Origin of the sequence: Martinezella lusitana, assembly GCF_010668395.1 — a bacterium.
Classification (GTDB): Bacteria; Pseudomonadota; Alphaproteobacteria; order Rhizobiales; family Rhizobiaceae; genus Rhizobium; species Rhizobium lusitanum_A.
Map to the genome: position 1 here is coordinate 56,389 of NZ_WUEY01000003.1, position 113,542 is coordinate 169,930.

Here is a 113,542-nt window from a genome sequence, read left to right on the forward strand (position 1 = left end):
TCCTACACCACGCACAAGAACTTCGAAGGCATCGTTCCGAACCTCGAACGGCGCTGGAAGGAAACGGATTCCGCCTGGGCACGCGAAGAGATCGAGCGCTTCATGTCGGCAGCCCCCTGCCCGGCCTGCAACGGCTATCGCCTGAAGCCGGAGGCCCTGGCGGTCAAGATCAACAAGCTGCACATCAGCCAGGTCGCGGAAATGTCCATTCGCGTTGCCCGCGACTGGTTCGACGTGTTGCCCGATACCTTCACCGACAAGCAGAATGAAATCGCCGTACGCATCCTCAAGGAAATCCGCGATCGCCTGCGCTTCCTGAACGATGTCGGCCTCGAATATCTCAGCCTGTCGCGTAACTCGGGGACCCTTTCCGGCGGTGAAAGCCAGCGTATCCGGCTGGCGTCGCAGATCGGTTCGGGATTGACCGGCGTGCTCTACGTCCTCGACGAGCCGTCCATCGGCCTGCATCAGCGCGACAATGCCCGCCTTCTGGAGACGCTGAAGCACCTGCGCGACATCGGCAACACCGTGATCGTCGTCGAGCATGACGAGGATGCGATCCTGACGGCGGACGACGTCGTCGACATCGGCCCGGCAGCCGGTGTGCATGGCGGCCAGGTGGTGGCACATGGGACGCCGCAGGATATCATGGCGAACCCGAAGTCGCTGACCGGAAGATATCTTTCCGGCGAGCTCGGCGTGCCGGTTCCCGAAGAGCGCCGCAAGCCCAAGAAGGGCAAGGAAATCAAGGTCGTCGGCGCGAGAGGCAATAATCTCAAGAACGTTACGGCGTCCATCCCGCTCGGTGTGTTTACCGCCGTCACGGGCGTTTCAGGCGGTGGCAAATCCACCTTCCTGATCGAGACGCTTTATAAGTCGGCGGCGCGGCGCGTCATGGGTGCGCGCGAGATTCCCGCCGATCACGACCGTATCGACGGTTTCGAGCATATCGACAAGGTGATCGACATCGATCAATCGCCGATCGGCAGGACGCCGCGTTCGAACCCGGCGACCTATACGGGCGCCTTCACGCCGATCCGTGACTGGTTCGCCGGATTGCCGGAAGCCAAGGCTCGCGGCTATCAGCCGGGCCGTTTCTCCTTCAACGTCAAGGGCGGCCGCTGCGAGGCGTGCCAGGGCGACGGCGTCATCAAGATCGAGATGCACTTCCTGCCTGACGTCTACGTCACCTGCGACGTTTGTCACGGCAAGCGGTATAACCGCGAAACCCTCGACGTCACCTTCAAGACCAAGTCGATTGCGGACGTGCTCGACATGACGGTCGAGGAAGGCGTCGATTTCTTTGCCGCCGTTCCCGCGGTGCGCGACAAGCTGCAGAGCCTGAAGGATGTCGGTCTCGGCTATATCAAGGTGGGGCAACAGGCCAATACGCTTTCGGGTGGCGAGGCGCAGCGCGTCAAGCTAGCCAAGGAGCTGTCGAAGCGATCGACCGGCCGCACGCTCTACATCCTCGACGAACCCACAACCGGGCTGCACTTCCACGATGTCGCCAAGCTTCTGGAAATGCTGCACGAACTGGTCAATCAGGGCAATTCCGTCGTGGTCATCGAGCACAATCTCGAAGTCATCAAGACCGCCGACTGGATCCTCGATTTCGGTCCGGAAGGTGGCGATGGCGGCGGCGAGATCGTTGCCGTGGGAACACCGGAGGCCATCGTCAAGGAGAAGCGCTCCTATACGGGGCAATTCCTAAAGGAACTGCTGGAGCGGCGTCCGCTGAAGAAGGTTGCCGCAGCGGAGTGAGTTTCACCCGACTGAACGTCCAAGGAGGAGAGCATGACCAAAGCGGGCGAAATCCGCACAGGCATAGGCGGCTGGACTTTCGAGCCCTGGCGCGGGACCTTCTATCCCGACACCCTGAAGCAGAAGGACGAGCTGAACTACGCCAGCCGCCAGCTGAAGGTGATCGAGGTCAACGGCACCTATTACAGCACGCAGAAGCCCGAGGTCTTCGCCAAATGGGCAGCCGACGTTCCAGACGGCTTCATTTTCTCCCTGAAGGCGACGCGCTTCGTCACCAATCGCCGGGTTCTGGCCGAGGCGGGCGAGTCGATGCAACGCTTCCTGGAATCCGGCATCAGCGAGCTCGGCGATCATCTCGGCCCGTTGCTCTGGCAGTTCGCGCCGACGAAGAAATTCGATCCGGACGATTTCGAGGCGTTTCTGAAGCTGCTGCCGGCCAAGCAGGATGGTCTTGCGCTGAAACATGTCGTCGAAGTCCGGCATGATTCCTTCAAAGTGCCGGAGTTCATTGCGCTGCTCGAAAAATACAATGTCGCGCCGGTATGCGCAGAGCATTTCGAGTATCCGATGATCGCGGATGTCACGGCTGATTTCGTCTATGCCCGCCTGCAGAAGGGATCGGACGATATCGAGACCTGCTATCCGCCGCAGGACCTCAAGGCCTGGGCCAATCGCCTGAAAACCTGGGCTGAAGGCAAGGTGCCGGATGATCTGCCGCTGATCGATACGAGCCGCAAGGTCAAGGTCGAGCCGCGCGATGTCTTCGCCTTCATGATCCACGAGGGCAAGGTAAACGCGCCTCCCGGCGCCATTGCGTTGCAGGCAGAGGTCGCGAAGTAGCGGCCTCCCGGAGCCTTTCCGCTTTTGTTCGAATGGCGACAGCGCTCCATCTTTTGTTCTTACGCAATTCCGGTTGGAAAACCGCTGCACAGTTTTCCCTGAACGGCCCTAAAGCGGCTTGACGTTGGCGACGAGATCTTCGGCCGTCAGCCCCTTGCCGGCATGCTGGCCGGCAAGGCCGTGCAGCCAGACACCGGCAGCCGCTGCCTCGAAGGCGGGCGCTCCTTGCGCCATGAGGCCGCCGACGATGCCGGCCAGCACATCGCCGGAGCCAGCCGTGGCAAGCCAGGGCGGCGCGTTGGTGTTGATCAGGGCCCGGCCATCCGGCGCGGCGATCACGCTGTCGGCACCCTTGTAGATGATGGCAGCATGAGCACGCGCCGCAGCAGCCCTCGCCTTGTCGACCTTGCTCAGGGCTTCGTCGGCGGCGATGTCCGGAAAGAGGCGGCCAAACTCCCCTTCATGCGGCGTCAGCACCAATCGTGTCGGACCTTCGGCAAAGGCGTCGAAAAGCTTCTGCGGTTGATCGCGAAACGAGGTGATGCCGTCCGCATCCAGCACCAGATGGCGATCCGCGAGCGCAAGGCAGAATTGTCTTGCCTTGTCGCCGGCACCGAAACCAGGCCCGAGAACGAAGGTCGATAGGCGTTGGTCTGCAAGCCATTCCCGCAACGAGGCTTCATCCGCGATGGGGTGCAGCATGATCGCCGTGAGCAGGCCCGCATTGACGCTCAACGCTTCCGGCGACGATGCGATGGTGACAAGGCCCGCGCCTGCCTTCAGCCCGGCCATGGCCGACATGCGTGCGGCGCCCGTCGCGTTCGGTCCGCCGGAAAAGACGACGAGATGGCCGCGTTTGTATTTATGCGTGTCGGCGTCCGCTGACGGTATTTTCGCCTGCCACTGTGCCGGCGTGTTTTCAGCGATCAAGCCATCGGCATGCGCCTGGACGATGCGGCCGGGAATGCCGATGTCGAAGACCTCAAGATCTCCGCAAAGCTCACGGCCCGGCAAGAGAAGATGCCCCGGCTTGCGCGTCATGAAGGTCACCGTGCGCGCGGCACGGAAGGCTGCGCCAAGGACCTGGCCGCTGCGCCCATCGAGGCCGGAAGGCAGATCGACGGCAATCACGGGAACACCCGCTGCCTCGACCCGCGCGATCGTGGCGGCCACGTCATCCGGCACAGGGCGGGAGAGACCGGCACCGAAGACGGCATCGATCACGACATCGCCGAGCCGAGGTATATAGCTGTCGATCGGCTCTCCACTGACCGGACAATCGACAAAAGCATGGGCCGCGTCACCCTTGAGCTTCTGCGGGTCGCCCAGATGGAAGAGTTGCACGTCGGCGCCGGCCCGTCGCAGGGCGCGGGCGGCCACATAGCCATCGCCGCCGTTGTTGCCAGGCCCGCAAAGGACCACATATCGACGCGCCTCGGGGAAGTGTCGGAGCGCGACGCCGGCAACGGCCTGCCCCGCCTTTTCCATAAGTCCATAGGAATCAATGCCGGACGCTGCGGCTGCGCTGTCGACGGCGGCCATGGCGTCTGGGGTGAGGAGCAGGTCGGCGAGCGGCAACATCATGGCGAACATTATAGATGCGAAATCTGCCTCAAAAACAACCGCCATTTCGCCACACGATTTGATCGATTATTATGCATCTGCATAAGATTTAAACAATAACATTCAAGACCTTACTAAGGAACAAACATCACGCGCGCGGCACTTTTTCGGGAAATTTTGCTTATCCCACGCATTTACACGCGAAATCGCTTCCATTTTTCCGAAAAATCCTCATCAATTCATCGTCTCGGTGCAAATTCGCCGGGATTTTTTACGGCGGCTCATTCTCAATTGGCATGATACGTGCATTACGTTGGCCGAGCGGGGAGTAGTCCTGCTGTAACAGGAGAAGCGGAGAGACATTTTCTCATGAAAAAGATCGAAGCGATCATTAAGCCCTTCAAGCTCGACGAAGTGAAGGAAGCCCTTCAGGAAGTTGGCCTGCAGGGCATCACCGTCACGGAAGCGAAGGGCTTCGGTCGTCAGAAGGGCCACACGGAGCTTTACCGTGGAGCCGAATACGTCGTCGACTTCCTGCCGAAGGTGAAGGTCGAAGTTGTATTGGCGGACGAAAATGCGGAGGCCGTGATCGAGGCCATCCGCAAGGCTGCGCAAACAGGCCGTATCGGCGACGGAAAGATTTTCGTTTCCAACGTGGAAGAAGTCATTCGAATCCGCACCGGCGAAACGGGCATCGACGCCATCTAATCCGCCCGGCCCTTGCGGCCGAGGCTCGTTTAATCGTCATCTAAGTCAAGGGAAGTAATTTAATGACGACCGCAAGCGACATTCTGAAACAAATCAAGGATAACGACGTCAAGTTCGTTGACCTGCGCTTTACCGACCCCAAGGGCAAGCTGCATCATCTCACCATGGATATCATCTGTGTCGATGAAGACATGTTCGCCGACGGCGTCATGTTCGACGGTTCCTCGATCGGCGGCTGGAAGGCCATCAATGAATCCGACATGGTGCTGATGCCCGATACGGATACGGCCCACATGGATCCGTTCTTCGCGCAGTCCACCATGGTTATCCTCTGCGACATCCTCGATCCGGTCTCCGGCGAAGCCTATAATCGCGACCCGCGCGGCACCGCCAAGAAAGCAGAAGCTTACCTTAAGGCCTCCGGCATCGGCGACACGGCCTTCTTCGGCCCGGAAGCCGAGTTCTTCGTTTTCGACGACGTGAAGTACAAGGCCGATCCGTACAATACCGGCTTCAAGCTCGATTCCAGCGAACTTCCGTCCAACGACGACACCGACTACGAGACCGGCAACCTCGGCCATCGTCCGCGCGTCAAGGGCGGCTACTTCCCGGTCCCGCCGATCGACAGCGCTCAGGACATGCGCTCGGAGATGCTGACGGTTCTCACCGAGATGGGCGTCACCGTCGAAAAGCATCACCACGAAGTGGCGGCCGCCCAGCACGAACTCGGCATCAAGTTCGACACGCTGGTTCGCAGTGCCGACGGCATGCAGATCTACAAGTACGTGGTGCATCAGGTCGCCAATGCCTATGGCAAGACGGCAACCTTCATGCCAAAGCCGATCTTCGGCGACAACGGCTCGGGCATGCACGTTCACCAGTCGATCTGGAAAGGCGGTAAGCCGACCTTCGCCGGCGACGAATATGCAGGCCTCTCGGAAAGCTGCCTCTACTACATCGGCGGCATCATCAAGCATGCCAAGGCGATCAACGCCTTCACCAACCCGTCGACGAACTCCTACAAGCGTCTCGTCCCGGGTTACGAAGCTCCGGTTCTGCTCGCCTATTCGGCTCGTAACCGGTCCGCCTCCTGCCGCATCCCGTTCGGCTCGAACCCGAAGGCAAAGCGCGTCGAAGTCCGCTTCCCCGACCCGACCGCCAACCCCTATCTCGGCTTCGCTGCCATGCTGATGGCAGGCCTCGACGGCATCAAGAACAAGATCCATCCCGGCAAGGCCATGGACAAGGACCTCTACGACCTGCCGCCGAAGGAACTGAAGAAGATCCCGACGGTTTGCGGATCGCTGCGCGAAGCGCTGGAAAGCCTCGACAAGGACCGCAAGTTCCTCACCGCCGGCGGCGTCTTCGACGACGACCAGATCGATGCCTTCATCGAACTGAAGATGCAGGAAGTCATGCGCTTCGAAATGACCCCGCATCCGGTCGAATATGACATGTACTATTCGGTCTGATATCGAGTGATAAAGCCCCGGCTAGCCCGGGGCTTTTTACTGGCCGCGCGTTTCGGGCGGCCATTCCACCGCACGAGAGCCTTTGCGTGTTGCAAGCTCGATTCGCGCGGCGGGGAACCGGGCCGAGTGTGACGGTTCGATGAAGGAATGGGGGCAAAATCCTTGATATCAGTGGTGAAAGTCACCACATGATTACTTGAAAGGAAGTCGTGCCATGAAACAACGCAACGCAAAGTTCAATATAGGCGATGTGGTTCGACACCGGATGTTCCCCTTCCGTGGTGTCGTCTTCGATGTCGATCCGGAATTCGCAAACACGGAGGAATGGTGGAATTCCATTCCCGCAGAAGTGCGGCCGGACAAGGACCAGCCCTTCTACCACCTTCTCGCCGAAAACGACGAGACGGAGTATGTCGCATACGTCTCGGAACAGAATCTCGTGAACGACGAGAGCGGCCTTCCGCTTCGCAATCCGCAGATTGCCCAGATTTTCGACCAGGCGCCCACGGGACAGCTCAAGCCCAAGATGAGCTTCGCCCACTAAGCACTTGTCAAACCAGTTCCATTTCAAGCGGAAGGCGCTCCCAACGCCTTCCGTTTTTGTTTCAGGGCGGCTCGGCGTTTCATGGAATCGCCGAGCCGCTCAATCTCTTTGTTTCCACGCAAATCCGGACGGAAAACCGCTGCCCAATTTTCCTGGAATTGCTCCGGCGGCATGGCCACAGGATTGGTCACAAAGAAAAAGCCCGGATTCCTCCGGGCTTTTCAATGAAACGATGTTTCGCAAGCTTACTGCTGCTTGGCAGCCTTCTGCGCGTCTTCGAGCTTCTTGCGTGCTTCCTCAGCCTTCTTCTGCATGCTGTCCTGCAGGCTCTTCTGGCTTTCAGCGAGCTTGGAGTCGGAGATTGCTGGGCCGTCATAGGCAGCGCCGAAGCCGCCGAGCGAAATCTTGATCGGGTTCGGCGCGCGACGGAAGTTTATCGAGGTGAAGGTCACATCGGTGCCCTTCTTCAGCGAAGCGATCATGGCGTCCGTCAGCGGCACTTCGGCGGTGCACTTGTCCGGAAGGCAGACGGCGTAGTCGAGCTTCTGGCCCTTGCCGCCATCGACCTGCATGGTGATGCCGGGCGGGATCAGGCGAGCCGTCGGAACGGAAATCTGCAGGATCTTGCGGTTGACCTTGCCATCGACGGAGATGAGGCCGACAGCCGTTACCAGCTGGCCGTTGTTTGCCATAATCAGGTTCTGCACGATGCAGATATCGGCATCGTCCTGCTTGGCGCAGGTCTTGTACCAGCCCAGACGCGGCTGATTGGGATCGCCACCGCCGTCGGCAGGAGCTGCGTTGGACGCATCCTGAGCAAAGGCGGCCGCCGGCATGGCCGCGCCGATCATGAGAGCCAGAGCAGAGAGACCTGCCCGCATTTTGTTGTCAGTCTTGAACATCATAGCGAAACCGCCTCCTGAAATCCGCTGCGGGACGACAGCGCGCCGTCCCATGCAATTCGGGTCAAACCGTCGTTCACCTGTCGAATGAATAAGGCAAATACATGACCCGGGAAACCCGGCACTCCTGTTACATCGCACTGGCGCGGATATCCAGCTTTTCTTTGGTCTTTTCTGCCGACACCTAAGAATTCCGCGGTCGCGTGTTGAATTCGGCACGCTCATGATAAGGTTCCGCCGAATCGTACCCTTACCGGAAAGGATGCCATGCAAGCGCTCCGGATCGCTGTCTTCCTGTTCTTCGCAGCCTTGTGCAACGCCGTAGTGGCGCAGCCGCTTCATGGTATCGCCATGCACGGAGATCCGGCGCTGCCGGCGGACTTCAAACATTTCCCTTACGTCAATCCGGATGTCAAAAAGGGCGGCCGCATCAACTATGGCGTCGTCGGCACCTTCGACAACCTCAATCCCTTCATTCTAAAGAGCATGCGCACGACGGCGCGCGGCATGTGGGATCCGGAATTCGGCAACCTCATCTATGAGCCGCTGATGCAGCGCTCGCGCGACGAACCTTTCACGCTTTACGGCCTGCTGGCGCAGACGGTCGAATGGGACGACAGCAGGAGCTATATCCAGTTCAACCTCAATCCCGGCGCCAAATGGTCCGACGGACAGCCCGTGACGCCGGACGACGTGATCTTCACCTTCCAGATCCTGCGCGACAAGGGGCGCATCCCCTTCTCTTCCTGGCTCGACACGATCGGCAGCATGGAAAAGGTCGGCGATCATGGCGTGCTGATCCGCTTCAACGAGAAGGCCAACCGCGAGACGCCGCTGATCATTGCCTCGTCTCTGCCGATCCTGCCCAAGCACGCGACCGATCCTGACAGTTTCGACCGCACGACGCTCAGCATCCCGATCGGCTCCGGCCCGTATCGGGTAAAAAGCGTCGATCCCGGCCAGCGAATCGTCTTCGAACGCAATCCCGATTATTGGGGCAAGGACATTCCGACGAAAGTCGGCGTCGACAATTACGATCAGGTGGTGGTGAACTACTTCCTGCAAGACACGACCGTGTTCGAATCCTTCAAGAAGGGCGATCTCGACATCTATCAGGATGGCAGCCCCGCTCACTGGCAGCAGGCCTATAATTTCCCGGCGGTCAGCTCCGGAGCCGTCGTGAAGGAGACATTCACGCCGAAGCTGCCGAGCGGCATGCTGGGCTTCGTGTTCAATACGCGCCGGCCGATCTTCGCCGACAAGAATGTGCGCAAGGGCCTGGCGCTCGCCTTCGATTTCGAATGGTTCAACCGTAGCCTTGCCTCCAGCGCCTATACGCGCACCGAAAGCTACTGGCAGAACTCCGATCTTTCGTCCTTCGGCACTCCCGCCGATGCCAACGAGCTCGCCATGCTCGGCCCGATCAAGGACCATATCGACGCCGATGTGCTAGACGGCACCTACAAGCTCCCGATCAGCGACGGCTCTGGCCGCGATCGCAAGATCCTGCGCAAGGCCGTCAACTTCCTCAAGCAGGGCGGCTATACGATCAAGGGCGAACGCATGGTCGACAGCGCCGGACGGCAGCTCAGCTTCGAAATCATGACGCAGAATGCGGATCAGGAGCGAATCGCCCTCGCCTACCGCCGCTCGCTGGCGCTGCTCGGCATCGCCGTCACGATCCGCACCGTCGACGATTCGCAATATCAGCTGCGCACGACAAGCTACGACTACGACATGATCGTCAAATCCTATCCCTCGTCGTTGTCACCGGGCATCGAGCAAGTCGGGCGATGGGGTTCCGTCGCCGCCAAGACGCCGGGCAGCCTGAATTTTGCCGGTGTCGCGGATCCTGACGTCGATACGCTGATCGACCACTTTCTGACGGCGCATTCCGCCGATGATTTTCGCGACGCCGTGCGCTCGTTCGATCGCATCCTGATTTCGGGCTATTACGTCGTGCCGCTCTATCATATCGCCCAGCAGTGGGTAGCGCGGCGAAGCCACATCGCCCATCCCGACATATTGCCGCTCTATGGCTACCAGTTGCCCGTCTGGTGGGACGCCTCGGTGCAATGATGCCGGTTGGTTCCCTTTCGGTAACTGGTTGAAGCCATCGCCACTTAGGCATAGATGGGGAGGATCAGCCCGGAGACCGAAAGGACGAAACCATGGAACGCATCACGATCGATATTGTCTCAGACGTCGTCTGCCCATGGTGCTATCTCGGCAAAGCCCGCCTGGAGCTGGCGATTGCGGAGGTGCAGGACGAAGTGGGTGTCGACCTCAACTGGCGCCCCTATCGTCTGAACCCGGACTATCCGCCCGAAGGCGTCGACCAGAAGAAGGCGCTGGAGCAGAAGCTCGGCGGCGCCGAGCGTGTGGCGCAGGGACACAAGATGCTGACCGATCTCGGCCGCGAAGTGGGCATCAAGTTCGATTTCGACGCCATCAAGATCGGCCCGAACACACTCGACGCCCATCGCCTGATCCACTGGGCCGTCACGGAAAGCCGCGAAAAGCAGGACAAGGTCGTCAACGCCCTCTTCAAGGCCAACTTCGAAGAGGGCCGCAATGTCGGCGACCACGCGGTTCTGCTCGATATCGCTGAAAATGCCGGGCTCGACCGCTCCGTCGTCGCCACACTGCTTGCCTCGGATGCCGACCGTGACCTCATCGTAGCCGAAATCGACGCCGCGCAGAAGATCGGCGTCACCGGCGTGCCCTTCTTCATCTTCGACCAGCAATATGCCGTCAGCGGCGCCCAGACCCCGGATGTGATCGCCGGCGCGCTGCGCGATATCGCCAAGATGAAGGCCGAGGCCCGAGCCGGGATGAATTGAGCGGCGTCAGCCGCTTCTGCGACAGCCGGCAGATGCTTTCCATTGCTTTCGGGCACGAGATATCCGTGAGCGCCGGAAGCGGCTGTGCATGGAATTCAGGCCCGGCCGCAAACCGAACGTTTCAAGGCACCGATCATCGGGAAGGGTCGCTGATCGGTGCTGCTCCCCTCAGGCCAGCCCTGCCAATGCGACTGCATCTTCCCCCGCCGGATAATGCAGTCGGTCTGAGCCATCGTTGACGGCGAGCCATATCGCCGCGGCCACGTCGCTTTCCTTTGTTGTGAGGGGTGGATTGGCAAACCCCGCAAAAATCGGCCGAGCGAAATCGAGATAGGCTTCGGGAATCAAGTCCATGACCGGAACATCGGTGTTTGCCGCAAACCGCGTCGTTGGCGCATAGCCGGGCTCCACGAGTTTCGCACGCACTCCGAAGGCGGCCAACTCATGGGCAAGCGACCCGGTAAAACCCTCAATGGCCTGCTTGCTGGCAGTATAGGCCGCCGCCAGCGGCATCGATGCCAGCGTCACGCTGGACGTGACATTCACGATCACTCCGGACCGGCGCTCGCGCATCTGCGGAATAACTGCCTGGGTCATCGCCATCACGCCAAAGGTGTTGGTCTCGAATACCTTGCGCACACGCGACATCGACGTCGCCTCGAAGGCGCCGACGACGCCGATCCCCGCATTGTTCACCAGAACGTCGATCGGCCCCGCCGCCTCGATAGCAGCCGCGATGCTCTGCGCACTGGTCACGTCCAATGGCAGGATGCGTATCGACTCGGGCAGCAGGTCTGTGCGGGGGGTGCGCATGGTGGCGATGACGGTCCAGCCTTGCGCGTGAAAATGCCGGGCGGTCTCCAGCCCGTAGCCGGACGAACAGCCGGTGATAAGGACAGTATTCATGTCGATCTCCTGTGATCTTTGTTGACGAGACCGATGTAACGGACATAATCAGGACTAACATCAATCATTCGTCCGAATTTCATTCGCAAAAGTCCAGAATGCCTGACCCGCTTACTGACGTGATCCAGCTCCTTCGACCCCGCGCCGTCTTCTCGAAGGAGATCAGCGGCGCCGGACGCTGGGCCGTGCGCTATGCCGAATTCGGCCAACCGGGTTTCTGCGCGGTGATTGAAGGACGATGCCGCCTGGCGGTCGAAGGCGAAGCAGCGGTCGTTCTCGAAGAAGGTGACTTCGTCCTGCTGCCGGCCACGCCGGCCTTCACCATGTCCGGCTTCGAGCCCGCAACGGTTCTGAACATCGATCCGAAAACAGCACCGCCGCCCGCCGGGGAAATTCGCTATGGCCGCCAACATGGGCCTGCCGACGTTCGACAGTTCGGCGGCTGGTTCTCGTTCGGTTCGCCCGATGCAGCCTTGTTTGTCTCGCTCCTGCCGCGGATGATCCACATTCGCGGGGTTCCGCGGCTGGCGCAGCTGGTGCATCTGGTCGGCGAGGAAGCAACTGGCGAAAACATTGGCCGCGACCTTATCCTTGAACGCTTCGCGGAAATCCTGCTCATCGAAGCGCTGCGTGCCGCCCCTGCGCGGGAAGCGCAACCGGGTCTCCTGCGTGGGCTTGCCGACCCCCGGATTGCAGCCGCTCTGCGCGGCATGCACGGTGATATCGAGCGGGCCTGGACAATTCCGGAACTCGCAAGCGAGGCCGCCATGTCCCGTTCAGCTTTCTTCGATCGCTTCTTGCGCCTGGTCGGGCTCAGGCCCATGGAATATCTGCTGGCTTGGCGAATGGCCGTTGCCAAAAACCTGTTGCGCGACGGAAAGATGGCGCTCGATGAGGTGGCGATGCGGGTTGGCTATGGATCTGCCAGCACGTTCAGCACCGCCTTCAGTCGCCATGTCGGCTTGCCCCCGGGACGCTTCATGCGGCGCTCGAATATGCAAAGTGAAGCCGCATCTACGCCATAGGCAACTAGCCGCATTCCGCAAGGCGATTGCCGGGGGTATTCGAAGCTGGCGGCGGCGTGCTTTAAACCGAAAAAGAAACGGGGCTTTTGTCAGCCGTAAAGAGCGCTGAAAGCCCGCCTCCCTATTTCGCGAGTTCCGCCAGCTGAGTCATGACCACGGCCGCGCCCTGCAGCCGCTTTTCCGGCGTCGGCAGATCGCGGGTCAGGAAGACACTGTGATCGGGGCGGATCTTGGCCATGGTGCCTTGCTTGGCGATGTAGCCGACGAGGTTGGCCGGGTTCGGGAATTCCTTGTTGCGGAACTGCACGACGACGCCCTTCGGGCCGGCATCCAGCTTCTCGACATTGGCAATGCGGCAGAGCGACTTGATGTAGACGATCTTGAGGAGATGCTGCACCTCGATCGGCAATGGGCCGAAGCGATCGATCATTTCGGCGCCGAAACCGTCAATCTCCTTGATTTCGGTGATCTCGCCGAGGCGGCGATAAAGCGCCATGCGCAGATGCAGATCCGGCACGTAATTGTCGGGGATCATGACCGGCGTGCCGACGGAGATCTGCGGCGACCAGCCGGTATCCTGGATCTCGTCGATGCCCTTGACCTCGGCGACGGCCTCCTCGAGCATCTGCTGGTAAAGCTCGAAACCGACTTCCTTGATATGGCCGGACTGTTCCTCGCCGAGCAGATTACCGGCGCCGCGGATATCGAGGTCGTGGCTGGCGAGCTGGAAGCCCGCGCCGAGCGTATCCAGCGACTGCAGCACCTTGAGCCGACGCTCGGCCGTCGTCGTCAGCACCTTGTTGACCGGCAGCGTGAAGAGCGCGAAGGCGCGGACCTTGGAGCGGCCGACGCGACCGCGGAGCTGATAGAGCTGCGCAAGGCCGAACATGTCTGCTCGATGGACGATCAGCGTATTGGCTGTCGGCACGTCGAGGCCGGATTCGACGATGGTGGTGGACAGCAGCACGTCATAGCGGCCTTCGTAGAAGGCATTCATGATGTCTTCCAGCTCGCCGGCCGGCATCTGGCCATGCGCGACGGCCACCTTCAGCTCCGGTACATCCGATTGCAGGAAGGCGTGGATATCGGTGAGATCGGCAAGACGTGGACAGACATAGAAGCTCTGGCCGCCGCGATAATGCTCGCGCATCAGCGTTTCGCGGATCACGAGGGAATCGAACGGCGATATGAAGGTGCGCACCGCCATGCGGTCGACCGGCGGCGTGGTGATGAGCGACAGCTCCCGCACGCCCGTCATCGCCAGCTGCAGCGTGCGCGGGATCGGCGTCGCCGACAGCGTCAGCACATGCACGTCGCTCTTCAGCTCCTTCAGGCGCTCCTTGTGCTTGACACCGAAATGCTGCTCCTCATCGATGACGAGCAGGCCGAGATTGGCGAACTGGATGCCGGCGCCGAGCAGCGCATGCGTACCGACGACGATATCGGTCTTGCCGTCGGCCACTTCCTTCTTGGTGAGGGCAAGCTCCTTGGAGCCGACGAGGCGCGATGCCTGCTGCACCCGGATCGGCAGGCCGCGGAAGCGCTCGGAGAAGGTCTTGAAATGTTGGCGGGCGAGCAAGGTCGTCGGAACGACGACTGCGACCTGCACGCCGTTCATGGCGGCCACGAAAGCGGCGCGGAGCGCCACTTCCGTCTTGCCGAAGCCGACGTCGCCGCAGACGAGGCGGTCCATCGGCCGGCCGGCACCAAGATCCTCGCGCACCGCTTCGATGGCGTTCATCTGATCGTCGGTCTCGTCATAGGGGAAGCGAGCGGCAAACTCGTCATAGAGGCCATCCGGCGTGCTGAGTACCGGCGCATGCCGGGTCAGGCGCTCGGCTGCGACACGGATCAAGGCGCCGGCCATATCGAGCAGGCGCTTCTTGAGCTTGGCCTTGCGCATCTGCCAGGCGCCGCCGCCGAGCTTGTCGAGCTGCGCCTCGGTGCCTTCGCCGCCATAGCGCGACAGGAGATCGATGTTTTCGACCGGCAGGAACAGCTTGGCGTCGTCGGCATAGCGCAGCTCAAGGCACGCATGCGGTGCGCCGGCGGCCTCGATGGTCCTCAGCCCGACGAAGCGGCCGATACCATGCTCGGCATGAACGACGATCGAGCCCTCGTCCAGCCCCGCCACTTCCGAGATGAAGTCGGCGGCGCGCTTGCGGCGCTTGGAGCGGCGCACCATGCGGTCGCCGAGAATATCCTGTTCGCCGACGACGATAAGGTCGCCCGCTTCGAAACCCGCTTCCAGGCTGAGCACCGCCGCGGCCGCCTCGCCTTTCGCCAATCCGCCGAGATCCTTGAAAGCCTCGATCGTCTTGACGCGTGCCAGCCCATGCTCGGACAGCACCTGCAGGAGGCGGTCGAGCGAACCTTCCGTCCAGGCCGAGATCAGCACCTTGCCACCCGCGGCCCGCTTGTCGGCAATATGCTTGACGACGGCATCGAAGACGTTGACGCGCTCGCTGTCGGCGTTATCGGTCGCGGACCGCGCCCAGCGCGGCCCCTGCCGAGCATCAAGCTCGATCACGCGACGCGCCTCGCCTTCGTGCTCGTTGAAGGGCGAGATGCGAATGGCGCCGAAGGCGTCGAGCGCATTGCCGAAAGTCTTGCCGTCGAGATAGAGCTGGCCGGGCGTCACCGGCTTGTAGGGAGTGCCCTGCGCCATCTGACCCTTGGCGGGTTGGCCGGAATGCAGACGGGCGTCGTAATAGTCGAAGACGAGCTTGGAGCGCTCCTCGGCCGCCTCGCGCACGGTATGATCCGTGACCAGCCGGAAACCCTTGAGATAGTCGAATACCGTCTCCAGCTTCTCGTAGAAGAGCGGCAGCCAGTGCTCCATGCCGGCGTAGCGGCGCCCTTCGGAAACGGCGACATAGAGCGCGTCGTCGCGCGTGGCTGCCCCGAATGCCGAGAGATAGTTCTTGCGGAAGCGGCTGATCGTATCCGGCGTCAGCGTTACCTCGCTCATCGGATTGAGATCGAGCGAGCGTACCTGTCCCGTCGTGCGCTGGCTGGCCGGATCGAAGCTGCGGATACTTTCCAGCGTGTCACCGAAGAAATCCAGACGCACCGGCTCTTCCGTGCCCGGAACGAAGACGTCGAGAATGCCGCCGCGCACGGCAAATTCGCCGACTTCGCGCACCGTGGCTACACGATCGAAACCATTGCGCTCGAGGCGGCTGGCGATATCGTCCATGCGGACCTGGTTGCCGGGCCGGGCCGAGAACGCCAGGCTCTCGATAATGTCCTGCGGCGCGACTTTCTGCAGCATGGCATTGACGGTGACGAGCACAATGGCCGCATGTGGCTTGCGATGGTGCGCAATGAGACCCGACAATGCCGCCAGACGCCGGGCCGATGTGTCGGAACTCGGCGAAACGCGGTCATAGGGAAGGCAATCCCAGGCAGGCAAGGTAAGCACCGGTATTTCGGGCGCGATGAAGCCGAGCATCTGTTCGACATCGGCCATGTGCTGGCCGTCGGACATGACATAGGCGATCGGCTGGCCGGCCTTTGCCATCTCGGCAATCAGGAAGGGCTCCAGGCCGGCCGGGACATGACCGATCGTCATCGGCTCGCTTGCGGCGAGCAGCTTCTTCGCGTCGAAACCGGGGATCATTTCGTTAGTCCGAACCTTTCGGCGATCTCTTCGAAATCGGGCCTGTAGGACGCCAGGCGCTCAAAGAGAGGCGTCTGCAGATGCTGCGGCGTCGGCTGGCTACCGAGGATCCACCTGAGAAGATCATTGTCTTCCTCGGCCATGATGCGCTCCAGCTCATCGAGATCGGCCTCGGGGAGGCCCGGCAGCTCGTTGTCGGCAAACTGGCCGAAAACCAGATCCATCTCGCGAACGCCGCGATGCCAGCAGCGAAAAAGGATGCGCCGACGGCGGGGATCGAGATCGGCACTGCTGAGGGTGAGCCCAGTCATTGAAAACACCTTTATGTTGATGCGTCTCTATAAAACCAGCATCGAAAGGTGGGAACCGGTTTTTCAGAAAAAAGCGTCGGAAGCGCAATTTTCGGGGGAGTGTTGGCCTCAAGGACATCGTGCCTGCCGCTCCCCCTTGCCAAACGCGCCCTGCCCGTCGCATTTTGCCGGCCATGCGTCCCGCCATCCTCGATCCGTTGTTCGCCTCCATATCCTCGCTGCCCGGCGTCGGGCCGAAGGTGTCCGAGCTGCTGGTAAAGCTGCTCGACCGCGAGACGATCGACGACTGCCGCGTCATCGACCTCATTTTCCACGCGCCGCACTCGATCATCGACCGGCGCGAACAGCCCGGTATCGCCAGAGCGCCGCAGGGGGCCATCGTCACCATTACCGGTCGCGTCGACCGGCATCAGCCGCCCCCCGCGCGCAGCAACATTCCCTACCGCGTCTATCTGCATGACGAAACCGGCGAGCTTGCGCTGGTCTTTTTCCGCGGCAAGGCGCAATGGCTCGAAAAGCAGCTGCCGGTCGATGAGACCGTTACGGTCAGCGGCAAGGTCGACTGGTTCAACGGCCGCCCCTCCATGGTGCACCCGGACTATATCATGCGCGAAAGCGAGGCGGAAAACCTGCCGCTGGTCGAACCGGTCTACCCGTTGACCGCCGGGCTCTCGCCGAAATTCCTGCGCAAGACCATCGAGGCGGCATTGCCGCGCATCCCGCAACTGCCCGAGTGGGACGATCCGGCGCTTGCCCAGAAGCAGGGCTTTCCCACGATCTCCGATGCCTTCCATATGCTGCACGCGCCAAGGGATGCGGCCGATATCGACCCGCAAGCGCCGGCACGCCGGCGGCTTGCCTATGACGAGTTCCTGGCGGGGCAGCTCTCCCTATCTCTCGTGCGCCAAAGACTGCGCAAGGTGGCTGGAAAGCCCGTACATGCGACTGGAGAAATCAGCCGCAAGATACTGGAATCCCTTCCCTTCTCCATGACGAACAGCCAGCGTGACGCGGTTGCCGATATCCTCAAGGATATGGCGGGCACGGAGCGCATGCTCCGGCTGCTGCAGGGTGATGTCGGCGCCGGCAAGACGCTGGTTGCGCTGATGGCGATCGCCGCCGTGATCGAAAGCGGCGGCCAGGCGGTGCTGATGGCGCCGACTGAAATTCTTGCCCGCCAGCATTATGCTACAATCTCGAAATTCGCAGCAAATGCAAACCTTTCCGTCGAAGTTCTCACGGGGCGCACCAAGGGACGCGAGCGGGATGCGATCCTAGAGCGCATAGCCTCCGGCGAGGCGCAGATCATCATCGGCACGCACGCCTTGTTTCAAGACAGCGTCGCCTATGCCAATCTCATGTTGGCTGTCGTCGACGAGCAGCATCGCTTCGGCGTTCACCAGCGCCTGCGCCTGACCGCCAAGGGCATCTCGCCGCATATGCTCGTCATGACCGCAACGCCTATCCCGCGCACGCTGGTATTGGCCGCTTTCGGTGACATGGACGTTTCCAAGCTCACCGAGAAGCCGGCCGGGCGCAAGCCGATCCAGACAATCACCATTCCAAACGAGCGAACGGGCGATATCGTCGGCCGGCTGAGAAGTGCGCTTTCCGAAGGCAAGAAAGCCTATTGGATATGTCCGCTTGTGGAAGAATCCGAAGAATCTGATTTAATGTCGGTCGAGGAGCGTCATGAGACGCTGACGAAGGCGCTGGGTCCGGGCATCGGTCTCATTCATGGCCGAATGAGCGGGCCGGAAAAAGATGCCGTGATGATGGCTTTCAAGAACGGCGAGATCCGCCTGCTGGTCGCCACGACCGTCGTCGAGGTGGGCGTCGACGTACCTGACGCGACCATCATGGTCATAGAACACGCGGAGCGTTTTGGCCTGGCTCAGTTGCATCAGCTGCGCGGACGTGTCGGTCGCGGCGACGAAGCCTCCACCTGTATCCTGCTCTACAAAGGGCCGCTCGGCGAAACCGGTCACGCACGGCTATCGATCATGCGTGATACCGAGGACGGGTTCCGTATCGCCGAGGAAGACCTGAAGCTGCGCGGCGAAGGCGAGCTCCTCGGAACGCGCCAGTCCGGCACGCCCGGCTTCCGCATCGCCAGCCTCGAGGCCCATGCCGACCTTTTGGAAATCGCCCGCAAGGATGCCGCCTATCTCATCGAGCGCGATCCGGAGCTGACCGGCGAGCGCGGCATGGCGGTGCGCACCCTGCTCTATCTCTTCCGCCGCGACGAAGCGATCCGGTTCCTTCGGGCGGGATGAACGGATGGGCGCGGTGCCGCGCCCATCCCTGTTTCGCGGTCTTACTTCGCGGCGAGGCCGGGAATGGTAACCTGGAATACCTGGAACATGGTATCGACGTCGGCCCCGCCATCGCCCTTATAGGCAGCGCCGACCTGATAGCCGTCCTGGGTCAGGAAGTCGTTGTCGTTGGCGATGAACAGGAAGTAATCGTCCGGCAGCTTCGGATCCTGCACGCTGGCGAGCGACATCGCCTCCCACTTTTCAGAGAGATTGTTGCGGTCGTTCGGAGCGCCATTGTGGAGGCCGAAGCGGGCCAGATCGGCACTGTCGTTGATGTCGATGAACTGGCTGACCGCGGCCGGCTTCACTGTCGGATCGAGAACGCCCTTGGGCGCGACCGCTTTGTCGGCATCGAACTGTCCGCCGGCAATGTCGGTGGCGGCGGAGACGTCGACCGCGACGATGCTGCGGTAGAGTGACTTGTCACCCTTCATGCCGTAACCATTGTTGCTGTCGCGCGCGAGCATCAGGAAAGTCTGCGGCGAGAGCGCATAGATTTCGCTCTGGGCGGCGACCGCTGTCTTGCCCTTGGCGTCGGTGAAGACCGGCAGCGGCACGACATATTCGTGGACCAGCTTCAGGTTCGCCGGATCGGCCGCGTCATAGACCAGCGCCCGGGTGTTCTGGCGCGTCGAGCCGGAATCGCCGCCGTCCTGACGGGTTGCGGACTGCAGCACGGCGATCAGGAACTTGCCGTCCGGGGTGAGCGACATGCCTTCCAGACCCTGATTGTTCTGCCGGCCGCTGGTCGGATCTTTCGGATCTGGGGCGGATTCGCCGGGACCGGGATTGTTGGAAGCGAAGTTGACGACACCGTTGCGCATCGGCAGCAGCGCGGCCGGCGGCGGCGTTGCGGACATCATGCGGCCATCGGCAGCGAAACGATAGATATAGGGGCCGTATTCATCGCTGATGAACATCGTGCCGTCGGGCAGACGAGCGACGGCTTCGGTATCGAGCGAGATCTTGCCGTTCGGCGCCTGGGGCAGCAGCGGCATGGCGCCTTCCGGATGGCGGGTGCCATCGGCGGGATCGAGACCGGTGGTGTCGGCACCCTTGTCGTCCTTCAGCAGCAGGGTATCGGCGAGCTTGGCGTCGACGCCCGACTGTTCCTTGCCGGCTTCCGGCGCCGCACCGGGCGCGACCGGGCTCAAGGTAACGTCGATCGTGTTCAGGCGCGGGCGATAGTCCGTGGTGCCGACCGCATTGTAGCCACGGTCCGGCAGCAGCCATAGCGAACCCTTATAGGTGCCGTCGGCGTTGCGAACCCAGTTTTTCGTATCGATCGACATGCCGGAACCGGAGCCGAAGGTTTCGCCGAACTTGTCGCGCAGGTTGGAGGGGATACGCCCCACGGCGACGCGGCCCTTGTTGACGAGCGTCACGCCCTGGACCGTTACGGAACTATCCGCGAACGCCATCATCGGCGCGGTAAAAACACATGTGGCGAGCGCGACCGAAAGCAGCGGCAAGCTCCTGAAACGCATATTTTTCAAGGCAATATCCTCCTGATGAAAACCCGTGCGAAGACAGTGGCATTCATCTCCAGCGGATAAAGCACCGCAAAACACACTGCCCGGCGCTGACGCTCCGCACATGCCGCTGATGAGATAATCCCGATGCATGTCCCAGGGACGGTCTAAGACGTCAACATGATACGCACATGACAGCTCGCGCATGACGCGAGGATCGCAGCCGACGGCCGGACTTATTCTAGGAGAGCGATTTCATGGGAACCGGCGGACGCAGGCTTTTTGTCGCGACCAGCTCCTCCCTGTATTCAGGCGCGACAAGGCCGCCGGAAATCAGGAGTTTGGCGCCATCCTCCGGGCTCATGTCGAGGACGGTGATTTTCTCGCGCGGGACGAAAACCAGAAAGCCCGCCGTCGGTACAGGAGTGGGCGGCAGGAAGACCGCCACCATGTCCTGCCCCAGCGCGTTGAACTTCGAGGCGATCTCGCCCTTGGCATCCGTGGAGACGAACACGATCGACCACAGGCCGGGGCTCGGATATTCGATGAGCCCGACCTTCTTGAACGAGGTGCCCTGCTCCTTCAACACGGTTTCGAAGATCTGCTTGACGCTCTTGTAGATGGTCCGCACCAGAGGAACGCGATTGACGATCGACTCGCCGAAACGAACGATGCTCTGGCCAATGAGGTTCTTGGCCAGGAAACCGACGATCGTGATGAAGATCATCGCGATCAGCAGGCCCGTGCCGGGAACGGCAAAATTCAGATAGCTCTCGGGATCGTAGCGCGCCGGAATATAGGGCCGTACCCAGCTGTCGGCCCAATGGACGACGGACCAGGTCAGCCAGAGCGTGATGGCTATCGGAGCGCAGATAATCAGGCCGGCCAGGAAATTATTTCTGATCCGCGTGGTTACGGATATCTTGATGAGTTTCTCAGTCATTCGCCGCTCGAAAACTCCGTTCCGTCGCTACCGCTACCCGGCAAATCCTCCCCACCATCTCCACTCAAGAAACGTGCCAGAAATCGGCCCTGCATACAACCCGCCAGCCGCGTCGCCGTGCCGAACTGAGGCCCGGCTCACGACGACGTGACGACAAAGGCTCGACAGCGGGATGTTTTATTCCACCGTCACCGATTTGGCGAGGTTGCGCGGCTGATCGACGTCCGTGCCCATGAAGACAGCGGTATGATAGGCAAGCAGCTGAATCGGCAACGAAAAGATGATCGGCGCAATGATCTCGTCGACAACGGGCAAGGTAATCGTCGCCATGGTCGGCAATGTCGAGGCGGCTGCGCCCAATTCGTCGGTGATGAAGATGATTCGGCCGCCGCGCGCCGCCACTTCCTGCATGTTGGAAACGGTCTTGTCGAAGAAGCGGTCGTGCGGGGCGATGACGATGACCGGCATGTTTTCATCGATCAGCGCGATCGGCCCATGCTTCAATTCGCCGGCCGCATAGCCCTCGGCGTGGATATAGGAGATTTCCTTCAGCTTCAGCGCGCCTTCCATGGCAAGCGGGAAGCTGGTGCCGCGGCCGAGATAGAGCACATCCTTGAACTTTGAAATCTCGCGCGACAGGCTTTCCATCTGCGGCTGGATGATATTCAGGACATTCGCCATGATGCGCGGCATCTCGACGAGATGGCGCACCAGGTCTTCCTCGTCCTTGGCGCTGACGGTGCCGCGGGCAACACCCGCTCCAATCGCCAGAGATGCGAGAACGGCGAGCTGGCAAGTGAAAGCCTTCGTCGAGGCAACGCCGATTTCGGGACCGGCCAGGATCGGAAACACCGCGTCGGATTCGCGCGCGATGGTCGATTCCTTGACGTTGACCACGGCGCCGATCTTCAGGCCGTTGTCCTTGCAGTAGCGCAGCGATGCCAGCGTGTCAGCGGTCTCGCCGGACTGCGAGATGAACAGCGCCGCCTGCGACGGCGACAAGGGCATCTCGCGATAGCGGAATTCGGAGGCAACGTCGATTTCCACCGGCAGGCGCGCATAGCGCTCAAACCAGTATTTCCCCACCAAACCGGCAAGATAGGCCGTGCCACAGGCCGAGATCGCGAGTCCGGAAACGCTGCCGAAGTCGATGGACGAAATGTCCGGGCGTACCCGATGGCTGGCGAAATCGACGTAGTGGCTGAGCGCATGGGAGATGACCTCCGGCTGCTCGTAGATTTCCTTTTCCATGAAGTGGCGATGGTTGCCCTTGTCGACCACATAGGCGGTTGCCTGGGAGATCTGGCGCGGACGGCTCACTTCCTTGCCGTTGAAGTCGAGAATGGTCACGCCGTCATGCGTGACGATGGCGCAATCGCCATCGACGAGATAGGTGATTTCGTTGGTGAACGGCGCAAGCGCGATGGCATCGGAGCCGAGGAACATCTCGCCCTTTCCGTACCCGACGGCAAGCGGTGGGCCGGAGCGTGCGGCCATCAGCGTGCCGGGATCGTTCTGGAACATCACGGCCAAGGCATAGGCGCCAGTGACGCGGTTGAGCATCTTCAGCATCGCCGCGCGCGGATCCAGCCCTTCGCGGACGTAGTTTGCAAGCAGATGCGCCACCACTTCCGTGTCCGTCTGCGAAACGAATACCTTGCCTTCGGCCTTCAGTTCCTCGCGCAGTTCGGAGAAGTTCTCGATGATGCCGTTATGGACGACGGCAACGCCTTCGACGAAATGCGGATGGGCATTCGTTTCATTCGGAACACCGTGGGTTGCCCAGCGCGTGTGGGCAATGCCTGTCGTGCCGGGCAGCGGATCCGACTCCAGCCGCTTTTCCAGATTGAACAGCTTTCCTTCGGCGCGACGGCGATCCATCACGCCGTCATGGATCGTCGCGACCCCCGCCGAATCATAGCCGCGGTATTCGAGACGCCGCAGCGCATCCACCAGACGATCCGCCACCGGCTTCGTTCCGACGATCCCAACAATGCCGCACATACAATTCTCCGTCTGGCCTCAGATATGAGGGCAAGTCCTAATCATTCCTGCAGTTTTCTCAATTGCCGTGACGGTCACTTTCGATTTCCGACCGTTACGTCAGTCGCGCAAGGGTTTAGTGGCCGCCCTTCTTCGCAGCCTTGATGGCGAGAGCCCTTTCACGGATCACCTTGGCGCGCTCCGGCTTGATCTCCTGGCGTGCGCGGCCCAAAGCCAGCGCATCGGCGGGAACGTCATCGGTGATGACGCTGCCGGAGGCGATATAGGCGCCATCGCCAATGCGGATGGGGGCCACCAGCGAGGAATTGGAGCCGATGAAGGCATGGGCGCCGATATGCGTCTCGTGCTTGTTGACGCCATCATAGTTGCAGGTGATCGTGCCCGCACCGATATTGCTGCCTGGGCCGATCGTCGCGTCGCCGATATAGGTCAGGTGATTGACCTTGGCGCCCTCGCCGATCTTGCCATTCTTGACCTCGCAGAAATTGCCGACCTTCGCATCGCTGGCGAGATCGGCGCCCGGACGCAGCCGCGCAAATGGCCCGACCGTCGCCCCGGCGCCGACATGCGCGCCCTCGATATGCGAGAAGGCATGGATGACCGCGCCTCCCTCGATCACCGCGCCGGGGCCGAAGACGACGTTCGGTTCGATCAGCGCATCCTGGCCGATCACGGTGTCATAGGCCAGGAACACGGTCTCCGGCGCGATCATGGTCACGCCCGACAGCATCAGCTCATGCCGGCGGCGCTCCTGCCAGAGGCGCTCGATGAAGGCGAGTTCGGCGCGGTTGTTGCAGCCGGTCATTTCGACTTCCGGCGCATCGACGGCTACCGCACGGCCGCCCAGCGAACGGGCGATCTCGACGAGATCGGTGAGATAGTATTCGCCCTTGGCGTTGCTGTTGCCGATGCGATCGAGAAGATCCAGCGCCTTGCGGCCGTTGATCGCCATCAGGCCGCTGTTGCACCAGGTTATCGCCAGCTCGGCATCGGTCGCGTCCTTCGCCTCGCGGATGGCGATCAGCTCTCCGTCCTTGACCAGCAGCCGGCCATAGGCATTCGGATTGTCGGTATGAAAGCCGATGACGACGACGTCATTGCCGTCGGCCAGCCCCTGGCGGGCAGCCCGAAGCGGCGCATCGGTCAGCAGAGGCACGTCTCCATAGGCAACGATGATATCGTCATAGCCTCGCGCAATCGCCTCGCGCGCTGCCAAGACAGCGTGGCCGGTCCCCAGGCGCTCCTTCTGCAGGTAGGACTCGACGGCAATGCCGCCGATTGCCGCTGCCGCACTGACATCATCCGCGTTGCGCCCGACGACCAGAGCCGCGGCCGAGATATCGGTCTTGGCGATCGCCTCCATGACATGCGCGATCATCGGCCGGCCGGCGATCGGATGCAGGACCTTCGACACAGACGACTTCATGCGGGTACTGTCGCCGGCGGCGAGGATGATGGCGAGGCAGGTACGTTCCATTTCAAGCTCCGAGAAATACGGTCAGGCGCCGCCCGTGACCGGCGCAATCCCCTCATAGCAACAAGTCGAACTATGAACCACGGCGAAATTAGAGATAAGCGTCAGGCATCTGCAAGGGCCGCAAAAGCTTCCAGCACATGTTGACGGCCATCGATGATGACAAATTCCATGGCCTTGTGCGCCGCCAAGCCGTCATGCGCGGCAATCGCATCGACGATCGCCATATGCGTGTCCGCGATATTGCTGAAGCCGTTGCTTGCCGGCGGGGCGCTCATGCGAAACATGCCGACGAGCGCGGCCTCGATAAGCCCGCCGAGCGACCGCATGAATGGGTTTTGCGATGCCTCGGTGATGGCAAGATGGAAATGCAGATCCGCGATGGCAAGACTATCCGACGTATGATGCGACGCGGACATGGAAGCCGCCAGTCGCTTCAGCAGATCAATGTCCTCGCGACTGGCGCGCTCTGCGACAAGGCTGGCTGCAAAGGGCTCGAACGCCATGCGTATGTCATAAAGGTGGAGGAGAAACTCCCTGTTGACCCCGCTTTCGAAGTGCCAGTTGAGCACTTCGTTATCGAACATGTTCCAGTGGATCTTTTCGGTGACGCGCGTCCCGACCCGCGCCCGCGGCACGACCAGCCCTTTGGCGGCCAAAGTCTTCATGCTTTCACGCAGAACGGTGCGGGATACCTTGAAGCGTTGCAACAGTTCGCTGTCGCCCGGAAGAATGCTGCCAATCGGAAATATGCCCGATACGATCGCCTTGCCTAGCTCATCGACGACCTGAGCATGGCTCGTGCGTGGCTTTCCCTCGGATTTTCTGGTCTCAAGCAATCGGCCACGCAAGCACTCCGTCCTTCCCTCAGACATATCGTCCGTTCAAACGGGAAATCGGCAGAGGGCTCTTCTGCATCAGAATAAACGCAAACAGCGATAAGCCGATCAATATCTTCGCTCACCAGCTGGAAAGCTCCACCGACGGTGATGTAGGTCTGAATCAAGCCCTGTATGAAAATTCCGATGAGCGCTCCTCCGACGAACCCCGCTCCTCCCATCAGCAGTGTTCCGCCCAAAACCAAAGCAGCAGTCGCATCGAGTTCGATAGCGGCCGTGGCAAGCGATTATCCGGTAAATATATAGATCGAAAAAACGATTCCGGATAGACCGGCGACATCCCACAAAAGCTGTCTCACCTGCCCTCAGTCAGAAAAGTCATATAGTAATATTTTTAATTCATCATTTAGCCTTTCAGGATGCACGCATCCTGAAGGAAATATTGAAGATGCTTGTGCGCTTGGACGTTTCCGTGTTCCGCGGCTTTCCGATACCAAAACAACGCCTGACACATGTCCTTTTCGACCCCAACGCCATCGGCATACGCATTCGCAAGATTCACTTCAGCGTGCGGATCACCCTGCTCTGCTGCCTTCCGGTACCAATCCACCGCGCAAGAAGCATCCTTTGGTCTTCCCAGGCCCTGAGCGCATATTATGCCAAGACCATTTTGCCCTCCTGGGTCACCTTGGTCTGCAGATTTTTGAAACAGAATTGCTGCTTTCGAATAATCTTTGCCTCCATCCTCTGAAATATAGATGCCGCCCAAATTGGATTGAGCAGCGGGGCTACCAGCGTCGGATGCCTTTTGAAGCCAAGCAATAGCAAGGTTTATGTCACGAGGAACACCAAGCCCGAATCGGTACATATTGCTCAAATTAACTTCCGCGCGGACGTTGCCTTGTTCCGCCGCTTTGCGATACCACTCAATGGCTTGCACATCATCTTTGGCAATACCCCGACCAACATCGTACATAGCCCCCAATGCGTTTTGCGCGTCAGACAAGCCTTGCTCTGCCGCCTTCCGATACCAATTCTGGGCCGTATCGAAGTTTTGCGCCACACCATGCCCGGTTTCATAGAGAAGCCCCAAACCAAACTCAGCTTGAGTATCTCCATTTTCAGCCAGGGGTTGCCAATATTTCAGTGCGCGCTCGTAGTCTCCGGCGTTGTATCTATCCTGACCTTCGTCGGCGTGCGCAGTTGCCGCAAATAAAGTCAGAACCATTGATATTACGACTACATATCTGACGCACATGGCGATACCCAGCTTTATATGTGAGTTAGAGATTACCGTAGCAGCGTACTCATTCTTTCACGCGTTTTCACCTTTTAATTGATCTGCCCCACTGGGCAGACCAACTTGGTGACGCATAAGTCATGACCTCCACCAAAGGTGGAGGTTTGAAACGCTGCGCTTGAACCACTAGAAGTGGTTTTGTTAGTGCTTAGTAGCTACGATTAAAGAGGTCGGCAAAGTCGGAAGCTTTGTCGGCCTTTTCTTGGTTCCGGATATATTGTCTGACGACCTGCTCATTATAGCCCGTCGTCGACACGAAATACCCACGTGCCCAAAAGTGATACCCTTTGTAGCGGCGCTTACGCGCGTACTTGTTGGCAATGTAAAGAGCCGTCTTGCCCTTCAAAAATCCAACTATATGCGCGACCGAGTATTTCGGCGGGATCGATATCAACATGTGGACATGATCGGGCATCAAATGACCCTCTTCGATCTGGCAGCCCTTTTGCTGAGCCAGACGACGTAAGAGTTCACCCAACTCTCGACGCACATCCCCGTAGAGTCTTTTCGTTCGGTATTTGCTGCCAAAAACAACGTGATATTTGCAGTCCCACGTCGCATGCGAGAGCGATTGCTCATCCATATAACCTCCTTGTTTGAAGTCTGGGCCACGCCAGCGGTTCAAGCAGGAGGTCTCTCAACTACCGTGTAAAACTCGTCCAGTCCTCCACCGTAGGTGGAGGTTTATTCTTGATATAGAAAAAGGGGCGCCGTGGGCGCCCCTTGTCTACCTCAGTCTATTCGGATGCCTTACTTCGAGGCCGGCAGCTTGTCGTCGACGCCTTCGATGTAGAAGTTCATGCCGAGCAGCGTGCCGTCGTCGGCCTTTTCGCCAGCCTTCAGCCAGGGCGTGCCGTCCTGCTTGTTGATCGGGCCGGTGAAGGGTGCGAGTTCACCGGACTTGATCTTGGCTTCGGTCTCTTCAGCCATTTTCTTCACGTCGTCAGGCATGTTGGTGTAATCGGCCATCTTCAGGATGCCATCCTTCAGGCCGTCCCAGCTCTGCTCGGACTTCCAGGTGCCGTCGAGCAGCGCATGCACGCGCTTGGAGTAGTAGTTGCCCCAGGTGTCGACGATTGCCGTCAGCTGCGCCTTCGGTCCAGCCTTGATCATGTCGGAAGCCTGGCCGAACGCATGGATGCCGCGCTCCTCAGCCACCTGCATCGGTGCGGTCGTGTCGGTGTGCTGCGTCAGCACATCGACGCCCTGATCGACCATGGCCTTGGCGGCGTCGGCTTCCTTGCCTGGGTCGAACCAGGTGTTCACCCAGACGACCTTGAGCTTGAAGCTCGGGTCGATCGAACGGGCGCCCTGTTCGAAGGCGTTGATGCCCATGACAACTTCCGGAATCGGGAAGGATGCAATGTAGGCGGCACCGTGGTTCTTCGACGTCTTGGCGGCGATCTGGCCCAGGATGTAACGGCCTTCATAGAAGCGCGAATTGTAGGTCGCGAGATTCGGGCCGCTCTTGAAGCCGGTCGCATGCTCGAACTTCACCTTCGGGAATTTCTCGGCAACCTTGACGGTCGCGTCCATGAAGCCGAACGAGGTGGAGAAGATCAGCGAGCAGCCGGAGCGGGCGAGACGCTCGATGGCGCGCTCGGCATCCGGGCCTTCCGGCACGTTTTCGAGATAAGGCGTCTCGATCTTGTTGCCGAATTCCTTCTGGATCTGCTGGCGGCCGAGATCGTGTGCCTGCGAATAGCCGCCGTCCGTGTGCGAGCCGACATAAACGAAGCAGACCTTGGTCGGTGCCGCTTCGGCTGCAGCGGCGAAACCAACGATGGCAGCGGCTGTCGTGGCGAGTGCAAGTGCTAGTTTCTTCATGGTTACCCCTGTTGGTTTGACACTATGAAATCCGTCCGGTTCTTGTTCTTAACGCTCCGGAACGAAGGCCTTGCCGAGCGACGCTGGCGTGTTGATCAAGGTCGCGCGGCGATTTTGAGAGATGATGACGAGAACCACAATAGTCGATGCATAGGGCAGCATCGACAGGAACTGCGAGGGAATGCCGATACCTAATCCCTGCGCGTGAAACTGCAGGATCGTCACGGCGCCGAAGAGATAGCCGCCGGCCATGACGCGCATCGGCCGCCAGGATGCGAAGACCACCAACGCCAGCGTCACCCAGCCGCGGCCGGCAGACATGTTCTCCACCCATTGCGGCGTGTAGACGAGCGACAATTGCGCGCCGGCGAGCCCAGCGCAGGCGCCGCCGAACATGACGGCGAGATAGCGCGTGCGGATGACGTCGATGCCCAATGCGTGGGCCGAGCCATGGCTGTCACCCACGGCGCGCAGCTTAAGGCCCGCGCGGCTGCGGAAGAGGAACCAGTTGACCCCGATGAGCAGCGCGATCGAGAGATAGAACGTCAAGTCCTGCTTGAAAAGAACCGACCCGATCAGCGGAATATCCGACAGAAACGGGAAGACGATCTCGTGCAGCTGCACGCCCGGCACGCTGACATAGCCCTCGCCGATCATGCCGGACAAGCCGAGGCCGAGGATGGTCAGCGCCAGGCCCGTGGCGACCTGGTTCGTGACCAGCGTCAGGGTGAGGAACCCGAACAGCAGCGAAAACAACGCGCCCGCAATGATGCCCGTCACCAGGCCGACATAGGGCGACCCGCTTATCTGCGCCCCGACGAAAGCGGCGACAGCGCCAATGATCATCATGCCTTCGACGCCGAGATTGAGCACGCCGGAGCGCTCCACCACCAGCTCGCCGAGGCCGGCGATGACGAGCGGGGTCGATGCCGTGATGATGGTGAGGAGGACTGCTTCAAAGACGCTCATGCGGCACCTCCCCGAACCCGCGACCAGACCAGCCGGATCTTGTAGTAGATCAGCGTGTCGCAGGAGAGCACGAAAAACAGCAGCAATCCCTGGAAGACGCTCGCCGCCTTGGCGGAAATGCCTGGCGACAATTGCGCAGCCTCGCCGCCGAGATAGGTCAGCGCCAGCACGAGGCCGGAAAGGATGGCCCCAAGCGGATTGAGGCGCGCAAGGAAGGCGACGATGATGGCGGTGAAGCCGTAGCCCGGCGAAATCGCCGGCTGCAGATGGCCGATGGAGCCGGAGACTTCCGATATGCCGGCAAGCCCCGCCAGCGCGCCGGAGAAGAGGAAGGCGAACCAGACCATTTTCCGCGACGAGAACCCGGCAAAGCGCCCTGCTCGCCCGGACTGGCCGAGCACGGTTATCTCAAAGCCTTTCAGCGTGTATTTCATCAGGAACCAGGCGAGGATCGCCGCGATCACGGCAAAGACGATGCCCCAATGCGCGCGGCCCGAATCTTCCCATATGGCCGGCAGGACGGCCTCCGGCGGGAAGTCGATGCTCTGCGGGAAGTTATGACCCTGCGGATCGCGCCACGGCCCGCGCGATAGCCAATCCAGAAAGAGCTGCGCGATATAGACCAGCATCAGGCTCGTCAGGATCTCGTTGGTATTGAAGTGCGCCTTCAGCAAGGCCGGAATGGCGGCATAGAGCGCGCCGCCGATGGCGCCGGCAACGAGCATCAAAGGCAGCACCATCGGCGAGTGCCAATCGGTGAAGATGATCGGGATGTAGGATCCGGCGACCGCGCCCATGGTGAACTGGCCTTCCGCGCCGATATTCCAGTTGTTGGAGCGGTAACAGAGGCAAAGGCCGACGGCGATCAGGATCAGCGGGCCGGCCTTGATCGCCAGTTCGTGCAGCGACCAGACCTCCAGCAAAGGCTCGACGAAGAAGGCATCGAGCGCCTCGACGGGATCCTTGCCCATGATGGCGAACATGATGGTGCCGGCAATCAACGCCAGGACGAGGGCAAGCAGCGGCGACAACAAGCCGAACAGCTTTGAGACCTGCGGGCGCTTTTCGAGTTCAATGCGCATGTGCAGGCTCCGAATGCGTCTGGGATTCATTCAGGCCGCCCATCAGCAGGCCGATCTTTTCGCGGGTCAGCTCGCCGGCGGGATAGGACGCCGACAGGCGCCCCTCCGAAATGACGGCAATGTCTGTCGCGACTTCGAAAATCTCATCGAGATCCTGGCTGATGACGAGCACGGCCGAGCCGTCGCGGGCGAGATCGACCAGAGCCTGGCGAATGCGGCTGGCAGCGCCCGCATCCACGCCCCAGGTCGGCTGATTGACGACGAGAACGCGTGGCTGCCGATCCAGTTCGCGGCCAACGATGAATTTTTGCAGATTGCCGCCGGAAAGCGCACTGGCGGCCGGGTCCTCGCCGCTCTTGCGCACATCCATGGCCGCGCAGATCCGCTTCGTCGCCTGCTTGACCGCGCCGTGCCTGATGACATTGAGGAAGCCGCCACCCAGGAACGCCTTGCGATCCGACTGGTTGCGGGCAAGCACGAGATTGTCCGACAACTTCAATGCCGATACTGCAGCGTGGCCGTGACGTTCTTCCGGCACGAAACCGGCCCCCAGCAACCGGCGCGCATTGATGCCCTTGGTGCCGACTGCCTTGCCGCGCACCTGGATCAGATCGTCCGACACCACAGTATATTCGCCTGAAATGACATCGAACAACTCGCCCTGGCCATTTCCGGCGACACCAGCGATCGCCAGGACTTCCCCGGCGCGCACGCGCAAGGAAACATCCTTCAGCGACATGGCGAAGGGAGTACGGGCCGGCGCCGAAAGGCCGGCTACTTCCAGGAGAATGTCTCCCTTCTTGCCAAGGCCTTCATGCTGCACGCTCGCAACATCGCTGCCGACCATCATGCGGGCGAGCGATCCGGTCGTTTCCTGCCGCGGATCGCAGGCACCCGTCACCTTGCCATGGCGCAGCACGGTGGCGCGCGAACAGATGCGCTGCACTTCCTCCAGCCGGTGGCTGATGTAGAGTACGGAACGCCCCTCATCCCTCAGCTGGAACAGCGTTTCGAAGAGACGATCGGCCTCCTGAGGCGTTAGAACGGAGGTCGGCTCATCGAGAATAATGAGCTTCGGGTTCTGCAGAAGCGCGCGAACGATTTCGATGCGCTGCCGTTCGCCTACGGAAAGATCGGCGACATGCGCGTTCGGGTCGAGCGGCAGGCCATAGGCATGCGAAAGCTTTGCAGCTTCCTCGGAAATTTTCGCAAGCGGGATATTGCTGTCGAGCGAGAGCGCTATATTTTCGGCGACAGTCAGCGCTTCGAACAAGGAAAAATGCTGGAATACCATGCCGATGCCGAGCTTGCGCGCGGTGCCCGGCGAGTCGATCGACACGGGCTGCCCCTTCCAGACGATCTGCCCATGCGACGGCTCGAGCACGCCGAACAGCATCTTCACGAGCGTGGATTTGCCAGCACCATTCTCGCCCAAAAGAGCGTGAATTTCACCTGACTGGATTTCAAGATCGATTTCGTTGCAGGCTGCAAAACTGCCAAACAGTTTCGTCAGTTTGCGAACCGACAATAGTGCACCGGCTGCCGGCGCATCGGATGACGACACGTTCCCCTCATTTCCTTCCCACCGTCCTGCCCTTTACGGATCTATGGGATCAGTAGTGTAGTTCCACTCGTTTTCCTGGCTTCCAGATCCGCGTGCGCGCGCCCTGCATCGCTCAACGGATAAGTCTGATGAATATTGATACGCACTTTGTTGCTTTGCACAACAGCAAATAATGCGCCGGCGCTGGCTCTCAACTCTTCTGGTGTGCCGACATAGGCGAAAAGGCTCGGACGCGTCGTGAAAAGCGAACCCTTCTGGTTGAGGATGGCCAGGCTGAAATTCTCGATCGGGCCGGACGATTGACCGAAGGTCACCCACATGCCGCGCGGCTTCAGGCAATCGAGCGAGTGCGGAAAGGTATCCTTGCCGACCGAGTCGTAGACGACATCCACGCCCTTGCCGCCGGTAATCTCGCGGACGCGATCGGCAAAGCTGCCCTTGCTATAATCGATGACGTGGTCGTAGCCATGCGCCAATGCCAGCTCCACCTTTTCAGGCGAGCCTGCCGTTCCGATCACCGTGGCAGCACCGAGCGCCCTGGCCCATTGGCCGGCAATCAGGCCGACGCCGCCGGCAGCCGCATGAAACAGCAAGGTCGTTCCGGGGCCGACCTTGAAGGTGCGGTTCAGCAGATATTCGGCCGTCATTCCCTTCAGCATCATCGATGCCGCAGTCTCGAGCGGGATATCGTCCGGCACCTTGACCAGATGGCGGATATCGATGTTGCGCTCGACGCTATAGGCGCCGTCGCTGCCGACATAGGCGACGCGGTCGCCCACGGCAAAATCGGTCACGCCGGGGCCGACGTCGGTGATCGTACCCGCCGCCTCCTTGCCGAGCGGCAATGGAAACTGCGGCGCCTTGTAAAGCCCGGAACGGAAATAGACGTCTATGAAATTGAGGCCGATCGCGGCATGACGGATCTGCACCTCGCCGGCGCCCGGAGGCGGCAGATCCACCTCCTCCAGCTTCATGACATCGGGACCGCCATTTTCATGTATGCGGATGACCTTGGTCTTCTTCATCACGCTCGATCCTCATTGACGCCCGAGAGACGGGAAGAACTGCAGCACGGCGCCGATACAATAGAGATAAATACCACTGACGATGAAGAGAACAACGGCCCATTGCGGCATGACGAAATGCATCAGCAGCGAATAGATGCCAAGCGCCGACCAGAAGAGAAATATGCCGAGGTTCAGCGGCCGCAAGCGCTTGACCCGCACGGGATGCAGGAAATTGATCGGCAGGAAGGTCAAGACGACGGAAACGCCGACGAGGACCATGGCCGTCGTTGCGCTGGCGTCGATGACGAAGAGCGTGAAAATCACCATGTTCCAGACGACCGGGAAACCGGAGAAGAAATATTCATCGGTCTTCATGCCGGTATCCGCGTAATAGATGGCGCTGGAAACCACGATCATGCCGGCCGCGACGAAGGACCACGGCTCGCCGATCATGCCGCTTTCATAGAGCGCAAAAGCCGGCAGGAGCACATAGGTCACGTAGTCGATGATGTTGTCGAGCGTATCGCCGGACCAGTTGGGCAGGACTTCCTTGACACGAACCTTGCGGGCGATCGGCCCGTCGATGCCATCGACCAGCAGCGCCAGGCCAAGCCACCAGAACATATCGACAAACCGATGCTCGGATGCCGCGACCACCCCAAGAAAGGCGAGAAACGATCCGGATGCCGTCAATATATGAACGGAGAAAGCACGCATCTCCGCATAAGGCACCCGCTTGTAATTGAAGATTTTCATCCGCCCCGTGACTCGCCTGCTTATGCGCCTGCCCCGGCAGGCGGTTTTTCGCTAATATGCATCCTTTGGTTTGCACCGCCAGCACAAAAGCTTCGATCCGGGCACGCTAGCGCGACTTGCTGTCATTTTCACCCGTTGCGATGTTTCATCCCATGGATTTCAACAGGCTAAGCGCCTATTTTCAGAACCAGAGGCAATTGAGGCATCGATATGAAGCAGATTGAAGTGGCCGTTATCGGCGGTGGCCTGGCCGGCATGACTACGGCTTTCGCGCTCGCGCGCGGCGGAAGATCCGTCGCCCTTGTCGCCGCGCCGCATAACAAAGCCGACAAGCGGACGACGGCGTTGATGGACCAATCGATCCGCTTTCTGGAACGCCTGACATTGTGGGACAGGATCGCGCCTTCGGCGGCTGCGCTGACCACGATGCGCATTATCGACGGCACTTCGCGGCTGCTGCGGGCGCCCACCGTCTCTTTCAGATCGTCGGAAATCGGCCTGGAGGCCTTCGGCTACAACATTCCGAACGCCGTATTGCTCGATAGCCTCAGCCAGGCCATCGAATCGGAAGGCAATATCACCCGCATCGAGGCCACAGCGTCCGAAATAGTCTTCCGCGACGACGGCGTATCGATCAGCCTCGACAACAGCGATTCGATCGATGCCGAATTCGTCGTCGGCGCCGACGGGCGCAATTCGATGGTGCGCGAGACGCTGGGGATCAAGGTGAAGGGCTGGTCCTATCCGCAATCGGCCATGGTGCTGAATTTTGCGCACAGCTTGCCGCATCAGAACATTTCCACGGAATTTCATACGGAAAGCGGCCCGTTTACCCAGGTTCCCCTGCCCGGCAGGCGTTCCAGCCTCGTCTGGGTCCAGAAGCCGGCGGAAGCTGCCGCCAATGCAGAGAAGTCGCTCGAAGAGCTTGGCAGATTGGTCGAAGAGCGCATGCAATCGATGCTCGGTCAGGTAAGCGTGGAGGATAGCGTGCAGGTCTGGCCGCTTTCCGGCATGACGGCTCATCGCTTTGGCAAGGGCCGTGCTGCGCTGATCGGCGAAGCAGCGCATGTGTTTCCGCCGATCGGCGCGCAGGGACTCAATCTGAGCCTGCGCGATATACTGGCGCTGTCGGAGATCCTCTGCTCACGTCCGGATCAACCGATTCCGGCGACATCAGGCGACAGCTTCGACCGCAAGAGGCGCGCCGATATCGTCAGCCGCACGGCAAGCGTCGATCTCCTCAATCGCTCCCTGCTGTCGGACTTCTTGCCAGTACAGATGCTGCGGGCTGCGGGCCTGCATGTGCTTTCCGCCATCGCTCCGCTCCGCAATCTCGTCATGCGCGAGGGCATCGAGCCCGGCGGCAGCCTGCGCAATTTTCCGTCGATATTACGGGAAAAGCTGCGCCGGTAAGACGCCCGATTTTATGACATAAAGAACAAGCGAAACCGTCACCACGGAACAGGCCGTGGTGATCAGGATGGTGGCGGAGGCTCGTTCCTGCCAGACGCCATATTGCTGGCCGATGACGAAGACATTCGTCGCTGTCGGCAGCGCTGCCAGCAATACGGCCGCCTCGATCCATATGGGATCGAAACCGCCGACAAACTGCAGAACAGCATAGACGACGAGCGGATGCAGGATGAGCTTTGCCGGCACGATATAGCCGATCTCGACTGGAATTCGTTTCAGCGGGCGCAAGGCAAGCGTCACGCCCATGGCAAATAATGCACATGGCGCAGCCGCTTGCGCGAGATAATTAATAAACCGCTCGAAGGCGACCGGTTGATTGAGCGAAAACGCCGCCACGAGGAAACCGAGAGCGGTCGACAGGATGAAGGGGTGCAACAGCACTTTGCGGGCGATATCCGCGGCAAGCCGCAACGGCGAACGCCTGTCTCCGCCTTCCAGCGCCATCAAGGCCGGCGCGACGATGAAATGCAGCGCATTTTCGAAGCAAACGATCAGCGCTACGGGAACGGCAGCCCTCTCGCCCAGTGCCAATAGCGCCAGGCCCGGCCCCATATAGCCTATATTGCCATAGGCGCCGGCAAAGGCCTGGATCGTGCTATCCGCCAAAGAGTTGCGACGCAGGAAACGGCCGGCCAGAAACAGCAGCAGGAAGATCGAATAGGTCGCGGCGATATCCGTGGCGATAAAATCGATCCGCGTCAGCTGTTCGATCGGTGTCTGGGAGACGAGCTTGAAGAACAGTGCCGGCAATGCGGCATAGATGATGAATGTATTGAGCCAGCCCAGCGCCTCCGCCGGCTGCCTGGTGATGCGGGCCGCGATGTAGCCAATGAGGATCAGGCCGAAGAATGGCAGCAGCAGACCGACGATATCAGCCATGGGGGTCAGCCATCGGGCATGTTCCATTTTACCGAAAAAATGAGGGCGAAAGATATGGCCCGACTTAGCCGATTTTCATCAGGATCGGAAAGGTCTGCTGAAACCAGATCGCCATGTCGCTGATGTAGCCGAAGATGAAGGCAAGACCGGTGAGCACCAGCAGTCCGCCCATGATCTTTTCGACCGTGCCGAGATGGCGGCGGAAGCGGGAGAGGAAGCTCATGAAGGCGCCGGAGAAGCCGGCGGCGATCCAGAAGGGAATGGCAAGCCCGAGCGAGTAGACGGCGAGCAGGCCGGCGCCGGCGCCAACCGTTTCACGCGAAGCGGCGATACCGAGGATGGCGCCAAGCACCGGGCCGATGCAGGGCGTCCACCCGAAGGCAAAGGCAAGACCCATGATGTAGGCGCCCGTCAGCGTCGCCGGCGTGCCGCCGCTTTGGAAACGCGCTTCCCGCGCCAGAAGGCCGATGCGGAAAACTCCGAGAAAATTCAGGCCCATGATGACGATGATGAGGCCGCCGATCTTGGCGAGAATATCGAGGTGCTGGCGCAGCAGCAGGCCTATGGAAGAAGCGCCGGCGCCAAGTGCGACGAATACGGTGGCAAAACCCAAGGTGAAGAACAGTGCCGACATCAGCACATTGCCGCGAACGCTCGGCGCTGCGACTACGGCTGCGCCGCCCCGGAACTGCTCGACCGATATTCCCGCCATATAACAGAGATAGGGCGGCACAAGCGGCAGCACGCAGGGCGAAAGAAACGAAAGTGCCCCGGCAAGCAAGGCGCTCAGAAGCGAAATATCGGCAAGCGACACGATGGACTCCGGCTATGTCATTCCGGCTCCTTCCTAACGTCGCCAGGGTATGAAAGCCAATCACCTTTTCGAGCGGGCTTGATCGTGTTGCCTTAAAGTTGACGGAATTGAGACGGGCCTACGGATGCATAAAACCTAGGTTTTTCAAGCGTGACCAACAGCCGCAGAGCGACCTTACGAACAAATTGCTTTTGCAAAAATATTGGTTCAAGCTGCCATTGTTCGTCGAACAACGTACATTCCACCCAAATTATTTAGCGGAGGAAAAGCCCCATGCGAATTGCGACTATGTTCACGACTGCAGCCTTTGCCGCGCTCTTCAGCGTAAGTGCCATGGCACAAACGGCGACCCCCAGCACCACGACAACCACAACCCCCAGCGCAACGACCGCAGCTCCCGCGGCGACCACCACGGCCAAGCCGAAAGCGATGAAGCCGGCTCAGACCGCCGTCTCCAAGGCATGTTCGACCCAGGCTGACGCCAAGGGCCTGCATGGCAAGGCGCGCGCCAAGTTCCGAAGCGACTGCAAGAAAAACGGCGGCAAGGCCTAAAAGCCGAGGCTCGTCTCAATCACCGGTCAACTTTACCGTTGAAATAACGGTAAAGTTGATCGCTGCGGCAAATTCGTCGCTCCCAACATAACCGGATGGATACACCCACGGGCAGCTTCGGAAGGCTGTTCGTTCGGCGCAGGGTGTCTATCTTTCGGCTTCTTCGCATCGATGAGCGATGCCGCTCTCCATGGCATTGCCGCGTATGTCGTTGTTTCTTTAAAGCGGATCTCACGCATGCATGCGGTTCGCTCGTGCAACCACATGTCCCTCCGCTGTAAAATAGCGGTCGCGGCAGCGGCAATAGTTTGCAACAAACGAGACAAACGCGGGAAACCCGCTGGAATTACACCTTGTTCCTGTTCGGTCGAATCAACGGACGGAGCAGGAAATTGAAACCAGCCATAAATCCTCCCCCTTCAGACGCGGCAACGCATGCGCGTTATCTTGCGGCTTGTCTTTTCGCCCTCGAGCCTTCGGTCGAGAGCCTGATCGCTGCCGCAACGAAATCGGGCTGGAAACGGGATTATGTTCTTCTCGCAATCATGGCCATTGCCATGGGCGACAACGGCTCCACGGCAGCGCCGGCGCAGCCAATGCACTCTTGAAACGGTGGCAGACCTGAGTCGCTGCACAGCATAGAGCCACGCGTTGGGTTACGCGGCTCCCGCCTCCCACAACCTTCAGAGCGCCGCTGCCGCCTGACCGAAGACGAAATCAGCTTCGGTGCCATCGGTCAGCCGGACGCGGCCAGAGCCATCGAGACCGTTGGCCTGGCGTGTGGCGATGACGATGCCTTTTCGGCCATCGGAGCAGTGAACAGCCATGGAAATCGTCACGGAGGTATCGAGCGCATCATAGGTGCCGGAACACTTGACGGTCTTGCCCTTCAGCCTCCCGGCAACCTGGAAGCTGCCGCCGGACATCGTCGCCGTGGACGTTCCTCGCATGACGTCGCCCTTGCCGGAAATCACTGCCACGGGCACCGTTATGGCGCACGACGCAAGCGACGCCGTCGAGATGGCGACAATAGCGAACCCACTGATTTTCATGAAACTATCCCCCTCAGATAGGGGAAGTTATGCACGCTGGAGGCGAACGGTCAATCCTTGCTCGCCCAAGCGGGCCGGTATCTTTTTATCTTGCGTCAACGGCGCATGAAACCGGCAGCCCCAAATCCGGATTGCTCACGTATCCTTGGGTTTCAACTCCTTCGTCGCCGGATCGACCTTGCCATCCGCCAGCCTGTTGCGCGGATCGGCAACGAGGGGGGCTTTGTCATCCTCTTTGTCCATCGCATCGACATCGCGCGCCTTGCTGTGCTGTATCTTCGCCAGCGCTTGCTTGTCCTGTGTTCCGCCATGCGGATCATCTGACCGATCATGTGCCAAGATTGCGTCTCCTTCTGTTTGGAAGGAAACTCTGTCGATTCGATTCTGTTCCAGAGGAAATGAAGGGTATCGCCAGCGGCCACGCGCTCCGATTGCGGCGCTTAGACATGCGTTAAGAACGTCGCAACAATAAAGCGCCATACTTTTAGCGAGATGTTATATTACGAATCGATGATCGATACGAAACGAATCATGAATTCCAGCGTTTGAGTTTCACTTACATGTGAGGAACCTGATCATGACGTTGGTCGAAAAGAAGAAGCTGGCCCGGCTTGTTATGCTCATATTGCTGCCGATCTTCGGCGGCCTGACTGCGGTGGCGATCGTAGCGCTCTCGACAATCGCATGATTGCCCGGCGGAGAATCAGTGCTGACAAGCAGGCTTGAGAGCCGCGGCCATGAGATCAAAGCGCTCGTGACGGTGTTGCCGATGCCAGTCTTATGAGCAGTCCGTGCTATCGACGGAAAACGAGTAGTCCCTTCCCTTGAGCTGGTAGATATAGTTCGCCAGCGAGGCCTCGCCGGAACTGAACTTCGGCACAAGAAAGTTGCACAGATCAGAAAGCTGGGCGGACTTCACGACGGGAGGATCGAAGTCGTCGTCGTCGTCATCCAGATCATAGAAATAGCTGTAGATATGGTCGGTCAGGTCAATTTTCGTCAGCGTGGTCTTCTGATCGATCTTTTTGGGTAGATCCTTGTTGGCGAAGATCACCGGATAGCGCTGCGCGAGATAGGGAATCACAACTCGTTCGGTTACCGGCGTCGTGATCGCCACACCGACCAGGGGCAGCACTTTCAACGCGATCCCAAACCTCTTTCCGGCCAGCAGCCCGAACAAAATCCCCAGCGAGCCTAAAAACCCGCAAACGATTGCGTAGATTTCCCACGCAGATAGGTCCGCCACGAACTCCATCAGTCGCCCATCGTCTTTATCGACCGTCATATTAATCAGTATACCTTACTATCAAATCAACGTTTTTCGCCAGCCATTTTGCCACAAATGCGATCAACAGCCTGTGCATCACGACGCAAGTTTATGGGCAATGAAATTCGCTGACGCACCCGGAATCAGACCAACACGACTGGAATACAGTCTCGAGGGCGTGGGGTCGTGGGACTTTTTGTCGGTTCCAAAAGTCCCAGGAAAGATGCCTAAGTGGTTGATTTTGGTGAGAGCGTCGGGGTTCGAACCCGAGACCTACTGATTAAAAGTCAGTTGCTCTACCGACTGAGCTACGCTCTCCCTCTCCGCAGGCAGATCCTGCCCCGGCTGGAAGTGCGCGGAACATATGCAGACGCCCTATTGCGGTCAACCCATAAAATCACGGTTATGACGGCGCGAACATGCTTTTCCTCACCTCCAGGCGATGAAATGGCGGCGGCGCGTCGTTGAGATCCTCCAAAGAGATGAACGGTTAAAGCGTTTCGCCGTGAAAATGCATGAATCACGTATCGATCCATTCCGGCACCCTGAACAACCGTAACAATTTCCCTTAATAATCAGGGTTGCAATGATAGTATCCAGCGGCTCGCCATCGGCAACTGTTGGGGTGCGAATCGTTTTTGGTGTATATCAGTTCTTGTTAACAACCTGTCGGGCCCTCAGGAGGTTCTTTTATGGAAGATGCACACGTCGGTTGGATTGCGGCAATTATCATCGGCGGCCTAGCTGGCTGGTTTGCCGAGATGATCATGAAAAGCAACACAGGCATAGTCATGAACATCATCCTCGGCATTGTTGGCGCGCTCGTCGCCAGCTGGCTGTTCGGTGTTCTCGGCATCGCCCTGCCGTTCCATGTATGGCTGAACTACCTGATCACGGGTTTCATCGGCGCCTGCATCCTGATTTTCATCGGTCGACTGATCCGGCGTTAACAACGCATCGGGCGAGACGGCCCGAATCGGGAAGAGGAAAAAGGGAAGGCGGAACAAACCGCCTTCCCTTTTTTGTTGCCTGGACTTCGCGAGACGAAGGCCAAATGCACGTCGCATCAGGGGCGCTGCGGTTTGCGAAGACGACAGGCGGGTTTCCAAGAACCTGGAGGCAGATACAAACCTGAAACGTCACGATGCATTTCAAGGCCTTTCCAACATCATCCTCGGCGCTATCTATAAAAACTGGAACCGAAAGGAAGTTGGAAACATGACGGAAAACGCCAATCGGACAACCGCCCGCAAAGCCATCCGCGGCCGCCCCTACAGCATTGCCGAATTTGCGCGCAAATATCGCCTTGAGGATGCCGAGGCAAAGCGCCTCTTCTATAAGTTCGGCCCGTCATCGACGGAGCTGGACCTGCTCATGGCGGCCAAGCGGAAGCCTCCGAGCCTTTCCACTGCAATCGGGCAATGATGCACGGCCCCTTGAGCCGAGCTTGAGGATTGCCACCGAGATCGTCGCCCTTCCAAGCGGCGATCCGGCGTCTCGATATACACGAGCCGGATAAAGCGGCGTTGGTTAAATCACATACTGATATATCACAATCGGTTGCCTTCGACGGCGTCAGATGACACTCTGCGCCATCCAAGTGCACGCCGGACATCGCCTCGAATGCAGAATTCGCTTAGCCACCTCGCCTATCTCGCGCTGGAATACGCGATCGTGACACTCAGGCTGAAGCCTGGCGCCCTCGTTACCGAGAAACAGCTGATCGAGATGGCGAGGCATGGACGAACACCCGTGCGCGAGGCCATCCAGAAACTTGCCTGGCAGAGTTTGATCCATGTTCGCCCTCGCGTCGGCCTGCAAATCGCGGAGATTCGCCCCGAGGATCATCGGTACGTCATGCAGGTCAGACGCGAATTGGAGCCGATCGCGGCGGCACTTGCGGCGGCTCATGCCGATGCGGAGCAGCGCGACGAGTTGCGAGAATGTGCGCGGCTCATGGCGGATTGTGCCCTTGCCAACGACCTGCCCGGCTTTTTCGCCGCCGATAAGACGTTCGACGAGATTCTCGAAGCCGCCTGCCCTAACAATTTCATCACGGCAGCACTTGGACCGGTGCAGACGCATGCACGCCGCCTATGGTTTTCCACAGGGATGCATGACCGGATGGATCAGGCGATCGCCATGCATGTTCAGGCGATCGAAGCCATTCTCGACGGCGATCCGGACCATGCGCGCGCAGCCATGGCTTCGCTTATCGACTACCTAAGCCACACATGAAAAAGGCGGCTTCGCTGCCGAAACCGCCTTGCATTCCGCCTATGGGATTCGTCTAGCCGACGAAAGCGCGTTCGATGACGAACTCGGCAGGCTTGTTGTTTGCACCTTCATTCAGGCCGGCCTTTTCAAGCAGCCCCTTGGTGTCCTTGAGCATGGCGGAAGAGCCGCAGATCATGCCGCGATCGATGGCGGGATCGAGGGCAGGCACGCCGAGATCGCTGAAAAGCTTGCCGTTTTCGATGAGATCGGTGATGCGGCCCGTGAAGGGAAACTCCTCGCGTGTCACCGTCGCATAGTGGCGCAGCTTGTCTCCGACGACTTCGCTGAGGATTTCGTCGTTGTGGATTTCCTCAACGAGATCGAAACCGTACTTGAGCTCGGCGACATCGCGCGTCGTGTGCGTGAGGATGACTTCCTCATACTTCTCGTAGGTCTCGGGATCGCGGATCAGGCTCGCAAACGGCGCGATACCGGTGCCGGTCGAGAACATGTACAGCCGACGGCCGGGTGTCAGCGCGTCGAGAACCAGCGTGCCGGTCGGCTTCTTGCGCATCAGCACTTCGTCGCCGGGCTTGATGTTCTGCAGGTGCGAGGTCAGCGGACCGTCCGGCACCTTGATGGAGAAGAACTCGAGTTCGTCGGCCCAGGCAGGGCTCGCAATCGAATAGGCGCGATAAAGCGGCTTGCCATCGACCATCAGGCCGATCATGGCGAACTCGCCTGAACGGAAGCGGAAGCCTTGCGGCCTGGTCATGGTAAAGCGAAAGAGCCGGTCGGTATAATGCGTGACGCTCAGCACCTTCTCGGCGAAGACGCCGGCGGGGACTGCTGAAGCAAATTCATCTGATTTGGCGGGGGCGTTCATTCTGTCTCGGATCCCGTATTAATCTTACACGTCATTCCTGGCAGGCTCATTGCGCGATGCTGATATAATAATACAGCCGGTATTGAAAGGCATTCCATTTCATCCGGCGGCACAAGACTGAAATATGCATGTTTCAGTCAAGATTCCAGATCGGCGGCATCACATTTATCGAGAGACTTGCATACGGCAACCCGACCAAGTCGGATTGCCGCAACAACAGGCCTGCCGACATCAGGCCGATTTCGCCGGCAACCGTCGCCAGCTGTAGGCCTGTCCGCCTTCGGCGCGGCGAGCGGTCGGCTGATAATAGTGCGGAATGCCGGGCAACCGATTTTCCGACAGTCGCTTCAGTGCCGTTTCGTTGGTCACGGCGAAACTATCGATGCCGACGCGCAGCATCAATGGAATTTGATCGATCAGCACATCGCCGACGGCGCGGAGTTCGTTCGCGTAGCCGAGGCGCTGGCGCAAAAGCGAAGCATGGCTGAAGGAGCGACCATCGCTGAATGCCGGAAAGGCAACGGCAACAATATCGAGGCGATCGAGATAGGGTTGCAGCCGGGTCACGTCGTCCGCCGGCTTGATGACGACGCCGAGGCCTACCTCGTTGCTCTCTTCCGCCTTCGCGATCAACGCATCGAGGCCGAGCAGAGGCTTCTGCGTCTCGGTCGCCTTGACGTCATCCGTCTCGATGACCCACGGATCGTTTTCCACGAAGCCGGTTTCCCGCCAGATCTTGGTCATGTTCAATCTCCTTACGCCGCTTCGGCTGCCGTCGAGGACGAGCCGTAAAGCGCGGTCTTGAACGGCTGCGGCCCGACCCGCCGATAGGCGGCGAGGAAAGTTTCGGAAGGATCCAGACGAAGACCGAGATAGGTATCGACAATGGTCTCGATGGCGTCGGTCACCTTGTCCGGCTCGAAGCCGCGGCCGATGATCTCGCCGATCGATGTGTTCTCGTCGCCGGAACCGCCGAGCGTGATCTGATAGAGTTCCGCACCCTTCTTTTCGACGCCGAGCAGGCCGATATGACCGACATGGTGATGGCCGCAGGCATTGATGCAGCCGGAGATCTTGATCTTCAGCTCGCCGATTTCAGCCTGGCGCTCGGCCGAGCCGAAGCGCTTGGAAATCTCCTGCGCGACCGGGATGGAACGCGCATTGGCAAGCGCGCAATAATCGAGGCCGGGACAGGCAATGATATCCGTGATCAGACCGGCATTCGCCGTTTCCAAACCGGCGGCGACGAGGCCGCGATAGACGGCTTCGAGATCCGCAAGCGCCACATGCGGCAGGATGAGGTTCTGCTCGTGGCTGACGCGGATTTCGTCGAAGGCATATTCCTCGGCAATATCGGCCACCACTTCCATCTGCGCATCCGAAGCGTCGCCGGGAATGCCGCCGATCGGCTTCAGCGAAATCGTCACCATGCCGTAGTCGGGGTTCTTGTGCGGCTGCACGTTCTGCTGCACCCAGCGGGCAAAGTCCGGATCGGTCTTCTTCCAGCGGGCGAGGCTTTCCCAGCCTTCGGCACGTTCCGGCAGCGCGGGCGGTGCGAAATAGGCGGAAATCGCCTGAACGTCCGCTTCCGGCAGCTTCAACTCCGTGTCTCTAAGCTTGTCGAACTCGACCTCGACCTGCCGCGCCAGTTCCTCGGCGCCGGTTTCATGCACAAGGATCTTGATGCGCGCCTTGTACTTGTTGTCGCGGCGGCCATGCAGATTGTAAACGCGCATGATGGCGGTGATGTAGGACAGAAGATACTGCTCCGGCAGGAAGTCGCGGATCAGCTTGGCAACGAGCGGCGTGCGGCCCTGGCCGCCACCGACGTAAACGGCAAAGCCGATCTCGCCCTTGTCGTTCTTCTTCAGATGCAGGCCGACATCATGGACCTGGATCGCGGCGCGGTCGCGCTCGGCGCCGGTAACGGCAATCTTGAACTTGCGCGGCAGGAAGGAAAACTCCGGATGCACGGAAGACCATTGCCGCAGTATTTCGGCATAAGGCCTGGGATCTGCGACTTCATCGGCCGCCGCACCGGCGAAATGATCTGCCGTCACGTTGCGAATGCAGTTGCCCGAAGTCTGGATGGCATGCATCTCGACCGAGGCCAGATCTGCCAGCGCATCGGGCATCTCGGAGAGCTTCGGCCAGTTGAACTGCAGGTTCTGGCGCGTGGTAAAATGGCCATAGCCGCGGTCGTAAGTGCGCGCGACATGTGCGAGCATGCGCATCTGGCGCGAGCTCAGCGTCCCATAGGGAATGGCAATGCGCAGCATGTAGGCGTGCAGCTGCAGATAGACGCCGTTCATCAGACGCAGCGGCTTGAAGGCATCTTCCGAAAGCTCACCCGAGAGGCGTCGCTCCACCTGATCGCGGAACTGGGCAACCCGTTCCGCGACAAAGGCGTGGTCGAATTCATCGTAACGATACATGATTTCCTCGGGGCTTCTCAGACTGCAATAAAATCGGGATCGGCCGCGGCATAGCCCGGCGCGTATTCCATCGTGGGGCCTTCGGCGCGGATGCGCTCGCGCAAACGCAGCGGCCAAAGCTTGCCGTCGGTTTCCTGAACGTCGATCAGGTTTACGTCGACAACCTTGTTGTCAGCATAGGCCTGCTTGCCGATCGCTTCCAGAGCGGCTTCCGCTTCGGCATGGCGAGCGACCAGCGCGTCCTGCAGCGACGTCGTCCACTCACCATTCGCGTTCAGCCAAACGGCGACGCCATCGGTGAGCCGGTTTGCGGTCAGAACCTTGTCGACCATCCATCAGCTCCTTGCATAGTCTTGAGCAGCGGTCTCGCGACGGACCAGCGGCTCGGATTGTTCGAAATTCGCACCGGCGACGGCATCGCCGATGATGACCATGACCGGCCCGCTCAACTCATCGCGGCGCTCGAGATCCGGCAAATCCCTCAGGATGCCGTGCATCAGGCGGCGATCGCGGCGGCTCGCATTCTCGATGACGGCAACCGTCGTCTCGGACGGCACGCCGGCTTGCATCAGGCGTTCCGCGACGGAAGCGGCAACCGTGCGCCCCATGTAGACGGCGATCGTTGCCCCCGAGACGGCCAGGCTTGCCCAATCGGGCAGCACATCTCCGGTCAGATCATGACCGGTCGTGAAGACCAGCGACGAGGCGACACCACGCAGCGTCAGCGGCAGCTCGAAATCGGCGGCGGCGGCAAAGGCCGAGGTGATGCCGGGGACGATCTCATAACCGATACTGGCTGCACGCAGCGCCGCCATTTCCTCGCCGGCGCGACCGTAGACCAGCGGATCGCCTGACTTCAGGCGCACCACGCGCTTGCCTTCGCGGCCGAGCTGCACCAGCAGATCGTTGATCTCTTCCTGCGACTTGCTGTGGCACCCCTTGCGCTTGCCAACCGACAGGCGCTCGGCGTCGCGGCGACCCATATCGACGATCGCCTGCGGCACGAGCGCGTCATAGACGATGACGTCGGCCTCCATCATCACGCGCTGCGCGCGCAAGGTCAGCAGGTCTTCGGCGCCCGGACCGGCGCCCACCAGCCAGACGCGACCCTCGACCCCGCGTGAGGACTGCAACAATTCATCGGCTGCCTGCTCCGCCTGCGGGAGATGGCCGGCATTGACGGCATCGGCAACAGGGCCAGAGAAGAATCGCCGCCAGAAAATCCGGCGCGCAACGCCACGGGGAACGAGACGCTCGACCGGCTTGCGATAGCGCGTCGCCAATTCCGCCAGCTTGCCCAGCGACGGCGACAGCATCTGGTCGATCTGCGCGCGGATCATCTGCGCCAGCACCGGACCGGCACCTTCCGTGCCGATGGCAACCGCGACGGGGGCGCGGTTCACCAGCGCCGGCGTATAGAAATCGCAGTAGTCGGGCTGATCGACGGCGTTTGCCGGAATTCTCTCGGCGCGAGCGGCAGCGACGATCGCACGATCCGCGCCGGCGTCGCCGGTGGCGGCAAAGACAAGGGTGGCACCCTTGACCTGATCGGATGAAAAATTGCCCCGCACGGTTTCGATGCGATTGGCGATGAGGAAGGCGTGATAATCAGCCTCGGGCGCCTGGACATAGGCAACGATCCTTGCCTGCGTCTGCATGAGCAGCCGCACCTTGGCAAAGGCCTCGTCGCCATTGCCGAAGACAGCCGCCACCCGTCCTTCTACGCGAAAGAAGGCGGGAAACACCGAAAGCTGCTCAGTCCTGGGAGGCATCATCATTCCACTTCGAGATTTGGCGAATATCGCCCCTTCCGCCAAGAGATTGAAGAAACAGAATTCTAATGCTCGGGCGAACACGTATTCTTTTGCTCGACATCCAGGGGATTTGAGCAAAACTCACCAGGCAAGCAGATTGCAATAAATATATAAAATCTATAGGTTTTTAGGATTCATTGGCGCCTACGGGCCGCTTTATTGCCTGTGGCGAACATAGTCTTTAACTTATTTGCGCATACCGCCGCATTCGTAATCCCACTAGGCTGCAGCGAAAACCGTTGGAGGAAACCCTTGTCTGACAATAGCATCGCTGCACGCCTTCTGAACGTCGTCGAACACGACATCCTGCCCTTGACCAGCCAGGGCGTCGCCGCCGGCAACAAAGTCTTCGGCGCCGCCATCCTGCGCAAATCCGACCTTTCGCTCGTTATTGCCGAAACCAACAACGAACTGGAGAACCCGCTCTGGCACGGCGAGGTTCATACGCTCAAGCGTTTCTACGAGCTCGGCGAGAAGCCTGCGGCTAAGGATCTGATCTTCCTGTCCACCCACGAGCCCTGCACCATGTGCATGTCGGCGATCACCTGGGCCGGCTTCGACAATTTCTATTATTTCTTCAGCCACGAGGATTCCCGGGATGCTTTCGCGATCCCGCACGATCTCAAGATCCTGAAAGAAGTCTTCGGCCTGGAGCCGGGTGGCTACCGCCGCCAAAACGCTTTCTGGAAGAGCTTTGCCATCTCGGATCTCGTGGAAACCGAAGAGGGTCCGCGCAAAGGCGAGTTGAAGGAACAGACCGCACGCATTAAACAAGCCTATGCCGGTCTCTCCGACAACTATCAGGCGTCGAAGGGGAGCAACGACATTCCGTTGAATTGAAAGAGCAAGACCCGAGGCACAGATGGAAGCATCGCGAGACATTTCCGGCCTGATCGACATCATGGCCGCGCTGCGAAATCCCGAAACCGGCTGCCCTTGGGATATCGTCCAGACCTTCGAGACCATCAAGCCCTATACGATCGAGGAGGCCTATGAGGTCGCCGACGCGATCGAGCGCAAGGACAACGACGACATTTGCGACGAACTTGGCGACCTGCTGTTGCAGGTCGTCTTCCATGCGCGGATTGCCGAAGAGGCCGGCGCCTTTTCCTTCGGCGATGTCGTGCATGCCATCAGCCGCAAGATGATCCGCCGCCATCCGCATGTCTTTGCCGTTTCCGATGCCAAGACCGAGGATGCGGTGACGCTGCAATGGGATCGAATCAAGGCCGAAGAGAAACGCGAGCGGGCCGAGCGCCGTGCGAAGAGCGGTATCACCGAGGATTTCAAGGACGGCTTCCTTGGTTCGGTGCAACGGACCTTCCCTGCCCTGACGGAGGCATTGAAGCTGCAGGAACGAGCCGCCAAGGTCGGCTTCGACTGGTCGGCACCGGAACCGATCCTCGACAAGATCGAGGAGGAGATCGGCGAATTGCGGGCGGCGCTCGCGAGCGGCGACAAGGCCAAGGTCAGCGATGAACTCGGCGACCTGATCTTTGCGGTCGTCAATATCGGCCGGCATGTGAAAACCGATCCCGAACAGGCGCTACGTGGCACGAACACGAAGTTCCGCCGCCGCTTCCATCACATAGAAACGACCCTTGAGGCCGATGGCGAGACGCTGGAGGATGCCTCGCTGGAGCGCATGGAAGAGATCTGGCAGGCGGCGAAAGCCATCGAGCGGCAGCTTGCCGGAGTGAAAACGGCCTGAAGCGCTGAAAACGAATCTTTCAGATTCATCTCCAGCGCTTCAGATCCTTGATCTCCGGCTCGTGCTTATCGTGGAACAGCCGCCCGCCTCTGCGCGACATGCGCTGAGGCCGCCTATTCCCAGTCTTCGCGCTGAGGCTTCGGGCCATTGCCCATGCGCCGCTCCAGCTCAACCGCTTCCGTCTCGGTCAGGCGGACGTCGAGCGTCACCGTGCCGTCCTCGTTATCCTCGCGATTGTCTACAATGGCGTGGTTATAGAGCCACGGCAGCAATGCCAGTTTTTCCACCGGCAGCGTGATCGTCGTTTCCGTCAGCACGCCCGAAAGCCGCCGGCTGATTTCGTCCATCAGGCGATCGACGCCCTCGCCGCTTTTCGCCGAGACGGCTATGACGTTTTCCGTGTTCGAAGCCTTCTGCACGATAGCATCGTGCGCTTCCGGCTCCAGACGGTCGATCTTGTTCCAGACTTCGAGAATGCGCTCCGCTCCCTCAGCCTCGCCGATGCCGAGGTCGCCGAGAATGCGCATGACATCGGCGCTCTGGACCTGATTGTCATCGTCGGACAGATCGCGCACGTGCAGGATCAGGTCCGCTTCCAGAACCTCTTCGAGAGTCGCACGGAAAGCGGCCACAAGATGAGTCGGCAGGTCGGAAATGAAGCCGACCGTATCGGAGAGGATGACGGTGCGGCCATGCGGCAGCTTCATGCGGCGCAGCGTCGGATCGAGCGTCGCAAAGAGCATGTCCTCGGCCAGCACGCCGGCGCCGGTAATGCGGTTGAACAGCGTCGACTTGCCGGCATTGGTGTAGCCGACGAGCGCCACGATCGGGTGCGGCACCTTCCGGCGCTTGGCGCGATGAAGCTGGCGGGTGCGGACCACCTGTTCGAGCTCGCGCTCCAGCCGGATAATCCGTTCCTGCAGCATACGCCTGTCGGCTTCGATCTGGGTTTCACCCGGACCGCCCATGAAGCCGGCACCGCCGCGCTGGCGTTCAAGGTGGGTCCAGCTTCGGACCAGCCGGCCCTTCTGATAATTCAGATGCGCAAGTTCGACCTGCAGCGTTCCTTCCTTGGTGGAGGCGCGGCGACCGAAAATTTCGAGGATGAGGCCGGTGCGGTCGATGACCTTGGCATTCCATGCCTTTTCGAGATTGCGCTGCTGTACCGGCGTCAGCGGATGATCGACGATGACGAGTCCGGCGTTGAACTCGTCGAGCAGCGCAAGGATTTCCTCGATCTTGCCCGTGCCGAGCAGGGTTGCCGGCCGCGGATCGTTGATCGGCACGATGGAGCCGTTGACCACGTGGAGGTCGATGGCGAGTGCCAGGCCCTTTGCTTCTTCCAGCCGGCTTTCAGGCGGGCGCGAAACGGAGGCGGCATCGGCCTGAGCGGCACGCGCCGCGCGGGCCTGCTTCAGCACAGGCACGACCACGACAGCGCGCATGTCATCCCGGTGTTTGACTGACTCCGGAATGAGGGAATCGTTTTTGGTATCGCGTGTCGTGATAATAGAAAATCCCAGTTAGGATGCGGCTTCTTCGCTCTCGAACATCTGCATCGGCTGACCCGGCATGATCGTCGAGATCGCATGCTTGTAAACGAGCTGCGAATGGCCGTCGCGGCGGAGCAGGACACAGAAATTGTCGAACGAGGTCACGACCCCTGTGAGCTTCACGCCGTTAATCAAGAAAATCGTCAGTGAAATCTTTTGCTTGCGAACAGTATTGAGAAACAAGTCCTGCAAGTTCTGAGAACGTTCCGCCATCGCGCCGCTTCTTTCTTTTTTGCCGACCCAGGTCGGTTCAATGTCATGATATATAGAGGTCCCGGACAGGAGATATCCTCATTCTCTCCTCCCAGCGAATGTTGGTATCAAATCGCAGTCTTTTCCGCAACGTCGAAAAAGGCTTCGCGAATTTTCTGTGACATGCTGCCCGGATGACCATTGGCAACAGTCTCTCCATCGATGGAAACGACCGGAAAACATATACTTGTCGCCGCGGTAATGAAGACCTCGCGAGCTTTCATCATCTCCTCGACCGAGAAGAATCGCTCGACGATCGTCACGCCGAGCTTGGCAGCTACGTCCTTCAGGGTCGTGCGGGTGATGCCGCGCAGGATGCCGTGCTCGGCCGGACGCGTAACGAGATTTCCGTCGTGATCGACGATCCAGACGTTGGTGGCGGCCCCTTCCTTCACCATGCCGTTCTGATCGATATAGATCGCCTCCTGGGCGCCGGCTTCCTTCGCCTGCTGGCGGGCCATTGCATTCGGCAGCAAACCGACCGACTTGATATCCACCCGGTCCCAGCGGTTGTCGCGAACGGTAATCGCCTTGATGCCATTGGCATTCTTCTTGGCAATAGCGGATTGATCGGTGCTCTTGGCGGTGACGACAATCGAGGACGGCGTCCCGGCAGGCGGGAAGACATGATCGCGCCGGGCAACGCCGCGCGTCACCTGCAGATAGAACAAGCCGTTGCGGACATGATTGCGGCGCAGCGTCTCGCGAATCACAAGGATCAATGCCGGGCGCGTCATCGGCCAGGCGATACGAAGTTCCCCCAATGAACGGTTGAGGCGATCAAGGTGGCGCGTCAGATCGACGATCACGCCGTGACGAACCTCGCAGACCTCGTAGACGCCATCGGCGAACTGATAGCCGCGATCCTCGATATGCACCGTGGCGTCGCTGTGCCTGACATAACGGCCGTTGACATAAGCTATTCTCGGCATGAAAGACCCTGATCCGAATTCTTTGACGATGACGTGCCGAGCGGCCGCTCAGACGCCCAGCGATTTCAGCTTGCGATGCAGCGCGGAACGCTCCATGCCGACAAACTCCGCCGTGCGCGATATATTGCCGCCGAAACGGTTGATCTGGGCAATGAGATAATCGCGCTCGAACATTTCGCGCGCTTCGCGCAGCGGCAGCGTCATGATGTGGTAGTCGTTCTTGGCGGAGACCTTCGGCAGCATGTCGCCAAGGTCGGTCGGCAGCATTTCCGCCGTGATCGGTGTGTCCGCTCCATCCGAACGCGCCAGAATCATCAGACGCTCGATGTTGTTGCGCAGCTGGCGGATGTTGCCCGGCCAGTCATGCGCCTGCAGCACGGCCATGGCGTCGTCGCCGATCCTGCGCGGACGGATGCCGGCCTGCTCGGAAATCTGGCGCATCAACTGGTCGACGAGGAACGGAATGTCCTCCCGTCGTTCGGCAAGAGCCGGCACGCGAACGGGCACGACGGCCAGGCGATGATAGAGATCCTCGCGGAACAGGCTCTCGGCAATCCGGCTCTCGAGATTATAGGCCGTGGAAGAGATGATGCGCACGTCCACCTTGACGCGCTTCGAGCCGCCGACCCGCTCGAACTGCTGATCGACGAGCACGCGCAGGATCTTGTTCTGTGTCTCGCGCGGCATTTCACCGACTTCGTCGAGATAGAGGATGCCGCGATGGGCCTCTTCGAGAGCGCCGATCTTGCGTGCCTGCCCCGGCGAGCCCTCGGTGCCGAACAGCGCGATTTCCATCCGCTCAGGCGTGATCGTCGCCGCATTCAGCGCCACGAAAGGACCGTTTGCACGGGTCGATTTCTTGTGCATCATCCGGGCCACGAGTTCCTTGCCGGAACCGGACGGACCGAAGATCATGACACGGCTGTTGGTCGGGGAGACCTTGTCGATCGTCTGGCGCAACTGCGAAACGGCGACAGACGTTCCGATCAACTCGACGGCATCGCCGGTGCGGCGCTTCAGCTCGGAAACCTCGCGCTTCAGCTTCGAATTTTCCAGGGCGCGCTCGGCGATCAGGATCAATCGGTCGGCCTTGAACGGCTTTTCGATGAAGTCGAAGGCGCCGCGCTTGATGGCGGAAACGGCCGTTTCGATGTTGCCGTGACCCGAAATCATGACGACGGGCAAATCAGGATGGCGCGCCTTGATCTCGTCCAGCAGGGCAAGCCCGTCGAGCTTGCTGCCCTGCATCCAGATATCGAGGAAAATCAGCCGCGGCGCTCGATCGGAAATCGCGGCGAGCGCGCTGTCACTGTCGTGCGCCGTTCGGGTTTCGTGACCCTCATCCGAAAGAATTCCCGAAACGATTTCGCGAATGTCTTCCTCGTCGTCGACTACGAGAATATCAGATGCCATAGACGCTTTCCTTGTCAGTTGCAGTCTGGGCGACGGCGGCCTGCTCACGGCGCGGCAGATGCACGCGGATCATGGCTCCCCTGCCCTGGTCGAAATCGGCGGGCGCATCGTGGAGTTCGATCTGCCCGCCATGGTCTTCAATGATCTTCTTGACGATGGCGAGACCCAAGCCCGTGCCCTTCTCGCGCATCGTCATATAGGGTTCGAGAATGCTGTGACGGTTCTCCACCGGCAGGCCGCGGCCGTTGTCGATGACATCGACGGTGAAACGATCGCGGTCCGGATCCAGCGACGACCGCACCAGAACCTTCGGCTGCTCGCGCGCCTGATCGCTCGGCACGCCTTCGATCGCCTCGACGGCATTCTTGATGAGATTGCCGAAGGCCTGACCCAGCATGCGGGCATCGAACATGCCCTCCAGTCGTTCGTCACCCAGCTCACGCTCGAATTTGACGTGATTGTTGCCCATCTCGCGCAGGAACACGGCGTCGCGCAGAATATCGCGCAGATCGCTCGGCTCCATGGTCGGCTTGGGCATGCGGGCGAACGAGGAGAATTCGTCGACCATGCGGCCGATATCGCCCACCTGCCGGATGATGGTATCCGTGCACTGGTCGAAGACCGGACGGTCGACATCGGCGATGTTCTTGCCAAAGCGGCGGCGGATACGCTCGGCGGAGAGCTGGATCGGCGTCAGCGGATTCTTGATCTCATGGGCAATGCGGCGAGCGACGTCGGCCCAGGCGGTCGAGCGCTGGGCTATGACCAGATCGGTGATGTCGTCGAGCGTAATCACATAGGATTCGTTGGCATCGCGCGCTTCCTCGCGCGTCACCTGTACGCTGAGCGTCCGCACCGTTCCGCCGCGAACGAGGCTGATCTGCTTGCGGAAGTCGTTGCGAAGACGCGTCGTCGCCTCGGTTACGACCTGATCGACCTCGGGGGAAATCTCCGCCAGATTCTTGCCGATGAGCTCGTCGCTTTTCAGCGTCAGCAGATCCTCGGCCGACGTGTTGACGATGGTGATGCGCCGATCATGCTCGACGCCGATCACGGCTGCCGTCACGCCCGACAGCACGGCCTCGATGAAGCGGCGGCGGTCGTCGACCTCATCCTTCGCTTCAAGGATTTCATCGCGCTGGGTGCGGATTTCCGAGATCATCTTGTTGAACGTGCGCGACAGGCTGCCGACGTCGCCGTCCGCCGAGCGCACGGGAACCAGCACGTTCATATTGCCCGAGGCGACATTGTCCGCGGCACTGATGAGGAGACGGATCGGTCGGACAATACGGTCGGCAATCGCGATGGCGGTCCAGATCGCCGCAAGCAACACGATGAGGGCGAAACCGATGTAGAGAACGGCGAAGGCGACCTGAAGCGACATGCGCCCCTCTTCCATCGCCTTGTATTCGACGGTGTTGTCCTCAACCATCCGCATGGCGTTCATGACACGGGGGTCGACCGCGCGCACGGTGTAGAGGAACGAACCGGGGATTTCGTCGAGCTTGATGACCGCGCCGACGAGGTTGGTCACACCGGGCGGGATGAGCGTCGGCTGTCCGTTGGCCGAGGAATCGAGCGCATCCTTCGGAATGGCCGGCAGCGGCCGCTCGGTCTTGATATCGGCCTGGACGATGGCACTGCCGTCGCGACGCACGAGGAAGGCGCCCAGCAAGCCGCGCCCCCGTGCCTGACGCGTCATCAGGTCGGCAAAGCCGGTGCGATCAAGGTTGAAGAGCGAGCGATTGCGCTCCAAGTCGTTCGCCATCGAGACGGTCTGCCCCTGAAGATAGCTCGCATTCTCCATGAGATAGGCTTGCGCGACGTTCTGCGAGGAGCTGATGATCTGCTGCGTGCGTACGCCGAACCACCGGTCCAGGCCGACATTGAGCGTCAGGCTGGCAACGATGGCGACGAGGATAGCCGGCGTGATCGCCACGATCGAAAAGAGCGCGACGATACGGATATGCAGGCGCGCTGCGGCACGGCCACGGCTGCGCGCCTTCACCAGGCGCCCGACTTCGCGGGCGATCAAGGCGATCAGCCCCAGCACGAACAAACCGTTGATCACGACCGAGGTAAAGACGACCGAGGAAGTCGGGGCGACGGGCGTCAGCCCGAGAAGCATCAGCAGGGTCGCGATAGCGCACAGGAGCGCGCCGCCGGCCAAGATCAGGCCAGGCAGGGCAAAGGAAGCACGACGGTCCGTCACCTTGACAACCGCCTCGTCGCTCGCCGCCGGCGACATCGCGTCCTGCATCATTCCCATCATCTCCACGCCCGAGCGACGGTTGGCGCCCTGGTCAAACCGCATAGCCATATCAGGCTTTCATGCGAGCAACAGGCAAAGGCGGGAACTGTCGTCCGGTTTCGCACAGGAGCGAAACCTTTACTTCAAGTCATCTTTGCAAAATGCTGAAAGATCAGACGAACCCTCACTTTTCCGAGGGAAAGTCAGACGAATCGCCACTGCAAAAAAAGACGAATCAACTGCGTGACCTTTAAGCAACGCATTGTGGCGAAAATGCAACGCATCGGATTGCGTTGTCAAGCCGTGCGGGAGCTTCTGTAAACCGAAACTCCCAGTTCTCTGATCTTTTTGCGCAGCGTATTGCGGTTGAGGCCCAAAAGATCTGCAGCCTTGATCTGATTGCCGCGCGTCGCCGTCAAGGCGGCGAGAATCAGCGGATATTCCATTTCCGTCAACACGCGGTCGTAGAGGCCCGGCGGCGGGAGATTATCGCCGAAGCCGGCGAAATAGGTCCGCATATTTTCCTCGACCGCCTGGGCAATGGTCATCGTTCCGGTGCGAACGGGACCCTTTTCGATCGGACTATCGGGGACGTCGGCACGCAGCTCCGCGTCGATGATCTCCTTGGTGATGACGTCCTGCGGATAGAGCGCCATCAGCCGGCGGATCAGGTTTTCCAGCTCGCGCACGTTGCCCGGCCACGGATAGGCCTTCATGAGTTCCAGCGCTTCCTGGTCGAAGCGCTTGGAGCCCAGGCCCTCCTTTTCGGCCTGCTGCACGAAATGGCGCACAAGATCGGGAATATCCTCGGCGCGATCGCGCAACGGCGGCAGACGCAGCGGCACGACATTGAGGCGATAATACAGGTCTTCGCGGAACAGGCCCTGATTGATCGCCTGCTTCAGATCCTTGTTGGTGGCAGCGACGATGCGGACGTCGGTGCGGATCGGCGTGCGGCCGCCGACGGTCGTGTACTCGCCCTGCTGCAGCACGCGCAGGAGGCGCGTCTGGGCATCCATCGGCATGTCGCCGATTTCATCGAGAAACAGCGTGCCGCCTTCCGCCTGTTCGAAGCGGCCCGTCGAGCGGGTCTGCGCACCGGTGAAGGCGCCCTTCTCGTGACCGAACAGTTCCGATTCGATCAAGTCGCGCGGGATGGCGGCCATGTTGATGGCGACGAAGGGGCCATTGCGGCGCTTTCCGTAGTCGTGCAGCGCCCGCGCCACCAGCTCCTTGCCAGTGCCGGATTCGCCGGTAATCATCAGGGTGAGATCGGTCTGCATCAGGCGCGCGAGGACGCGATAGATTTCCTGCATCGCGGCCGAACGGCCAACGAGCGGCATGCCGTCCTGCATGTCGTCATCGAGCTTTGCCGGCTTGCGCTTCGGTTCCGACAGCGCCCGGCCGACGATCGCAATCAGTTCCGTCAGGTCGAACGGCTTCGGCAGATAGTCGTAAGCACCCTTCTCCGAGGCCTTGATCGCCGTCATGAAGGTGTTTTGTGCACTCATGACGAGAACGGGCAGATCCGGTCTCGCCTTCTTGATGCGCGGCAGCAGGTCGAATGCGTTTTCGTCGGGCATGACGACGTCGGTTACAACGAGGTCGCCTTCGCCGGCTGAGACCCAACGCCAGAGGGTGGCGGCGTTGGACGTGATGCGTACATCGTAGCCTGCGCGGCTCAGAGCCTGATTGAGCACGGTACGGATGGCCGCGTCGTCATCGGCGACAAGGATCGTGGCTGTCATCGAGTAGTCCCTGTAGAGTTCGGAAGGGGGGCATCTTCTAAAGTGATGCCCTTGGAGGCGGGCATCAAAACGCGGAATGTGGTGCGATGGTTCTGGCTGTCGCATTCGACGATGCCGCCGTGATCGCCGATGATCTTGGCGACCAGCGCAAGGCCGAGGCCGGTTCCATTCGTCTTCGTGGTGATGAACGGATCGAATAGGTGCGGCACGAGATCGGGCGGGACGCCGGGGCCGTTGTCGATGACGCAGAATTCCAGCGGCAAGGAGATCTTCTCGCGCGTGCCGGCAACCGAAAGCCTGATACCGGGCCGATAGGCCGTCGTCAGCATGATCTCGCCGTCCTGCCGGTCGCCGGCCGCCTCGGCGGCGTTCTTCACCAGATTGAGGAAGACCTGAATGAGCTGGTCGCGGTTGGCAAAAACCGCCGGCAGAGACGGGTCGTAGTTCTCGGAAATCTTGATGTTGCGGGCGAAACCGGCCTTGGCGATGGCCTTCACGTGGTCCAGCACGGAATGGATGTTGACGGGCACGCGATCGACCGGCCGCTCGTCGGAGAAAACCTCCATGCGATCGACCAGCGAGACGATACGGTCGGTCTCGTCGCAGATGAGGCGCGTCAGCGCACGATCGTCGTCCTCGACCGATTGTTCGAGCAGCTGGGCGGCGCCGCGAATGCCGGACAGCGGATTCTTGATCTCGTGCGCCAGCATGGAGGCAAGGCCGGTGACCGAGCGAGCGGCGGCGCGATGGGTCAATTGCCGGTCGATCTTGTCCGCCATGGAGCGTTCCTGGAACACGACCACCACCGAGCCTATGTCGCTCGGAACCGGCGCGACGTAGAGGTCCACCAGCTTGTCCTGCCCCAGGCGCGGAGAGCTGAGATCCACGCGGTATTCGTTGACGGGCGCCCGGCGCTCGCGCACCTGGTCGATCAATGCCAGCAAAGGGCTACCGAAGGGGATGAATGTCGAGATCTTGTAGCGCGACAGATGCGAGGCGCTTGCGCCAAAAAAGGCTTCCGCCTCCCAATTGGCAAAGGCGATCAGTCCCGCCTCGTCGACCATGACGACGGGGTTCTGGATCGCGTTGAGGACAGCCATGGCCACGGAATTAGCCGTGTTATCCCCGGCTCCGGAGCTGGATTTCGAAGTCATGCAGCCTCCTGAACGCATTGGGCGAGATCGGCGCCGGCCTGCAATGCCGCATGGAACGATGCGGCCACCTCGCCACTCTCTTTCGACGTCATGATTTTCGCCTTGTCGGCACCTGTCGTCGCCGGCGCATACCGGTCGAGATACCAGGCGAGATGCTTGCGGGCGTGGCGAATGCCGACCGCCTCGCCGTAGAACTCCAGCATCATCCGGTAATGTTCGAGTGCAATATCGACGATCTCCTGGCGGCCTGGCTGGCGATGACCGGCCAGAACGCCCGCATGCCACGGACGGCCCTGACAACCGCGGCCGATCATGACGGCGTCGGCGCCGGAGCGCCTCAGGATTTCCTGAGCGTCATCCGCCGTTTCGACATCGCCGTTGGCGACAAGCGGAATGGAGATGACATCGCGCACGGCGCGGATCGCATCCCAATCCGCCCTGCCCTCATAAAACTGCATGCGCGTGCGACCATGAATGGTCACGAGCTGGATACCGGCTTCCTCGGCACGGCGCGCGATATGAGGCGCGTTGATGGTGTTCTCATCCCAGCCGAGCCGCATCTTCAGCGTCACGGGGATGCTCACCGCGCCGACTGTCGCCTCTATCAATGTCAGCGCATGATCCGGGTCACGCATCAGCGCCGAGCCGGAATAGCCGCCGATGACCTTCTTGGCCGGGCATCCCATGTTGATATCGATGATATCGGCGCCATTGTCGGCAGCGATTTTCGCCGCCTCCGCCATCCAATGCGCCTCACGGCCGGCAAGCTGCACCATATGCGGCTTCAATCCGGCGCTCTTCAGACGTGCCCAGGATTCAGCCGTGTCCTGCACGAGCTCGCGGCTTGCAACCATTTCCGTGACAACAAGGCCGGCGCCATAACGCAGGGCGAGCTGACGGAAAGGAAGATCGGTCACGCCCGACATCGGTGCAAGGATCACGCGATTTCGGATAGGCACGGAACCGATGGAAAAGGAGGCTGCAAGCTTGGAAGAAAGCAAATGATTATCTTTCGGGCACACCATACATCTGCACTATTTTTAGACACGCTTTAAAAGTTTGCCAAGGGGTTTCGGAGGATGCCGATATTTTTTGGGCAAATGCTGGAAAATACTCAGTTGAGGCGATAGACCCTGCTGAAGCAGGATCCCGTTTGGCGATCTATTTAGCATGTGCTTGTGCAAAGGAAAGCTCTACGCTTTTCAACGCCATGCCGGAGACCGAGCCTTTCATCCTTCGGGGGTTTATGACGCAAATGCATTCAACGCAACCGCTGTCGGTGGGAATCGTGATCGTTGCCGCCGGGCGCGGCGAACGGGCGGGCTCTCCGGAAGAAGGCCCCAAGCAGTATCGCCCGATCGGCGGCAGAGCGGTTATTGCGCATACGCTTGAAAGATTCGTGACATGGCCGCAGGCATCGAAGATCGTCGTGGTCATCCATCGCGACGATGAAAAGCTGCTGCGTTCGGCGCTGGAACAGGTTGCCGGCTTGCCCGAGATCGAGATCGCCTTCGGCGGCGCGACGCGACAGCAATCCGTGCTTGCCGGGCTCCGGCAACTTGAGGAAAGCGGCGTGACGCATGTCATGATCCATGATGCCGTACGCCCTTTCTTCGACCATGATCTGCTGGATCGCGTCGCAGCGGCGCTTGCCGCGGGCGCGCCGGCCGTGCTGCCCGCCATGCCGGTCACCGACACGCTGAAGCGCGGCGACACAAACGGGCTGGTCGTCGATACCGTGCCGCGTACGGGGCTTCACGCCGCGCAGACGCCGCAATCCTTCCGCTTCGCCGATATTCTTGCCGCGCACGAGAAGGCGGAGGCTGACGGCAAAACCGACTTTACCGACGATGCAGCAATTGCGGAATGGTGTAACCTGCCGGTGACACTGGTCATCGGCAGCGCCGACAATGTGAAACTGACGATCAAGAGGGATATTGCCATGGCCGATGAAAAGCTCAATGCCGGTCTGCTGCCGGACGTGCGTACCGGCAACGGCTATGACGTGCACCAGCTGGAGCCCGGCGACGGCGTGGTTCTCTGCGGCGTGTTCATTCCGCATGACCAAAGGCTGAAGGGACATTCCGATGCCGATGTGGCCTTGCATGCCCTGACGGATGCCCTGCTCGCCACATGCGGCGCCGGCGACATCGGCGACCATTTCCCTCCTTCCGATCCGCAATGGAAAGGCGCGCCGTCCCGCATCTTCATCGAGCATGCGGCCAAAATCGTGCGCGAGCGCGGCGGCACCATCATGAATGCGGACGTCTCGCTGATTGCCGAAGCGCCCAAGGTCGGGCCGCATCGCGACACCATGCGCGCTAGGCTTTCGGAGTTTCTGAACATCAGCATCGATCGCTGCTCGGTGAAGGCAACGACAAACGAGAAAATCGGCTTCATCGGACGGCGCGAGGGCATTGCCGCCATCGCGACGGCGACAGTCGTCTATCGCGGAGGCAAGGCATAATGCATTTCCCGGATGAAATTCTCGCGCTTGCGCAAACGATCGTCACGGATTTCACGGCAAAGGGCTGGATGGTCGCCACGGCAGAATCCTGCACCGGCGGCCTGATCGCCGGCGCGTTGACGGAAATTCCCGGCTCGTCCGCCGTGGTCGATCGCGGCTTCGTGACCTACACCAATACCGCCAAGATGGAGATGCTCGGCGTCCAGGAACAGACGCTCGCGCAATTCGGCGCGGTATCAAAGGAAACGGCGCTGCAGATGGTGCATGGTGCCCTCTTCCGCTCCCGGGCCGATTTTGCCGTGGCCGTCACCGGCGTTGCCGGTCCCGGCGGCGGCTCCGCAGAAAAACCTGTCGGCCTCGTCCACCTGGCGGCCAAGGCGCGCAACGGCACACTTATCCATCGTGAAATGCGCTACGGCGACATCGGCCGCGACAATGTCCGGCTCGCCACCTTAAAGACGGCATTGGAGATGCTCGTCGCACTCGGTCGGTGACCGCACGCAGCTTCACGCGTATATCTTGTTCGCACGCGTCTCGAAGGCGTCGGTGAACATGCGGAAGGCCCTATCGAACATCGATCCCATCAAGGCCCCGAGAATGCGGCTCTTGAACTCATAATCGATGAAGAAATCGATCACGCAGCCGCCATTCTCCGAGGGCGTGAAGCGCCAGCGATTGTCGAGATACTTGAAGGGGCCGTCGATGTATTTCACGTCGATCGCGCGTTCCGCCTTGTTCAGCAGTACCTGCGTCGTGAAGGTCTCGCGGATCGCCTTGTAGCCGACGGTCATATCGGCAATCAGCAGGATCTTGCCGTCTCGCTCCTTGCGGCTGCGGACCACAAGCGCGTCGCAAAGCGGCAGGAACTCCGGATAACGCTCCACGTCGGCGACGAGGTCGAACATCTGATCGGGTGAATGCGGAACGGGGCGATGGGTTTCGAATTGAGGCATGAGCCGCAATTAAGCAGGACGGCCAAGAAGATCAAGAAGCTGACGCATTTCGCCGCGGGATTTCAGCTGCAAAACAGGCACTTCCGGGCCATGTTCGGCAAGACCCGCAAGAACGCGCGGCGTAAACTTCTCCTCGAATGTCCAGATGAAGCGCAGGAATTCCCAATCGACCTTCTCGATGCAGCCCGGCGCCATTTCCGGGCGTGTGCGACCCATCCACTTTATCCAGCGCGAGACGACGCCCCAGATGCAAAGCAGGCGCGGCATCCGCACCCAGATGACGAGATCGGTGCGTGGCAGGCGCGCATCGAATGTCGAGGGATTGGTGCCGTCCATGATCCATCGCTCGCCCTGCACCTTGGCAACGACGATGGCGCGCTGCTCCTCCCTGCCGCGCTCGACCCAGCCCGGCAACCACAGAACGTCGCGATCGATGGAGATATAGGGAAAGCCGAAGCGGGCAGCGATCTCCAGCGACAGGGTCGACTTGCCGCCGCCGGAGCACCCCATGACCAGGATGCGATTCGCCTTTCTGATAAGGCCGGCCGCTTGATCGATATTAACGACATAGGCAAGCGCCTGCGGCGCGACGATCTGCTCCACGGTCCAGCTCCACAATCGCCTCTAAGACACCGACACCGGCAACAAACGGCGGCGTGTTCCCTATTCCGCCGATATGACGAACAAATAACAGCCCACACAAAAACCGCGGCGATTGTGCCGCGGTTCGTTCAAAAGACAAGCCTCGATCCTGTTCGGCTTATTCGGCCGCCAGCAGCAGCTTCTTGGCGCGAGCAGCGCGCAGCCGCTCGAAATCGTCGCCGGCATGATGCGACGAGCGGGTCAGCGGGCTCGAGGACACCATGAGGAAGCCCTTGGTATAAGCCACGGTCTCATAGGACTTGAACTCATCCGGCGTCACGAAGCTCATGACCTGATGATGCTTGCGCGTCGGCTGCAGATACTGGCCGATGGTCAGGAAGTCGACATCGGCGGTGCGCAGGTCGTCCATCAGCTGAAGGACTTCATTACGCTCCTCACCAAGGCCGACCATGATGCCGGACTTGGTGAACATGGTCGGATCCAGCTCCTTGACGCGCTGCAGCAGGCGGACGGAATGGAAATAGCGCGCGCCGGGACGAACCGTCAGATAATTGCCCGGTACGGTTTCCATGTTGTGATTGAAGACATCGGGCTTGGCCGCGACGACACGCTCGAGCGCACCCGGCTTCTTCAGGAAGTCAGGCGTCAGGATCTCGATCGTGGTCGTCGGCGAAGCGGCGCGGATCGCCCAGATCACCTTCTCGAAGTGCTCGGCGCCACCGTCTGCCAGGTCGTCGCGGTCGACCGAGGTGATGACGACGTGGCTGAGGCCCATCTCCTTGACGGCCTTGGCGACGTTTTCCGGCTCTGCCATGTCGAGCGCGTTCGGCTTGCCGGTCGCGACGTTGCAGAAGGCGCAGGCACGCGTGCAGATCTCACCCATGATCATGAAGGTGGCGTGCTTCTTGTCCCAACATTCGCCGATATTCGGGCAGCCGGCTTCCTCGCAGACCGTGACGAGCTTGTGCTCCTTCACGATCGAGCGTGTTTCGGCATAGCCCTTCGACGTCGGCGCCTTCACACGGATCCAGTCCGGCTTGCGCAGGACTTCCGTGTCCGGCTTGTGCGCCTTCTCCGGATGCCTGACGCGCTTTGCATCGGGGGTGATCCTGTCGAGTATCGTGACCATGAAACGTCTACTTTCCGCCGCCTAGATGCGGCCCGTCATCGCCGCGCGAATTTGGCGAGGAATATCAGAATGCATGCACCGATGAAACCGGTGATGAAAAAGCCAAGCCGGCCGCCGGGCACGCCGACATGCAGGGCCACCATCAGCGCCGCAGCCACGACCGAGCCGGCAACACCGAGGATGATGTTGAGGATGACCCCATAGCGTGCATCCATCAACTTGCCTGCGAGCCAACCCGCAAGACCGCCGATGATGATCAGACCCAGCCAACCTACGCTTTCCATCAATCCCTCATTCCAGGCGCACTACCAAGGTGCTCCAGAGCTTTTCCGCTTTTCCTCGAATCGCAAAAACGCTCTATCCTTTTGTTTTTACGCAATTCCGGACGGAAAACCGCTATGCAATTTTCCTGGAATTGCTCTAGGCGATCAATCTCGCCAACAGCACCACAACGATCGCGCCGACGGTGGCATGGATGATTTCCACCACCAGCGCATTTTCTATACCGAGCGATATCCCGAACCAATGGAAGAGGAAACCGCCCACGAAAGCTCCGATCACGCCGCTCACCAGGCAACTGATGAGCCCGCCGCCGCCAACAACCAGGCTCGCGAGAAAACCCGCGACCAGCCCGATAAGAAGAAAGACGACCCAACCTTCCGTAGTGATAGACATGTTGATTTCCTTTCCTGTTTTCCACCCCTCGGATAAAGGGCGGGGCAGGAAATTATCAAGCGTTCAGCACCCGGCCGTAGGCATCCAGCACGGCTTCCTTCATCGTTTCCGAAACGGTCGGATGCGGGAAGATCGTGTGCATCAACTCTTCTTCCGTCGTCTCCAGGTTCATGGCGACGACGAAGCCCTGGATGAGTTCGGTCACTTCGGCACCGACCATGTGCGCACCGAGCAGCTCGCCGGTCTTCTTGTCGAAGATGACCTTGCAGAGGCCCTGGTCTTCGCCAAGCGCGATCGCCTTGCCGTTGAAGGCGAAGGAGAAGCGGCCGACGCGGATGTCGCGGCCGAGTTCCTTGGCCTTGGCTTCGGTCAGGCCGACGGAGGCAACCTGCGGCTGGCAATAGGTGCAGCCCGGAACCTTGCTCTTGTCGGTCGGATGGACATTCGGCAGGCCGGCGATCTTCTCGATGCAGACGACGCCTTCGTGCTCGGCCTTGTGCGCCAGCATCGGCGGGCCGGCGACGTCGCCGATCGCGTAGATGCCCGGCACGTTGGTCTTGCCGTAGCCGTCGATGACGACGCAGCCGCGGTCAGTCTTTACGCCAAGCGCCTCGAGACCGAGATTCTCGATGTTGCCCTGTACGCCGACGGCGGAGATCATGCGATCGGCAACGATCTGCTGCACCTTGCCGTCTTCGGTTTCGACATGAGCGGTGATGCTGTTGGCGGCCTTGTCGACTTTCGTGACCTTGGCCTTGGTGAAGATCTTCAGGCCGCGCTTTTCGAGCTGCTTGCGGGCGATGCCGGAAATTTCGGCATCCTCGACCGGCATGATCGTCGGCATGACCTCGACGACGGTGACGTCGACACCCATCGAGCGATAGAAGCTCGCGAACTCGATGCCGATGGCGCCGGAGCCCATGACGAGCAGAGACTTCGGCAGGAAGTCCGGCTTCAGCGCTTCGAAATAGGTCCAGATCAGCTTGCCGTCCGGCTCGATGCCGGGCAGAGCGCGCGGACGAGCGCCCGTGGCGATGATGATGTGCTTGGCAGTGTAAGTGCCCTCGCCCTTGACGTTCTTCGGCACCGGATGCTGCGGCTCGACGACCGGCTTGGTCGACTTGCTGACGACGATCTCGCCTGGCTGAGCGCCAGTCGCAGCCTTGGTGATCTTGGCTTCACCCCAGATGACATCGACCTTGTTCTTCTTCATGAGGAAGCCGACGCCGGTGTTGAGGCGGGCAGATACGCCGCGCGAACGGGCGACGACTGCCTTCACATCGGGGCTTACCTTGCCTTCGAGAACAAGGCCGTAATCCTTCAGATGGTTGGAATGATCGAGAATTTCGGCCGAACGGAGCAGCGCCTTTGTCGGTATGCAGCCCCAGTTGAGGCAGATGCCGCCCAGATGCTCGCGCTCGACGATCGCGGTCTTCAGGCCCAGCTGGCCGGCGCGCACGGCAGCGACGTAACCGCCGGGACCGGATCCGATGATAATGACGTCGTAATTCTCAGCCATGTGTTTCCTGCCTTATTGGTGGCGGCGGATCAGAGCCGGCGCCTTGAATTTATCAGAGACCGAGCATCATCCGCACGATCGGCTCTAGGCCGCGACCGAGCGCCCGGGTGTTTTCCGCATCGAGATGCACGCCATCGAGCGGTGTGGTGACGGCAACGGAATTCGCATCGAAGAAGCCGCAGCCCAACTCATCGGCCAGATCGCTGTAGAGCGTCGGCAGCTTGGCCGATTCCTTGACGGCGCCGAGGAAGCTCGCGGCGAACGCGGGATTGGCGGTCTCGGAGATCGCCGGCGGGGCGACGATGAGGATGTCGGGCACCTCGTAGTCGAATCCCCAGGCGTGATTGCGCACGAGCTGGATCAGCCGGCTGAGACCTTGCAGAGCGGCAAAGGCCGAGCCGGCGACGACCGGCTTCATGTCGTTGGTGCCCAGCATGATGACGACGAGATCGAGCGGATTGTGGGTCTGCAGGATCGTCGGCAAAATCCGCGCGCCGTTGCGATCGCAATCGGCGAGATGATCGTCGAACGCGGTGGTGCGGCCGTTCAATCCTTCCGGAATGACGCGGACCTGATTGCCGAGCGCATTTTGCAGCACGCTCGGCCACCGGTCTTCATAGGCATGACGGCCGATCGTCTCGGCGCTATAACCCCATGTCAGCGAGTCGCCATAACACAGAACGGTCTTGGTCATTCATGCCTCCGTGTCGTGACCAGAGCGTGATGCCGAAAAGTGTAAGCGGTTTTCGGGCGACATCACGCTCTCCCTAGTTAATTCCGGAGCGGATTCAGATTTTAGGTCTATTCGACCTAAAATCATCCGGCTCCAGGCTCAGACGAGCATCCCCATCGGGTTTTCGATGTAGCCCTTGAAGGCGGCCAGGAGTTCGGCACCGAGCGCCCCATCGACGGCACGATGATCGGTCGACAGCGTGACGGTCATCACGGTGGCAATCGCCATTTCGCCCTTCTTGACGATGACGCGCTGTTCGCCCGCGCCGACGGCCAGAATGGTCGCATGCGGCGGGTTGACGACGGCGGCGAAGTTCTTGACGCCCATCATGCCCATGTTCGACACGGCAGTCGTACCGCCCTGATACTCCTCAGGCTTCAGCTTGCGCTCCTTGGCGCGCTTGCCGTAGTCCTTCATCTCGTTGGAGATGGTCGAGAGCGTCTTCTGCTCGGCGCTGCGGATGATCGGCGTGATCAGGCCGCCAGGAATGGAGACGGCAACACCGACATCGGCATGCTTGTGCTTGACCATGTTGCTGTCGGTCCAGGAGACGTTGGCATCCGGCACGTCACGCAGTGCCAGCGCCAGGGCCTTGATGACCATGTCGTTGACCGAGAGCTTGTAGGCCGGAACGCCGTCCTTCGACTTCGGAGCGGAATCGTTGAGCTGCGTGCGCAGTGCCAGCAGCGCGTCGAGTTCGCAATCGACCGAGACGTAGAAGTGCGGGATCGTCTGCTTGGATTCCTGCAGGCGCTTGGCGATGGTCTTGCGCATGCCGTCATGCGGAACGAGCTCGTAAGAACCCTGCTCGAACAGCTTGAGGACGGCGTCGTCGGACATGCCCTTCGGCGCGGCGGCGGGAGCAGCAGCGGCGGCCGGCTGTGCAGCCGGTGCTGCTGCGGGAGCAGCCTTGGCCGTGCCGCCGGAAACCGCAGCCTCGATGTCCTTCTTGACCACGCGGCCGTGCGGACCGGTGCCGGAGACGGCAGTCACGTCGATGCCGGCTTCCTTGGCAAGGCGGCGTGCGAGCGGCGAAGCGAAGGTGCGATGACCGTCATTTGCTGCCGGAGCCGATGCAGCCGGCGCCAGGGCTGGTGCGGCAGGAGCCGAAACGCTTGCCGGAGCCGGCGCAGCAGCGGGAGCAGCGGCCGGAGCCGCTTCCGCCTTTGGCGCTTCCTTCGCAGCCGGAGCAGCGCCGCCGCCAGCGCTGGAAGCAGCAGCGGCAACATCTTCGCCATCGGCAGCGAGCACCGCGATCAAGGCATTGACCTTGACGCCTTCGGTGCCGGCCGGAATGACGATCTTGGCAACGGTGCCTTCATCGACGGCCTCGACTTCCATCGTTGCCTTGTCAGTCTCGATCTCGGCGATCACATCGCCGGACTTGATCTTGTCGCCTTCCTTGACCAGCCACTTGGCGAGGTTGCCCTCTTCCATGGTCGGCGAGAGGGCAGGCATGGTGATGTTGATAGGCATCGATGAGCCCTCCCCTTATTTGTAGCAAACGGCCTTCACCGCATCGACCACTTCGGCGACGCTTGGAAGCGCCAGCTTTTCGAGGTTGGCGGCGTATGGCATCGGTACGTCCTTGCCGGCAATCGTCAGGATCGGCGCGTCGAGATAGTCGAAGGCCTGCTGCATGACGCGCGTGGCGATTTCCGTGCCGACGGAGGACTGCGGATAGCCTTCCTCGACGGTCACCAGACGGCCGGTCTTCTTGACGGATTCGATCACCGCCGGAAGATCCATCGGGCGGATGGTGCGCAGGTCGATAAGTTCGACATCGATGCCCTGGGCTTCGAGCTCGGCGACCGCCTTGGTGGCATAAGTCATGCCGATGCCGAAGGAGACGACCGTGACGTCCTTGCCCGGACGATGGATGCGGGCCTTGCCGATCGGCACCGTGAAATTATCGAGCTTCGGCACGTCGAAGTGCTGGCCGTAGAGAATTTCGTTCTCGAGGAAGATGACCGGGTTCGGATCGCGGATAGCCGACTTCAGCAGGCCCTTGGCGTCGGCTGCCGTGTAGGGCATGACGACCTTGAGGCCGGGGATCTGGCTGTACCAGGCGGCGTAGTCCTGGCTGTGCTGAGCGCCGACGCGGGCAGCAGCACCGTTCGGACCGCGGAAGACGATCGGAGCACCCATCTGGCCGCCGGACATATAGAGCGTCTTGGCGGCGGAGTTGATGATCTGGTCGATCGCCTGCATGGCGAAGTTGAAGGTCATGAATTCGACGATCGGGCGAAGACCGGCCATGGCGGCGCCGACGCCGATACCGGCAAAACCATGCTCGGTGATCGGGGTATCGACAACGCGGCGGGCCCCGAATTCCTGCAGCAGGCCCTGGGTCACCTTGTAGGCGCCCTGATATTCGGCCACTTCCTCACCCATGACGAAGACGTCCGGGTTGGAGCGCATTTCCTCGGCCATGGCGTCGCGCAGCGCTTCGCGCACCGTCATCGACACCATTTCCGTACCGGCCGGAATTTCCGGATCGGCGGGAGCCGCAACCTTCGGCTGGGCCGGAACCGGCGCGGCCGCGGGCGCCGGAGCGGCGGCAGGGGCCTCGGCCTTTGCCGGCTCGGCAGCGGGCGCTGCCTTGGCGGACGAAATGGCGTCGGCCGATTCGCCATCCTGCAGCAGGATGGCGATCTTGGCGTTGACCTTTACGCCTTCAGTACCGGCCTCGACCAGCAGCTTGCCGATGACGCCTTCGTCGACGGCTTCCACTTCCATGGTGGCCTTGTCGGTTTCGATTTCGGCAATGACATCACCGGAAACGACCTTGTCGCCTTCCTTCTTGAGCCATTTCGAAAGTGTACCCTCTTCCATGGTCGGAGAAAGGGCGGGCATGAGAATGTCGATGGGCATGGATCGTCCCTCCCCGATTTAGAGCAGAATGTCGGTGTAGAGCTCGGATGCATCCGGCTCCGGATCGTTCTGGGCGAAATCGGCGCTGTCGGCGACGATGTCGCGGACATCCTTGTCGATATCCTTCAGATCGTCCTCGGTCGCCCAGCCCTTTTCGAGAAGGCGAACACGAACCTGCTCGATCGGGTCATGCTCGGAGCGCATCTTCTGCACTTCGTCCTTGGAACGGTACTTGGCCGGGTCGGACATGGAGTGACCGCGATACCGGTAGGTCAGCATTTCCAGGATGATCGGGCCCTTGCCGGAACGGCAGTGCGCAACGGCTTCATCGGCCGCGGCCTTGACGGCGCGAACGTCCATGCCATCCACCTGGATGCCGGGAATGCCGAAGGAAGCGCCGCGCTTGGAGAAATCGGCCTGCGCGGTGGCGCGCGCGGTCGAGGTGCCCATGGCATAGCGGTTGTTCTCGATCACGAAGATGACCGGCAGCTTCCACAGCTGCGCCATGTTAAAGCTTTCGTAGACCTGGCCCTGGTTGGCAGCGCCGTCGCCGAAATAGGCGACACTGACATTGTCATTGCCGCGATACCAGTTGGCAAAGCCGAGACCGGTGCCGAGAGAGACCTGCGCGCCGACGATGCCATGGCCGCCGTAGAAATTCTTTTCCTTGGAGAACATGTGCATGGAGCCGCCCTTCCCTCGGGAATAGCCGCCCTGGCGTCCGGTCAGCTCGGCCATGACGCCGCGCGCGCTCATGCCGGTTGCCAGCATGTGTCCGTGGTCGCGATAGCCGGTGATGATCTGATCGCCGTCCTTCAGCGCCAGCTGCATGCCGACGACGACAGCTTCCTGGCCGATGTAGAGATGACAGAAGCCGCCGATGAAGCCCATGCCGTAAAGCTGGCCGGCCTTTTCTTCGAAGCGGCGGATGAGAAGCATCTCACGATAAGCCTTCAGCTCCGCATCACGATCGAAATCCGCGATCGGACCGCCATTGGTTTCCTTGGCAGGCCTTGATGCTGTCTTACGGCTGGAAACGGTCGCGTTTTTTCGCGGCGCCATTCAACCCTCCCTATGTGAGTAGCCTCGTTTTACAATGAGGCTTAACATAGGCAAGATTGTTCGCCACAGCAATGCTATAATTGCATGGCTCATATTCTTTGCAAGCTACTGAAATAACTTAAGAAAAATCGATTAACCAGAATTCGGTTAATTGTGACTATTTGTTGAATATGACGATTTCGTTCGCCTTGGAATAGGTCAGCTGATAGCGCGCATATTGGTCGAGCATATCCTTGTCCAAAGAACCATCGCTCAGCAAAGCGACCTCTTTTTCAAGGTGCTCGCGCTTTGCCACAAGATCGGCCAGCTCCTTGCTACGGTCGATGCGGCGCTGTTCGAAAACCTCGGTCGCCTTCAGGCCGTAGTCGCCATGAATGCAATGATAGCCGAAGTAACTCACAAAAGCGATGGTAATGGCGGGAAGAACGAGACGGCCGAACCTTCTCTTCTTATGATACTTTGTCCACATACTCGCTCGAAACGCCCTGGCTTAGGCAACCTCGCCCCAAAGCCAATGTCGCTTCGAAGAAGATCGCGTCAAATCAAACACCTAGGACCAACTTAACCGGCAGAGATTAACCGTCCGTTGACTCTAACTGCACGGCCCAACAAAAAACCGCGCCCTGAGGCGCGGTTCGATTTCAGCGACGAATATGTCCGCAGATCCAATGGGATCCCACGGATCAGGCATCAGGCGCGCAGGATGGAGCGGCCGGCATATTTTGCCTGCGGGCCAAGCGCTTCCTCGATGCGGATGAGCTGGTTGTACTTGGCGAGACGGTCGGAGCGCGACAGCGAGCCGGTTTTGATCTGGCCGCAGTTGGTGGCAACGGCGAGATCGGCGATCGTGGAATCTTCCGTTTCGCCCGAGCGGTGCGACATGACGGCCGTGTAGTTCGCCTTGTGCGCGGTTTCCACCGCATCCAGCGTTTCCGTCAGCGAGCCGATCTGGTTGACCTTGACGAGGATCGAATTGGCAACGCCCATACGGATACCGTCGCGCAGACGAGCGGAGTTGGTGACGAACAAGTCGTCGCCGACAAGCTGGGTCTTCTTGCCGATCAGATCGGTCAGTATCTTCCAGCCTTCCCAATCGTCTTCGGCCATGCCGTCCTCGATCGAAACGATCGGGTACTTGGCGGCGAGTTCGGCGAGGTATTCAGCCATCGCGCCGGATTCGAGCGTGCGGCCTTCGCCTTCCAGCACGTACTTACCGTCCTTGAAGAATTCGGTGGAGGCGCAATCAAGGCCGAGGGCGATTTCTTCACCCGGCTTGTAGCCAGCCTTTTCGATCGACTTCATGATGAAGTCGAGAGCGGCCGGGGCGCTGGAAAGGCCCGGTGCAAAGCCACCCTCGTCGCCGACGTTGGTGTTGTGGCCCTGCGAAGCCAGTTCCTTCTTGAGGACGTGGAAGACTTCCGAACCCATGCGGACGGCTTCGCGGATCGAATCTGCACCGATCGGCAGGATCATGAATTCCTGGAAATCGATCGGATTGTCGGCATGGGCGCCGCCGTTGATGATGTTCATCATCGGGACCGGCAGGAGACGGGCATGAGCGCCGCCGACATAGCGGTAGAGCGGCAGGTTGGCGCTCTGGGCAGCGGCCTTGGCGACGGCAAGCGAGACGCCGAGGATGGCGTTGGCACCGAGGCGCGACTTGTTCGGCGTGCCATCCAGCTCGATCATGATGTTGTCGAGCTGGATCTGGTTTTCGGCGTCCATGCCGCCGATCGCATCGAAGATTTCCGAATTGACGGCTTCGACAGCCTTCTCGACGCCCTTGCCATGGTAGCGCTTGCCGCCATCGCGAAGCTCGACGGCTTCATGCGCGCCGGTCGACGCGCCCGACGGAACCGCCGCGCGGCCCATGCTGCCGTCTTCGAGGTAGACATCGACTTCGACAGTCGGATTGCCACGGCTGTCGAGAATCTCGCGGGCGATAATGTCGGTGATTGCGGTCATGATAGCTTCCTGCTCGCTGGTTTATAAATCGATTTAAATCGTCTTAATCGAAGGCGTGGAAATTACAATGGCGATCCACGCCCCCGAGGTAGGGCACTCCAGCAGGCCGCGTAGCGCAAATTCATGTCAGCCTGTTGAATGCCTGATATTTATCAGCCCTTGGCGATAGCGTCGAAGGCCAGAAGCTTCTCCAGAAGGCGCGGCATGTCCTTCAGATAGACCATGTTCGGGCCATCCGACGGCGCATTGTCGGGGTCTTCGTGGGTCTCGACAAAAACACCGGCAACGCCGACGGCGACGGCGGCGCGCGCCAGCGTCTCGACGAATCGGCGATCGCCACCGGAGGAGCCGCCCTGTCCGCCGGGCTGCTGCACGGAATGCGTCGCATCGAAAATGACCGGCGCGCCCATGGCCGCCATGATCGGCAGCGAGCGCATGTCGGAGACCAGGGTGTTGTAGCCGAAGGAGGCACCGCGCTCGCACAGGAGAATGTTCGGATTGCCGCTGTCATTGAGCTTGGCAAGGACGTTCTTCATGTCCCAGGGCGCAAGGAACTGCCCCTTCTTGACGTTGACGACGCGGCCGGTCTTGGCGGCGGCGACCAGCAGGTCGGTCTGGCGCGACAGGAAGGCCGGGATCTGCAGGATATCGACCGTCTTGGAAACGATGGCGCACTGCTCTTCGGTATGAATGTCGGTCAAAACCGGAAAGCCGTATTCCTTCTTGAGGTCGGCAAAGACCTCCAGCGCCGTTTCCAGGCCGATGCCACGCTTGCCGGACAGCGATGTGCGGTTGGCCTTGTCGAAGGAGGATTTGTACACAAGGCCGATGCCGAGCTTGCCGCAAAGCTCCTTCAGGACGCCGGCGATCATGAAAGCGTGGTCGCGGCTTTCCATCTGGCAGGGGCCGGCGATCAGCGACAGCTTGGCGGTGTTGGAAAAGAGGACCTTGGAGGCACCCTCGCCGACGGTCACTTCGGAATTCGTGCTCATGCTATCTCCTCGAAGGCGAACAGTGCGCCCTGCCCGGGCGCCAGCCTCGCCAATAGACGATTGTTCTTACGCGTGTAGGTGACGCCGTTAGCAGCGAAATGCGACGATGTCACGGAAAGATCGCGCGTTTTGAAAAGGATTGCGCGCGCCCTGAGCCCAGGATCGTCAGTGCGAACAGGCAAATCGTAGAACGCTTCCATTCCTTCCGGCGTCAGGATCTCGAGCTCGGCATTGGCGGTTTCGATCGTCAAGCCGAAGGAATGCTCCGAAATTCGCGGGCCGCCGACGACCTCCTCGAAAAAGGCGCGATATGCCTCCGGTTTCGATGCGGAAAGCACGACCCGCGCAATGCCGCTCACACCGTTTTCATGACGCTCGAGCACGCTGCGGTCCGCCGGCAACGGATTGATGCGCTGGCAGCAGAAAGCCAGAAAATCCGGCGCGCGCAGATCAGCCGCGAAGGCGAGGCGAAAGCCGGCCGTCGTTTCGGTTCCGTCCGGCATCTTCATGGGCCGGGAGAAATCCAGCATCCGCCCGGCGGAGATCGCGCCCGCCTTGAAGCGCGCGTCATCCGCAACGGCGTCGTCCGTGCCGAAGACCATGGCGGAAAAGCCATCTTCGCCGACACGGAAACGATAGGCCTGATCGCGCGCAACGAAGACATTCCCGTCGGCAACGCTCGTCTCGCACTGCTCCTGCGACGCCACGCCCAAAGGTTCGAGATAGGTCTTGTCGGCCAGGAAGACGCAGGCATTCTCCGTGCCGAAAGGATGGCGGGCGTCCGGGGCTACCGTAAAACCGAGCTTGCCGAGACGTTCGCGCGCCAGAGCGATGTTGACGGTCGGCAGCACGAGATGATCCAGCGGATGCGGCAACGGCGCCATGCTTTCTCCTTTTCCCTACGGCAGCAGATTTGCGCCCATCCATCATCGAATTCAAGACGGAAGCAAGAGACCGGGAGATAGGGCGACACCGATGGAACGCAATCTCGCAAACGTGATTGCTGATTCTATTCTGTAGCTGGCTTACCCGGCGTAATATCCCGTTCGTCGACGCGGGAGACACCTTGGTCAAGCGAAAGTGTCCTAAACGGCGCAACTTCAAAATTATCAATATTTATCAATATGTTAAAACAGAAACAACCCATTGGCGCTTTCAGTCGGTTCATTCGACAGTGGTAATTATTTAATCGTCCGAACAAGGCTTTACCGAAATTTAAGTACTTGCGGAACACATATGGAACATATAGTGTCCGTTCTGGATTTGTTTCACGACTTTTTCTTGATTCTGGGGTTCCAAGACGATGTTGACGCGCAAGCAGCAGGAACTGCTTCTCTTCATTCACGAACGCATGAAGGAATCCGGCGTTCCGCCATCTTTCGACGAGATGAAGGATGCGCTGGATCTGGCATCCAAGTCCGGCATTCACCGTCTGATTACGGCACTGGAGGAGCGGGGCTTCATCCGCCGGCTGCCGAATCGGGCGAGAGCGCTGGAGGTGATAAAGCTGCCGGAGGCCTATAATCCGAGCCTGCAGCCGCGACGCGGCTTCTCGCCCAGTATCATCGAAGGCAGCCTCGGCAAGCCTCAGCCGGTCGCACCGCCCGCCCCGGCAAAGATCGCCAATGACGATCACAACGGTTCGGCATCGGTTCCGGTCATGGGGCGCATCGCCGCCGGTGTTCCGATTTCCGCCATCCAGAACAATACCCACGATATTACCGTTCCCGCCGATATGCTCGGCTCAGGCGAGCACTACGCGCTTGAAGTCAGGGGGGATTCGATGATCGACGCGGGTATTTTCGACGGCGACACCGTCATCATCCGCAATTCGACGACAGCCAGCCCCGGCGACATCGTTGTTGCTCTCGTCGACGACGAGGAAGCGACGCTGAAGCGCTTCCGCCGCAAGGGTGCCTCCATCGCGCTGGAAGCCGCCAACCCGGCCTATGAAACCCGCATTTTCGGGCCGGACCGCGTCAAGGTGCAAGGTAAGCTCGTCGGCCTCATTCGGCGCTATCACTGAGCGGTGACGCCGGCTGGATTGGCGCGCCGAATTTGTCGGTGCGCCAATCGTAGGTTCGATGCCGCGTCCATGGTCGTCGCGGATTCTCGAACGCAGCGGAAACGACGGGCTTGTCGCCTGTGAATGCCATTTCGATGGATCCGGTTTGCCGCAATGTCGCGCCGGTTATCAGCATCGCCCCGGAGCGGCAATGATCCAGCCGCAAGCGGATCGGTGTCACGACGATGTTTGCCGTATCGCGAGCCGGCGGCAAATAGGCTGCGTTTTCTATGGTGACGAGCATGGCGCCGTCTTCGAGCATCGCCACGCACCATGCGCCTTTCTGGCAGGCGAAGCTTCCCTGCATCGTCCGGTCAAGCGCGTCTTCCATTGCCTTGCGGACCGCGTTCTGCTCCTCAGTGCTTAATCGCCGATGACGATCGGTCTTGCTGATTTGTGGAAGCCGGCTGTCGCGAGGAAGGATGGTGGGCGGCTGATGTTCGGTTGCAACCAGCGCCTTTTGCCATTGTTCGAAGATGAAGGCCTGCGGCCGTTCGCGATTGGTCGCCAGTATGTCATCCTGTCGCAAGGCGACCAGAACCCCATCCTCCGAGATCATCAGATCCGGCTTCGGCACGCCGGGACCGAATGCCGCCGCGCCAACGGATAAGAGCGACAATAGCAGGCCCAGGTGGCGAAGCCGGGTTCGCAACATGCTCATGATCAGGAAGCCGGCAATGAATGTCGGCATCAGCCATGCGGGCTGGCGGCCGAAGGTGATGTCACCTCCCCAGCCAGCCACGGTTTTGGCGATCGCTATGACGAGCTCCAGTCCCTCGCCGGTGACCTTCCAGAAAGGACCATCAAGACCGAGAGGCATGAGCAGCATCGCCGCCATACCAAACGGCATGACGACGAAGGAGACGACCGGCATGGCCGCGAGGTTGGCGGCAAGACCATATGTCGCCAACCGGTGAAAATGCTCGATCGAGAATATGGCTGTCGATGCACCGCCGATGAATGAAGTCGACAACACGCCGCCGAAGAAGCGGGAGACGAACAATAGCGGGCTTAACAGGCGGACGCGGGAGAAGATGGTTTCGCGATGTCGTCGCCGCTTCCATAGCGAATAGCCCGATACCAGCGCCAGCGTTGCGGCGTAGGACATCTGAAAGCTCGGGCCGAGCACCTGAGACGGCGAGAGTATGAGAATGACGATCGCGGATAGCGCCACGTTGCGAAGGCTGATCGACGGTCGATCGAGCAGTACGGCAACCAGCATGATCGCCATCATGATGAATGCGCGCTCGGCGGATACGCCGAAACCGGAAACGAGGTAATAGGCCGTCACTGTCACAAGCGCACCGAGGGCCGCAAACTTCTTTGTCGGCCAGGCCTGTACGACGCCGGGAAACAGGCTGAACAAATAGCGCAGGCCGACATAGAAGATCCCGGCCGACAGCGCCATGTTCAGACCGGAAATGGCGACGATATGGGTGAGGCCGGCAATTCTCAACGCCTCGGTCGTATCCTTCGAGATCGCACGTCTCTCATCGGTGACAAGTGCGGCGGCAAAAGCACCCGTATCGCCTGGCAAGGTCGCCCTGATCCTGTCGCCTATGCTATTGCGCAGCCCCGCAAGCCAGATATCAGCGGCGTCGAGCATCGACTCCCGCACTTTGTCATCAAGTGGTGACAGCAATTTCGGTGCGCCATAGGCAAAGCCGTTTGCGCCGATACCGTTGAAATAGGAGCTGAAGGCGAAATCGTTGAGGCCGGGCAAGGCGGGCCCGGCCGGAGGCGTCAGGCGCGCCCTGCCCTGGATTCGGTCTCCGAGTTCGAACGGCTGCGCCTGTTTGCGCACGAAGATCGTGACCCTTTCCGGTGAGCGGCGAATGGCGGGCTTTTCCGTCGCCTCGACGCGGACGACATAGCGCCAGCGGCCATCGTCATAGGATTCACGTCGCTCGACCTGGCCGGTAACGGTCGTCGTCACGGACGAGTCGAGCATTGTCGTGGAAACCCGCCAGCTTTCCCATTGCGCCAAAGCCATGCCCAGGCAAATGAGCATTGCCGCAAAGAGCAGATGGCGAAGCAGCCTGCCGCTTTCCCGTCCGAATACAAAGCCGCCGGCAAAGACAAGAAAGCCCGCGGCGACTGCTTGCGGTGGCGGGTCGCTGCCAGCCTTGAACCAGAAGATCGCCCCGAGGCCCATATAGATCGGAGCGAACAGTATGGCACGCCCATACGCGGCCTCTTCTTCGACCAGGCTGAGGACGCCGAGTCGACTGCGGTTCAGGATCAAAAGCAGGCGGGATGTCAGCGGTGCCCGATCCTGCGTCCGCTCCCGATGTCGCGCTTTGGTACGGGAGACGATCGTGGCAATAGCGCGGCGAGGCTGCGGAGGCGCAGCAACATCCCGGCCCTCCTGCTGCTCCGATGCCTCTAAATTAGGCACTCACTGCCGCCCCCGCGCAAAACTACAGCTTTCGCGCGATTTTTGCCGTCACCGCACAGTGATTTCAACCGAAATCGGCATGAGCACGGCTAAATTGGGCCGGTTTCCTGGCGCACCATGTTTATCGACACTGATGCAGTGCCCAAAAGTTGATACTGCAATGCACAATTCGGCATTAGGATAACTTGGCATTAGGCTCTGGATCATATAGCTAGTCGGTAGTCGCTTAACCTTTTGGCGCTTTTTATGGCGTCAATCCCGCCAAATCTTGGAGGATCAGCATGACGGAACAAAGCGCGAAACTAACTTGGGGTGAAAAGACGGTGGACCTGCCGGTGAAGACCGGAACCATCGGCCCAAGTGTCATTGATATTGGTGCCCTTTATAAGAACACCTCCACTTTCACTTACGATCCTGGCTTCACCTCGACCGCGTCCTGTGAGTCCAGCATCACTTATATTGATGGCGACGAAGGCGTTCTGCTGCATCGCGGCTATCCGATCGATCAGCTGGCCGAACACGGCGATTTCCTCGAAGTATGCTACCTCCTTCTCTACGGCGAACTGCCGACGGCAGCGCAGAAGAAGGACTTCGATCACCGCGTGACCCACCACACGATGGTGCATGAGCAGATGTCGCGCTTCTTCACGGGCTTCCGTCGCGACGCGCATCCGATGGCCGTCATGTGCGGCTGCGTCGGCGCACTCTCGGCTTTCTATCACGACTCGACCGACATCACTGATCCGCACCAGCGCATGGTCGCAAGCCTGCGCATGATCGCCAAGATGCCGACGCTCGCCGCCATGGCCTACAAGTACCATATCGGCCAGCCCTTCGTTTATCCGAAGAACGATCTGGACTACGCGTCGAACTTCCTGCGCATGTGCTTTGCCGTTCCGTGCGAGGACTATGTGGTGAACCCGGTGCTTGCCCGCGCCATGGACCGCATCTTCATCCTGCATGCCGATCACGAGCAGAATGCGTCGACCTCGACTGTTCGTCTGGCGGGCTCTTCGGGCGCCAATCCGTTCGCCTGTATCGCTGCAGGCATCGCCTGCCTCTGGGGCCCGGCTCACGGCGGCGCGAACGAAGCGGCGCTCAACATGCTGAACGAAATCGGCACCGTCGACCGCATCCCGGAATTCATCGCCCGCGCCAAGGACAAGAACGACCCGTTCCGCCTGATGGGCTTCGGTCATCGCGTCTACAAGAACTACGATCCGCGCGCCAAGATCATGCAGAAGACGGCGCACGAGGTTCTCGGCGAACTCGGCATCAAGGACGATCCGTTGCTCGACATCGCAATCGAGCTGGAGCGCATCGCTCTGACCGATGAATATTTCATCGAGAAGAAGCTCTACCCGAACGTCGACTTCTACTCCGGCATCACGCTGAAGGCGCTGGGCTTCCCCACGACCATGTTCACCGTTCTGTTCGCTCTCGCCCGCACCGTCGGCTGGATCGCTCAGTGGAACGAGATGATCGAAGATCCGCATCAGCGCATCGGCCGTCCGCGCCAGCTCTACACGGGCGCACCGCTGCGCGAATACGTGCCGGTTTCCAAGCGCTAAGCTTTGGTATCGAAACAAAAAAACCGGTCAGAGATGACCGGTTTTTTTATGGGCGAGAACATCCAGAACAATTTGCGCCGCCTTGTCGCCGGGCGGCTCCTCGGTCTGCATTCGCTGCCAGACCAGATCATAGCCCGTCAGCATTGCCCTGCGCTCGGGAGTGTCGCTCGACAGGCGCTCCATGTAGCGGGCGAGCAGGCCGGGTCGCAACACATCGTTGATGAGTTCCGGCACAACGGCATAATCGGCAATCAGGTTCGGCAAGGCCGCCGACCATACCTTGATGCGCGACATCACGAATCTGGCCAACCACTCCGTCTTGTAGGTCGAAACCACGGGAACACTGGCAAGCCCCAGTTCCAGGATCACCGTGCCCGACGCAGCCATGGCAGCATCCGCCTGCGCGAAGGCATTCCACTTTGCATTCTGGCCGACCAGGATTTCAGGCTTGACGCCCCAGTTTTCGAGAAGCGAGCGTACCAGAGCTTCCTGCTTCGGCACGGTCGGCAGCAGGTAGCGAACATTATCATTTCGCCGACTAAGCTCTTTGGTAGCCTGCTCAAAAACCGGCAGAAGCTGGCGGATCTCCGAAGCGCGCGAGCCTGGGAGAAGAAGAACCGTCATCTGGGCATCGACCGCCTTTTCACCGCGCAAGGCGCGCTGTCGGCGCGTCTCCAGCAGATCGGTATCCACCGTCAGGCGATGGCCGACATAGGTCGTTGCCGGACCACCCAAACGCTGCATGGCTTCCGGCTCAAAAGGGAGTACGGCCAGCACATGATCGACATAGGCGAGCATCTTCTGCGCGCGATATTCCTTCCATGCCCAGACGCTAGGGCAGACATAGTTGACGATCGGGAGACCAGGCAGCGCCTTGCGCACCCGCTTCGCTACGCGATGGGTAAAATCGGGGCTATCGATGATCAGAAGTACGTCGGGCTTGGCGGAGATAATGGCATCAGCCGTCTGCCGGATGCGGGCAAGCAGCTTCGGCAGCCGCTTGATAACCTGGATGAAACCCATGATCGAAAGCTCAGAGTAGTCGAAAAGCGAGCGCAAGCCTTGCGCTTCCAACGCCTCGCCGCCGACGCCCACCAGCTCGACAGGCCCATTATAGCGCCGCTTCAGGGAAGCGACGAGATCGCCGCCCAGCAGATCGCCGGAAACCTCTCCCGCGACGACGGCAAGCTTCAAGGCGGCGCTGCTCACATGAAGCCCTCCGCGCTGAGGCCACGATCGATACCGCAGACGAAAATTTCAGCGTCATCGGCCGCTTTAATCACAGCCTCACGGTCGAGGACCAGCGCCCGGCCCGCCTCCACCGCGACACCGGCAAGACCGGCCTTCTTGGCGTTCAGCACGGTCGAGACGCCGATAGAAGGCAGATCGGCGCGCACATCCTGCTGCGGTTTGCAGAGCTTCACCAGCACGCCGCGCCGACGGGTCGATATACGGCCCTCTTCGCGCAGGCCGGCAACACGCTCGATCATCTTGTCCGTGCCTTCCGCGCCTTCCAGTGCGACGACACGGCCGCCGACGCTGACGGCACCCTGCCCGACATCAAGCAATCCCAGCGCATCGGCGGCCTTCGCCCCTTGCGCGATATCACGCAAATCCTCGGAGGACGGCGACAGCCTGCCGAGCGGTCCGGTGGTCGCCAGCAGATCGGGCGCAATCTCATGCGCTCCAACGACGCGGACGCCGCCGGCTTCGATCAGACGGATGACCATCTGCAGCACGGCGTTGTCACCGCCGGAAAGAAGCGTGCGAATGGTCAGGGGCAATTCCTTGATCACGCGCCACGTCGGATGAATCTCGCGCCAAGGCGGGCGGCGGGCGACACCGCCAGACATGACGACGCGGTCAACGCCATGGCGCCGGAACGTCGCTTCAAGGCCGGCAAAATTGCCGACACCGAGATTGGCGTGATCGAAAGCGGACCAATCTCGGTCCGCTTCGTTCGTCAGTGCGATAATAACCGGATTCTCGCCGGCCTGACGGGCGGCCTCGGCGACATAGACAGGCAAGAAGCCACTGCCTGCGATGATCGCCAGCCTGCCTTTGCCGTTTTGGCCGGCCGAAACCACGTCAGCTCTTGCCGCGATTGGGCGACGACAGCGCGCGATCGCTATCGGCTGCAATGAAATCCAGGATCTCGATCACTTCCTTGCAATCGGCATATTCGTCACGGATCGCGGCAGCGTTGTCACGGATCGAGCCTTCGCCTTCGAAGATGGTCTTGTAGGCGCGTCGAACCCTGTGAATAACCGCGCGGTCTATGCCTGCACGCGACATGCCGACAATATTGAGGCCGGAAAGCACACCCGGATTGCCGTTCAACATGCCGTAAGGGATGACGTCGTAGCTCGCAGCCGAAAGGCCGCCGATGAAAGCCTGCCGTCCGATGCGGGTGAACTGATGCACCGCGCAGCCGCCACCCAGAATGGCGCGATCCTCGACGACCACATGCCCCGCCAGCATGACGTTGTTGGACATGATGACGTTATTGCCGACGCGGCAATCGTGAGCGACATGGGAATTGGCGAGGAACAGATTGTTGTTGCCGACAATCGTCTTGCCGCCGTAGTCCGCCGTGCCGGTGTTGATCGTCACGCCTTCGCGGATCGTGCAGTTCTCGCCGACATCAAGCGTCGTCTCCTCGCCGCCGTGATGAACGCTCTGCGGGTCGCCACCGACAACGGCCATCGGGAATATCTTCGTTCCCTTGCCGATCGTCGTGCGGCCGGTAACGACAGCATGCGTCAACAGATGGACATTCTCATGCAAGACGACCTTGGGACCGACATGGCAGAAAGGTCCGACCACGACGTTTTCGCCGATGATGGCACCATCCTCAACGACCGCGAACTTATGAATGCTCGCGCTTTTTGCGATGCTGCTCATGCCTCGTCCTGATCCTTCCTCACGATCATCGCACCGATATCGGCTTCAGCGACCAGAGAGCCATCGACCTTGGCATCGCAATGGAACTTCCAGATCGTACCGCGCTGCTTCAGCTTGACGACATGGAATTCGACACGGTCGCCCGGAACGACCGGCTTGCGAAAGCGGGCGTTATCGATCGTCATGAAATAGACGAGGTTGCCGCCGATGCCGTCCTTCCGCGCGCAAATCGCGCCTGCCGTCTGCGCCATGCCTTCGATAAGCAGAACGCCCGGCATGATCGGGGAACCCGGAAAATGCCCCGTGAACTGCGGCTCGTTGGCCGTCACATTCTTGATGCCGATCGCGGAATTGTCACTATCGATCTCGATGATCTTGTCGACCATCAAGAACGGATAGCGATGCGGCAAAAGCTTCATAATTTCCAGAACGTCAGCCGACGACAACGACGCCTTGGCTTCCTCAGTCATGCTCAGCACTCCCGTCTTTCTTGTCCCTGGCTCCTGACCGCTTCGCGATCTCCGCCGATTCCCTTAGAAAATCCCATAGGGGCCGTGCTGGAAGACCAGCGTAACGCTCGCCCGCCGGAATACTGTTCATCACACCGCTCTTGGCGCCGATCTGTACGCCATCGCCGATGTGGATATGACCATTCAAACCCGCCTGACCGCCGATCTGCACACCGTCGCCGATCACCGTGCTGCCGGCGATGCCGACCTGGCTGACGATGGCGCAATGGCGTCCAATGCGAACGTTATGTCCGATCTGGACCTGATTGTCGATCTTGGTGCCTTCGCCGATCACGGTATCGTCCATCGTACCGCGATCGATCGTGGTGTTGGCGCCGATCTCGACATTATCCTGGATGATAACCCGGCCGATCTGCACGATCTTCACCATGCCGCGCGGACCCGGAGCATATCCGAAGCCGTCCTGTCCGATGCGCGCGCCGTTGTGAATGATGACGCCATTGCCGAGATAGGCACAGAGCACGCTCGCGCCGCCGCCAATGCTGCAACTACGCCCGATCTTCACGCCCGGCCCGATGAGGGCATTTGCGCCGATATACGTACCCTCGCCGATGTCGGCGCCTGCGCCGATAACCGCACCCGGCTCGACACTTATATTAGCCTCAAGCTTTGCCGTGGCATCGATAGTCGCAGCAGGCGAAATCGTTCCCGGGTTCGGCGTGAACACCACCGGGCGCATGGCTTCCGGGTGCAGCAAGCCGCCGACAATGGCAAAATCCGTATGCGGCTTCCTGGACAGAAGCACCGGGATATGTTCGGGAACGAAAGATTTCAGTGCCGGCAGGCAGATGATGGCCGAAGCCTTGCACGTCTCCAGCTCAGCACGATTCTTCCGGGAAAGGATATAACAGATATCACCCTCGCCTGCCCGGTATACGGGGGCGATAGACCTGATGACGACCTCCGAAGAGGCCGCATCGGCAAGTTCCGCCCCAAGATGCTCAGCCAGTTGCTTTAAACTGACGCCAGCGTGGGGCGGGAAAAAATCAATATGTTCCATAAGCACCAGCTCCAGAAACGGTGTTTAAGCCCGCAGTTCTGGACTGCCGATATCAGAACTGGTTGGCGATGCCAAACCGGAAATTCTCAACCTTATCGTAGTCTTCCTTGAGAACCGGCACAGCATAGTCAACGCGGATGACACCGAACGGCGACGACCAGATCAGGCCCGCGCCAAGCGAGGCACGGATCGAGCTGTCGTTATGAAGCGTATCGCCGAAGAGATCCGCCTTGTTGCCGTAGAGAGTGCCCGCATCGGCAAAGGCTGCGATACGCAGACCGATATCCTGCGGAACACCCGGCATCGGCATGCTCGCTTCAGCCGAAGCGGTCACGTAGGTCGTACCACCGAGCGGGTCGCCATGCGACGAACGGGGGCCGATACCGGCATTCTCGAAGCCACGGATTTCACGGCCGCCGAGGGTGAACTGATCGAAGACGTTCAGCTTGCCATCCGTCGGCATCACGTAACCGGCACCGACCGTCAGCGAGCCGATGATATCGGCTTCGTCGCTGATCATCTGGTAGTAACGGGCCTTACCGCTCAGCTTGTAGAAATCGGAGTCGCCGCCGAGACCCGCATATTCATGCGTGAACTTGGCAATAAGACCTTCACGCGGCAGATTCTGATCGTCCAGCGTGTTGTAGGTGAACGTCTGCGAGATCGTCGACTGCACCCAAGGACCGTTCTCAACGAGGTTGAGGTACGGAGCCGAAAGATTGTCCTGCCAATCATTCGTGCCGTCATAGGTCAGGCGCTTGTAGTTATAACGCAGCGTCGTTGCCAGGTTCTCGGTGATCGGCGCGGTCACGCGCAGCGAGAAACCTTCTTCCGAATAGTCGTAATAATCGTCGCTCGACGTCTGGTTCTTGAAGATATCGAAACCGGCAGCCAGGCGATAGCCAAGGAAGTAAGGCTCGGTGAACGAGATGTTGTAGGTACGGTTACCTTCCGTACCGGCACCAGCGGCGATACGGATGTACTGGCCGCGACCGAGGAAGTTCTTTTCTTCGACCGAAGCTTCGAGCAGCAGGCCACCGTTGTTGCCGACGGCGTAACCGGCACCGATACCGAACGAGCCGGTCGGCTGGTCTTCGACGTTGACGATAACGACCACGCGATCCGGGGCACTGCCCTGCGCCGTGGTGATGTCGACCTTGGTGAAGTAACCCAGCGCATCAAGGCGACGCTTGGCACGCGTGATCATTTCCTGATTGAAGGCATCGCCTTCGTTGAGGTCGAATTCGCGGCGGATGACGTAATCGCGCGTGCGGGTGTTGCCGCGGATTTCGATACGCTCGACATAGGCGCGCTCGCCCTGATCGACCAAGTATTCGATACCGATGGTGTGACCGGACAGATCACGGTTGCCACGCGGCGTAATGCGAGCGAACGGATAGCCCGCGGATGCTACGCGCTTGGAAATGTTCTCGATCGAAGTCTGGATGTCCTTGGCGCTGTAGACGTCACCCTTGTGGGTGATGACAAGACCCTTCAGCTCGTCGGCATTGACGCCGTCGACCGTCGAGATGACGTTGATGTCGCCGTAGGTGTAGCGCGGACCTTCATCGACATTGAAGTTCAGCGTGTATTCGTTGTTCTGCTCGTTGAGCGTCGCATCGGCGCTGACGATGCGGAAGTCGGCATAGCCATGGTTGTAGTAGAACTGACGCAGGGCATCCTGGTCGGCTTGCTGGCGATCAGGGCTGTAAACGTCCTTACGGGTCAGGAACGACAAGAAGTTGCTCTTCTTGGTGCTGATGACCGAAGCAAGGCGACCGCTGCCATAGGCTTGATTGCCCGAAAAGTTGATCTTGTCGATCTTGGTGCGATCGCCTTCGTTGATGACGAAAGCCACATTGAGGCGGCCTGGCGAAACCTCGGCGGTCTGCGTCGTCACCTGCACGTCGTTACGACCGATGGAGGCGTAGGCATCCTTGATGGTCTTGATATCGGCCTGGACGGTCGCTTCGTTGTACGGACCCGCGGAATGGGTCTGAACGATACCTTCGAGCTTGTCGTCCTTGATCTTGCGGTTGCCGTTGAAGACAACGGCGTTGATCAGCTTGTTTTCCTTGACCGATATGACCAGGGAGCTGCCCGAAACGGTAATGTGGACATCGGAGAAATATCCGGTCGCGTAGAGCTGCTTTACCGAAGCATCGATGTCACCGGGGGAGAAGCTCTTACCGGGCTTGATCGTGATATTGTCCCGAACAGCAGCCTCGCCGACACGTTCAGCACCACGAACGTCAACCCGCTGAATGACAGCTGCTTCCGCGACTGAGGCAGAGGCAAGGGTGACAACACCAGCGCCCGACGCAACAACACTAGCAGACAGCGCTACCGCCGACACTGCGTTCAAAAATCTTGAACCAGCCTTCATTTCACTTCTTACCTTTTTTCAATCGTCCCCAGCCCCGAGCGAACCCGATTCCGGCCACGTGTGTCGTTTTACCCGCTTTTGACATACAAGCAAGGGAGCACGTTAATTTCTGTTTACTTCATTTCAAAGCGTGGCTCATTCGCCACTACAGCTTTGAAACATCGTAAATAAATCGTAATTTCCTCTCTCGTTGCCCCACTAGCCTATCCGGGAACTAATATCGTTCCAGGTCGCAAACACCATGAGCGAGAGCACCATCGCAAATCCAATCCGGAAAGCGATATCCTGTGCCCGTGCACCCAGAGGTTTTCCCCTTACGGCTTCAATCGCATAGAACATCAGATGCCCGCCATCAAGTACCGGCACCGGCATCAAATTTAATAACCCTATTGAAACAGAAAGTATGGCTGCAAATTGTAGCACCGCGGAGAAACCCAGGGTTGCCATTTGCCCGGACAACTGCGCAACCCGAATCGGACCGCCGAGCTGATCGGCCTTCATGTATCCGCCGATGACGTTGCCGATATAATCGAAAGTGCCGGAGACGATGCTGCCGGTCTGCTTCACGCCTTCGGCAAGCGCCCTGAGCGGCCCGTATGCTTCGTAACGCAGCTTGATCGGCGTCTGGCCATCCGTGATGCCGATGGAGGCAATCTCCGTCTGGGCGCCAAAGACATCCGTCTCCTCGGACTTCCGCGGCGTCACCGTGACATCGCGCGTCTGGCCGTCGCGTTTGACCGTCAGCGTCATGGATTTGTCGGCATGCGCCGCGGCCAGGCGCTGCACCTCGCCGATGGAACCGATATCCCGTCCATCCACAGAAAGAACGCGTTCACCGACTTCCAGACCCGCCGCCTGAGCCGGGCTGTCGGATGCGATCGACGCAACCAGCGGGTCGATCGGCGCAATGCCGATGCTGCCGACATCCTTCTTGTCGCCGGATGCATCCGTATCGACCAGCGTCTCGGCCACAATCGGGAAATCGCGGATCACGCCGTTGCGCTGTATCGTCAGCACGATGCTTTTGCCTGGGCGCTCGGCCACGTAACGACCGATATCGTAGTAGGTGGCAACATTGTTGCCATCTACCGCGATCAGGCGATCCCCGGCCTGCACGCCGGCCTTTGCCGCCGGACCACCCTGCTCTACCGCAGTCACGACCGGATCGACGAGCGCAATACCGATGCGGCCCATTTCCATCTTGTTGCCGAACTGATCGGTGTCCTCGATGAGCTTCGGTACGATCCGGAAGTCGCGATTCTGACCGTCGCGCTCGACGGTCAGCACGATCGTGCGGCCGGGCCGCAAACCGACATAGCGCTGCACTTCGTCGAACGTGGATACCTTGGAGCCATCGATGGCAACGAGGCGGTCGCCGGGCTCGATACCAGCCTCGGCGGCTGCGCCGTCACGCGTCACCATCGCGACGACGGGATCGGCGACGGTGCGGCCGTAGATGCTGAAAAGCACCGCAAAGATGGCAATGGCGAGAAGGAAATTGGCAATCGGACCGGCGGCGACCGTTGCAGCCCGCTTCCAGAGCTTGGCTCCGGCGAAGGACTGGGCGCGCTCCTCTTCCGTCATGGCCAAGAGCTGATCCACATCGGTCTTGCTGGAGGCATCCTCGTCGCCGAAGAATCGCACGTAACCGCCAAGCGGGATGAGAGAAAGCTTCCAGCGCGTGCCGTGGCTGTCGGTAAATCCGACAATCTCCGGGCCGAAGCCGATCGAGAAGGCCATGACCCGGATACCCGACCAGCGGCCGATCAGATAATGACCCATCTCGTGCACGAAAACGAGCAGCGACAGGACGAAGACAAACGTGATGACGTTGTTCGTCAAGAAACCGATGAAGCCAGCCGCGCTACCCATGCAACGATCCTGTTCGTGTTAATTTCAGACCCCGAGCAGAACGCCGCCCAATGAAAAGGTCTCGCCGCTCATTGTCAGCGATATTACGATAGCCAACAAAAACGCTGCAAAACAAGCAAAAATTAGTCCGTCGACCCGATCCATCACGCCGCCATGGCCGGGAATCAGATGACTGGAGTCTTTCACACCAAACTTGCGCTTGATGAACGACTCGAACAAATCGCCGATCTGGCTGCATACGGACAGTACCAGGGCAAGGACGGGAATCCTCAGATCATCGGCAGAAAAGAAGCTCCAGACGACAGCCGTTCCCGCGATGACAGCCGCGATGGCGCCGCCGATCGCACCCGACCATGTCTTGCCCGGCGATATGCGCGGGGCAAGCTTCGGCCCCCCGATGGCGCGGCCGACAAAATAGGCGAAAATATCGGTTGCCCATACCGTGGCGAAAACAAACAGCATCAGCACGAAGCCGCGCAGATCGTCATCCCGAATCTCGGCAAGCGCGATCGCCGTCAATCCGGCATAGAATATGCCGCCCGGCAGCCACCAGCTTTTACCGCGAACGCCGACCATGACCGCCGTTACGACGACAAAGGCGGCCAGGACTTCGATGGAATAGACGGATTCGCTCAGGACCGTCGCGCCGGCGATCAGGACAAGCCCGAGCCATCCGAGGGCGTTGCCTTGCGGATCGCGACCGTGCAGGTCGGTTATCGTCGACCATTCGTAATAGACGAGAAGACCGATGGCCGCCGACAGAAAGCGAAAGCCGAGGCCTCCGAACCAGGTGGCCGCGAGAACGATGACGGCAAGGACTATGCCGGAAACAATGCGCAGCCTGAGTTCACGACTCATCAGGACCCCACGGCCGCCGCCTGCTTGGCGGAAAGGCCGCCAAAGCGCCGGTCGCGCGCAGCATATTTCTCAAGCGCGGAAAAGAAGAGATCACGGCTGAAGTCCGGCCAGTAGTCCGGCACGAACATGAATTCGGAATAGGCTGCCTGCCACAACAGAAAATTCGAGAGCCGCTCCTCGCCGCTTGTGCGGATAATGAGGTCGGGATCGGGAATTCCGGCGGTGTCCAGGCGGGCATCGACGAGGTCCGGGGTGATGTCCTGCGGGCGCAAACGCCCGGCCTCCACGTCTTTTGCGAGGCTTGTGAAGGCGCGCGTGATCTCGTCACGCGAGCCATAGTTGAAAGCTATGACCAGTGTCAGGGCCGTGTTGTTCCTGGTGGTCTCTTCCGCTTCGAGCAGCAAGGGCAGGACGTCGCCGCGCAGGCTGCTGCGATCGCCTATGACGCGGATCCGCACGTTCTGCCGATGAAGTTCGGCAAGATCGCGGCGGATGAACGCCTTGAGGAGGCCGAGCAGATCGCTCACCTCCGCTTCGGGGCGGCGCCAGTTCTCGGAGGAGAAGGCGAAAAGCGTCAGATATTTTATGCCGATATCGCCGGCTGCCCGCACCGTCTCGCGAACGGCCTCCACGCCCTTGCGATGGCCCATGGTGCGCGGCAGGCCGCGCGCATTGGCCCAGCGACCGTTGCCATCCATGATGATGGCAACATGTTCGGGTACGACAGAGAACGTAGGATCTGACATATGGGTCCGGTTTCGTTCGGCGGAAGGATGCTCTGGTCTCGTAATCTAGGGCGCCACCGCCGCTTTCAATATTGTCAAATCGAAAGCGCGACACTCCCCGGCATACGATTAGACCTGCATGATTTCCTTTTCTTTATCGGCTAGCAAGCGGTCGACTTCCGAAATCGTCTCATCCGTCATCTTCTGCACACGTTCGGAGAGAGAGCGGCTCTCGTCCTGACCGATTACGCCGTCTTTTTCGGCCTTTTTGAGGCCGTCCATGCCATCGCGGCGGACGTGACGAATCGCCACTTTCGCTTTTTCCGCGTATTCATGGGCAACCTTCACCAGCGAACGGCGGCGCTCCTCGTTGAGCTCCGGCAGCGGGATGCGCAGGTTCTGGCCATCGATGATGGGGTTGAGGCCGAGATTGGATTCGCGGATGGCGCGCTCGACGGCGCCGACCATGGCCTTGTCCCATACCGATACGGTCAGCATGCGCGGTTCCGGCACGGTGATATTGGAAACCTGGTTCAGCGGCATGCGCGAGCCATAGGCTTCGATCGTGACCGGATCCAGAATATTGGCGGACGCGCGCCCGGTGCGCAGCGAGGCGATGTCGCTCTTGAAGGCCGCAATGGCGCCGTCCATGCGACGCTTCAGTTCCTTGAGATCGGTGGCTTCACTCATGTCTATGCTCCCCTGTAACAAGGCGACGCCGGTCTCACCCGGCGCCACAGGAATGTCAGTTGTCTGATACGATGGTCTTGCGGCCGCCGCCGGTCAAGATTTCCGCGAACCCGCCTTTCTCGTGGATGGAGAAGACGATGATCGGAATCGAGTTTTCCCGCGCAAGCGCGACGGCGGCGACGTCCATGACGGCCAGCCCCTTTTCGAGCACCTGACTGTGGGTCAGATGGTCGAAGCGCTCCGCATCGGGGAACTTCTTCGGATCGGCGGAATAGATCCCGTCGACCTGTGTGCCCTTGAATATGGCCTGTGCGCCCATTTCCGCGGCGCGCAGCGCGGCCGCCGAATCGGTGGTGAAAAACGGATTTCCCGTGCCGCCGGCGAAGATCACGACACGCCCCAGCGAGAGATGATAGAGCGTGGCGCGCTGCGAGAAGCTCTCGCAGATCTCAGGCATGGAAATGGCCGAGAGCACGACGGTCTCGATGTCGAGCTTGCGCAGCGAGGTTGCCAGCGCCAGCGCATTGATGACGGTTCCGAGCATTCCCATGTGGTCGCCGGTCACGCGGTCTCCGCCCTTGGAGGCCACTGCGACACCCCGGAATATGTTGCCGCCGCCGACCACGACACCGACCTCGACCCCCATGGCGCGCGCCGCCGCGATGTCGGACGCGATCCGGTCCGCGACGGTAACGTCGATGCCAAATCCCTGACTGCCCATCAGAGCTTCACCGGAGGCCTTGAGCAACACGCGCTTGTAGATCGGCTGGGTCATGGTAGCTCCTTGAAGTGATCACCGGGGAATGATTGTGAAAGCCGGATACACGAAGGGCACCGCGTTGTCACGCGATGCCCATACGTTTTCCCTGATATGGTTTCACCAATCCGGGATATGTTTCTTTTCGGCGATCAGCCCTTGGCGACAGCCGCAACTTCGGCAGCGAAGTCGGTTTCTTCCTTCTCGACGCCTTCGCCGAGGAGCAGACGGGCCATGCCGACGACTTCGATCGGTGCGCCGGCGGTCTTTTCAGCTTCCTTGAGGGCAGCAGCGACCGTCAGGTCCGGATTGATGACGAAAGCCTGCGAGAGAAGAGCGACTTCCTCGAAGAACTTGCGCATGCGGCCTTCCACCATCTTCTCGATGATGGCTTCCGGCTTGCCGGATTCGCGGGACTGCTCGATGAAGACGTTGCGTTCGCGCTCGGCGACGGCAGCATCGACTTCTTCGGCGCGGATGGCCAGCGGGTTGGTCGCAGCAATGTGCATGGCAACCTGGCGGCCGATCGACGTCAGAACGGCCTTGTCGCCGAGCGACTTCAGGGCGACCAGAACGCCGAGCTTGCCGATGCCGTCGCCGGCAGCGTTGTGGATGTAGGTCGCCACGACGCCGTGTTCGACTTCCAGCTTGGCCGCACGGCGGAGCGTCATGTTCTCGCCGATGGTTGCGATCGCGTCCTTGATGGTGTCGGCGACCGGCTTGCCGGATGCGGGATAGGTCGCAGCCGAAATGGCTTCGACGGTGCCGTTGGTGGACAGCGCAACTTCAGCGATGCCGCGAGCGAGGTCCTGGAAGGCATCGTTGCGGGCAACGAAGTCGGTTTCCGAGTTGAGTTCGACGACAACGGCCTTATGACCGGCGCCGGCAATGGCAACCAAGCCTTCAGCGGCGGTGCGGCCAGACTTCTTGTCGGCCTTGGAGATGCCCTTGGCGCGCAGCCAGTCGATCGCGGCTTCGATGTCGCCGTTGGTTTCGGTCAGCGCCTTCTTGCAGTCCATCATGCCTGCGCCAGACTTTTCGCGCAGTTCCTTCACCAGTGCAGCCGTAATCTCGGTCATAAGCTTCCTCTTTGTCGGTTCATACGGTGCGGCATGCGGTTTTGAGCCGAAGCGGCACCGATTTGAGGGACGAAATGTACCCGTAAGTATGACAGCGTTATGAAGCTGCGTCATACTGTGGAATTCTTGATTGGAACAAGCCTGGATTTACCGCCTACAGCGTCGTGCGTCACGGGTGACGCAGAAAGGTCGCTGTAGCGCTTTAAATCTGCTGCATAATTTTACCCTCAAATCGATTCCGATTTATGGAATTATGCAGCGGGCAAGGCGTTGTGCAAAACGCGATAAGGCCGCTCGAACTTGTTGAAGTCGCAAACGGCCTTATCCCGGATGTCATTGCGCTTGGGCGGACAGTCTACTGCCCGCCGCCAGGCGCGATCAGGCTTCGGTGCCGTCCGCCAAGGTCGGCTCGATCGGGGCTTCCTCGGAAGCGCCGAGGTCACGGCCGGATGCACCCTGCTGGCGAGCGATGCCGTCGATGGCAGCGCGCGAGATCAGGTCGCAGTAGAGAGCGATGGCGCGCGAGGCGTCGTCATTGCCCGGGATCGGATAGTCGATCAGGTCCGGATCGCAGTTCGAGTCGATGATGGCGACGACCGGGATGCCGAGGCGCTTGGCTTCGTCGATCGCGATCTTTTCCTTGTTGGTGTCGATGATGAACATCAGGTCCGGCGTGCCGCCCATGTCCTTGATACCGCCGAGGGCCTTGTCGAGCTTTTCGCGCTCGCGCTCGAGGTTCAGACGCTCCTTCTTCGTGAAGCCCTGGGCTTCGCCGGAGAGGATTTCGTCGAGCTTGCGCAGACGCTGGATCGAGTTGGAGATCGTCTTCCAGTTGGTCATCATGCCGCCGAGCCAGCGGGCGTTGACGTAGTACTGAGCCGAACGCTTTGCGCTGTCGGCGATCAGTTCCGAAGCCTGACGCTTGGTGCCGACGAACAGAACGCGGCCGCCACGGGCAACGGTGTCGCTGACGACCTGCAGGGCGCGGCTCAGCAGCGGAACCGTCTGCGCGAGGTCGATGATGTGGATGTTGTTACGATCGCCGAAAATGTACGGCTTCATCTTCGGGTTCCAGCGGTGCGTCTGGTGGCCGAAGTGAACACCTGCTTCGAGAAGCTGGCGCATAGAAAAATCGGGCAATGCCATGCCTTTGTATCCTTTTCCGGTTGAACCTCCGCAAGGCGAACAGCACCCTCTTCGAGAATGCCACCGGGCGGAAAAATCCGGATTTCTCCCGGACAATCCCATGCCTTACGTGTGGAATGCGGGTGCCCATACATTCGATTCGCCTGGAATGCAAGGTTTTGGGCCGAAAATAATCGCTCTGCGCCCTCAGCTGGCGAGTTTATCGAGCAGCGCCAGCATGACATTGGCATCCGGCATCGGCAATACGGCGTCGATTTCGGCCGGCAGCAGACCGGCAATGGCGCTGTCGGCATCGCCGGTCGCCGTGCCCAGCGGCCCGCGAAAACCGTGCTTGGTCCAGGCCAGCTCCTGCAATCGCGGGCTGGTCAGCGCCTCGATCATGCGGTCTACCTGTTCGTCGATGGCGATGAGCGGATGGGCGGAATAGACGGTCGGGTGCGGATAGAGCACCACGGGCTTGGCGCCGTTGCCGGCCTGGATCCTCTTCCAACGCTGCGGATCGGCGATGATCCACTCCACCAGCTGATTCTCATAGCCGACGATCATCGGCTCCCCGCCGATGCCGCCGGCCAGATATTGCTCGAAGAGCTTGCCCGACGACGACGACTTGAAGCCCATGTTGCGAAAGATGGCCTGTGTCTTGTCTCCGAATTGCGCCAGGCCATCGGCGCTCGCCACGTTGCCGCTCAGCAGGCTCAGCACCAGGCCGGCGAACATGAAGCCGGAGTTGGAACGATTGGGATCGGTCGAAACGATGCGTGCCTGGCCGTAGAGCGAACCGACACCCAGTTTCGACCAGTTCGTCCCGGCAAGCACCGCATCCAGCAGCGCCCTGAGGTCGAGCTGGTGCTGTCTCTCCGCCGTCGTGGTAACGAGGCCCGCCTTGGTCAATCCTTCGACGACGGGCTGCCAGGAATAGACGACGACCGGCGTGTTGAGGATGACGCGGTCGTTGCGGATCTTGATGCCGCCTTGCCGGGCGATATCGACCATGATCGACGAGGAAGGCCAGAGGAAGGCCGGGTTCTGCGACAGAAGCGCCTGTTCGCGCACCATCTCGACCGAGCCGGCAACGCGGCTGTTGATTTCGAGCCCGTGACCGTGCAGGGCCGCAGTCACATCCTCGTCGGCGAGGAACGCCTCCTTCTCGCCGCCGATGAAGCCGAAGAGCCTCGTCCGGTTGCCGAGTAGCCCCTGCAGTTCCGGCCGATCCTTGACCGCGAAATAGCCTCCGGTCCCGGCAACCCCGGCGGCAAGAAGCCCTACTCCAAAAGCGCGGCGGGAAATGGCCATCAGCGTCCTATATCCTCTTTGAGCGAGGCCTGGATGAGGCGCAGCTCCGTATCAAGCGTATCGAGCCTGTCTTCGACCAGGCTATCGGAATAATGCACGAAGGCGTCCTCCAGCTTGGCGAGAACGAGGCCGACCTCCTGCAGGCGCGTCGCATCCGGCAGGCGCTTTGCCTCGATGACCGCGAATCCCTCGGCCACCTCGGCCGCACGCGGCAGATAGTAGCTGAGGAACCGCCTCACCGTGCCGGCGCTTTCCGGATTGGCTTCCACCTTGGCAAAGACGTCGGCGGCGATTTCCGCCAGATGGCGCACCCGCTTCGCCGTTTCCTTGCTGGCGATCCCGGCGGCCGACGCCTCCAGTCTCCGGGCTGCGGGCGCGGCCGTGCTCAACAGGTCGCGGGCAAACTCCAGGCGTCCCCTGCCGATAGCCTTCGCATCCAGCCCTTCGAACAGGCGCTTGGGCGCGAGCGCGAAGATCAGACCGACGAAGACCAAAAGACCGACGAGTGCCGCCATCCATATCGGCATGCCGGCAAGGAAGCTGAGCGCAGGAACGACGAGCGCGGCGGCGAGCCCCGCCACGATCCAATTCCAGTCATTGCCGAACCAGTTGCGCATTCTCGTCCTAGTTATAGCCGCGCACTGCCCGGAATGCGCTGACCAGATCGCCGCGGCCATCGAAGACTCGCGCCGAGGTCTCCTTCGCGAGGGCATCGAGCTGCCGCTTGTCCGCGTCGCCGAAGGTGATCCCGAACACCGGCACATGCGGGCTCACGGATGCCCATCGGTTCATGAAATCATGGTTGGCGTCATCGGACTTTCCATCGGTCATGATGACGATCGCCGGCAAATAGGATGACAGGTCCCGCGTGGTCCTCATCCAGTCAAGAGCGCGGCTTGCACAGGCATACATATCCGTGCCGCCGCCGGCGCGCTGGCGCGAAACCTTGCCGACCAGGGCTTTCTGCTGCTCGGGACTTCCGGTCGCCTCAAGGGTCGTGCGGACATCGGCGTCGAAGGGAATGACCATGATGCGGTCGGCCGGCGTCCACTGCGCCAGCACCTTGCCGGTCTCATCCGGATTGAACAGGAACCGCATGGCCGCCTGCAGCTGCTCTTCGCCCGTGCCCGCCATCGAGCCCGAAAAATCGAGGCAGAGAGCGGTCAGCGACGGCTTGCGCAAGGCCACCTGATAGAGATCGAGCGCCTGGCGGATCACGGCGGGCTCCGGCATCCGGATGGCGGTCACCAGCCGCGTCGGATCGAAATTCCACGCCGGATCCGGTTTGGCGGCGACATCTCCCAGAGGAATGCGGCGGCCGGTATCGGCGATGCGTTTTTGCACCGGCGCGGACCGCAGATATTCCACGAGTTGATTGAAGAAGGTCTCGACCTCCTGCCCCCGTCCGTGATCGACGAAGCCGATCGGCGAATCGGCAACGACGACGCCATCGGCCGGATAAATGGCGTAAAGGGGTTCCCTGCCCATCCCCGCAAGCTTGTCGTTGGTTTCCTTCAGCACCGCCTCGTAGTTCCACATGGCATCGTAGAGCACGCCCTTGCCGGCGGACTCCGTATAGAGATCCGCAAGCCAGCCCGAGGAGCCCGAAGAGCGCTCGACACCGGCAAGCAGCGAGCGCACCGCGCCCTGAACCTCCGGCTGGTCGAGATCGCCGGGCTCGATGACAGGCTTGTTGCCGAGCGCGCTCGACAGCATGGCGAGATAGGCGCTGGCGCCGGAATTGGATTGCGTGGCCGAGGTCATGAGAAACTTCAGCGAGCCGCTCTTCACCGCCGCCAGTATGTCCTTCATGTAGACCGGCTTGCCGACCCAGCCGAGCGCCTCCGCCTTGGATTTGCGCACGCCGAGGATGATCGGCATCTGCGCCACCGACGTCAGCGATTTCACCCGGCGCTTGGCATCGAACATGTCGACCCAGACGCTCGATGCCGGCCAGACGGCATCCTGTTCGACGCCCCGCTCGCTCTGCAGGGCGAGGCCGATATCCAGCGTACCCTCATAGGAGAAGCTGCAGGTCGCCTTCTTTTCCTTGCAGAACTCTTCGACGATCGGCTGCAGCACGGTGTTTTCGGAGCCGGAAACGATGGCGAACTTCGGGCCCTGCCCGCCGACATCGCAGCCGCTGAGCGCAAGTGCTCCAGCCAGCGTCAGCCCGGTAACGAAAGTGCGGATCTTCATGAGTTCACCGCGCCTCGATCATCGCTTTCTTCAGCTCAATCGTCATCTTCTGCATTCGCTGCTCGGCCTCCGCCCGCTTGGCGCGGCCATCCTCCTGCACCTTCAGAACGCCGTTGATCGTGTCGATCAGGTCGCGGTTGGCGGCGGCGAGCGTATCGATATCGACGATGCCGCGCTGCGACTGCTGTTCGATGGCGATCGCCTGGTCCTTCATCATTTTCGATGCCTGGCGGATCATGTCGTTGGTGGCGTCGGTGACCGTCTTCTGCAAATCGAGCGCGGACTTTTGCTGGGTCAGGCCGAGCAGGATCACCATCTTCTGCTTCCAGGCCGGCACTGTCAGCGCCGAGGTCGCCTGCAGGTTTTCGATCAGGGTTTCGTCGCCTGCCTGCACGATGCGGATCTGCGGCAATTGCTGGATGCCGAGCTGGCGGGCCTGCTGCAGGTAGAAAACCCGCTTTTCCAGCCGGTCGAGTGCCTGCAGACTGTCCTGATAGACTTGCGCTTCCAGCATCCCGCCGCCGGGTCCGGCGGAGGCCGCGTCGGCGGCGCTCTTCAGGCGGGGCAGCTCGGTCGCGCGAAAACGTTCGGCAAAATCCTTGCCGGCCTGCACGTAGGCGTCGAGCTGCACGATGGATTGCCTGGTCTCTTCATGCAGGTCATCCAGAAGAGCAATGTCGCGGCGCAGGATGTCCTTGTGACGATCGAGCTCGAGCCCGATGCGATCGATCTGGCCCGCCACGTCCTCGAACTGCTCCTTGAAGCGCTCGAGCCTTGCCCGGAACGAGGAAAACATCCGCGACAGGAAACCCTCGTCCTTCAGGGAGGCCGGATCGAGCTTCTTCGATTTGACGATGATATCGGTCAGCAGCTTGCCGACTTCGCCGAGGTCGCGATTGCGAACCTCGCGCAGGATGCGGTCGGAATAGTCGGAAACGGCTTGCTGGGCACGATCGCCGTAGACCGAAATGCCGGCCCGGTCGCTCAGATCGATTCTATCCCCGATGCGGGCGATTTCCGCCGGATCAGGGACGACCGGCAATGTGCCATTGGAACCGGTGGAGATATCGGCATTGCTCATAGGTCGTGCTTTCCTGTCCATAAACACGGAGCCGACCGCAAATATTTCCAATCGCCCCCAAGACGATCACTCCCCGCGCGCCCCACTACAATTCCAGATCGGCGCGGGCAGAAAACGGACTCACCCACACGCGCCAGTCGTTTCACACGATAGTGAAACTTGGATCACAGTTTTATGACGGTAGCTTTATGTTTTGGGCACAACCCTGCATGGGGCCTATTGGCAGGCCTTCGTATCGAGAACTTCGAGCTTGGTAAGCTTGCCGGTCAGCACGAAGTCGCCGTAATCCATGGTGAGGTCGCGCGTTATGCCATTCTCGTAGAGCTTGAACGACATGCGATAGACCGGCGTGGCGTCACCGACGGACTTCTCGTTGAAATAGGCGACGGTCACAGGCCAGAAGGACGTCTTGGCGAAGGCGCCGGCCTTGTCGGCATCGGGATCGTCCGTGGCGGGAGGCTGCTCCTTGCCGACGACGGTGGTTGCGATCAGCGGCTTGTCGCCGTCGTCGGAGCCATCGAAGACCTGCGCCTCGAAGAAATTCTTGCCGAGCTTGGCATTGTGGATGATGTCGAGCATGTGCTCCGTCGGAAAACGGCTCTGGATGAGTTCCACCTGCTTGTTGTGCGGCTCCGTCAGATCGACCTTGATGCCTTTCTGGTCGTCGCTCGCAGCGCCGCGCACATCCTTGTCGAGCTGGTTGTCCGTATAGGACTTGGTCTCGAAGCGGAACAGGCGCTTGCTGAGATCCTCGAAGGTTGTCGTCTGCTGGTCGCTGACGCGGGTGGAATCACCGGTGTCGATCTTCGTCACGAAGCGGAAATTGGTGGTAAACCCCGTGCAATCGGAGCCCTCGAATTCATAGACCATGCGACCGACCATGCCGGAAATGCCGGAGCGATCGGAGGCATCCTTCAGTTCGAGATCATAGACGGCACGATGCGCGATCAGTCCACTCGGACCTGCTGCGTAGGCCGCAGGTGTCCCCAGTGACAGAATGCCCAGCCCCGAAACAACGGCGGCAGCAAGACTCGAGCGGAACATTCATTATCTCCTGTTGGACTCGCATCCGATGTTATAAGAACGCTTTCGGCTGAAACGAGGCTGCCGATCCTAAGTGACGGAATTTAGTCTTGATGCCGGATTTTTGAAGTTTTTACAACAAAACGGGAGATGAAAATGTCCGACGCTATTGAAGGTCGCCTGAAGGAACTTGGTATCGTTCTGCCGCAGGCGGCAGCACCGGCCGCCAACTATGTTCCCTATGTCATCAGCGGCAATCTTCTCTATCTGTCGGGGCAGCTGCCGATGGAAAACGGCAAGATCGGCGTGACGGGCCATCTCGGCAAGGATGTCGACGTCGCCGGCGGCCAGCGTGCGGCCGAGCTCTGCGCCATCAACATTCTCGCCCAGGCAAAAGCGGCGCTTGGCGGCGATCTCGGCCGGATCAAGCGGCTGATCAAGCTGAACGGCTTCGTCGCCTCGACACCGGATTTCGTCGAACAACATCTTGTGATCAACGGTGCGTCGAATCTTCTGGCAAATGTATTGGGCGAAGCCGGCAAGCATGCCCGCGCCGCCGTCGGCATGGCTGCGCTGCCGCTGAATGCGGCCGTTGAAATCGATGCCATTCTGGAAATCGCATAATGAGCAAGCTTGCCTGGCTGACCGAGCGTCCCGTCGCCCATCGCGGCTACCATGACATGAACAGGCAGGTCTGGGAGAATACGCTCTCGGCCTTCAGCCGTGCCATCGAGGCGGGCTTTGCCATCGAGTGCGACCTGCACTACGCCTCGGACGGCGTGCCGGTCGTTTTCCATGACGACGATCTGCAGCGGGTCTGCAACCTGCCCGGCGAAGTGCGCGAGCGCACCTCGGCCGAACTCGGGCTGCTGTCGATCGGCGGCACCAAGGACAAGATCCCGACGCTGAAGCAGCTGCTGCAGCTCTGCGACGGCAAGGTGCCGCTCGTATTGGAGCTCAAGGGACGCGAAGGCGATGACGAAGGCTTTGCGGAATCCGTTCTGGAGGCGCTCGAAGGCTACAAGGGTCATGTCGCGCTAATGAGCTTCGACCATTGGCTGCTCCGGGATCTCAAGGCACTGGAAGCACCCTACCCGGTCGGCCTCACGGCTGAAGGAGACAAGCCCGAGACGTTTTTTCAGCATGACGAAGCCATGCATCTTGGGCTAGACTTCATCTCGTACTTCTATGGCCACCTGCCGAACCCCTTCATCACGGCGCAGCGCCAGCGCGGTATTCCAGTCATCACCTGGACCGTGCGCGACGAAGCGGCCCGCAAACATACATTTGCCAATGCAGACCAGATGACCTTCGAAGGTTTTGATCCGCGCCTGGCCTCATAAATCGGGATCGATTGAAGGAGAGGCTTTGCGCAAACCCAAATTGCCGTTGCGCCTGCAACACATGCCCGTCGGGGCGTATGGCGCCGCGGTGAGAGCCCCTCCCTTCCTTCTTAGCGCAAGAACTTGATGACAGACGAATTATCCATTCGAGTCGAACGATCCTTCAAGAACATCGCCCCGGAGAGCTGGTCCAAGCTGGCCGGGGCGTCCAGAGACGGCAGCGTGTTGTCGTACAATCCCTTCGTCTCGCACGCCTTCCTGTCCTCTTTGGAGGAATCGGGCTCCGCGACCGACAAGACAGGATGGCTCGGCAACCATTTGTTGCTCGAGACCGAGGGCGGCGAATTGGTCGGCGCCATCATTGGCTATCTGAAGAGCCATAGCCAGGGCGAATATGTCTTCGATCACGGCTGGGCCGATGCCTTCGAGCGCGCCGGCGGCCGCTATTATCCGAAGCTTCAATGCTCGATCCCCTTCACGCCCGCCACCGGGCCACGGCTGCTCGTGGCCGAGGGACAGGACCGAAGCGTCCTGCAGCCGGCGCTTGCCGAGAGCCTGAAGGAAGTCACCCGACAGCTCGGCGTTTCCTCCGCGCACATCACCTTCCTGCCCGAAGACGAAGCATCGGTCTTCGAAGGCGACGGCTATCTGCATCGCACCGACCAACAGTTTCACTTCATCAATGAGGGCTATGCCGATCACGACGCGTTCCTGGAGACGCTGGCGTCGCGCAAACGCAAGGCGTTGAAGAAGGAGCGACGCGCAGCGCTCGAGCATGGCATCAGCATCGACTGGCTGACCGGCAGCGATCTCACCGAAGGCATATGGGATCAATTCTTCGCCTTCTACATGGATACGGGCAGCCGCAAGTGGGGCCGTCCCTATCTAACCCGCAAATTCTATTCGCTGATCGGCGAGCGCATGCCGGATGACATCCTGCTTGTCATGGCCAAGCGCGAAGGCCGCTATATCGCGGGCGCCATCAATTTCATCGGCGGCGAGACGCTGTACGGCCGCCATTGGGGCTGCGTGGAGGATCATCCCTTCCTGCATTTCGAAGTCTGCTATCATCAGGCGATCGATTTCGCGCTCAGCAAGGGGCTGAAGCGGGTCGAGGCCGGCGCGCAGGGCGAGCACAAGCTGGCGCGGGGCTATCTTCCCGTCATCACGCATTCCGCACACTATATCGGTCATCAGGGCCTGCGGCGCGCCGTTGCCGACTATCTGCAGCATGAGCGGGAACAGGTGGAGGAAATGAGCGAAATCCTCACCGAACACAGCCCCTTCCGCAAAGGCGAACGGCAGGATATCTAGCCGTTCAGGACTACCGTAAACGGAAGACGAGGAGACACCGGATGACCAGCCCTGCCTACGACAGCAACAACATCTTCGCGAAGATTCTCAAAGGCGAGATCCCGTCTTATCGTGTCTACGAGGATGAGCACACCGTCGCCTTCATGGACGTCATGCCGCAGTCGCCGGGCCATACGCTGGTTCTGCCGAAGTCGCCCTCCCGCAACATTCTCGACGCCGATCCGGCTGCCTTGCAACATGCGATCACGGTCGTCCAGAAGATTGCCGTCGCGGTTCAGGAAGCCTTCGACGCCGATGGCGTCTATATCGCCCAGTTCAACGAGCCGTCCGCAGGCCAAACCGTGTTCCACCTGCATTTCCACGTCATCCCACGCCTCGAGGGCGTCGCGCTGAAGCCGCATTCGGGCAAGATGGAGGATGGTGCTGTGCTGGCGGAAAACGCCAGGAAGATCATCGAAGCGCTGGCCTGAACCGGAGAGGCACATGATTCGCCACACAGTCGCCTTTCGCCTGAAACATGAGGCCGGCTCGATCGAGGAGGCCGGATTTCTCAAAGATGCGCTCGTTCTCAGGAAGATAGCAAGCGTCCGCAAGTTCGAGCAGCTTCGGCAAACCAGCCCGAAGAACGACTTTACCTTCGGCTTCTCGATGGAGTTCGATGACCAGGCGGGCTACGACGCCTATAACGCCCATCCCGATCATGTCGCCTTCGTGCGTGATCGCTGGATGCCCGAAGTCGAGTCCTTTCTCGAAATCGACTATACAAATCTCTAGCGCCTTCTTAGCTCATCAGCATAAGCATATGAAAACGGCTGCATTGTCTCCAATGCAGCCGTTTCGTTTTTCTCAGAATGCCAGTCGGCGACTACTTGCGCGGAACCTTCGGCACGATGCCGCCGCCCTTGCGTGGCGACTTGGCTTCGGCGTCGTCGCCGTCGCCTGATGCCGCAGCCTTGGCGGAGCGGCGGGTAGCGGCTGCCGTTGCGGCCTTGCCGACACGGTTGCGGGTCTTGACGATATCGCCGTCATCCACGTCCACTTCGGACGGCGCATCGCCGACCTCGGCTTCCGGCTTGGGCCGGATCGGAGCCGTGTCCGCGATAGCCTCGAGCAGGATGCCGGTCGAGCCGTCTTCCTTCTTGCCGACCGTGACTGTGACGACGCCACCCTTCTTCAGCTTGCCGAAGAGGATCTCGTTCGCCAGCGGCTTCTTGATGTTTTCCTGGATGACGCGCGCCAGCGGACGGGCGCCCATCTTGTCGTCGTAGCCCTTCTCGGACAGCCAGGCGATGGCGTCCTCGTGCAGGTCGAAGGTAACGTTCCGTTCGGAAAGCTGCGCTTCCAGCTGCATGATGAACTTCTGCACGACCTTGTGGATGACCGTCGTCGGCAGCGGCGCGAAGGGAATGACCGCATCCAGACGGTTGCGGAATTCCGGCGTGAACAGGCGGTTCAGAGCCTCTTCATCCTCGCCCGTGCGCTTGGACGAACCGAAGCCGATAGCGGCCTTGGCCATTTCCGAAGCGCCCGCGTTGGTCGTCATGATCAGGATGACGTTGCGGAAGTCGATCTTCTTGCCGTTGTGGTCGGTCAGCGCGCCATGGTCCATGACCTGCAGCAGGATATTGAAGATATCCGGATGCGCCTTCTCGATTTCGTCGAGCAGGACGACGCTGTGCGGATGCTGGTCGACACCGTCGGTCAGCAGGCCGCCCTGATCGAAGCCGACATAGCCGGGAGGTGCACCGAGCAGGCGGGAGACCGTATGACGCTCCATATATTCCGACATGTCGAAGCGCAGCAGCTCGACACCCAGCGAGGATGCAAGCTGCTTGGCGACTTCCGTCTTGCCGACGCCCGTGGGGCCGGAGAAGACGTAGCAGCCGATCGGCTTGTTCGGTTCGCGCAGGCCGGCACGAGCCAGCTTGATCGAGGTCGAGAGCGCTTCGATCGCCGTATCCTGGCCGTAGACGACCGAACGAAGTTCCTGCTCAAGGTTGGCGAGAACCATCTCGTCGTCCTTGGAAACAGTCTTCGGCGGAATGCGAGCCATGGTCGCGATCGTAACCTCGATCTCACGCTCGGTTATCAGCTTGCGACGCTTCGACGGCGGCAGCAGCATTTGCGCGGCACCGGTTTCGTCGATGACGTCGATCGCCTTGTCCGGCAGCTTGCGGTCGGAGATATAGCGAGCCGACAGTTCGACAGCCGACTTGATGGCGTCGTTCGAATAGCGCAGGTGATGATACTCTTCGAAATAGGGCTTGAGGCCCTTCATGATTTCGATGGCATCCTCGATGCTCGGCTCGTTGACGTCGATCTTCTGGAAGCGGCGGACGAGCGCCCGATCCTTCTCGAAGAACTGACGGTATTCCTTGTAGGTGGTCGAGCCGATGCAACGGATCGCACCCGAGGAAAGAGCCGGCTTCAGCAGGTTCGATGCATCCATGGCGCCGCCGGAGGTGGCGCCCGCACCGATGACGGTGTGGATCTCGTCGATGAACAGCACGGCGCCCGGATACTCTTCGAGCTCCTTGACGACCTGCTTCAGGCGTTCTTCGAAATCGCCGCGATAACGGGTGCCGGCAAGCAGCGTGCCCATATCGAGCGAAAAGATCGTGGCATCGGCCAGGGCTTCGGGAACCTTGCCCTCGACGATGCGCTTGGCAAGGCCTTCGGCAATCGCCGTCTTGCCCACGCCGGGGTCGCCGACATAGAGCGGATTGTTCTTCGAGCGGCGGCACAGTACCTGGATGGTGCGATTAACCTCGGAGTGACGGCCGATCAGCGGATCGATCTTGCCGTTCTTGGCCTTCTCGTTGAGGTTGACGCAATAGGCTTTAAGGGCATCCTGCTGCTTCTTGTTGTTACCTTCCTCCTGCTCGCCGCGGGAGGTCGGCTTGCTTTCGGATTCGGTATCCTCGGCACCGCGCGGCGTGCGAGTCTGGGAGGAACCCGGGCGCTTGCCGATGCCGTGAGAAATGTAGTTGACCGCGTCGTAGCGGGTCATTTCCTGCTCCTGCAGGAAGAAGGCAGCATGACTTTCACGTTCCGCGAAAATCGCGACGAGAACATTGGCGCCCGTCACTTCCTCGCGGCCGGAAGATTGTACATGGATCACGGCGCGCTGAATGACTCGCTGGAAGCCGGAAGTCGGCTTCGAGTCCTCATCATAGCCCGTGACCAGGTTGGAGAGTTCATTATCGACGTATTCAGTCAGAGTCTTACGGAGCGCGTCGAGATCAACATTGCACGCGCCCATGACAGCTGCGGCATCGGCGTCGTCTAACAGCGCCAAGAGCAGATGTTCCAGCGTGGCATACTCGTGATGCCGCTCGTTCGCGTAGGTCAGTGCCTGATGCAGCGCCTTCTCAAGACTAGGCGAAAATGTTGGCACGTTCAGATCCTCACTTCTTTTCCATAACACATTGCAGCGGATGCTGGTGCTGCCGGGCAAAATCCATCACCTGGCTCACCTTCGTTTCGGCTACTTCATATGTATATATCCCGCACTCGCCCACGCCGTGGTTATGGACATGAAGCATGATGCGGGTGGCACTTTCTAGATCCTTTTGAAAGAAACGCTCCAGGATGTGGATCACGAAGTCCATGGGCGTATAGTCGTCATTCAGAAGCAGCACGCGGTATAGGTTGGGCTTTTTGGTTTTGGGCTTGGTGCGTGTAATCACCGAGGTCCCGCGATTTCCGTTTTCCCCGTTCCTTTCGCTGTTGTTTTGCATCCGGATCGGCTCAGCGATCATTTCGTTCATTCCTCAAATCATCCGGCAGAAGCTATCGCATTCCGACTTGGCACTGGTTGTTTCTTCACTCGGTCGGGCCAGATATCCGAACCTCTAACTTAGTTCATATCGGCGCGATTTTAAGCCCCTTGCGGGACACTGCAATCACAATTCGCTGACAAACGGGGCTGCGACCAAAAAAGTCGCTGCATATCCCTAGATGGGGATCGGCGCTCGAAAACGCAAAGGACCGGCCGCGCGTCGCGCAGCCGGTCCTTCAGGAAGTTTTGCCCTCAGGCGAGAATTTAAGCGGCTGTTGCCGTCGCTGCTGCCTTGCTGGCGGCCTTCGTTGCGGCCGCGACAGGCGCTTCGTAAGGCTTGTAGGCAACCTTGGCGAGGTCGGCATACATTTCGCCGAGCTTGGTGGCTTCGGCAACGAAGTTTTCGTAGGAAGACTTCACGTAACCGCTCTGAAGCTCGAAGGCGGCCTCGAAGCTCTTGACGCCGGCGAGCGTTTCGAAGTGTGCAACGCCGTCCTGGAAAGACTTCTTGGAGTATTCGGCGGCTTCGGCAGCAATCGCCTGAAAGCTCTTGGTGACATCGGAATAGCTCTTCAGCGCCGTGTCGATGGCTTCCTTGCCCTTCTTGTTCGCGTCATCGAAATTGAACATGCTTCTCCGTCCCTTGTTGGCCGGCCGGTGGCCGGTTTGCAGGGTTAAAGCTTAAATGCGACGCACAATTAGTCAAGTAGTCTTGTGCGACGCAATATCTTCCCTGGGTTGCATTTTCAATGACGGCGCAATGTCGACAGCAATGAGTGCACTGCATCATTCTGTTTTTCCTAATATATATCATGTCGCCTGCAACCGCAGGCTTTGACTAAAATATCGGCAATAAGCCCAGAAAAACGCTGCTCTGATCCGTATGGCGCGAAGCGAGGCGCAGCTCACCCGCGGCAAAGGCAAAGAAAAGGGCCGCATTTCAATGAAACACGGCCCGGCAATTCGATCGCGAATTGAGATCGGCGGAATTAAAGATCGACGTCCAGGATAGCCATCGAAAAATTATAGGAGCGGTCGCCGTCTTCGTCGTCGATATAGACAACGCCCAGAAACTCTTCGCCAAGGTAGACTTCCGCCGAATCGTTCTTGCGCGGGCGGGCCTTCACCACGATCTGCGGGTTGAACGTGCGTTTGAAATAGGCGTCCAGTTTCTTGATTTCTTCAGGCTTCACAATGCTTCTCCGTGAGGATCTCGGTTGGCCGCTTCTTGCATAGGAAAAGCGGCAGTGTAAAGACCGGAACCGCGCATACTTCCCCAGCGGCAGCGCAAGCCTCCGAAAGTCAGGCTGGTTTCCCCTAGATTCCGGCACCCATGATCTGATCCACGACCAATTGTTCGGCAAGGAGCTGGTCCATCGAACGGGACGGCTCGGAACAGCCGGCTTCGCCGACGACCTTGGCCGGCACGCCGGCAACGGTCGTCTTCGCAGGCACTTCCTTCAGCACGACGGAGCCGGCGGCAATGCGCGAGCAATGGCCGATCTGGATATTGCCGAGGATCTTGGCTCCGGCGCCGATCAATACGCCATGGGCGATCTTCGGATGGCGGTCGCTGCCTTCCTTGCCGGTGCCGCCAAGCGTGACCCCGTGCAGGATCGAAACATTGTCGCCGATCACGGCCGTTTCACCGACGACGAGGCCGGTGGCGTGATCGAGGAAGATCCCCTTGCCGATGCGCGCCGCCGGATTGATATCCGTCTGGAAGACGCTGGAGGAGCGGCTCTGCAGATAGAGCGCGAAATCGCGGCGGCCGCGATTATAGAGCCAGTGCGCGAGACGATGCGTTTGCAGCGCATGGAAGCCCTTGAAATAGAGCACAGGCTCGACGAAACGCAGGCAGGCGGGATCGCGATCGTAGACCGCCTGGATGTCGACCCGGAGAATCGATCCCCATTCCGGCCAGTCGCCAAGCATCTCCTCGAAGGTCTGCCGCAACAAAATGGCCTGCATGTCGGGATGGTCGAGACGCTCGCAGATGCGATAGATGACGCACTCTTCCAGCGAACGGTGATTGATGATCGTCGAATAGAGGAAGGCGGCAAGCAGCGGATCCCGCTCGGCAGCGGCGCGAGCCTCCTCGCGCATGCTGTCCCAGATAGGGTCCATGACCTTAACTGCGCCCAAGCCCTCCAAAGGGCGAATGTCCGTTGCTGCGACCATTGGCGGTCTCCCGATTTTCTGTCAGGGGTGCATTATATAGAATAAATGCCACACAAGACAAATGGTTGGTCGCCCATGAATTTCGATCATGACTTTGCCGGCGGTCTCATTCGCGCGACGTGCCGAGATATGATCGGCACGATCACCATCAACAACCCCGACCGAAAGAATGCCGTGACGGCCGCCATGTGGCGCGCGATCCCGCAGGCCGTGCGCATTCTGACCGATGAAGCGCATGCGCATGTGATTATCCTGCGCGGCACCGACGCGGATTTTTCGGCGGGCGCCGATATCCGTGAATTCGACACCGTGCGCAAGAACTCCGAGACGGCCGTCGTCTATGAAGCCCTGAACAGCCAGGCTTTCGAGGCAATCCGCCACTGCCGCGTGCCGACGATCGCGGCGATCCGAGGCATCTGCTATGGCGGAGGCTTCGGGGTGGCGGCCGCCTGCGATCTGCGGATCGCCGAACGGGGCGCGCGATTTTCCGTGCCCGCCGTTCGCCTCGGCATCGCCTACCCGGCCGACGCCGTGCAGGATATCGTCAACGCGCTTGGAACCCAGATGGCCAAGGTCGCCTTGTTTACCGGTGCGCCCATGTCGAGCGAGAAGATGGTTGCTGCCGGCTTTCTGCTGGAGGAAATCGAGGCCGCCGCTTTCGAGGACGAGATATCCGCCCTCGCCCATGCGATCGCCGTGAACGCCCCGATCGCGCTGCATGCCTCGAAACTCGCAATCCGCGCCGTCATCGAGCAGGATCGCGACCTGTTGCGCGAGGCGGAGGTGATCGGCGCCGAGACCTTCGACAGCGCCGACTATACCGAGGGCCGCGCCGCCTTTGCCGAGCGGAGAAAGCCGCTTTTCACCGGCAAGTGACCCGCGGCCTAACGCTTGTCGAGCCGCTGGTAGAACTCGAGAACCGCTGCCTTGAAGATCTTGTCGCCGACGGCGAGCATATGGTCGCGGTTCGGAATGTCGATTGCCTTGGCATTCGGCATCAGCGCCGCGAGTTCCTGTCCCGAACCGGCAATATCGTCCTTGGTGCCGACGGCGATCAAAGTCGGCGCTTCGATCCTCGCCACATCCTCCCTCGAGGCCAGATCGCGCGAGCCCTGGATACAGGCGGCCAGCGCCTGCCGGTCGCTTTTCGTCTGCTCGGCAAAGGCGCGGAACATGCGCCCGCGGGCATGGGTGACATCGTCGAGCGACGGTGCAACCAGCGCATCCGCAATCGGATCCCAGTCGCCGACACCTTCGACCATGCCGATGCCGAGGCCGCCCAGCACCAGCGAGCGGACGCGATCCGGGTGCGCGATCGCCATGAAGGTCGCAACGCGCGCGCCCATGGAGTAACCCATGACATGGGCTTCGGCTATGCCCAGATGGTCGAGGAGAGCCACGGCGTCCTCGGCCATGATCCAGGGATGGTAGACATCGGCATCGTAAAGCTTGTCGCTGGAGCCGTGGCCGCGGTTATCGATGGCAATCACGCGATAGCCCGCGTCGCCGAGCGTCTTGAGCCATCCCGGATTGACCCAATTCGCAATCGCGGTCGAGGCAAATCCATGAATCAGCAGTACCGGCGGGCCGCTCGGATCACCGTCATCGAAAAAGGCGAGCTTCAATCCGTTTTTGACAAAATGAGATATGGGGGGAGCATTCAAATTCATGGCTTCGTCTTTACAAACCTGGTCCTGTTGGTGCCGGACCATATTTTATCGGCGATATCAAATGAACCCTACGCCCGCGAAAATCTCTGCATCAAGCAGGACTTTCGCACTACACAATCAGCAAGAAGAATTATAAAGAGGGGCTACCAAGTCTGGCGCAACATTCATGCCCCTTACGGCAAGACGCATTCGGAGATCATCATGGCCGGCCACAATATTCCCCATTTCCAGAACGACGGCGGACATCGCGTCATCGAAATCGGCGTGAAGGAATTCATGTGCACCGGCGCATCGGTCCCCTACGATCACCCGCATATCTTCATTGATATCGGCGACGAGAGCGAGAAGGTGTGCTCCTACTGCTCGACGCTGTACCGCTACAATCCGTCGCTGAAGGCGGACCAGACCAACCCTGCCGGCTGCGTTTTCCACTTCAAGGCGGCGTAACGCCATAGCGTCCGATCGGACATAAGAGAATGCCGATCAAAACAGCCGCAATCATCGGCGCCGGAATAGCCGGATTGACGGCGGCGCTGGCGTTGGCGAGGCATGGCATCGCATCCGAGATTTTCGAGCAGGCGGACGTGCTGACCGAAGTCGGCGCCGGCCTGCAGATCTCACCGAACGCCTCCCGTATCCTCGACACGCTCGGCGTACTCGATACACTTCGGCCGGTCTGGCTGGAACCCGAAGAAATCCGGCTTGTCTCCGGCTCGTCCCTACGACCGATCGCATCCGTTCCCTGTGGAATTTTTGCCCTGCAGCGATGGGGCGCGCCCTATGGAACCGCGCATCGCGCGACCTTGCAGAAGGCGCTCCTCGATGCCGTGACAGCCAACGCGCTCTGCAAGCTGCATCTCGGCCGTCACATCGACATCAAGAACAAGCAGGCGCTGGAGGAGATTGCCAGAAGGAAGCTCGATATCGTCATCGGGGCCGACGGCGTATGGTCGAAGGCGCATGCCATGGTGCCCGGAGCTCCCTCGCCGCTGTTTTCCGGCAATATTGCCTGGCGCTTCTCCATTGCCGAAACGCAGGCTCCGGCAATGCTGGAGAAGACAAGCGTAACGGCGTTCCTCGGCCCATCCAGCCATCTCGTCTGCTATCCCATCCGGGAAAATGCAGCGTTCAATATCGTCGCTATCGTTTCGGGTTCCAGTTCCAGCCGTGACTGGGGCGTCGCCGGCAACAAAGCGCAGCGCGAGCAGATGTTGCGCGGCTTTTCCGGCTGGAACGGCGCGATCCGGCGAATGCTGGAAGCCCAGGAGCCGGCGAGCTTCTGGCCTCTCTACGAGATGAAGGCCGGGCGATGGCACAACGGCAGCGATACTATTCTGATCGGCGATGCCGCGCATGCGATGATGCCGTTTGCCGCGCAAGGGGCAGCCATGGCGATAGAGGACGCCTTCGAACTTGCTGGGATGCTTGCGGCACACTCGCCTGTCGAAGCCTTCGAGCTTTATGAAAAGCGCCGGGCACCACGGATTGCGCGCCTGAAGCAGCGCGCCGCCTTCAATCAATTCGCCTATCACGCCCGCGGCCCGGTCCGCATCGCGCGCAATCTCGTTCTCTCGCTTCGTCCGCCGCAAAGGCTCGCGGCGGATATGGACTGGATTTACGGCTATCGCGCGATCGGCTGATTACGCCTGCCGGACGGCAGCAAAGCCCTTTTCGATATCCGCCTTGATATCGGCGACATCTTCCAGGCCGATCTGCAGGCGGATGACAGGGCCCTCTTTCGGAGCCTTGGTGACGCGACGGTCGTTGAGGTTGACCTGCAGGGCAAGGCTTTCAAAGCCGCCCCAGGAATAGCCGAGGCCGAAAATACGCAAGGCATCGAGGAAGGCGTGCGCCTTGGCCTTGAACTTCCGCGGATCGTCGACGGCGAGGACGAACGAGAAGATCCCGCTCGCTCCCTTGAAGTCGCGCTTCCAGATCGCGTGGCTCGGGAAGCTCGGCAAGGCCGGATGCAGCACCCGGGCGACGTCCTCCCTGCCCTCGAGCCATTGGGCGATGGCAAGCGCACTCTCCTGATGACGCTCCAGGCGTATGCCCATGGTGCGCAAACCGCGCAGCACCTGATAGGCGTCGTCCGGCGCGCCGCAGATGCCGAGCTGGCCATGCGCGTCGAGCAACCGCCCCCAATGGGCCTCATTGGCCGAAACGGTTCCCATCACGATATCGGAATGGCCTGCCGGATATTTCGTCACCGCATGAATGGAAACGTCGACGCCGTGATCGAGCGGCTTGAAATAGAGCGGGGTCGCCCAGGTATTGTCCATGGTCACGACGCAGCCGTGCCGGTGAGCCGCCGCGGAGATTGCCGGAATATCCTGCATTTCGAAGGTGTTGGAACCCGGTGCCTCGGTGTGGACCAGCCTGGTGTTCGGCTTGAACAACTGTTCGATGCCGGCGCCGACCAGCGGATCGTAATAGTCGACCTCGATGCCGAGGCGCTTCAGCATAGTGTCGCAGAAGAAGCGTGTCGGCCCGTAGACCGAATCGACGATCAAGGCGTGATCGCCGGCGGACAGATAGGCGAGAAACGGCACGGTGACCGCCGCAAGCCCGGACGGCACGATGACCGTTCCGGCCGATCCCTCCAGCGCGTCCATCGCCTCGCACAGCGCATCCGTCGTCGGTGTGCCGCGCGTGCCGTAAGTGTACTTCTGATCGTGCGTCTCCATCACGCGCGCATTGGGAAACAGCACCGTCGAGGCATGCACTACGGGGGGATTGACGAAGCCGTGGAAATCAAAGGGCGAATTGCCGATGTGGGACAAACGCGTGTTGATGCCGGCGTTCTGCAGGAATGTGTCTTTGTCTTTCATGTCCGGATATGCCTTTGGCGCTGTAGGAAGCTGGATTTGTGGCGGCCAAGTCCAGTGGGGTCAACCCCGCTCGTCCCAACATCACATATTATTAGAAGGCTAAACTAACAAAAATAGCGACAGAAACCCCATTTTCGCGCAGTTTTTTGGCAAAATACCGCTCATTTCGACGCCAGATGCCCATTTTTCGACCGCATCGGGCAAAAATGCCGAATAAATCCGCAATAATCTGGGCGATCTCTTGACCGTTACACCATTTGCGACTGTGATAGGACCAGTCGCACCGGGAAAGGGAAGGAGCGCGGTTCTCCAGGAACCTGCTTCGGGAGCGATAAATTTTAACTATAAAACAAATAGAAAAAGGTTGGGAAAGATGAAAAAGTTTGCTCTCTCCGCATTTCTCGGAGTCGCAGCATTGGCTTACACCGCGTCGGGTGCCTCTGCCTCGACGCTGAGCGATGTAAAAGCCAAGGGCTTCGTTCAGTGCGGCGTGAATACGGGCCTTCTCGGCTTCGCACAGCCAGATGCCTCCGGCAACTGGGCCGGTTTCGACATCGACTTTTGCAAGGCCGTAGCTTCTGCCGTATTCGGCGATCCGACCAAGGTGAAGTACACCCCTCTCAGCGCCAAGGACCGCTTCACCGCGCTGCAGTCGGGTGAAATCGACGTGCTGTCTCGTAATACCACCTGGACTATCAACCGTGACACCGCACTCGGCCTCAAGTTCCGTCCCGTCACCTATTATGACGGCCAGGGCTTCATGGTTCGCAAGGAACTGAACGTGAAGTCGGCGCTCGAGCTTTCCGGCGCAGCCATCTGCGTGCAGTCCGGCACGACGACCGAGCTCAACCTCGCCGACTACTTCAAGACCAACAACCTTCAGTACAATCCGGTCGTCTTCGACAAGCTCGAGGAAGTCAACACCGCCTATGACTCAGGCCGTTGCGACGTCTACACGACCGACCAGTCCGGCCTCTACGCACTGCGCCTGACGCTGAAGAACCCCGACGACAACGTCGTGCTGCCTGAAATCATCTCGAAGGAGCCGCTTGGCCCGGCCGTTCGCCAGGGTGACGACCAGTGGTTCAACATCGTCAGCTGGGCAGCCTATGCACTCGTGGACGCTGAAGAGTTCGGCATTACGCAGAAGAACGTCGATGAGATGAAGAACTCTGCGAACCCGGATATCAAGCGCTTCCTCGGCGCCGAACAGGGCTCCACCATCGGCACCGATCTCGGCCTGACCAACGACTGGGCCTACAACATCATCAAGGGCGTCGGTAACTACGGCGAAGTCTTCGACCGCAACATCGGCGCAGGCAGCCCGCTGAAGATCTCCCGCGGCATCAATGCGCTGTGGAACAAGGGCGGCATCCAGTACGCGCCTCCGGTCCGCTAAGCGACACGCCCAAATT

The 113,542-nt window shown here is 60.2% G+C and carries 106 protein-coding genes, 1 tRNA gene and 1 pseudogene (1 of these 108 cut by a window edge); 30 read left to right on the top strand and 78 right to left on the bottom strand.

Translation table 11 applies throughout. From position 1 onward, the window contains the following. On the top strand, positions 1-1,764 hold the 3' portion of the coding sequence (gene uvrA, locus GR212_RS07185; protein ID WP_163985800.1) for an excinuclease ABC subunit UvrA. Its footprint begins 1,158 nt before the window's first position; only the last 1,764 of its 2,922 coding nucleotides appear in the window; the start codon falls outside the window, past its left edge; it ends in the stop codon at positions 1,762-1,764. 33 nt (positions 1,765-1,797) lie between these two features. Then, positions 1,798-2,604: a DUF72 domain-containing protein gene (locus GR212_RS07190; protein ID WP_163985801.1), complete on the top strand. Its 807-nt coding sequence runs from the start codon at positions 1,798-1,800 to the stop codon at positions 2,602-2,604. A gap of 108 nt (positions 2,605-2,712) precedes the next feature. Here GR212_RS07190 and GR212_RS07195 read toward each other — a convergent pair whose 3' ends face one another. Beyond that, on the bottom strand, positions 2,713-4,188 hold the full coding sequence (locus GR212_RS07195; RefSeq protein WP_163985802.1) for an NAD(P)H-hydrate dehydratase: 1,476 nt from the start codon (positions 4,186-4,188) through the stop codon (positions 2,713-2,715). 348 nt (positions 4,189-4,536) lie between these two features. On the opposite strand from GR212_RS07195, the gene GR212_RS07200 reads away from it, so the two are divergent. The 3 genes from GR212_RS07200 to hspQ all read left to right on the top strand — a co-directional run bounded on the left by GR212_RS07200 (position 4,537) and on the right by hspQ (position 6,891). Beyond that, a complete protein-coding gene (locus GR212_RS07200) occupies positions 4,537-4,875 on the top strand; it encodes a P-II family nitrogen regulator (protein WP_015339877.1) in 339 nt (112 codons plus the stop codon). A 62-nt stretch (positions 4,876-4,937) separates the two neighbouring features. Then, positions 4,938-6,347, top strand: a complete 1,410-nt coding sequence (gene glnA / locus GR212_RS07205) for a type I glutamate--ammonia ligase (RefSeq protein ID WP_163985803.1) — start codon at positions 4,938-4,940, stop codon at positions 6,345-6,347. A 214-nt stretch (positions 6,348-6,561) separates the two neighbouring features. After that, positions 6,562-6,891, top strand: a complete 330-nt coding sequence (hspQ, locus tag GR212_RS07210; RefSeq protein WP_163985804.1) for a heat shock protein HspQ — start codon at positions 6,562-6,564, stop codon at positions 6,889-6,891. Positions 6,892-7,136: 245 nt separating this feature from the next. On the opposite strand, the gene GR212_RS07215 is transcribed toward hspQ, so the two are convergent. Beyond that, positions 7,137-7,796, bottom strand: a complete 660-nt coding sequence (locus GR212_RS07215; protein WP_163985805.1) for an invasion associated locus B family protein — start codon at positions 7,794-7,796, stop codon at positions 7,137-7,139. 264 nt (positions 7,797-8,060) lie between these two features. On the opposite strand from GR212_RS07215, the gene GR212_RS07220 reads away from it, so the two are divergent. Both GR212_RS07220 and GR212_RS07225 read left to right on the top strand, forming a co-directional pair. Continuing rightward, entirely contained in the window at positions 8,061-9,872 is a 1,812-nt protein-coding gene (locus GR212_RS07220; protein ID WP_163985806.1) for an extracellular solute-binding protein, read from the top strand. Positions 9,873-9,964: 92 nt separating this feature from the next. Continuing rightward, on the top strand, positions 9,965-10,636 hold the full coding sequence (locus GR212_RS07225) for a DsbA family oxidoreductase (protein WP_163985807.1): 672 nt from the start codon (positions 9,965-9,967) through the stop codon (positions 10,634-10,636). Between the two features lie 168 nt (positions 10,637-10,804). Here GR212_RS07225 and GR212_RS07230 read toward each other — a convergent pair whose 3' ends face one another. Then, on the bottom strand, positions 10,805-11,542 hold the full coding sequence (locus GR212_RS07230) for an SDR family oxidoreductase (protein WP_163985808.1): 738 nt from the start codon (positions 11,540-11,542) through the stop codon (positions 10,805-10,807). A gap of 98 nt (positions 11,543-11,640) precedes the next feature. On the opposite strand from GR212_RS07230, the gene GR212_RS07235 reads away from it, so the two are divergent. Next, positions 11,641-12,567, top strand: coding sequence for an AraC family transcriptional regulator (locus GR212_RS07235; RefSeq protein ID WP_163985809.1), 927 nt, complete (start codon positions 11,641-11,643; stop codon positions 12,565-12,567). 121 nt (positions 12,568-12,688) lie between these two features. On the opposite strand, the gene mfd is transcribed toward GR212_RS07235, so the two are convergent. Continuing rightward, positions 12,689-16,189, bottom strand: a complete 3,501-nt coding sequence (gene mfd / locus GR212_RS07240) for a transcription-repair coupling factor (protein WP_163985810.1) — start codon at positions 16,187-16,189, stop codon at positions 12,689-12,691. Continuing rightward, positions 16,186-16,500, bottom strand: coding sequence for a succinate dehydrogenase assembly factor 2 (locus GR212_RS07245; RefSeq protein WP_163985811.1), 315 nt, complete (start codon positions 16,498-16,500; stop codon positions 16,186-16,188). Before GR212_RS07245 ends, mfd begins: the two co-directional genes overlap by 4 nt. Positions 16,501-16,673: 173 nt before the next feature. Here GR212_RS07245 and recG point away from each other — a divergent pair, with 173 nt between their 5' ends. Continuing rightward, complete coding sequence (gene recG / locus GR212_RS07250) at positions 16,674-18,776, top strand: ATP-dependent DNA helicase RecG (RefSeq protein ID WP_163985812.1); 2,103 nt, start codon at positions 16,674-16,676, stop codon at positions 18,774-18,776. Positions 18,777-18,817: 41 nt separating this feature from the next. Here recG and GR212_RS07255 read toward each other — a convergent pair whose 3' ends face one another. From GR212_RS07255 to pcsA, 14 genes and pseudogenes are all read right to left on the bottom strand, one after another. Beyond that, a complete protein-coding gene (locus GR212_RS07255) occupies positions 18,818-20,242 on the bottom strand; it encodes an esterase-like activity of phytase family protein (RefSeq protein WP_432444358.1) in 1,425 nt (474 codons plus the stop codon). 289 nt (positions 20,243-20,531) lie between these two features. Then, positions 20,532-21,233, bottom strand: coding sequence for a DUF502 domain-containing protein (locus GR212_RS07260; RefSeq protein ID WP_163985814.1), 702 nt, complete (start codon positions 21,231-21,233; stop codon positions 20,532-20,534). A gap of 177 nt (positions 21,234-21,410) precedes the next feature. Continuing rightward, positions 21,411-23,237 carry a glutamine--fructose-6-phosphate transaminase (isomerizing) gene (gene glmS, locus GR212_RS07265; protein WP_163985815.1) on the bottom strand — a complete coding sequence of 609 codons (1,827 nt, stop codon included), beginning with the start codon at positions 23,235-23,237 and terminating at the stop codon, positions 21,411-21,413. Between the two features lie 115 nt (positions 23,238-23,352). Continuing rightward, complete coding sequence (gene glmU, locus GR212_RS07270; protein WP_163985816.1) at positions 23,353-24,714, bottom strand: bifunctional UDP-N-acetylglucosamine diphosphorylase/glucosamine-1-phosphate N-acetyltransferase GlmU; 1,362 nt, start codon at positions 24,712-24,714, stop codon at positions 23,353-23,355. 101 nt (positions 24,715-24,815) lie between these two features. Continuing rightward, a complete protein-coding gene (locus tag GR212_RS07275; protein WP_163985817.1) occupies positions 24,816-25,562 on the bottom strand; it encodes a FadR/GntR family transcriptional regulator in 747 nt (248 codons plus the stop codon). Between the two features lie 16 nt (positions 25,563-25,578). Then, positions 25,579-25,891 (bottom strand): annotated as a pseudogene (locus GR212_RS07280) (sugar ABC transporter permease YjfF); the annotation flags it as partial. Between the two features lie 65 nt (positions 25,892-25,956). Next, entirely contained in the window at positions 25,957-26,778 is an 822-nt protein-coding gene (locus GR212_RS07285; protein ID WP_163985818.1) for a tetratricopeptide repeat protein, read from the bottom strand. Positions 26,779-26,998: 220 nt separating this feature from the next. Continuing rightward, complete coding sequence (gene tnpA, locus GR212_RS07290) at positions 26,999-27,433, bottom strand: IS200/IS605 family transposase (protein ID WP_113356627.1); 435 nt, start codon at positions 27,431-27,433, stop codon at positions 26,999-27,001. A gap of 167 nt (positions 27,434-27,600) precedes the next feature. After that, entirely contained in the window at positions 27,601-28,677 is a 1,077-nt protein-coding gene (locus tag GR212_RS07295) for a BMP family ABC transporter substrate-binding protein (protein ID WP_163985819.1), read from the bottom strand. 48 nt (positions 28,678-28,725) lie between these two features. Then, positions 28,726-29,646, bottom strand: a complete 921-nt coding sequence (locus GR212_RS07300; RefSeq protein ID WP_163985820.1) for an ABC transporter permease — start codon at positions 29,644-29,646, stop codon at positions 28,726-28,728. Continuing rightward, the gene (locus tag GR212_RS07305) at positions 29,643-30,728 is read right to left on the bottom strand and encodes an ABC transporter permease (RefSeq protein ID WP_163985821.1); all 1,086 of its coding nucleotides are present in this window, start codon (positions 30,726-30,728) and stop codon (positions 29,643-29,645) included. The genes GR212_RS07300 and GR212_RS07305 overlap by 4 nt, the downstream gene beginning before the upstream one ends. After that, positions 30,718-32,292: an ATP-binding cassette domain-containing protein gene (locus GR212_RS07310; protein WP_163985822.1), complete on the bottom strand. Its 1,575-nt coding sequence runs from the start codon at positions 32,290-32,292 to the stop codon at positions 30,718-30,720. The genes GR212_RS07305 and GR212_RS07310 overlap by 11 nt, the downstream gene beginning before the upstream one ends. A gap of 41 nt (positions 32,293-32,333) precedes the next feature. Next, positions 32,334-33,317 carry a quinone oxidoreductase family protein gene (locus GR212_RS07315; RefSeq protein WP_163985823.1) on the bottom strand — a complete coding sequence of 328 codons (984 nt, stop codon included), beginning with the start codon at positions 33,315-33,317 and terminating at the stop codon, positions 32,334-32,336. Between the two features lie 12 nt (positions 33,318-33,329). After that, entirely contained in the window at positions 33,330-34,055 is a 726-nt protein-coding gene (pcsA, locus tag GR212_RS07320) for a phosphatidylcholine synthase (RefSeq protein ID WP_163985824.1), read from the bottom strand. A 210-nt stretch (positions 34,056-34,265) separates the two neighbouring features. Between pcsA and GR212_RS07325 the strand changes: the two genes are divergently transcribed. Beyond that, entirely contained in the window at positions 34,266-35,468 is a 1,203-nt protein-coding gene (locus tag GR212_RS07325; RefSeq protein ID WP_163985825.1) for a UbiH/UbiF family hydroxylase, read from the top strand. Here the strand turns inward: GR212_RS07325 and GR212_RS07330 are convergent. Further along, positions 35,445-36,407: an AEC family transporter gene (locus GR212_RS07330; RefSeq protein ID WP_163985826.1), complete on the bottom strand. Its 963-nt coding sequence runs from the start codon at positions 36,405-36,407 to the stop codon at positions 35,445-35,447. The genes GR212_RS07325 and GR212_RS07330 overlap by 24 nt on opposite strands. Positions 36,408-36,471: 64 nt before the next feature. Continuing rightward, positions 36,472-37,221 carry a cytochrome c biogenesis protein CcdA gene (locus GR212_RS07335; RefSeq protein ID WP_163985827.1) on the bottom strand — a complete coding sequence of 250 codons (750 nt, stop codon included), beginning with the start codon at positions 37,219-37,221 and terminating at the stop codon, positions 36,472-36,474. Between the two features lie 273 nt (positions 37,222-37,494). On the opposite strand from GR212_RS07335, the gene GR212_RS07340 reads away from it, so the two are divergent. After that, a complete protein-coding gene (locus tag GR212_RS07340; protein ID WP_163985828.1) occupies positions 37,495-37,773 on the top strand; it encodes a PsiF family protein in 279 nt (92 codons plus the stop codon). Positions 37,774-38,165: 392 nt separating this feature from the next. Then, on the top strand, positions 38,166-38,381 hold the full coding sequence (locus tag GR212_RS07345) for a hypothetical protein (protein ID WP_204326310.1): 216 nt from the start codon (positions 38,166-38,168) through the stop codon (positions 38,379-38,381). Positions 38,382-38,456: 75 nt separating this feature from the next. On the opposite strand, the gene GR212_RS07350 is transcribed toward GR212_RS07345, so the two are convergent. The 4 genes from GR212_RS07350 to GR212_RS07365 form a co-directional block, all read right to left on the bottom strand. Then, positions 38,457-38,825: a hypothetical protein gene (locus tag GR212_RS07350; RefSeq protein WP_163985829.1), complete on the bottom strand. Its 369-nt coding sequence runs from the start codon at positions 38,823-38,825 to the stop codon at positions 38,457-38,459. 135 nt (positions 38,826-38,960) lie between these two features. Next, entirely contained in the window at positions 38,961-39,164 is a 204-nt protein-coding gene (locus GR212_RS07355; protein WP_163985830.1) for a hypothetical protein, read from the bottom strand. A gap of 439 nt (positions 39,165-39,603) precedes the next feature. Beyond that, the gene (locus GR212_RS07360; protein ID WP_246725713.1) at positions 39,604-40,110 is read right to left on the bottom strand and encodes a hypothetical protein; all 507 of its coding nucleotides are present in this window, start codon (positions 40,108-40,110) and stop codon (positions 39,604-39,606) included. A gap of 224 nt (positions 40,111-40,334) precedes the next feature. Next, positions 40,335-40,410 (bottom strand) — tRNA-Lys (locus tag GR212_RS07365). Between the two features lie 374 nt (positions 40,411-40,784). On the opposite strand from GR212_RS07365, the gene GR212_RS07370 reads away from it, so the two are divergent. The 3 genes from GR212_RS07370 (at position 40,785) to GR212_RS07380 (ending at position 42,330) form a co-directional block, all read left to right on the top strand. Beyond that, complete coding sequence (locus GR212_RS07370) at positions 40,785-41,042, top strand: GlsB/YeaQ/YmgE family stress response membrane protein (RefSeq protein WP_163985831.1); 258 nt, start codon at positions 40,785-40,787, stop codon at positions 41,040-41,042. A 268-nt stretch (positions 41,043-41,310) separates the two neighbouring features. Then, entirely contained in the window at positions 41,311-41,517 is a 207-nt protein-coding gene (locus GR212_RS07375; RefSeq protein ID WP_163985832.1) for a hypothetical protein, read from the top strand. Between the two features lie 198 nt (positions 41,518-41,715). Beyond that, a complete protein-coding gene (locus GR212_RS07380) occupies positions 41,716-42,330 on the top strand; it encodes a GntR family transcriptional regulator (RefSeq protein WP_163985833.1) in 615 nt (204 codons plus the stop codon). A 52-nt stretch (positions 42,331-42,382) separates the two neighbouring features. Here GR212_RS07380 and GR212_RS07385 read toward each other — a convergent pair whose 3' ends face one another. From GR212_RS07385 to cysG, 5 genes are all read right to left on the bottom strand, one after another. Beyond that, positions 42,383-43,195, bottom strand: a complete 813-nt coding sequence (locus GR212_RS07385; RefSeq protein ID WP_163985834.1) for a ferredoxin--NADP reductase — start codon at positions 43,193-43,195, stop codon at positions 42,383-42,385. A gap of 231 nt (positions 43,196-43,426) precedes the next feature. After that, positions 43,427-43,939 carry a DUF934 domain-containing protein gene (locus GR212_RS07390; protein ID WP_163985835.1) on the bottom strand — a complete coding sequence of 171 codons (513 nt, stop codon included), beginning with the start codon at positions 43,937-43,939 and terminating at the stop codon, positions 43,427-43,429. 11 nt (positions 43,940-43,950) lie between these two features. Continuing rightward, positions 43,951-45,630 (bottom strand): nitrite/sulfite reductase, encoded by a 1,680-nt coding sequence (locus GR212_RS07395; protein WP_163985836.1) that lies wholly within the window; start codon positions 45,628-45,630, stop codon positions 43,951-43,953. 17 nt (positions 45,631-45,647) lie between these two features. Further along, positions 45,648-45,962, bottom strand: coding sequence for a DUF2849 domain-containing protein (locus GR212_RS07400; protein ID WP_163985837.1), 315 nt, complete (start codon positions 45,960-45,962; stop codon positions 45,648-45,650). Between the two features lie 3 nt (positions 45,963-45,965). After that, positions 45,966-47,408 (bottom strand): siroheme synthase CysG, encoded by a 1,443-nt coding sequence (gene cysG / locus GR212_RS07405; RefSeq protein WP_204326311.1) that lies wholly within the window; start codon positions 47,406-47,408, stop codon positions 45,966-45,968. Positions 47,409-47,696: 288 nt separating this feature from the next. On the opposite strand from cysG, the gene GR212_RS07410 reads away from it, so the two are divergent. Together GR212_RS07410 and mazG are read left to right on the top strand one after the other, a co-directional pair. Further along, on the top strand, positions 47,697-48,284 hold the full coding sequence (locus GR212_RS07410; RefSeq protein ID WP_163985838.1) for a nucleoside deaminase: 588 nt from the start codon (positions 47,697-47,699) through the stop codon (positions 48,282-48,284). Positions 48,285-48,306: 22 nt separating this feature from the next. Then, positions 48,307-49,155 (top strand): nucleoside triphosphate pyrophosphohydrolase, encoded by an 849-nt coding sequence (gene mazG, locus GR212_RS07415; RefSeq protein WP_163985839.1) that lies wholly within the window; start codon positions 48,307-48,309, stop codon positions 49,153-49,155. A gap of 113 nt (positions 49,156-49,268) precedes the next feature. On the opposite strand, the gene hflX is transcribed toward mazG, so the two are convergent. From hflX to dusB, 8 genes are all read right to left on the bottom strand, one after another. After that, positions 49,269-50,600 carry a GTPase HflX gene (hflX, locus tag GR212_RS07420; RefSeq protein WP_163985840.1) on the bottom strand — a complete coding sequence of 444 codons (1,332 nt, stop codon included), beginning with the start codon at positions 50,598-50,600 and terminating at the stop codon, positions 49,269-49,271. Between the two features lie 78 nt (positions 50,601-50,678). After that, entirely contained in the window at positions 50,679-50,921 is a 243-nt protein-coding gene (gene hfq / locus GR212_RS07425; RefSeq protein ID WP_003539403.1) for an RNA chaperone Hfq, read from the bottom strand. A 107-nt stretch (positions 50,922-51,028) separates the two neighbouring features. Further along, on the bottom strand, positions 51,029-51,892 hold the full coding sequence (locus GR212_RS07430) for a D-amino-acid transaminase (RefSeq protein ID WP_163985841.1): 864 nt from the start codon (positions 51,890-51,892) through the stop codon (positions 51,029-51,031). Positions 51,893-51,940: 48 nt separating this feature from the next. After that, entirely contained in the window at positions 51,941-53,305 is a 1,365-nt protein-coding gene (locus GR212_RS07435) for a sigma-54-dependent transcriptional regulator (RefSeq protein WP_163985842.1), read from the bottom strand. Continuing rightward, on the bottom strand, positions 53,295-55,568 hold the full coding sequence (locus GR212_RS07440; protein ID WP_163986317.1) for a sensor histidine kinase NtrY-like: 2,274 nt from the start codon (positions 55,566-55,568) through the stop codon (positions 53,295-53,297). Before GR212_RS07440 ends, GR212_RS07435 begins: the two co-directional genes overlap by 11 nt. Before the next feature lie 284 nt (positions 55,569-55,852). Beyond that, positions 55,853-57,304, bottom strand: coding sequence for a nitrogen regulation protein NR(I) (gene ntrC, locus GR212_RS07445; RefSeq protein ID WP_163985843.1), 1,452 nt, complete (start codon positions 57,302-57,304; stop codon positions 55,853-55,855). Beyond that, positions 57,301-58,458: a two-component system sensor histidine kinase NtrB gene (locus tag GR212_RS07450; RefSeq protein WP_163985844.1), complete on the bottom strand. Its 1,158-nt coding sequence runs from the start codon at positions 58,456-58,458 to the stop codon at positions 57,301-57,303. Before GR212_RS07450 ends, ntrC begins: the two co-directional genes overlap by 4 nt. Beyond that, positions 58,455-59,483 (bottom strand): tRNA dihydrouridine synthase DusB, encoded by a 1,029-nt coding sequence (dusB, locus tag GR212_RS07455; protein WP_163985845.1) that lies wholly within the window; start codon positions 59,481-59,483, stop codon positions 58,455-58,457. The genes GR212_RS07450 and dusB overlap by 4 nt, the downstream gene beginning before the upstream one ends. A 221-nt stretch (positions 59,484-59,704) precedes the next feature. Between dusB and GR212_RS07460 the strand changes: the two genes are divergently transcribed. Both GR212_RS07460 and GR212_RS07465 read left to right on the top strand, forming a co-directional pair. Beyond that, entirely contained in the window at positions 59,705-60,925 is a 1,221-nt protein-coding gene (locus GR212_RS07460; protein ID WP_163985846.1) for a bifunctional 2-C-methyl-D-erythritol 4-phosphate cytidylyltransferase/2-C-methyl-D-erythritol 2,4-cyclodiphosphate synthase, read from the top strand. Continuing rightward, the gene (locus GR212_RS07465) at positions 60,925-61,419 is read left to right on the top strand and encodes a CinA family protein (RefSeq protein ID WP_204326312.1); all 495 of its coding nucleotides are present in this window, start codon (positions 60,925-60,927) and stop codon (positions 61,417-61,419) included. Before GR212_RS07460 ends, GR212_RS07465 begins: the two co-directional genes overlap by 1 nt. 12 nt (positions 61,420-61,431) lie before the next feature. Here the strand turns inward: GR212_RS07465 and GR212_RS07470 are convergent, their stop codons facing one another. The 14 genes from GR212_RS07470 to GR212_RS07535 form a co-directional block, all read right to left on the bottom strand. After that, complete coding sequence (locus GR212_RS07470; protein ID WP_163985847.1) at positions 61,432-61,878, bottom strand: type II toxin-antitoxin system RatA family toxin; 447 nt, start codon at positions 61,876-61,878, stop codon at positions 61,432-61,434. A gap of 9 nt (positions 61,879-61,887) precedes the next feature. Beyond that, the gene (locus GR212_RS07475; RefSeq protein ID WP_163985848.1) at positions 61,888-62,481 is read right to left on the bottom strand and encodes an AAA family ATPase; all 594 of its coding nucleotides are present in this window, start codon (positions 62,479-62,481) and stop codon (positions 61,888-61,890) included. A gap of 157 nt (positions 62,482-62,638) precedes the next feature. After that, a complete protein-coding gene (gene lipA, locus GR212_RS07480) occupies positions 62,639-63,610 on the bottom strand; it encodes a lipoyl synthase (RefSeq protein ID WP_163985849.1) in 972 nt (323 codons plus the stop codon). 35 nt (positions 63,611-63,645) lie between these two features. Beyond that, positions 63,646-63,894 carry a GlsB/YeaQ/YmgE family stress response membrane protein gene (locus GR212_RS07485; RefSeq protein WP_163985850.1) on the bottom strand — a complete coding sequence of 83 codons (249 nt, stop codon included), beginning with the start codon at positions 63,892-63,894 and terminating at the stop codon, positions 63,646-63,648. A gap of 136 nt (positions 63,895-64,030) precedes the next feature. After that, on the bottom strand, positions 64,031-64,285 hold the full coding sequence (locus GR212_RS07490; protein ID WP_163985851.1) for a GlsB/YeaQ/YmgE family stress response membrane protein: 255 nt from the start codon (positions 64,283-64,285) through the stop codon (positions 64,031-64,033). 55 nt (positions 64,286-64,340) lie between these two features. Further along, on the bottom strand, positions 64,341-65,804 hold the full coding sequence (lpdA, locus tag GR212_RS07495) for a dihydrolipoyl dehydrogenase (protein ID WP_163985852.1): 1,464 nt from the start codon (positions 65,802-65,804) through the stop codon (positions 64,341-64,343). Between the two features lie 52 nt (positions 65,805-65,856). Then, positions 65,857-66,498, bottom strand: coding sequence for an SGNH/GDSL hydrolase family protein (locus GR212_RS07500; RefSeq protein ID WP_163985853.1), 642 nt, complete (start codon positions 66,496-66,498; stop codon positions 65,857-65,859). Positions 66,499-66,636: 138 nt separating this feature from the next. Continuing rightward, positions 66,637-68,013: a pyruvate dehydrogenase complex dihydrolipoamide acetyltransferase gene (locus GR212_RS07505; protein WP_163985854.1), complete on the bottom strand. Its 1,377-nt coding sequence runs from the start codon at positions 68,011-68,013 to the stop codon at positions 66,637-66,639. Between the two features lie 15 nt (positions 68,014-68,028). Beyond that, complete coding sequence (locus GR212_RS07510; RefSeq protein ID WP_163985855.1) at positions 68,029-69,411, bottom strand: pyruvate dehydrogenase complex E1 component subunit beta; 1,383 nt, start codon at positions 69,409-69,411, stop codon at positions 68,029-68,031. Positions 69,412-69,429: 18 nt separating this feature from the next. After that, entirely contained in the window at positions 69,430-70,473 is a 1,044-nt protein-coding gene (gene pdhA / locus GR212_RS07515) for a pyruvate dehydrogenase (acetyl-transferring) E1 component subunit alpha (RefSeq protein ID WP_163985856.1), read from the bottom strand. Between the two features lie 157 nt (positions 70,474-70,630). Then, complete coding sequence (locus GR212_RS07520; protein ID WP_163985857.1) at positions 70,631-70,942, bottom strand: FtsB family cell division protein; 312 nt, start codon at positions 70,940-70,942, stop codon at positions 70,631-70,633. Between the two features lie 221 nt (positions 70,943-71,163). Then, positions 71,164-72,438, bottom strand: coding sequence for a phosphopyruvate hydratase (gene eno / locus GR212_RS07525; protein WP_163985858.1), 1,275 nt, complete (start codon positions 72,436-72,438; stop codon positions 71,164-71,166). Between the two features lie 152 nt (positions 72,439-72,590). After that, positions 72,591-73,430, bottom strand: a complete 840-nt coding sequence (gene kdsA, locus GR212_RS07530) for a 3-deoxy-8-phosphooctulonate synthase (protein ID WP_163985859.1) — start codon at positions 73,428-73,430, stop codon at positions 72,591-72,593. Next, entirely contained in the window at positions 73,427-74,314 is an 888-nt protein-coding gene (locus GR212_RS07535; protein WP_163985860.1) for a VOC family protein, read from the bottom strand. The genes kdsA and GR212_RS07535 overlap by 4 nt, the downstream gene beginning before the upstream one ends. Before the next feature lie 419 nt (positions 74,315-74,733). Here GR212_RS07535 and lexA point away from each other — a divergent pair, with 419 nt between their 5' ends. Beyond that, the gene (gene lexA, locus GR212_RS07540) at positions 74,734-75,456 is read left to right on the top strand and encodes a transcriptional repressor LexA (RefSeq protein WP_163985861.1); all 723 of its coding nucleotides are present in this window, start codon (positions 74,734-74,736) and stop codon (positions 75,454-75,456) included. On the opposite strand, the gene GR212_RS07545 is transcribed toward lexA, so the two are convergent. Then, positions 75,437-77,893, bottom strand: coding sequence for a ComEC/Rec2 family competence protein (locus tag GR212_RS07545; protein WP_432444355.1), 2,457 nt, complete (start codon positions 77,891-77,893; stop codon positions 75,437-75,439). The two genes, lexA and GR212_RS07545, sit on opposite strands and share 20 nt — an antisense overlap. A gap of 281 nt (positions 77,894-78,174) precedes the next feature. On the opposite strand from GR212_RS07545, the gene gltA reads away from it, so the two are divergent. Continuing rightward, positions 78,175-79,464 carry a citrate synthase gene (gltA, locus tag GR212_RS07550; protein ID WP_163985862.1) on the top strand — a complete coding sequence of 430 codons (1,290 nt, stop codon included), beginning with the start codon at positions 78,175-78,177 and terminating at the stop codon, positions 79,462-79,464. Positions 79,465-79,491: 27 nt separating this feature from the next. On the opposite strand, the gene lpxB is transcribed toward gltA, so the two are convergent. From lpxB to GR212_RS07640, 18 genes are all read right to left on the bottom strand, one after another. Beyond that, entirely contained in the window at positions 79,492-80,673 is a 1,182-nt protein-coding gene (gene lpxB / locus GR212_RS07555) for a lipid-A-disaccharide synthase (protein WP_163985863.1), read from the bottom strand. Next, complete coding sequence (locus tag GR212_RS07560) at positions 80,670-81,551, bottom strand: UDP-2,3-diacylglucosamine diphosphatase LpxI domain-containing protein (RefSeq protein WP_163985864.1); 882 nt, start codon at positions 81,549-81,551, stop codon at positions 80,670-80,672. The genes lpxB and GR212_RS07560 overlap by 4 nt, the downstream gene beginning before the upstream one ends. Position 81,552: 1 nt before the next feature. Beyond that, positions 81,553-82,368 carry an acyl-ACP--UDP-N-acetylglucosamine O-acyltransferase gene (lpxA, locus tag GR212_RS07565; RefSeq protein WP_163985865.1) on the bottom strand — a complete coding sequence of 272 codons (816 nt, stop codon included), beginning with the start codon at positions 82,366-82,368 and terminating at the stop codon, positions 81,553-81,555. Next, on the bottom strand, positions 82,365-82,838 hold the full coding sequence (gene fabZ, locus GR212_RS07570; protein WP_163985866.1) for a 3-hydroxyacyl-ACP dehydratase FabZ: 474 nt from the start codon (positions 82,836-82,838) through the stop codon (positions 82,365-82,367). The genes lpxA and fabZ overlap by 4 nt, the downstream gene beginning before the upstream one ends. Further along, positions 82,831-83,898: a UDP-3-O-(3-hydroxymyristoyl)glucosamine N-acyltransferase gene (lpxD, locus tag GR212_RS07575; RefSeq protein WP_163985867.1), complete on the bottom strand. Its 1,068-nt coding sequence runs from the start codon at positions 83,896-83,898 to the stop codon at positions 82,831-82,833. Before lpxD ends, fabZ begins: the two co-directional genes overlap by 8 nt. 52 nt (positions 83,899-83,950) lie before the next feature. Further along, the gene (gene bamA, locus GR212_RS07580; RefSeq protein ID WP_163985868.1) at positions 83,951-86,284 is read right to left on the bottom strand and encodes an outer membrane protein assembly factor BamA; all 2,334 of its coding nucleotides are present in this window, start codon (positions 86,282-86,284) and stop codon (positions 83,951-83,953) included. A 198-nt stretch (positions 86,285-86,482) separates the two neighbouring features. Next, on the bottom strand, positions 86,483-88,156 hold the full coding sequence (gene rseP / locus GR212_RS07585; protein ID WP_163985869.1) for an RIP metalloprotease RseP: 1,674 nt from the start codon (positions 88,154-88,156) through the stop codon (positions 86,483-86,485). 24 nt (positions 88,157-88,180) lie between these two features. Continuing rightward, the gene (locus GR212_RS07590; protein WP_163985870.1) at positions 88,181-89,014 is read right to left on the bottom strand and encodes a phosphatidate cytidylyltransferase; all 834 of its coding nucleotides are present in this window, start codon (positions 89,012-89,014) and stop codon (positions 88,181-88,183) included. Further along, a complete protein-coding gene (locus GR212_RS07595; RefSeq protein WP_163985871.1) occupies positions 89,014-89,760 on the bottom strand; it encodes an isoprenyl transferase in 747 nt (248 codons plus the stop codon). Before GR212_RS07595 ends, GR212_RS07590 begins: the two co-directional genes overlap by 1 nt. 108 nt (positions 89,761-89,868) lie before the next feature. After that, on the bottom strand, positions 89,869-90,429 hold the full coding sequence (gene frr, locus GR212_RS07600; protein ID WP_163985872.1) for a ribosome recycling factor: 561 nt from the start codon (positions 90,427-90,429) through the stop codon (positions 89,869-89,871). 55 nt (positions 90,430-90,484) lie between these two features. Continuing rightward, positions 90,485-91,204 (bottom strand): UMP kinase, encoded by a 720-nt coding sequence (pyrH, locus tag GR212_RS07605; protein WP_163985873.1) that lies wholly within the window; start codon positions 91,202-91,204, stop codon positions 90,485-90,487. A 134-nt stretch (positions 91,205-91,338) separates the two neighbouring features. Next, positions 91,339-92,265, bottom strand: a complete 927-nt coding sequence (gene tsf / locus GR212_RS07610) for a translation elongation factor Ts (RefSeq protein WP_163985874.1) — start codon at positions 92,263-92,265, stop codon at positions 91,339-91,341. A gap of 378 nt (positions 92,266-92,643) precedes the next feature. After that, entirely contained in the window at positions 92,644-93,411 is a 768-nt protein-coding gene (gene rpsB, locus GR212_RS07615; protein ID WP_092845161.1) for a 30S ribosomal protein S2, read from the bottom strand. A gap of 186 nt (positions 93,412-93,597) precedes the next feature. Next, positions 93,598-94,704 carry a substrate-binding domain-containing protein gene (locus tag GR212_RS07620; protein ID WP_163985875.1) on the bottom strand — a complete coding sequence of 369 codons (1,107 nt, stop codon included), beginning with the start codon at positions 94,702-94,704 and terminating at the stop codon, positions 93,598-93,600. Continuing rightward, the gene (locus tag GR212_RS07625) at positions 94,704-95,321 is read right to left on the bottom strand and encodes a 5-bromo-4-chloroindolyl phosphate hydrolysis family protein (RefSeq protein ID WP_163985876.1); all 618 of its coding nucleotides are present in this window, start codon (positions 95,319-95,321) and stop codon (positions 94,704-94,706) included. Before GR212_RS07625 ends, GR212_RS07620 begins: the two co-directional genes overlap by 1 nt. Positions 95,322-95,328: 7 nt before the next feature. Next, the gene (locus GR212_RS07630) at positions 95,329-96,903 is read right to left on the bottom strand and encodes a substrate-binding domain-containing protein (RefSeq protein WP_163985877.1); all 1,575 of its coding nucleotides are present in this window, start codon (positions 96,901-96,903) and stop codon (positions 95,329-95,331) included. Between the two features lie 4 nt (positions 96,904-96,907). After that, positions 96,908-97,984: a toxic anion resistance protein gene (locus GR212_RS07635; protein WP_163985878.1), complete on the bottom strand. Its 1,077-nt coding sequence runs from the start codon at positions 97,982-97,984 to the stop codon at positions 96,908-96,910. Positions 97,985-98,200: 216 nt separating this feature from the next. Then, on the bottom strand, positions 98,201-99,028 hold the full coding sequence (locus GR212_RS07640) for a cell envelope integrity EipB family protein (protein ID WP_163985879.1): 828 nt from the start codon (positions 99,026-99,028) through the stop codon (positions 98,201-98,203). Positions 99,029-99,163: 135 nt separating this feature from the next. On the opposite strand from GR212_RS07640, the gene GR212_RS07645 reads away from it, so the two are divergent. The 5 genes from GR212_RS07645 (at position 99,164) to GR212_RS07665 (ending at position 102,438) form a co-directional block, all read left to right on the top strand. Then, complete coding sequence (locus GR212_RS07645) at positions 99,164-99,631, top strand: RidA family protein (protein WP_092715564.1); 468 nt, start codon at positions 99,164-99,166, stop codon at positions 99,629-99,631. Then, positions 99,631-100,350, top strand: coding sequence for a glycerophosphodiester phosphodiesterase (locus GR212_RS07650; RefSeq protein WP_163985880.1), 720 nt, complete (start codon positions 99,631-99,633; stop codon positions 100,348-100,350). Before GR212_RS07645 ends, GR212_RS07650 begins: the two co-directional genes overlap by 1 nt. A gap of 126 nt (positions 100,351-100,476) precedes the next feature. After that, positions 100,477-101,664: a GNAT family N-acetyltransferase gene (locus tag GR212_RS07655; RefSeq protein WP_163985881.1), complete on the top strand. Its 1,188-nt coding sequence runs from the start codon at positions 100,477-100,479 to the stop codon at positions 101,662-101,664. A gap of 41 nt (positions 101,665-101,705) precedes the next feature. Beyond that, a complete protein-coding gene (locus GR212_RS07660; protein WP_163985882.1) occupies positions 101,706-102,134 on the top strand; it encodes an HIT family protein in 429 nt (142 codons plus the stop codon). A 13-nt stretch (positions 102,135-102,147) separates the two neighbouring features. Beyond that, positions 102,148-102,438, top strand: a complete 291-nt coding sequence (locus GR212_RS07665) for a Dabb family protein (RefSeq protein ID WP_163985883.1) — start codon at positions 102,148-102,150, stop codon at positions 102,436-102,438. Positions 102,439-102,529: 91 nt separating this feature from the next. On the opposite strand, the gene clpA is transcribed toward GR212_RS07665, so the two are convergent. The 5 genes from clpA to cysE all read right to left on the bottom strand — a co-directional run bounded on the left by clpA (position 102,530) and on the right by cysE (position 107,626). Further along, on the bottom strand, positions 102,530-105,061 hold the full coding sequence (clpA, locus tag GR212_RS07670; protein WP_163985884.1) for an ATP-dependent Clp protease ATP-binding subunit ClpA: 2,532 nt from the start codon (positions 105,059-105,061) through the stop codon (positions 102,530-102,532). 10 nt (positions 105,062-105,071) lie between these two features. Continuing rightward, the gene (gene clpS / locus GR212_RS07675; RefSeq protein WP_113358042.1) at positions 105,072-105,425 is read right to left on the bottom strand and encodes an ATP-dependent Clp protease adapter ClpS; all 354 of its coding nucleotides are present in this window, start codon (positions 105,423-105,425) and stop codon (positions 105,072-105,074) included. A 284-nt stretch (positions 105,426-105,709) separates the two neighbouring features. Next, positions 105,710-106,075, bottom strand: a complete 366-nt coding sequence (locus GR212_RS07680) for a phasin family protein (RefSeq protein WP_163985885.1) — start codon at positions 106,073-106,075, stop codon at positions 105,710-105,712. Between the two features lie 359 nt (positions 106,076-106,434). Further along, positions 106,435-106,638, bottom strand: coding sequence for a DUF3126 family protein (locus GR212_RS07685; RefSeq protein WP_047633271.1), 204 nt, complete (start codon positions 106,636-106,638; stop codon positions 106,435-106,437). A 124-nt stretch (positions 106,639-106,762) separates the two neighbouring features. After that, on the bottom strand, positions 106,763-107,626 hold the full coding sequence (gene cysE / locus GR212_RS07690) for a serine O-acetyltransferase (RefSeq protein WP_163985886.1): 864 nt from the start codon (positions 107,624-107,626) through the stop codon (positions 106,763-106,765). A gap of 75 nt (positions 107,627-107,701) precedes the next feature. Here cysE and GR212_RS07695 point away from each other — a divergent pair, with 75 nt between their 5' ends. Then, a complete protein-coding gene (locus GR212_RS07695) occupies positions 107,702-108,502 on the top strand; it encodes an enoyl-CoA hydratase-related protein (RefSeq protein ID WP_163985887.1) in 801 nt (266 codons plus the stop codon). Between the two features lie 8 nt (positions 108,503-108,510). Here the strand turns inward: GR212_RS07695 and GR212_RS07700 are convergent, their stop codons facing one another. Further along, positions 108,511-109,296: an alpha/beta fold hydrolase gene (locus GR212_RS07700; protein ID WP_163985888.1), complete on the bottom strand. Its 786-nt coding sequence runs from the start codon at positions 109,294-109,296 to the stop codon at positions 108,511-108,513. Positions 109,297-109,497: 201 nt separating this feature from the next. Between GR212_RS07700 and GR212_RS07705 the strand changes: the two genes are divergently transcribed. Continuing rightward, positions 109,498-109,743 carry a zinc-finger domain-containing protein gene (locus GR212_RS07705; protein WP_047633459.1) on the top strand — a complete coding sequence of 82 codons (246 nt, stop codon included), beginning with the start codon at positions 109,498-109,500 and terminating at the stop codon, positions 109,741-109,743. A gap of 29 nt (positions 109,744-109,772) precedes the next feature. Then, positions 109,773-110,936 (top strand): FAD-dependent monooxygenase, encoded by a 1,164-nt coding sequence (locus tag GR212_RS07710; RefSeq protein ID WP_163985889.1) that lies wholly within the window; start codon positions 109,773-109,775, stop codon positions 110,934-110,936. On the opposite strand, the gene GR212_RS07715 is transcribed toward GR212_RS07710, so the two are convergent. Next, positions 110,937-112,127 carry a cystathionine beta-lyase gene (locus tag GR212_RS07715; protein ID WP_163985890.1) on the bottom strand — a complete coding sequence of 397 codons (1,191 nt, stop codon included), beginning with the start codon at positions 112,125-112,127 and terminating at the stop codon, positions 110,937-110,939. A 373-nt stretch (positions 112,128-112,500) separates the two neighbouring features. On the opposite strand from GR212_RS07715, the gene GR212_RS07720 reads away from it, so the two are divergent. Continuing rightward, positions 112,501-113,526, top strand: coding sequence for an amino acid ABC transporter substrate-binding protein (locus tag GR212_RS07720; protein WP_163985891.1), 1,026 nt, complete (start codon positions 112,501-112,503; stop codon positions 113,524-113,526). Positions 113,527-113,542 lie beyond the last annotated feature (16 nt).

What these genes read in the sequence shown, in the direction of transcription:
- GR212_RS07235 (WP_163985809.1), top strand. Translation starts at nt 11,641, where the DNA reads ATGCCTGACCCGCTTACTGACGTGATCCAGCTCCTTCGACCCCGCGCC.
- lexA (WP_163985861.1), top strand. Translation starts at nt 74,734, where the DNA reads ATGTTGACGCGCAAGCAGCAGGAACTGCTTCTCTTCATTCACGAACGC.
- GR212_RS07390 (WP_163985835.1), bottom strand. Translation starts at nt 43,939, where the DNA reads ATGACCAAGATCTGGCGGGAAACCGGCTTCGTGGAAAACGATCCGTGG.
- GR212_RS07340 (WP_163985828.1), top strand. Translation starts at nt 37,495, where the DNA reads ATGCGAATTGCGACTATGTTCACGACTGCAGCCTTTGCCGCGCTCTTC.
- pyrH (WP_163985873.1), bottom strand. Translation starts at nt 91,204, where the DNA reads ATGACCCAGCCGATCTACAAGCGCGTGTTGCTCAAGGCCTCCGGTGAA.
- GR212_RS07330 (WP_163985826.1), bottom strand. Translation starts at nt 36,407, where the DNA reads ATGGCTGATATCGTCGGTCTGCTGCTGCCATTCTTCGGCCTGATCCTC.
- GR212_RS07260 (WP_163985814.1), bottom strand. Translation starts at nt 21,233, where the DNA reads ATGACTGAGAAACTCATCAAGATATCCGTAACCACGCGGATCAGAAAT.
- GR212_RS07305 (WP_163985821.1), bottom strand. Translation starts at nt 30,728, where the DNA reads ATGCGCATTGAACTCGAAAAGCGCCCGCAGGTCTCAAAGCTGTTCGGC.
- fabZ (WP_163985866.1), bottom strand. Translation starts at nt 82,838, where the DNA reads ATGACTGAGGAAGCCAAGGCGTCGTTGTCGTCGGCTGACGTTCTGGAA.
- GR212_RS07450 (WP_163985844.1), bottom strand. Translation starts at nt 58,458, where the DNA reads ATGACTTCGAAATCCAGCTCCGGAGCCGGGGATAACACGGCTAATTCC.
- GR212_RS07520 (WP_163985857.1), bottom strand. Translation starts at nt 70,942, where the DNA reads ATGTGGACAAAGTATCATAAGAAGAGAAGGTTCGGCCGTCTCGTTCTT.
- GR212_RS07435 (WP_163985842.1), bottom strand. Translation starts at nt 53,305, where the DNA reads ATGGCATCTGATATTCTCGTAGTCGACGACGAGGAAGACATTCGCGAA.
- pdhA (WP_163985856.1), bottom strand. Translation starts at nt 70,473, where the DNA reads ATGGCGCCGCGAAAAAACGCGACCGTTTCCAGCCGTAAGACAGCATCA.
- eno (WP_163985858.1), bottom strand. Translation starts at nt 72,438, where the DNA reads ATGACCGCAATCACCGACATTATCGCCCGCGAGATTCTCGACAGCCGT.
- lipA (WP_163985849.1), bottom strand. Translation starts at nt 63,610, where the DNA reads ATGGTCACGATACTCGACAGGATCACCCCCGATGCAAAGCGCGTCAGG.
- GR212_RS07225 (WP_163985807.1), top strand. Translation starts at nt 9,965, where the DNA reads ATGGAACGCATCACGATCGATATTGTCTCAGACGTCGTCTGCCCATGG.
- GR212_RS07460 (WP_163985846.1), top strand. Translation starts at nt 59,705, where the DNA reads ATGACGCAAATGCATTCAACGCAACCGCTGTCGGTGGGAATCGTGATC.
- GR212_RS07360 (WP_246725713.1), bottom strand. Translation starts at nt 40,110, where the DNA reads ATGACGGTCGATAAAGACGATGGGCGACTGATGGAGTTCGTGGCGGAC.
- GR212_RS07630 (WP_163985877.1), bottom strand. Translation starts at nt 96,903, where the DNA reads ATGAAGATCCGCACTTTCGTTACCGGGCTGACGCTGGCTGGAGCACTT.
- GR212_RS07695 (WP_163985887.1), top strand. Translation starts at nt 107,702, where the DNA reads ATGAATTTCGATCATGACTTTGCCGGCGGTCTCATTCGCGCGACGTGC.
- kdsA (WP_163985859.1), bottom strand. Translation starts at nt 73,430, where the DNA reads ATGAGCACGAATTCCGAAGTGACCGTCGGCGAGGGTGCCTCCAAGGTC.
- GR212_RS07700 (WP_163985888.1), bottom strand. Translation starts at nt 109,296, where the DNA reads ATGAATTTGAATGCTCCCCCCATATCTCATTTTGTCAAAAACGGATTG.
- ntrC (WP_163985843.1), bottom strand. Translation starts at nt 57,304, where the DNA reads ATGACAGCCACGATCCTTGTCGCCGATGACGACGCGGCCATCCGTACC.
- lpxD (WP_163985867.1), bottom strand. Translation starts at nt 83,898, where the DNA reads ATGGAACATATTGATTTTTTCCCGCCCCACGCTGGCGTCAGTTTAAAG.
- cysE (WP_163985886.1), bottom strand. Translation starts at nt 107,626, where the DNA reads ATGGTCGCAGCAACGGACATTCGCCCTTTGGAGGGCTTGGGCGCAGTT.
- GR212_RS07215 (WP_163985805.1), bottom strand. Translation starts at nt 7,796, where the DNA reads ATGATGTTCAAGACTGACAACAAAATGCGGGCAGGTCTCTCTGCTCTG.
- hfq (WP_003539403.1), bottom strand. Translation starts at nt 50,921, where the DNA reads ATGGCGGAACGTTCTCAGAACTTGCAGGACTTGTTTCTCAATACTGTT.
- mazG (WP_163985839.1), top strand. Translation starts at nt 48,307, where the DNA reads ATGGAAGCATCGCGAGACATTTCCGGCCTGATCGACATCATGGCCGCG.
- GR212_RS07255 (WP_432444358.1), bottom strand. Translation starts at nt 20,242, where the DNA reads ATGATGGCGTTCGCGGATAGTTCCGTAACGGTCCAGGGCGTGACGCTC.
- GR212_RS07715 (WP_163985890.1), bottom strand. Translation starts at nt 112,127, where the DNA reads ATGAAAGACAAAGACACATTCCTGCAGAACGCCGGCATCAACACGCGT.
- GR212_RS07535 (WP_163985860.1), bottom strand. Translation starts at nt 74,314, where the DNA reads ATGGCGCCGTTGCCGCATCCGCTGGATCATCTCGTGCTGCCGACCGTC.
- GR212_RS07385 (WP_163985834.1), bottom strand. Translation starts at nt 43,195, where the DNA reads ATGAACGCCCCCGCCAAATCAGATGAATTTGCTTCAGCAGTCCCCGCC.
- hflX (WP_163985840.1), bottom strand. Translation starts at nt 50,600, where the DNA reads ATGCGCGCTGTCGTGGTCGTGCCTGTGCTGAAGCAGGCCCGCGCGGCG.
- dusB (WP_163985845.1), bottom strand. Translation starts at nt 59,483, where the DNA reads ATGGTGTGCCCGAAAGATAATCATTTGCTTTCTTCCAAGCTTGCAGCC.
- GR212_RS07645 (WP_092715564.1), top strand. Translation starts at nt 99,164, where the DNA reads ATGTCCGACGCTATTGAAGGTCGCCTGAAGGAACTTGGTATCGTTCTG.
- GR212_RS07430 (WP_163985841.1), bottom strand. Translation starts at nt 51,892, where the DNA reads ATGCCGAGAATAGCTTATGTCAACGGCCGTTATGTCAGGCACAGCGAC.
- mfd (WP_163985810.1), bottom strand. Translation starts at nt 16,189, where the DNA reads ATGATCCCCGGTTTCGACGCGAAGAAGCTGCTCGCCGCAAGCGAGCCG.
- GR212_RS07375 (WP_163985832.1), top strand. Translation starts at nt 41,311, where the DNA reads ATGACGGAAAACGCCAATCGGACAACCGCCCGCAAAGCCATCCGCGGC.
- GR212_RS07400 (WP_163985837.1), bottom strand. Translation starts at nt 45,962, where the DNA reads ATGGTCGACAAGGTTCTGACCGCAAACCGGCTCACCGATGGCGTCGCC.
- lpdA (WP_163985852.1), bottom strand. Translation starts at nt 65,804, where the DNA reads ATGGCTGAGAATTACGACGTCATTATCATCGGATCCGGTCCCGGCGGT.
- GR212_RS07705 (WP_047633459.1), top strand. Translation starts at nt 109,498, where the DNA reads ATGGCCGGCCACAATATTCCCCATTTCCAGAACGACGGCGGACATCGC.
- GR212_RS07650 (WP_163985880.1), top strand. Translation starts at nt 99,631, where the DNA reads ATGAGCAAGCTTGCCTGGCTGACCGAGCGTCCCGTCGCCCATCGCGGC.
- GR212_RS07655 (WP_163985881.1), top strand. Translation starts at nt 100,477, where the DNA reads ATGACAGACGAATTATCCATTCGAGTCGAACGATCCTTCAAGAACATC.
- GR212_RS07220 (WP_163985806.1), top strand. Translation starts at nt 8,061, where the DNA reads ATGCAAGCGCTCCGGATCGCTGTCTTCCTGTTCTTCGCAGCCTTGTGC.
- GR212_RS07380 (WP_163985833.1), top strand. Translation starts at nt 41,716, where the DNA reads ATGCAGAATTCGCTTAGCCACCTCGCCTATCTCGCGCTGGAATACGCG.
- glmS (WP_163985815.1), bottom strand. Translation starts at nt 23,237, where the DNA reads ATGTGCGGCATTGTTGGGATCGTCGGAACGAAGCCGGTGGCGGATCGT.
- GR212_RS07300 (WP_163985820.1), bottom strand. Translation starts at nt 29,646, where the DNA reads ATGAGCGTCTTTGAAGCAGTCCTCCTCACCATCATCACGGCATCGACC.
- GR212_RS07195 (WP_163985802.1), bottom strand. Translation starts at nt 4,188, where the DNA reads ATGATGTTGCCGCTCGCCGACCTGCTCCTCACCCCAGACGCCATGGCC.
- GR212_RS07190 (WP_163985801.1), top strand. Translation starts at nt 1,798, where the DNA reads ATGACCAAAGCGGGCGAAATCCGCACAGGCATAGGCGGCTGGACTTTC.
- GR212_RS07440 (WP_163986317.1), bottom strand. Translation starts at nt 55,568, where the DNA reads ATGATGCAGGACGCGATGTCGCCGGCGGCGAGCGACGAGGCGGTTGTC.
- gltA (WP_163985862.1), top strand. Translation starts at nt 78,175, where the DNA reads ATGACGGAACAAAGCGCGAAACTAACTTGGGGTGAAAAGACGGTGGAC.
- pcsA (WP_163985824.1), bottom strand. Translation starts at nt 34,055, where the DNA reads ATGAAAATCTTCAATTACAAGCGGGTGCCTTATGCGGAGATGCGTGCT.
- GR212_RS07350 (WP_163985829.1), bottom strand. Translation starts at nt 38,825, where the DNA reads ATGAAAATCAGTGGGTTCGCTATTGTCGCCATCTCGACGGCGTCGCTT.
- GR212_RS07505 (WP_163985854.1), bottom strand. Translation starts at nt 68,013, where the DNA reads ATGCCTATCAACATCACCATGCCTGCCCTCTCGCCGACCATGGAAGAG.
- GR212_RS07680 (WP_163985885.1), bottom strand. Translation starts at nt 106,075, where the DNA reads ATGTTCAATTTCGATGACGCGAACAAGAAGGGCAAGGAAGCCATCGAC.
- GR212_RS07720 (WP_163985891.1), top strand. Translation starts at nt 112,501, where the DNA reads ATGAAAAAGTTTGCTCTCTCCGCATTTCTCGGAGTCGCAGCATTGGCT.
- hspQ (WP_163985804.1), top strand. Translation starts at nt 6,562, where the DNA reads ATGAAACAACGCAACGCAAAGTTCAATATAGGCGATGTGGTTCGACAC.
- glnA (WP_163985803.1), top strand. Translation starts at nt 4,938, where the DNA reads ATGACGACCGCAAGCGACATTCTGAAACAAATCAAGGATAACGACGTC.
- GR212_RS07470 (WP_163985847.1), bottom strand. Translation starts at nt 61,878, where the DNA reads ATGCCTCAATTCGAAACCCATCGCCCCGTTCCGCATTCACCCGATCAG.
- recG (WP_163985812.1), top strand. Translation starts at nt 16,674, where the DNA reads ATGCGTCCCGCCATCCTCGATCCGTTGTTCGCCTCCATATCCTCGCTG.
- cysG (WP_204326311.1), bottom strand. Translation starts at nt 47,408, where the DNA reads ATGATGATGCCTCCCAGGACTGAGCAGCTTTCGGTGTTTCCCGCCTTC.
- lpxA (WP_163985865.1), bottom strand. Translation starts at nt 82,368, where the DNA reads ATGAGCAGCATCGCAAAAAGCGCGAGCATTCATAAGTTCGCGGTCGTT.
- GR212_RS07295 (WP_163985819.1), bottom strand. Translation starts at nt 28,677, where the DNA reads ATGAAGAAACTAGCACTTGCACTCGCCACGACAGCCGCTGCCATCGTT.
- GR212_RS07370 (WP_163985831.1), top strand. Translation starts at nt 40,785, where the DNA reads ATGGAAGATGCACACGTCGGTTGGATTGCGGCAATTATCATCGGCGGC.
- GR212_RS07485 (WP_163985850.1), bottom strand. Translation starts at nt 63,894, where the DNA reads ATGGAAAGCGTAGGTTGGCTGGGTCTGATCATCATCGGCGGTCTTGCG.
- GR212_RS07285 (WP_163985818.1), bottom strand. Translation starts at nt 26,778, where the DNA reads ATGGTTCTGACTTTATTTGCGGCAACTGCGCACGCCGACGAAGGTCAG.
- rseP (WP_163985869.1), bottom strand. Translation starts at nt 88,156, where the DNA reads ATGGGTAGCGCGGCTGGCTTCATCGGTTTCTTGACGAACAACGTCATC.
- GR212_RS07595 (WP_163985871.1), bottom strand. Translation starts at nt 89,760, where the DNA reads ATGTCAGATCCTACGTTCTCTGTCGTACCCGAACATGTTGCCATCATC.
- GR212_RS07625 (WP_163985876.1), bottom strand. Translation starts at nt 95,321, where the DNA reads ATGCGCAACTGGTTCGGCAATGACTGGAATTGGATCGTGGCGGGGCTC.
- GR212_RS07200 (WP_015339877.1), top strand. Translation starts at nt 4,537, where the DNA reads ATGAAAAAGATCGAAGCGATCATTAAGCCCTTCAAGCTCGACGAAGTG.
- GR212_RS07500 (WP_163985853.1), bottom strand. Translation starts at nt 66,498, where the DNA reads ATGACCAAGACCGTTCTGTGTTATGGCGACTCGCTGACATGGGGTTAT.
- bamA (WP_163985868.1), bottom strand. Translation starts at nt 86,284, where the DNA reads ATGAAGGCTGGTTCAAGATTTTTGAACGCAGTGTCGGCGGTAGCGCTG.
- GR212_RS07640 (WP_163985879.1), bottom strand. Translation starts at nt 99,028, where the DNA reads ATGTTCCGCTCGAGTCTTGCTGCCGCCGTTGTTTCGGGGCTGGGCATT.
- GR212_RS07395 (WP_163985836.1), bottom strand. Translation starts at nt 45,630, where the DNA reads ATGTATCGTTACGATGAATTCGACCACGCCTTTGTCGCGGAACGGGTT.
- tsf (WP_163985874.1), bottom strand. Translation starts at nt 92,265, where the DNA reads ATGACCGAGATTACGGCTGCACTGGTGAAGGAACTGCGCGAAAAGTCT.
- GR212_RS07465 (WP_204326312.1), top strand. Translation starts at nt 60,925, where the DNA reads ATGCATTTCCCGGATGAAATTCTCGCGCTTGCGCAAACGATCGTCACG.
- GR212_RS07660 (WP_163985882.1), top strand. Translation starts at nt 101,706, where the DNA reads ATGACCAGCCCTGCCTACGACAGCAACAACATCTTCGCGAAGATTCTC.
- GR212_RS07490 (WP_163985851.1), bottom strand. Translation starts at nt 64,285, where the DNA reads ATGTCTATCACTACGGAAGGTTGGGTCGTCTTTCTTCTTATCGGGCTG.
- GR212_RS07665 (WP_163985883.1), top strand. Translation starts at nt 102,148, where the DNA reads ATGATTCGCCACACAGTCGCCTTTCGCCTGAAACATGAGGCCGGCTCG.
- GR212_RS07315 (WP_163985823.1), bottom strand. Translation starts at nt 33,317, where the DNA reads ATGAAGAAGACCAAGGTCATCCGCATACATGAAAATGGCGGTCCCGAT.
- GR212_RS07510 (WP_163985855.1), bottom strand. Translation starts at nt 69,411, where the DNA reads ATGCCCATCGACATTCTCATGCCCGCCCTTTCTCCGACCATGGAAGAG.
- tnpA (WP_113356627.1), bottom strand. Translation starts at nt 27,433, where the DNA reads ATGGATGAGCAATCGCTCTCGCATGCGACGTGGGACTGCAAATATCAC.
- frr (WP_163985872.1), bottom strand. Translation starts at nt 90,429, where the DNA reads ATGAGTGAAGCCACCGATCTCAAGGAACTGAAGCGTCGCATGGACGGC.
- GR212_RS07325 (WP_163985825.1), top strand. Translation starts at nt 34,266, where the DNA reads ATGAAGCAGATTGAAGTGGCCGTTATCGGCGGTGGCCTGGCCGGCATG.
- GR212_RS07245 (WP_163985811.1), bottom strand. Translation starts at nt 16,500, where the DNA reads ATGACTGGGCTCACCCTCAGCAGTGCCGATCTCGATCCCCGCCGTCGG.
- rpsB (WP_092845161.1), bottom strand. Translation starts at nt 93,411, where the DNA reads ATGGCATTGCCCGATTTTTCTATGCGCCAGCTTCTCGAAGCAGGTGTT.
- GR212_RS07635 (WP_163985878.1), bottom strand. Translation starts at nt 97,984, where the DNA reads ATGAGCAATGCCGATATCTCCACCGGTTCCAATGGCACATTGCCGGTC.
- GR212_RS07620 (WP_163985875.1), bottom strand. Translation starts at nt 94,704, where the DNA reads ATGGCCATTTCCCGCCGCGCTTTTGGAGTAGGGCTTCTTGCCGCCGGG.
- GR212_RS07710 (WP_163985889.1), top strand. Translation starts at nt 109,773, where the DNA reads ATGCCGATCAAAACAGCCGCAATCATCGGCGCCGGAATAGCCGGATTG.
- GR212_RS07230 (WP_163985808.1), bottom strand. Translation starts at nt 11,542, where the DNA reads ATGAATACTGTCCTTATCACCGGCTGTTCGTCCGGCTACGGGCTGGAG.
- clpS (WP_113358042.1), bottom strand. Translation starts at nt 105,425, where the DNA reads ATGATCGCTGAGCCGATCCGGATGCAAAACAACAGCGAAAGGAACGGG.
- GR212_RS07590 (WP_163985870.1), bottom strand. Translation starts at nt 89,014, where the DNA reads ATGAGTCGTGAACTCAGGCTGCGCATTGTTTCCGGCATAGTCCTTGCC.
- glmU (WP_163985816.1), bottom strand. Translation starts at nt 24,714, where the DNA reads ATGGAACGTACCTGCCTCGCCATCATCCTCGCCGCCGGCGACAGTACC.